Here is a 115,097-nt window from a genome sequence, read left to right as displayed (position 1 = left end):
GCAGGATCGTCTGAAGATAGCAGATCGGCTCGGCGTCCTGACTTCCCACCAGACGCAGCAGCCTGCGCCAGAGAGAGAGATCGAGAAACCGCCGCACGGACGGCATCGCCGTCAGCGCCGCGGGATCGAGCGCCAGACGCCGGGTGATGGTGTCCCCCTGCGTCGTCTCCCGCGCCGGGCCGCGATAGCGCCGCACTTCCTCGACGAGCCGCGCGAACTCGTCCGGCGGGAGAACGTCACGCACCAGCACGAAGCCGTCCCGCTCGAACGCCGCCACCAGTTCCGGCGGCACGAAGCGTTCGAGAGATTTGCGCCGATAGGACGCGGCGCGATGCGCGAGCGCCTGCCGCGCGACATGCAGGCCGCGCTCGTTCAGCGCCGGGCTGCCGATCAGCGGATTGTCGAGAAACGACTTGGCGCCTGTCAGAAGCTGCAACGCCCAGAACGGATAGGCTATCCCGTCCCTGATGCGCCTGGCACAGCCACGCCAGTCCAACGCCTTGAGCCGCATTCCGCCGCCTCCGTCCGAAGTCGTCCGGCGGGGTATGTGCGCCCAAACCCGACGCCGCGCAAGCTCCCCGCGACGCCGGACTCAGGCTCACACTGCAAAATTCACAATGCCGAGTCGATCCATGCCTTGAGCTGGCTCTTGGGGAGCGCCCCGGTCTTCTGCGCGACGGGCTTGCCGTCGCGGAACACGATCAGCGTCGGGATGGAGCGCACGCCGTAGCGGGTCGGCGCTTCCGGATTCTCGTCGATATTGACCTTCGCCACCTTCACGCGGTCCTTGTATTCCGCGCCGATCTCGTCGAGGGCCGGGGCGATCATCTTGCAGGGCCCGCACCACTCCGCCCAGAAATCGACCAGCACCGCGCCTTCCGCCTTCAGCACATCGCTTTCGAAGCTGCCATCCGTGACGGCGACCGTGTTCGCACTCATCTCATGCTCCTGAACTGCCCCTCCCCGCAGCCGGCCCTCGCAGCCGGAAACAAGGATGAGGAAACGTATCATATCAACCGTTCCCCTCCCGGCTTCAAGGGCCGCCCGTCCTTTCGGAAACGCGGCGCGCCTTTCCTTCCCCCTGTTCCTCCGGTCCGCCCTTGCCGGATTGCGGCGGGACCGACATGGAAATAACCGGAATCCCGCCATATTCGACGCATCACATGACATCTGATTGACGCCGGTTCGTCCGCCGGCGGGAGAACGACCATGATCCGTCCCGCGCCCTGCCGCCTGCTCGCCGCCAGCGCCCTGCTGGCGCTCCTCGGCGGCTGCTACGGCACCGGTTATTCCGGCTATTACGGCACGAGCTATTACGGAGGCTCCGGCGCCTACATGGGCTACCCCGGCTGGGGATATTACGCCCCGGGCTGGTACGGGTCGGGCTGGAATCGGCCCGGATGGTATGGATCTGGATGGACCGGCTCAGGCTGGGGCTGGTCGCCCGGCTGGGGCGGGGGTTGGAACAGGGGGTGGGGCAGAGGATGGCGGGGCGGCTGGCGAGGGCCTGAACGTCCGCCGGGCGGTCCCGGCTTTCGTCCCGGCGGAGGGCCCGTCGGCGGACCGCCTGGCGGTCATCCCGGCGGCGAAGGGTTCAGACCCGGCGGAGGGCCGGGGATGCGTCCCGGCGGCGGCTTCGCCGGCGGTCATGCGGGAGGCGGCGGGAGACCCGGCCCCCGCTGACCGGCGTCAACCCGATCCACGCGCCAGTTCGTCCAACGCCGCGTCCAGTTCCTCCTCCGTCAACAGGGTGACGGACGGCCCTTCGGTCCAGACGAGGCTCGCCCGCACCGGCAGGCCAGGATGGATCTGCCGCAGCAGGGCGGCATAGGCGGCCATCTGCCTGCGATAGGCGGCGGGCGGCGGCGCGCCCGCGCGGGGGGGCAGGCGGTTCGTCTTGTAATCGCAGAGATAGATCGCCTCCTCCGTGACGCGGACACGATCCACCTGCCCCGTCACGGCCCGGCCCGCGACGATCCCCGCCAGCGCCTGCTCCGCGCGGCTTCCGGGGCCGAAAAGCGGCGCGAGCGACGGCTCGTCCAGAATCTCCGCCACCTGAGACGCGAGCCGCGCCGCCTCCGCGGCCCCGATCCCGCGCGCGGGCTGCGCGAGCCAGAGTTCGGCCCGCGCCCGGCGCTCCGCCGCCGCCCAGTCCGGCACGATCTGCAACAGCCGATGCACCAGCACGCCACGGCGCAGCGCCCGCTCCCGAGCGCCGGACGCACCCGCCGCCCAGTCGAGCGGCGACCGGGCGGCGGGCTCCGCGCCGAACACCGCCCCGTCCGGCCGGCTCGGCGCCAGAGGCCGGGTCAGCGCCTCCTCCCGCACCGGCGGCTTCGCCACCCAGCGCGGCGCGCTGCCGAAGAACGCCGGAAGAGAAGCCGCCGCCGCCGTCACCGCCGCCGCGCGCGTCTCCGCCGCCACGCCCTGCCGCGCCTCCTCGATCACCAGACTCTCCCCGCCCCACGGGCCGCCAAACGGCTCCCGCGCCGCGCCGAGCGCCTCGAAGCCCGACCGGCACGCCCCATACCACGCGGTCTCCGGCAGGCTCCGCCCGCTCTCCCAGCCGCAGATCACCAGCCAGTCCGAGGCCCGGGTCAGCGCCACATAGAGCAGCCGGTTCCATTCCGCGCGCGCCGCCTCCCGCGCCGCCGCCGCCAGACCATCCGTCATATCGCTGCGCAGTCCCCCGCCCGGCAGCCAGACCGGCCAGTCTTGCTCCCCCCCGGACCAGAGCAGCGAGAAATCCTGCCGCATCGCGCAGGTCATGTCCGGCAGCACGACCAGCCGCGCCTGCAACCCCTTCGCGCCATGCACCGTCATGATCCGCACCGCGTCCGCGCTCGCGTCCGGCTCGCGCTTGACCGTCGCCTCGCTCGCCCGCAGCCAGGCGAGGAATCCCTGCATGGCCGGCGGATGCAGCGCCTCGAAGCGCAGCGCCGCCGCCAGCAGATCGTCCATCGGCTCCGCCGCCTCGGGGCCGAGCCGCGCCAGAACCCGCGCCCTTCCGCCATGCCGCCCCAGAACATTCGCCAGAAGCTGATAGGGCGTCGCGAAATCGACGCGCGCCTGCAATGCCGCCAGCATTTCCCATGCCGCGCGCCAGTCCGCCCGCTCCGCATGCCGCGCGCGCAACACCGTCCAGAGCGGCGTCGCGCCCCGCCCCATCGCGAGCGCCATCAGCGAGTCGTCCGACACTCCCCCCAGCGGCGAGGTCAGCACGCCCGCCAGCGTCAGATCGTCCTGCGGCAGAAGCAGCGCCTCGCACAGCGTCATCAGATCCTGCACCGCCAACTGCTCCGTCAGCGCCACCCGCACAAGCGTCGCCACCTCGACGCCCTGCCCCTTCAACGCCCGGATCAGCGCCCGGAGGAAGGGCGAGCGGCGCGGCACCAGCACCAAAATTTCTCCCGCGCGCAAGGGCGGCTGCCCCGGCTGCGGCGACTGCCCGATCCGCCCCGCAATCCAGCGCGCCAGCTCGTCCGCCAGAGTCTGCGGCGGGCTGCCCTGTCCCGCGCTTCCCGACGGAGCGGCCCAGGGGTCCACCGCCTCGCCCGCCTCGCCGCGCGGCACGAGCGGCCAGATCTCCACGCGCCCCCCCTCGCCCTCCCGCGCCGAGACATGCGGCGGGAGATCCTCTCCCGGCGCGCGCAGGCCATGCGCCGCGCCGTCTCGCGCGAAGACCGCATCGACCAGCCGCAATACCGGCGGCACGGAGCGGAAGGAGACGTTCAGCCCCGGATCGCGCCACGCTTGCGCGCCGTCCACGACCTGCCGCGCGAAACGATCCCGCCAGAGATGGAACCCCTCCGGCTCCGCCCCCTGAAAGGCGTAGATCGACTGCTTGTAATCGCCGACCGCGAAGACGGTGCGCGGACGCCCCGACTCGCCCCACGCCTCTTCCCGCGCGCTCTCCCCCGCGAAAAACTCCGCCGTCAGCGCCCCCGCGATCTCCCATTGCATGCCCGAGGTATCCTGCACCTCGTCGAGCAGGAGATGGTCGATGCCGCCGTCGAGCTTATAGAGCACCCAGGCCGCGCCGGGATCCTGCAGAAGGCCGCGCGTCGAGGCGATGAGATCGTCATAATCCACCAGCCCGCGCGCCGATTTGTCCCGCGCGTAACGCGCCAGAGTCGGCGCGGCGAGGCTGAACAGCGCGAGGTTGAGGTCCAGCAGCCGCCGGGCCGCGATCGCAGCACGGATGTCCCGCACCCTTTCGGCCTCCGCCGTGATCGCCGCCATGATCTCCGGCGCGGCGGCCGCCACCTTGGCGGGAAGGAAGCTCCGCGACGTGCGCGGCGTCCCCTCCTTCGTCAGCAGCGCCGCGCACCACGGCTCCGCCGCACGCGACCCGGCGGGCATGGCGAGCCAGTCCAGCATCCCGCCGACGGTCGCGCGCATCGTCTCCGTTCCCGCGTCGAACGCCGCGCGCAACGCCGCGCGCAGACGCCCTTCCTCCGGCGGCGCGAGCAGCCGCGCCTCGAGCGCTTCGATTTCCTCTTCCCCCGCCCCCAGCAACCGCGCATAGGTGGCGCGCAGCGCGGCGGGATCACGCGCGAACAGCTCCGCCAGCCGCGCCGCCTCGCCGCCGAGCCCGCGCACCCGCGCCAGATAGGCGTCCAGACCCACCTGCCCGGCCAGCAGCCCGAGCGCCTCCCGCCGCAAAGGATCGGACGCCGCCGCCGCAAGCTCGCGCTCGATCGCCGCGTTCAGCGCCAGCGCCGCGTCGGCGTCCTCCAGCAGGGTGAAATGCGGATTCACCGCCGCCTCCAGCGGGAAACGCCGCAACAGCGACTGGCAGAAGGCATGGATGGTGCCGATCTTCATCCCGCCCGGCAGATCCAGCACCCGGACGAACAATTCCCGCGCCGCCCGCCGCGAGTCCGGCGTCACCGGCACGTCCAGCCCCTCCAGCTCCGCGTCCAGCGCGTCATCGGGCAGCGACACCCATTTCCCGAGCCGCGTCTGCAAACGGTTCGCCATCTCCGCCGCCGCCGCCTTGGTGAAGGTCAGGCACTGGATGCGCCCCGGCTCGCCGCCGGGAAGAAGCAGCGCCTCGCCCGTCTCCGGATGCGCGCTCATGACCGGCAGCATCAGCCGCAGCAAACGGTCGATCAGCAGCTTGGTCTTGCCGCTGCCCGCCGAGGCGGAAACGAAGGCCGAGACCAGCGGATCGGACGCCTCGTTCTGCGTCCGCGCGGCCTGAACCGCCGGAAGCGACGCCTTCCCGCCCCCGATCATGTCCCCGGTCACGCCCCGTCCTCCTCGCGCGCGACGCTCCATTCCGGCACGCGCGCCAGCAGCGCGTAATCCGTATAGCGCGGGGCCTGGCCGGGATGAGGATGGGCGCGATAGGGCGTCTCCTCCCGGTCGAACGCCGCCACGCGCTCGCGCAGCCGCCCCATGGACCGCGCGACGAGATCCGGCAGATCGGCGGGATTCTTCGGCACCGCCCGTTCCTCGCCCCGGTCGCGATCCCCGGTCAGCCGCCAATAGAGCAGCGCCGCCGTCGCGGCGGGCGGCAGGCCGCCGAACGCGCCTTCCGCCAGCATCGCCGCCTCGAGCACGAGTTGCGAACTCCACCCGGCCTCGACATCCTTCACACTCGGCAGCGCGCCGGTCTTGTAGTCGATGATCGTCGCCCTGCCATCCGCCCCGATCTCGATCCGGTCGGCCCGCCCCGTCAGGCTGAACGTCCCGCCCGGCGCGGCGAACTCATGCCGCCCCCGCACCTCCAGCGCCCTGAGAACCGGCGCACCCCCAGCCGCCGCTCGCATCCTCTCCCGCTCCGCCACCCATTCCGCGATCCGCCCGAGCCGCACGCGCCACCACGCCGCCAGGGCCGGGCGGAGACTCCGCGCCTCCAGCGCCGTCCCGAAGGCGGCACGCAAGCTGTCCTCGCGCAAATCGCCGCGCTTCAGCCACGCATCCAGCCCCTCATGCACGATCAGCCCGATATCGGAGCGGTCCGCCGCCTCCTCCAGCGCCGGAAGCGCCGTCAGCCCCAGCACGTGCCGGGCATGGATGGCATAGGGATCTCGCAGCCACGTCTCGATCTCCGTCACGGACAGCCGGCGCGGACGCAGCGCCACGGGCGGGCGCGGCGCGGGTGCGGCGACCGGACGCGCCGGGCCGTCCGGCTGATCCAGCAGCGCCTGCCAGCCCTGCGCCGGATGCAGCGGCACCGATTGTCCCCGACCGCCCAGCAGGGCGTCGAGCCGCACCAGCCAGCGCGCGGGCACGGCGGGCGCGCCCTCGCGCCGCGCGGGAGCCGACAGCACGACCTCCGGCGCGGAGAGCAGCGCCGCCGTGAAATCATGGGCCGACGCCCCGATCATCCGCTCCGGCGACGGCAATCCCGCCCGCCGCCGCATGGGACGGCTCAGCCACGGCCCCGGATCGGTCGCGGGCGGCCAGATTCCCTCGTTCAACCCGCCCAGCACCACCAGATCGGCGGCATGCAGCCGCGCTTCCAGCACACCCAGAATGGCCACGCGCGGGTTCACCGCCTCGCCTTCGCGCCCGCGCAGCACCTTCTGCCCGAACACCATCCGCCCGGCGAAGACGGAGAGCAGGAAGGCAGGCAACTGGTCCCGCTCCTGTTCGGGCAGGATCGCCGTATGCACGATCAGCCCCGCCATCAGCCGCGAGAGCGCATGACCCTCCGCGCCGCTCCAGAGCCGTTCCGCCCCGGTCCGGGTATCCGTCGCCGCCAGAGCCTCCGCCGCCCGCACCAGCCCGGTCAGCAGATCGGGCAACGACGCGCTCCCTTTCACCATGACCGGCCGGAGCGCCGCGTCGAGCCGGTCGAGAAAGACCGGCAGGGCCTCCGGCTGGTCGGGCCGGTCCGCCGTCTCCGCTTCGGGCCGGTCGCCCGCGTCCGCCTTCGCCGCCAGCGCCGCCCGTATCCCCGCGAGACCCGGCGGCGGCGCGGGACCGCGCAGTGCCATCCGCTCCAGCCGCCGCGCGCTGGCCCGGCAATTTCCCGGCGTCATCCCCAGCCCCGCCAGCGGGTGCTTGAGCAGGGCCAGCAGCGCGACCGGCGCGAAATCCCGCGCCACCGCCTCGGCCAGCAGGCGCAGGAACACGGCGGGCGGCGTCAGGGCCAGCGGCTCGCCCGCGCTGTCATCCGCCACCACGCCATAGCGCAGCAACTCGGTCGCCACCCGGCGCGCCAGCGCGCGGTCCGGCGTCACCAGCGCAACGCGCCGTCCGGCCCGGCTCAGCCCGTCGCGCAGGATCATGGCGATCGCTGCCGCCTCCTGCTGCTGATCCGGCGCGTCCAACCGGGCCAGCCCCTCCAGGCCGAACGGCGTCCGCTCCCGCCCCCAGGCGTCGAGCGCGCCCGCGGGCAGCATCATGTCGGAGACGAGCCGCCCGCGCGCCCGCAGCGCCACGTCCTCGTGGCCCCAGCGCGCCACCTCCTCCCGCGCCACGCCGAGCGCCGCGAGCACGCGCCGCACACCCGCCTGCGGATGCGTGTCCGGCAGCGCGTCCCACACCTCCTCCGCCAGCGCGAAATCCACCCCCGGCAGCACCACCTGACCCAGCGGAGCCGCCGCCACGGCGCCCAGCACCGCGCAGACATCGTCGAACCCATCCGCGAATCCCACCGCCCAGACCGGCTCGCCGGGAGGCGACGCGCGCCACGCCGCCGCCTGCGCGTGCAGGAGCGCCACGGAGCGCGCCACCGGGTTCATCATACCCTGCTCGTCGAGCCAGAGCGGCCAGGCTTCGGTCACGATCCTGAGGAATTCCAGCGTCTTGGCCCAATGCGCAGCGAAGCGCGGATCGGCGGCGTCGGGCAAGGCGGCGCGCAGATCGACGCCCGCGCGCTCCGCCTCGTCCATCAGCTCGGCCAGCGCGCGCGCCAGCGGCCACGCCTGATCGACCGTCGGCGTCGCGGCGAATGCGTCGCCCGCGCGCAGCACCAGCATCGCCAGCACCGCCAGACGCCGCTCCGGCTCGACGGCGGGCGGCAGATCGGGCGCGGCCGCGCCGAATGACGTCACCTCGTCCTCATCCACGTCGCCGATCGCCACGATGCGCGGCAGAAGTGCCGCGCGCCCGTCCAGACGGCGGAGGAACGCCTCCACCAACGCCCGCGCCGCGCGCCGCCCCGGCACGAGGATCATCCCGTCGCCGAACCCGCCCGGCCCGCGTCTCTCCTCCCAACGCGCGGCGATCTCGTCGAGAAAGGGCAGCCCGGCCGGAACGGAAGCAATTCTCACGATCTGTCCGGCCAGCCGGAGAGCTCCGCCACCCGCGCATCGTCGCCCGCGCCGGGCAGGAGCGTGATCCGCAGCGCGTCGGGCGGAATCTCGGCTCCGGCGCGCTCCGGCCATTCCACCAGCATGAGTCCGGCGCGGAACTCGTCCCAGCCCAGTTCGGCCAGCGCCTCCGGGCCGTCCAGACGCCACAGATCGAGATGCGCGACCTGCCCCAGCGGCGTGTCGTAAAGTTGGACGAGGGAGAAACTCGGGCTCGGCACGTCCAGCGCGGGATCGCCGCTCAATTCCCGCAGGAAGGCGCGCGCGAACACGCTCTTCCCCGCCCCCAGATCGCCGCTCAGCGCCACCAGGTCGCCGGGCCGCGCGCGCCGCGCCACGTGAAGCGCCAGCGCCTCGGTCGCGGATTGATCGGCAAGGTCGAGACGGGCCTCCATGATGGCCGCCACTCTGAGCCAGCGGGCTGGAGAGCGCAACGCGCTTTCGCGCACGCCTCGCGCGGAAGGCGGCCGGACCGGCGTGACGCGGCCGTCTCCACCCATTATAACATAACGCGCGCCAACCCTGCCCGGAGAGTTTCCCCCTTGCCATCCGACATCGACCGCCGTGGGCTTCTCGGCCTGGGCGCGGCCCTCTCGCTGACCAGCCTCCTGCCCTCGATCCAGCGGGCGCGCGCCATTCCCGCGCGGCGGGACAGCGGCACGATCGAGGATGTGCGGCATATCGTCGTCCTGATGCAGGAGAACCGCTCCTTCGACCATTATCTCGGCCATCTCTCCGGCGTCCGCGGCTATGGGGACCGCCATGTCGTGCGGGGACCGCAAGGCCGCCCCATCTGGTGGCAGGAGCGCCATCACGCGGAGGAGGGCTGGATCACGCCCTTCCACCTGCCGACCCAGACCACCAGCGCGCAATGCGTGATGGACCTCGACCATAACTGGACGCCGACCCACGCCGCCATCAACAAGGGCTGGAACGACCAGTGGCCCCGTCACAAGAAGGACATGACGATGGGCTACTACACGCGAGACGACATCCCCTTCCACTACGCCCTGGCCGACGCCTTCACCGTCTGCGACAACTGGTTCTGCTCCACGCCGACCCAGACGCATCCCAACCGCTATTACCTCATGACCGGAATGGTCGATCCGGACGGAACCGGCGGCGGTCCCGTCCTCGACAACAGGGACTGGGTGGACCGCCCGTTCTACCGGCACGTCGCGGCCCCGTTTTCCTGGACGACCTATCCGGAGCGGCTCCAGCAGGCCGGCGTAACCTGGCAGGTCTATCAGCAGGGCCTGTCCGTCTCCGATGTCGAGAACGGCAATTTCGGCACGAACGTGCTGATGAATTTCCGGAATTTCGTGGAAGCGCCGCCCGGATCGCCGCTGCATGATCGCGCGATGACCGCCCGCACGCTCGATCAACTCCGCCGGGACGTGCTGGCGGATCGCCTTCCGCAAGTCTCCTGGATTCTGCCACCCGCCGCCTATTCGGAACATCCGCGCTGGACGCCCGGCTATGGCGCGACCTTCATCGCTCACGCGCTGGACGCGCTCACCGCCAATCCGGAGGTCTGGGCGCGGACGGCCTTCCTCGTGATGTATGACGAGAATGACGGCTATTTCGACCATGTTCCGCCGCCGCAACCCCCGACGCCCGTGCTGCCCGGCAAGAGCACGGTCGAGACGACCGGCGAGATTCACGATCGTCTTTCCCCCTATGAGCCGGACCGTTTCACCGCCGACCTGCTGCCCTACGGACTCGGGCCGCGTGTGCCCGCCCTCGTGATCTCCCCATGGAGCACCGGCGGGTTCGTCTGTTCGCAGGTGTTCGACCACACCTCCGTCATCCGCTTCATCGAGGCGCGGTTCGGCGTGCATGAGCCCAACATCACCCCCTGGAGGCGCGCGGTCTGCGGCGACCTGACCAGCGCGTTCGATTTCTCGCGCAAGCAGAGTGTGCCGGTTCCGCTGCCCGATACCGAAGCCTATCGCAGGATCGCCGACGCCCAGTGCAAGCTGCCCGATCCGGTCATCCCTCCCATGAGTCGCGCCGAGGATATCGGGCGGCAGGAGCCGGGGGCCCGACCGGCGCGGCCGCTGCCTTACGCGCTGTCGGCGGACTTCACGGTCCCCACGCCGGGCGCGCTGCGCCTCCTCATGCGCAATGACGGCAAGGCGGGGGCCTGTCTTTACGTCTATCGCGACGGCACGGAGGAGACGCCCCGCCGCTATACGCTCGCGGCGGGAACGTCGCTTCAGGACGACTGGAGCGTGAGCGACGAGGGCCCCCATCGCTTCATGGTCCTCGGCCCGAACGGCTTCGCACGGTATCTGCGCCTCTCCGGCCCGACGGCGCTCGCCGTCACCGCCATTCCCGACGCCTCGTCCGGCGGCCTCGTCCTGACCGCCGTCAACAGCGGCGCGGCCATGAAGCGTCTCATCCTCCGCGACAACGCCTATGGCGCGGCGGATCGCGCCCTCGCCGTCCCGGCGAAGGGAAGCGCCGCCTTGTCCATCGACCTGACGCCCAGCCATTATTGGTATGATCTGACGGTCAGCACCGAAGACGAACCGGGAAACGACATCCGCCTCGCCGGACATGTCGAGACCGGCCAACCCGGCGTGACCGATCCGGCCATGGGCGTGGTGTGACGGACGCGTCAGACCACGCCGAATTCCCTCACCGCCGGGAGGAAAGTCTCGTTCGCATGCGTCGGGCGTCCTGAGAGAGCCGGGGTCATGCGCCCTTGTCGGATTTATTGAACGCACGCCGCCGGACGGCGTTCTCACCTGCGCCGGATCAACGGTGTTTCGCCCGAGTTTCGGGGAGCCGCACGCGTGAGGAAGCCCGGAGAGCGACTGCCCTCACGCCCGCATTCGCCATTATCAAGGAGCCTATGATGGAAAACCCGCTTGACCCGTCACGCCGGACAAAAGCCAGAATCATCGCCAAGGCGAAGGAGATGTGGGAGGCCGACGGCAAGCCCGCCTGCGGGCCAGAAGCCTACCGGGAGGCCGCGACGGACATGATCGGCATGGAGATGAGCGGTCCCGGAGGGCAAATGCCGGTCGATCCGGCGGTGCCGCTCGGCCCGGAGGGGCAGCCCGTCGAGGAAGCCTGGCTCCAGGAGAATCTCGGCGATCCCGGCGGCAGCATGAACGAACTGGGCGACAAGCGCGAGGTGCCGTTCGCCACGCGCGCCGAGGAAGAGAAAGCGCTCAAGGACGAGGCGTGACCGGAGCCGGCGCTCTTCAGCGCGAAACGTGCGGCTTCACACGCGCGAATTGCGCGCCGATCTCACGCCGCGGGGCGGGAGACGGGTTCACGGGGCGCGCCATGTCCCGCTCCAGAAGATCGGGCTGGAGAAGCCCCAGGACGATGCGGATGCGCTGCCCCTCCTGCTCGGTCGCGGCGCTGTAGACGATCGCGCGCGATTCCCGGCGGGCGGCGATCAGCCCGGCCCGGCGCAGCGCGCCCAATTGCTGGCTGAGCGTCGGCTGGCCGATGCCGGTGCGCGCCTCGATCTCGCTGACCGCGCACGGCCCCTTGTCGAGCACGTCGAGGATTTGCAGGCGCTGCGCCTGCCCGAACACCTTGAGCAATTCGGCGAGATGCCTCGCCTTCTCCTGATCGAGCATGGTCATGACGCCGCATCGCCGGCGACGCGATGGAACCATGCCGGACCCGAGGCCACGACTTCGGATTCCGTTTCCGCAGCGGGGAGCAGCAGGCCCTCGCCCGGCGCCCATCCTTCCGGCGCGAGCATGTTCCCCTCCGCCACGGCCTGAAGGGCGGCCAGAAGCCGCAGCAATTCCGCCACCGAACGCCCCACCGAACTGGGATAGGACACCACCGCCCGGATCACCCCGGCCGGATCGATCACATGGACGGCCCGCACCGTCGCCGTGTTTTCCGCCAGCGGATCGAGCATCCCGTAAGCGCGGGCGATCGCCATCGAGGCGTCCTCGACGATCGGGAAGGTGACGCGAATCCCGAACTCCCGATAGATGGCCTCCACCCACGCGATATGCGCGGGCAGACTGTCCACGGACAGGCCGAGCAACACGCAGTTCATCATTTCGAACTGGTCCGCCACGCGGCTGAGGGAGAGAAATTCGCTCGTGCAGACCGGCGTGAAATCCGCGGGATGCGCGAAGAGCATCACCCATTTGCCGCGCAGATCGCTCAATGTAAGCGGCCCCCGCGTCGTGCGCGCGGAAAAATCCGGCGCCTCGTCGCCGATCTTGAGAACATAGTGAGAATCGAGGTCTGGAAACTGCGCGTCGAAGCCCGTCATGCGATTTTCTTATCGCCCCGCCGGAGCGTGCGCAAGTTTTATTAATTATTTAAAAATGTATATTCCCACACACTATCCCCGAACTCCATCACGCAGACCCTGCCCATTTCATAGAAACTCCCGGAAGCGGATCAGGAATTCATTTTATAAATTAATGAAAGATAGTGTTTTATCAGATCGTCAGGCTTCCGGATCAATTGACCGTGTCCGGTCTGACTCTCCGCTCTCTGCCCCCCGCAGTCCCGGACCTGAAGCCGAGGCGGCCCGGCGAGCGACTGCCCTTTACGCCTCGTGTTGCATCCTCGTCGCATAAGCGCCCGCCGCGCCGAAGAGACCGGGCTGCGGATGGGCGACGATCTTCACCGGAATATCGGACATCATCGATTCGAACCGCCCCTTGGCCACGAAACGATCGGCGAAGCCGGAATGACGCAGACGCCCGGCCAGACGCTGGCCGAGTCCGCCGGCGATCACCACCCCCTTCGCGCCATGCGCCAGGGCCAGATCCCCTGCCACTGCGCCAAGGCTGAGACAGAAGCGCTCCAGCGCGGCGGAAACGATGGAATCCGAGCCCTCCATCGCCTTGTCCCAGAGTTCTCGGTTGTCATGGCAGGTGATGGGCGCGCCCTGCATCTGCGCGATGACCTCATAGAGATTCGACAGCCCCGGTCCGGAGACGATCCGCTCGACGGACACACGGCGGAAACGCCTCCTCAACGCCGCGAGAATCTTGTCTTCGAGACCGTCCAGCGGCGCGAAATCAACATGGCCGCCCTCCGTCGCCAGCACCGCATAACGCCCCTCCCGGCGGTACAGACACGCCGCGCCCAGGCCGGTCCCCGGCCCGACGATGGTGATGGCCCCCTCCTCCGGCAATGGCTGGTCCGGACCGCAGAGATGGGGCAGGTCACCCGCGCCGAACTGAGCGACAGCATGGCCGATGGCGCCGAAATCGTTGACGAGCAGCACGTCGTCGAGCCCCAGTCGCGACGCAAGCTGGGAGGGCTGGATGACCCAGGGATTGTTGGTCATCTTCAGGATGTCGCCCTGGATCGGCGTGGCGATGGCGAGTCCCGCCCGGCGCGGCAGCGCAACGCGCCCGATGCGCCGCGCGAACGCCTCCCAGGCGAGGGCGAGGCTGGCGTAATCCGCGCATTTGAGCGTGACCGGCTCACCCAGTTCCACGACGCGCCCGTCCCCGACCTGCGCGATCGCGAAGCGGGCATTGGTCCCGCCTATATCCCCAACTACGATCTCCGTCATCGGCCTGCCTCATCCATGATTACGGGCGCCCGGCTTCCCCGCCGGACTCTCCTCCGCCGAATTCTCTACGCCGGACTCTGACGCACCACCGCGCGACGCATCAGCCGGTGAACGATACACCGCGGCAGCAGCGCGTCGAGCCATTTCAACAACACGAAAACGCGGGGAAAGACGACATGCGGCGCATTGCGCCCCAAAGCGTCGAGAATACGCGCCGCCGCATCCTCCGGCGTCATCAGGAACGGCCGCGCGCCGTTCAGCCGCCGGCTCATCGCCGTGTCGATATAGCCGGGCGAGACGACGGTGACGCGCACGCCATGCGGCGCCATGGCGGCATGCAGCGCCGTCATGAAACGCGCCAGCCCCGCCTTGCCGCCCGCATAGGCCGTGGCCTGCGGCAGGTCGTGAAACGCCGCGACCGAGCCGATGGCGGCGATCGCACCCCGTCCCCGGGCGGCCATCAGCCGCGCCGCCTCCGTCGCCATCGCGACGGGCGTGGCGAAATTCACCTGAGCCATGGCAAGGACCACCTCCGGATCTTCCGTCAGCGCTTCGGGGGGCCGGATATCGGGAAGCCCCGCGCCGAGGAGGAGAAGATCGACGGGCGCGCGCCCGTCATCCTCGCGTAGCGCGGCCAGCGCCGCGCGCCCGTCGGCGAGGTCGAGCGCGCGGATATGCGCGACGGCCCCGCGCGCGCGGCAGAGCGCGGCCGTTTCCTCCAGCCGTCCCTCATGCCGCCCCCAGAGAAACAGCGTGACGCCCGGCCGGGCGCAGAGACGGGCCAGCGCACGCCCGATACCGCCGGACGCGCCGGTGATCAGAACGCCGGTCAAGGGCCGGAGTGTTGCGGGAAAGGCGGGTGAAGTGCGAGAACGACGTGACATTCAGCCTGATCCAGTTCAGTAAACGGCGTTCTACTCCATTCCCCGGGAAGCTGCCTACAGTGTCGTCCATGCCTGCCGCAACCATCACTGTCCGCCCCGTCGCTTCGCGCAAGGAACTCCGCCTCTTCATCCGCCTGCCGCGCCTGCTCTACAAAGGCATGGCCGGATATGTCGCGCCGCTCGATCTCGAACAGACCGATCTGCTGCACCCGAAACGTTCCGGCACGTTCCGCCATGCCTCGATCCGCTATTTCCTCGCCTGGCGCAACGGCGCGCCCTGCGGGCGGATCGCCGCCATCGTCGATCCCATCGCGATGGAAGCCTGGAACGCCAGGACCGGCGCGTTCGGCGCGCTGGACGCCCTGCCGGAAGAGGCGATCGTCCACGCGCTGCTGGACCGCGCGGGCGAGTGGCTGCGCGACCAGGGCGTCACCGCGATGCGCGGGCCGCTCACGCTCGGCTATCATGGCGAATCCGGGCTGATGATCTCCGGGCAGCACGAACCGCCGATGATCGCCACTCCCTGGCATCCCGCGGCGCTGGGCAGCCATGTCGAAAGCTGGGGTCTGAAGCCGCTCCAGGATCTGCTGACCTATCGGCTTCCCCTCGACGGAACCACTCACACGCGCCACATCGTTCCCGCCGCCCTGCGCCCCGGAGAAGGCAGGCTGGGCGACGTCACCGTCACGCGCCTGTCAAAGTCGGAAATCGCCCGACAAGGGGAGATCCTGCGCGAACTCTACAATGACGGCTGGGCCGGCACCTTCAACTTCGTGCCGCTGCAATCCTACGAGATGGCGGCCTTGATCGCGCAGCTCAAGCCCATGCTGCGGCCGGAACATTACGTCCAGATCGACCAGGACGGCACGCCGGTCGCCATGGCGATGGCGATCCCGAATATCTACGACATCGCGGGCGATCTCGGCGGCGCGCCCTCGCCGCTGGGCTGGGCGAAGCTTGGCCTGCGCCTCCTGCGCAACCGTTTCCATACGGGCCGCGTCATCCTGCTCGGCGTCTCGCACAAGGTGCGCGGCACCATGCTGGGCGCGCTCCTGCCGTCCCTGGCGATCAGCGAATTGCTGCGCGGCCGGGAGGCGCTCGGCTATGAGGCGGTGGAACTGGGCTGGATTCTCGAATCCAATACCGCCATCCGCAATCTCATCGAGCGACTGGTGCCCGAACCCAACAAGATCCATCGCCTCTATGAAGCGCCGCTCGCGCCGGACGCCGAGTGACCCGCCTCAGAAATGCTGCCACCCGCCGCGCGGAAGCGCGAGCGGAGCGCCGTCCGCGCCGAGCACCATCACACGCCCGCCTGCCGCCGCCTCCCACACGCGGCCGATCCGCGTGACCGCGATGCCCGCCCGCGCCGCTTCCGCCTGCAAGGCGGCGGCGCGAGAGGGCGGAACGGCGAGCAGCAACTCGTAATCATCCCCCCCCGCCAGCAGGCGCCCGATCGCGGCACCGCTCGACCGAGCGGCGGCGGACAGCGGCACGGAGGCGGCCTCGATCGTGATCGCCACACCGCTCTCGCGCGCGATGTGGCCGCAATCCTGCACCAGCCCGTCCGACACATCCAGCGCGGCATGGGCGATGCCGTGCAGCCTCATCCCCAGACGCGGCTCGGGCACACGGTAGCGCTGCGTCAGACTGCCATCCGGATCGGCGCACGCGCCCCGCAGCGCCGCCAGACCCAGCGTGGCGTCACCGATCGTCCCGGTGATCCAGAGATCGTCCCCGACGCGCGCCCCGTTGCGGCGCAGAGCCTCCCCGTGCCGCACCCAGGCCAGGATGGTCGCCGTCAACACCAGCGGACCGCTCGTGCCGGTCGTATCCCCGCCCAGCAGACGCACGCCGAAGCGCCGCTGATCCGCCGCCAGCCCGTCCGCGAAATCGATGAACCACGCCTCGTCGCGCGCCGGCGGCCGCGCCACGTTGAGAAACCAGCCGAAGGGCTCCGCTCCCATCGCCGCGCAATCGGAAAGATTGACGCGCAGCAGCTTGCGCCCGACCGACCCGGCGGGATCGTCAGGCAGGAAATGCGTCGATTCGACGATCGTATCGGTGGAAATGGCGAGTTCGTACCCCGCGCGCCCGGCCACGAGCGCCGCATCGTCGCGCAGGTCCAGCGCCCCCTCCCCGGCCAGAGGCTGGAAGAGACGCGCGATGAAATCGAACTCGCCGCCTCCGGTCACGGCGTGGATTCGGGCTTCGGGCGTTTCGCGAGCGCGTCCAGCACGCCGTTCACCATCCGCGGCTCGTCGCCGGAGAAAAACCCGTGCGCCACGTCGAGATATTCGTTGATGACGACCCCGGCCGGAACGCCGGTGCCGATCTCATGCGCCCCGGCGCGCAGCAAGGCGCGCAGGACGGGATCGAGCCGCTCCAGCCGCCAGCTTTCCGGGAGAACCTCCGACAGGGCGCCGTCGATGCGGTCCTGATCCAGCGTCGTGCCGCGCACGATGGACGAGAACAGCGTGAAATCGGCATGCGGCGCCTGCCCGTCCTCGAACGAGGCCGCGCCGCCGTCTTCCAGCCGATGACGCAGGAACTGGCTGATCACCGTCTCCGCGGCGTCGCCGTTCTGCTCGCACTGGAACAACGCCTGCACGGCGGCGACGCGCGCGATGGTGCGCGAGCGGCGCGGCGGAGCCCCCGGCGCGGCGGCGGCCGATGTCTCGGCGTGTGAATCGGTCATGGCTGGACAATCCCCGGATCTGGACGCCTGACGGCGCGATTGCGGCGTTATTGCCGCCGGTCCTCCTCCCGAGGCAAGGGGGATGCTGCATCTTCCTCGCCCGGCTTCATGTCCGTCAGGAGTTTGGAGAACGCCTCGACCTCGCGGAAATCCCTGTAAACGCTGGCGAATCTCACATACGCCACCCCATCGACCGCATGCAGGGCATCCATCGCCATTTCTCCGATCCGCGCGCTCGGCACGTCCGTCTCGCCCGAGGCTTCGAGCTGGCGCACCAGACCGTTGACGATGCGCTCCTGCCGCTCCTCGTCCACGGGCCGCTTCCGCAGCGCGACGCGGATGGAGCGCGCCAGCTTGTCGCGATCGAACGGCACGCGTCGCCCGTCCATCTTGACGACCGTCAGTTCGCGCAACTGCACGCGCTCGATCGTCGTGAAGCGCTGGCCGCAGGCGGCGCAGACGCGGCGACGGCGAATGGCCGCCCCATCCTCCGTGGAGCGGCTGTCCTTGACCTGCGTGTCTTCATGGCCGCAGAACGGGCAGTGCATCTCTTCTCCAAAAAACGCCGCGCCGGGAGCACGCCAGCCGCTTCAGCGCGTTAAACGGGACAGAACAGCTAAGGAGCCCATTGGTGACGCCAAAGCAAGGCTATTGCAGAACCTTAATGCTCGCGCTTCTCCTGGCTCTGGCGGCGCCCCCTGTCGCCCTGGCGGCGGACAGCGACACGGGCGGCCTGCTGACGTCGCACAGTTCGGACGCCGATTCGACCAACCAGAAAGACGCGGCACACGATATTCTGATCAACGGCATGGTCCGCTATGGCCGGATGAATCACGGCGTCGGGCTGGTCATGATGTCGATCACCAATTCAGGCAGGCAGAATCACCTTCTCTCGGGCGTGTCCTCGCCGGTCTGCAACTCGCTCGTCGCGCGCAACACCGATCTGGAGATGCCCGAACACACGGACGACCTCTTCACCCACCTCGCCCTGCCGCATGGCCTCACCATGGTTTTCTCGGCGGGAGGCTATCACCTGCTCTGCCGCGAGATCCGGCAGGACATCGCCGTCGGCGCCCACGTCCCTTTCACGTTCTCGTTCCTCGGCGGGTCGTCGAAGACCGTCGATTTCCCCATGGTCGCCGCCGATGACGACCGCCCGCCGCCGACGCCTCAATCCCCGGCCAGCACCGCCAGCAACCCGTCCCCGTAGCGGGACAATTTCGAAGCGCCCATGCCGCGCATGAGACCCAGCGCCTGAAGGGAAGCCGGGCGCTGGATCGCGATCTCGCGTAACACGGAATCATGCAGGATGACGTAAGGCGGGATGGATTGCGCTTTCGCCTCCCTGAGCCGCCAGGCGCGCAAGGCGTCGAACCGCCCGCGCGCCTCCTCGGGCAGGGCGTCCTCCAGGCTCGGCGGACGGCGCGGCGCCGAACGGAGCGAATCCGCCGGCTCCTCGCGCAACATGATCCTTTCCTCGCCACGCAGGATGGGCCGCGCGATCTCCGGCACGATGGCCAAAGCACCGTGCTCGCCGCTGATCCGCAGCGCGCCCCGGGCGGTGAGCTGCCGGATCGTCGCGCGCCACCACGCCTCGCTGCGCTCCTTGCCGATGCCGAACACCGTCAGATGCTGATGCGCGTGACGCTCCACCGCCTCGGTCAGTTTGCCGCGCAGGACCGAGGTGACATGAACCGCGCCGAAACGCTGGCCGGTGCGGTAGATGGCCGAAAGCGCCATGCGCGCCGCCTCCGACCCGTCGAAGGTGGAGACCGGCGCAAGACAGTTGTCGCAATGGCCGCAGGGCTCGGCCAGATTTTCGCCGAAGCAGGAGAGCAGCCCCTGCGTGCGGCAGGAGACCGTCTCGGTCAGCGCGATCATGCTTTCGAGACGCGCCTGCATCACCCGTCTCTCGCTCTCCGGCGCGCTGGACTGCTCCAGCCAGTGCCGCGCGCGGGCGATGTCCTCCCCGCCATAGAGCAGCAGCGTGTCGGCCCGCGCCCCGTCCCGCCCCGCCCGCCCGATCTGCTGATAATAGGCTTCCGGCGAGGCGGGCATGTCGAGATGCACGACGCACCGCACGTCCGGCCGGTCGATTCCCATGCCGAAGGCGATCGTCGCGACGATCACCATCGGCTCTCCGCTGCGAAAACGGTCGAGCGCGGAGCGCTTCCTGTCCGGCGCGAGACCCGCATGATAGGCCAGCGCCGTGAAACCGCGCGCCTGAAGGCTCTGCGCCACACGCTCGGTCTTGTTGCGGCTGCCGCAATAGACGATGGACGCCGCCTGCCGATGCGGCGCCAGCGCCGCCTCGACCTGCCGGATCTCCTGCCCCTTCGCGCGCGCGGCGATGAAGAGGTTGGGCCGATGGAAGCTGGAATGGAACTGCCGCGCCGCCGTCATGCCCAGCGCCGCGAGAATATCCGCCTGGGTGCGCGGATCGGCCGTGGCCGTCAGCGCGATTCGCGGCACGCCGGGAAAGGATTCGGGCAGCGCGGCCAGCCCGCGATATTCGGGGCGGAACTCGTGCCCCCAGGCCGAGATGCAATGCGCCTCGTCGATGGCGATGAGCGAGACGCGCCGCCGTGCCAGCCACGTCGTGGTGCCGGGCGAAAGCAGCCGCTCGGGCGAAATATAGAGAATGTCGAGTCGCCCGGCCGAGAGATCGGCGCGCAGACGGCCCAGCTCCTCCGCCGCCAGTTCGGAATGCAGCGCCGCCGCGTTCACCCCGAGTTGCCTCAATGCCGCGACCTGATCGTCCATCAGGGCGATGAGCGGAGAGACGACGATCCCCATGCCCTCCCGGCACAGGGCGGGCACCTGATAGCAGAGGCTTTTCCCCCCGCCCGTCGGCATCAGGACGAGGGCGTCCTCCCCCGCCATGACGGCGGCGATGACCTCGTCCTGCAACCCGCGAAACGCGGTATAGCCGAACACCTCATGCAGCACCGCGAGCGGATCGCGCGCGGCCGCCGGACGGAAGGCGGCGGTTTCCGCCGCCGCGTCACACATTCAGAACGCCGGGCACCGGGCGATCACGGCGTCGCGGGATCGATCTCGATCGAGACATAGCGCGACGCCACCGTGCCGGCCTGGCTGTTATGCGGCGGATGGGCGATCTGCGTGATCTGCGCGCCGCCGACGCCGTCCTTCGTCAGCTCCGCCGCCACGGCCTTCGCGCGATCGACGGCAAGCAGTTCCTCGGCGGAAAGATTGGTGCCATGCGCCGCCGCATGGCCGACCACCTCCACGACCTTCGCGTTGCTGGCCCGCGCCTCCGCCGCCGCCTGGGCGACGATCTGCGCGCCCACGGGCGAAATCGTGGTCGAGCCGGCCTCGAAGAAGACCGGATAGCGGTCCCGCCCGGAGCCGGACGTGCAGGCTCCGAGAAACGCCACAGCCATCAAGGACAGACCCAACAGGGACGAACGACACATGATCTGACGATTTCCTTTGTTTCGCATCCTTGAGCATGCGCTCCCGAACGCCGGTGTCAGTGCAGCCTGTTCGTGCCGCGCCCCGCGCCCCGCGTCAACTCATCCGTTTCGTGTAACGTGTCTCCGGTGGATTTTCGGTGAAGCCGTCCCACGGGTCAGAGCGGGACGGACTCGATCCGCCCGTCCGCAATCCGCAAGATGCGGTCGAACTGCTCCACCCCGACCAGTCGATGCGCGATCAGCAGAACCGTCCGTCCCCGGCTGATGCGATTGAGCGTGGCCAGGAAAGCGCGCTCCGTCTCCGCGTCCAACCCGTTGGCGGGCTCGTCCAGAACCAGCACCGGCGTCTCCGCCAGCAGGGTACGCGCCAGGGCGATGCGACGCCCCTGCCCGCCCGAGAGCCGGGCGCCGCCCTCGCCGACCCAGCTATCCAGCCCCTCCGGCAGGGCGCGCACGAAATCGCCGATCTCCGCCGCGTCCAGCGCCCGCCAGAGCGACTCGTCCCCGGCGTCGGGCCGGGTCAGGAGCAGGTTGGCGCGAATCGTGTCGTCGAAGAGATGCGTCGCCTGCGACAGCCACCCGATCCGCGCCCGCAGCGACGCCGTATCCAGCTCGGAGAGCGGGACGCCGCCGAAGCTGATCGTCCCCTCCGTCGGCGCGGCGACCTTGAGCAACAGCGCCGCCAGCGAGGATTTCCCCGCCCCGGACGGCCCGATCAATGCGACGCGTTCCCCGGCCCGCACGCTGAGGTCGAGATGGGTGAAGACCGGCGGCCGCGCGGCGTGCCGCGGCTCGTCCCGCCAGGAGAAGGACACGTCGCGAAAGACGATCTCGCCCGTCATCGGAGCGATCACCAGCCCCGATTCCGTCGCCGGTCCCTCATGCGCGATCTCGACGACCCGACGGGCCGCATGGCCGATCTGCGCCGCCAGCAACCCAGCCCGCGTCAGTCCCTGAATGCTCTCGAACGCCGCGATGACCACGAAAAGCAGCGCGACCCCCAGCACGAGATTTCCCGGCAAGAGCACCCCGCCCAGCGCGGCCAACACCAGCAGGAGCGCCGCCTGACCGCAGAGACCCGCACAGAATCCCGCCACGGCGAGGCGACGCCCCTGACGCGTCTGGGCGGCGTACAGCGCCTCCTCCCTGCGCTGGACGGCCGTGACCAGCCGCGCCTCCGCCCCGAAGACCCGCGCCTCGCGCAGGCTGGTGGCGAGATCGAGCGCCGCCACGCGCAGGCTGGACTCCGCCGCCGAAACCTCGGCCGCGCTCCCCCGCGCCATCCATGCCGCGAGAAGCGGAAAAACCACCGCCCCGCACAGGAAAAGCCCGCCCAGCCCCAGCCCCATCATCGGCGCGACCCGCCAGCCCAGCCAGACCAGCAGCGGCAGGCTCACGCACAGACCGGCGACCGGCAGGGCCAGACGCAGATACAGCCCGTCCAGCGTCTCGACATCGCCCACCAACCGCGCCAGCAGATCGCCCGCGCGGCGGAAGCCCAGCCCCGCCGCAGCCCCCGCCGCCAGACGGCGATAGAACCAGACGCGCAGGGCCGCGAGCGCGCGGAACATCGCATCATGGGCGTACAGCCGCTCGGCATAGCGCAGGATGATCCGCCCCAGCCCGCCGACGCGCAGCAGCAGCGTGCTCACCGCCACCCCGGTCACAAGCCCGGCCAGGCGCGCGCCTGCGCTGCCCATCAGGAGATAGCCGCACGCCAGCGCCAGAAGCGAGATCGCCATGCCCGACAGCAGCCGCCCGCGATAGGGCGTCCACACGCCCGCAATCTCGCGCAGGGCGGCGGAAGCGGAGAGAGCTGGACGGGGCGAGGACATCCTGCTCATGCCGCGGCCTCCATCAGCACGCCCCGCGCCAGATCGAGCCGACGCGTCCCGAGCGCCCGCAGCGCGGCGGAATGACTGCACAGCACCACCGTCCGCCCGCGCGCGACGTGACGCAGGGCGTCGACGACAACCGCCTCCGTCTCGGGGTCCAGATGGGAGGTCGGTTCGTCGAGCAGCAGCAGGGGCGCGTCCTTGAGAATCGCGCGCGCCAGCGCGATCCGCTGGGCCTGACCGCCGGAGAGGCCGAAACCGCCCTCGCCGACCCGCGTCTCGAGCCCCTCCGGCAACAGCGGCAGGAAGCGGTCGATCGCCGCGGCGCGGACGGCATGGTCGAGCGCCTCCGCGCTGGCGTCCGGCCGCGCGAACAGCAGATTGTCGCGCAGGCTGCCCGCGAAGAGCACCGGCTTTTGGCCCACCCAGCCCATAGCGCCCGACAAGGCGGCAGGCGCGATATCCGCCAGATCGCATCCGTTGAGCAGAACGCGCCCGGATTGCGGCTGCACGAAGCCGAGCAGCACTTCGACCAGCGTGGATTTCCCCGCTCCCGACGGCCCGTCGAGAACAAGGATATCCCCGGGTCCGGCGGTGAAACTCACATCGCGCAGGGCGGGTCCGCGATCGGCAGCCCAGGCATAGGTGACGTTCTCGACGACGAGCGTGACCCCCGATCCGAAATCGGGAGATTCGCTCCCCAACTCGACCGCGCTCTCCAGATCCCGCGCGGCCTCTGCCGTGCTCGCGGCCTGGGCGCGGTCCTGATAGGCGAGCGCCATGGCGCGCAGAGGGGCGAAGAATTCCGGTGCCAGAAGCAGCGCGGCGAGCGCCGAGGCGACGGTTCCGGCCGCATGCCCGCCCCCCGGATGACCGCTCAATGCGGCGGCGAGATCATGGCGATAGAGCAGCACCACGCCGACGATCGCCGCCACCATCGCGACGTCGATCGCCGCCGAGGACAGGAACGCCACGCGAAGGATCGTCATCGTCCGCCGCCGCAGGTCATCCGCCGCCTGTCCCAACGCAACGGCCTCCCGCTCCTCCGCATTGGCCAGAACGACCGTCGCGATGCCGCGCAGCCGGTCGAGAAAGCGCGACTGGAGCCGCATCATCGCGAGGAACTGCCCGCGCGCCGCGCGCGCCGCCCCGATCCCGAACACCGCCTGCCCGACCGGCACCGCCAGTCCACAACAGACAAACACCCATACCGCGCGCGGACTCAGCCACCACACGCCCGCGAGCACGATCAACGGACCGGCCGTCGCCAGCGTGGCCGCCGGAATCCAGCGGGAAAAATACCCGTCCAGCAGATCGACCCGGTCCACGATCGTCCCGGCGACGGCCGCGCTGTGCTGACGACGCAGCAGGGGCGGTCCGGCGGCCACGACCGCGCGCAGGAACGACCCGCGCAGCCGCCGCCGCGCCACGATTCCCGCCCGTGCGGCCGCGCGTTCCTGCGCAAGACCGAATAGCGCCCGCAGAACCAGAACGAGCGCGAGCGCCGCGAGCAGGCGGTCGGGCACGCCAACGGCGGTCAGCACCGCGGCCAGCGCTGTGGCGATCAGCCCGGCCTGCGCGACGCCGAGCGCGGTGGAAGCCAGCCCGGCGAACACGGCCGGCGACGCGGCGCGGCGCGCGGGGCGCGATTGCGCGCGAACCCAGGCGCGGGTCAGGGTCTTGTCGGCGCTTTTCATGAACCGGGCATATAGAAGCCCCCACGCGTCGGGAACAGGGCTTTCCGTAGTTTCTAAGCGAAGTTTTACTTCTCGCCCGCTCCGCGCGCCAGCCCGTGCGCCAGCCCGCGCAGGGCGGGCGGATCGGACAGGAGGGAGGCCGCTCCCCGCGCGGGAGGTTCCGTGAGAACGAAATTCACCTCGAAACAGGTGCCGCCATCCGTGTCGATATGAAATTCGCCATGCATCTGCCGCGCGAATCCCCGCACGAGCTGGATGCCGAGTCCCTTGCGGTTCTCCCGCAGCGCCGTCTCGCTCGCCTGGCTCAGCCCAACCCCGTTGTCACGCACGCGCAGGACGCAGCGCCCGTCGCCCGTCTGCTTCAGCGAAACGAGGATCTCCCCGGTTCGCCCGGCAGGGAACGCATGCCGCAGGGCGTTATTGACCGTCTCGTTGACGATCAGGGAGAGCGGCACGGCCTGGTCCGGCGATAAGGGGACAGGCTCGACCTCGAGTCGCAGCCTGACGCGCCCATTCGTCGCCACCCCTTGGGAGAGATAGATCTGGCCGCACAGCTCTTCCAGAAACGCCACGATATCGAGGGCGGCGATGCCGCCTTCGGGATAGAGATAGCGATGCAGCGTCGCCAGCGCCCGCACGCGGTCGCGCACGAGCTGGAACTCCTCACGCACCTCGGTGTCGGTGGCCCGGTTCGCCTGGAGATTGAGCAGGGAGGCGACGATCTGAAGATTGTTCTTCACCCGGTGATGAATCTCGCGGATCAGCGCCTCCTGCTGCCGCCCGGCGCGCCGCAGACGCTCCTCATGTCTGGCCAGTCGCCCGATGGCGCGGCGGAACGCCCGCTCAAGATGACGGATCTCCAGCGGCAAGGCGCGCGATTCGGCGACCTCGAAGACGTTCCGCCTTCGCCAGTCCGTCACCGCCGTGGCCAGTTTCTCCAGCGGCGCGACCACATAAGCATGCGCCGCATAGGCGACGGCCACGAATTCCAGCCCCAGCAGCGCCACGATCAGCAGCACCCGCGCGAGAAACAGATTGAGCGCCCGCTGCTCCGCCTCGTTCCGGGAGGACCGCGCGACGATCATCATGTCGCCGATGAGCGGAGCAACGGCGTAATACGTCCCCGCCTCGAGAAAGCCGCTGCTTCTGCCCCCGGCGGCGAAGAGCGCGTGCGCCCGATCGAGCGCCGGCCTGCTCCAGCCCGTTTCGCCCGAGGAAAAGGGACGGGCGAGCAGCACGGGATCGACCGTGCTGGACGCGATCCAGATCTCCACGGAATTATATGACGGGCTCGTGCGCATCTCCGTCGTCATGGCGCGCAGCGCGTCGATGGACAGCGCCTCCACCGCCACGATGGTGCCGTTCCGGCGCCGGTTTTCGGCATCGAGATAGGAGACGGGGGCCGCCACGCGCACCAGCGGCGTCATCTTTTCCGGCAGCAGGGTCACGTCCTGCCGCGCGTCGCCCGGCCCCGGCCTCAGCCATGAGACCGCGTCTTCCCGCGCGATGACGAGACGGCCGCATCGCAGGGTGCTGTCGCCATTATGCCCGAAGGACTGGAGGATCCGGCCATCCTGCCCGATCAATGCGAAAATGCAGTAGCTTCCGGGCGACAGGGTTTCGAGCATGTCCGCCGCACGCGGGACATCCTGATACACGACGCCCGAGGTAAGGAAAATGCGCAACGCCATCCGCGTCCGCGCGAGATCGCTGACCAACTCGCCGCGCACGAGATTCGCCGCCATCGCGACGCGCCCCGCGCTCTCCGATATGGTCGCGAGATAGCTGTGCCAGGCGAGAAGACCGGCAATCAACGCGAGCGGCATGGTCGTGCCCATGATGAGCGCCATCACTCTCGTGCCGACCGTGTCGAAGAGCCTGGGCAGGCCGAATGACCACATCAGACACCTCGTCCCCGGGCCCGCTTCCGGGAATGAGCCTTACGTCTCACCCTCTTCCTTGCCCTCCCGATCTTCATCGATCAGGCGCAACAGTTCTTCCGGCACCGGCTCATTGGCGACGCTGTCGAAAAGCTGGTGCAGGCCCCTCTTCAACCACAGGTCGAACGCAGACTCCGGGTCGGGACGGGCCGCGGGCTCCTTGCCGTCCTTCCCCCCGCTCATCTGTCTACCCCCGGTTTCCGAATTAGCATCCAGCACGGCCCGACCCCGTAATACTATTCTTCCCGCCGTCTATGGTTTCGCCGCCATGAACTCAAGAAGCAACGTTGCTTTCCCCGTACCGCGGGCCTGAAGCTGCGGGAGCATGAAAGCGCTGTCGGCGTCATGCGGCCCATGCGATCCTCCGTTACCGGACAGACAGCCACCCCACGCCCCGAGGTTTGCCGACCGGAGATCAGAAGGAGAGAAGATCCTCATCGTCGTGCCCTTCGCGGCGGCGCTGGTCGAGGACCGCGCGCAAAGCCGTCACCCGCACGCGCAATTTATCATTCGTCGGAAGATCGCCGGTCATCCAGGCCTCAAGCTGGCGGCGGGCGCGAAACACGCGGCTCTTGGCCGTGCCGACGGCGCATCCGCTGGCTTCCGCCAGTTCCTCGTAGCTCATGCCCTGCACCACGACCATGACGAGCGCCTCGCGCTGGTCGGCGGGCAGGCGGGACAGCGCCATGGACAGATCCTTGAGCGCCAGATTGTCCTCATGTGTCGGATTGGTCGCGAAGGAGGAGGCGGGCACGTCGTCGATATCCGCCGTGTCGCGGCGCTTGCGGAGATCGGAAATGAAGCGGTTCCGCAGGATGCGATGCATCCAGGCCGAGAAATTCGTCCCGGGAATGAAACTGTCCTGGGCGGCCAGCGCGTTGCAGACGGCGTCCTGCACCAGATCGTCCGCGGCGGCGCGGTTGCGGGCCAGGGACAGCGCCTGGATACGGAGCTTCGGGAGAATGGCGATGACCTGATCGTGAAAGGTCTGCGTCGTCATGGTCTGATCCTTCGCTTCAATAAGCTTCTGCCAGATCAATGAACGGCGCGCCGGAAAGGTTGCCGGGGCGGGAGAAAAATCGGACACTTCCCGCAAGAATTTTATATTTCATTGATTTTATTGTATTTTTCATCATCTGGAAGTGCCGCGCCGGCCAGAGCGGCGAGTTTCGACCGCGCCCGCGAGACCCGCGCCTTCATCGTCCCCAGGGGCGCGTCGCAGATCTGCGCGGCCTCCTCGTAGGTCAGTTCCTGAGCGCCGACGAGAATGAGCGCCACGCGGTATTCGTCCGGCAGTTGCCATAGCATGTCATGCAGGTCGAGCATCTGGTCGGTCATCGGCGCGCCGCCGTTCTCGCCGCCATTCTCCCGCGCGGCGTTTTCCATGTCGCCCACGATTTCCTTTTCCCGCGCATGGCGCCGGCAATGCTCGTGGAAGGCGTTGCGCTCTATCGTGAACAGCCAGGCCTTGAGGGACGTGCCCGGCATGAACTGCGCCTGCGCGGCGAGCGCGCGAACGATCGTGTCCTGCACGAGATCGTCCGCCGCCGCCGGATCGCGCGTGAGGAAGCGCGCGAAGCCGCGCAGATCCGGCAGCAGCGCCGCCAGCCCTTGCCGCACGGAGGACCACCCTCCTGCGGGAGGCAGAACAGGCGCGGCCGGACGGGCTCTGCTGGACATGAAGGGGAAAAACCTCCGAGCGACGCGGCACCGGCGGATGTCAGCGTCGTGATGTTGGCGTTCCGATGCAGAAATGCCATAATTCCGCCCGGCCCTGCCTCCGCACGCGATGAGCGCAGGCAGATTGGCCGGGAGATCTGACCTCATGATGGACGCCAGACGCCAGGAACTCGTCCAGGCCCTGCCCTATGGCCGACGCTTCGGAAGGGCGCTGGCCGGAAGCCAGAAAGAGGGCGACGTACTGGTCAAGCTGTCCCTGGAGAATCTGCTCGCCGAAGAGGGGGACGGTCTCCCGATACGGCATAACCTGTATCGGCGCGTGGCTCAACATTGCGCGGCGCGCGTGACAAAAGCCACCGCCGGCCTGAGTTTCACGCAACGCGCGCTCCTGCTGCTCACCGCGCTGGAGGGTCTGTCCCTGCCTTCCGCCACCCGCATCCTCGGCATGAAGGAAGGAGAGGCGCTGGAAGAACTGGCCAAGGCGCATGACGGGTTGCGCCGCACGGCCTCGACCAGCGTGCTCATCATCGAGGACGAGCCGATCATCGCCATGGACATTCAGGACGTGGTGGAGGAATGCGGTCACGCCGTCGCCGCCGTCGCCCATACGGAGGCCGACGCCGTGCGCCTCGCCTCCACCCTGCGTCCCGGGCTCATCCTCGCCGACATCAATCTCGGCGCGGGCGGGGACGGCATGCAGGCGGTGCGGCGCATCATGAAGACGCATGACATCCCGGTCGTCTTCGTCACCGCCTATCCCGAGCGCCTGCTGACCAGCGAGACGGAAGAGCCCTCCTTCGTCATCACCAAACCCTTCGAGCCGCTGACCCTCGCGATCACCACCTATCAGGCCGTCACGGGCGGGCTGACGGCCTTCTGAAAGAGCCCTGACGCAGGCCCCCCGCCGGAAGTTCAAACCGCACGCCCGACAAGCCCCCCGCTTGCACGCACCGGCTCCGCGACACATAAGCGGGCATGGCCCCTCCTCTGCTTCTCCTCCAGGATATCGTCTATTCCCTCGGCGGCCGTCCGCTGCTCGACGGCGCGGCCATCGGCGTGCAGCCGGGAGAGCGCGTCTGCCTCGTCGGACGCAACGGCTCGGGCAAATCCACCCTGCTGAGACTCGCGGCGGGAGAGGTGCAGGCCGATTCGGGCACGCGCTTCCTCCAGCCCGGCGCGCGCGCCTTCTACCTCGCTCAGGAGCCGGATCTTTCGGGCTTCTCCACGACCTATGACTATGTCAGCGCCGGGCTGGAGGAAGCGGAGCAGTTCCAGGCCCGCGCCATGCTGGCGGAACTCGGACTTTCCGGCGGCGAAACGGCCGGAAGCCTCTCGGGCGGCGAGGCGCGCCGGGCGGCCCTGGCCCGCGCGCTGGCCTCGCGCCCGGACCTTCTGCTGCTCGACGAGCCGACCAATCATCTCGACATGCCCGCCATCGCGTGGCTGGAAAAGGAACTCATCGCCTCGCGCGCCGCGATGATCGTCATCAGCCACGACCGTCGGCTGCTGGAGACGCTCTCCCGCGCCGTGGTCTGGCTCGACCAGGGCGTGACGCGCCGACTCGAGCAGGGATTCGCGCGGTTCGAGTCCTGGCGCGAGGAGGTGCTGGAGCAGGAAGAAACCGAGGCGCACAAGCTCACCCGGCGGATCGCCCGCGAAGAGGACTGGATGCGCTACGGCGTGACGGCGCGGCGCAAGCGGAACGTCCGCCGCGTCGCCGAACTCGCCGCCCTCAGGGTGCGACGCAAGGAGATGGCGCGCGGCCCGGCGCAGATGCGCATGAGCGTCAGCGACGCCGAGACGACCGGCAAGATCACGATCGCCGCCGAGAACGTGGGGAAGAGCTATGGCGATCGCGCCATCGTGCGCGACCTCGATCTCCGCGTGCTGCGCGGCGACCGGCTCGGCATCGTCGGGGCGAACGGCGCGGGCAAGACGACGCTGCTGCATCTGCTCACCGGGGAGATGGCGCCGGACGCCGGGACCGTCACGCTCGGCCCCTCCGTCTCCCTCGTGACGCTGGATCAGCGCCGCGCTGCGCTCGATCCCGCCATGACCCTCGCCGACACGCTGACGGGCGGCTCGGGCGACATGGTGCAGGTCGGCGGCGAGAAGCGTCACGTGATCGGCTACATGAAGGATTTTCTCTTCCGCCCGGAACAGGCGCGCACGCCGGTCGGCAGTCTCTCGGGCGGCGAACGCGGCCGTCTCGCCCTCGCCTGCGCGCTCGCCCGCCCGTCCAACCTCATCGTGCTGGACGAACCGACCAACGATCTCGATCTCGAAACGCTCGATCTGTTGCAGGAGATGCTGGCCGACTACGCCGGAACCGTCCTGCTGGTCAGCCATGACCGCGATTTCCTCGACCGCGTGGCGACATCTGTCCTTGTGGCGGAGGGCGACGGCAAGTGGATCGAATATGCGGGCGGCTACAGCGACATGCTGGCCCAGCGCCCCGACAGCGCGCCACGACGCGACACCTTTCGTCCGGTCGCCGCCTCGCCGGGAGGGAAGCCGCAACGCGCCCAGAAGAAACTGAGCTACAAGGACCAGCGCGTGCTGGACAGCCTGCCGGGCGAAATCGCGGCCATCGAAGCCGAGATCGTCGCCCTGCGCGAAAAACTCGCCGATCCGGCGCTCTATCAGCGCGATCCGGCGGGCTTCCAGACCCTCACCGCCACGCTGGAAACGCGGCAGGCGGACCTCACGCAGGCGGAGGAACGCTGGATCGAACTGGAGACGAAGCGGGAAGAGCTGGAACGAACTTAGCGCCGTTCCGCGCCCGGGGCGCGTCGTCGTTCTCTCTGGCGTTCTCTTCGGAAGAGGAAGCGCGCCATCAAATCCCGGGACCGGACGTCTACTCGCCGATCAGCCCCGATTCGCTCATCCTGTGCCGCGTCGCGTCCATGCTGGCCTTCACCCGCAATGCCGCATCCAGCGCCCGCAGCCCCGCCCGCCCATCGACCAGAACGGGCGCGCCGTCGAGACAGGAAGCAGCGAACGCCTCGTGTTCCGCGCTCAGACTGTCATGATCGTCCCACCGCACCGCCTCGCGCCGGAATCCGCCGGTGCCGGGCAGCGGCAAACCGCGCTCACGGCCGATGAAGCTGAGTTCCCGCTGCATGAAATCGGCGGACAAATAGCCCTCTTCCGAGAAAATCCGCATCCGCCGCTCCGTCTTGAGCGAGATGCGGCTGGCGGTGATGGTCGCAACACAGCCATTGACGAAGCGCACGCGCGCATTGGCGATGTCCTCATGGGCCGAGGACACGGCGACGCCGAGCGCGTCCACCGACTCGATCGCGCTGTTCACCAGCGCGAGCACGAGATCGAGATCATGGATCATCAGATCGAGAATGACCGAGACATCCGTGCCGCGCGGCTTGAAGGGCGCGATGCGCGTCGCCTCGATATAAAGCGGACGGCCGATCCGCTCGGAAATGGCGCGATGCTCGGCGGAATAGCGCAGGAGATGCCCGACCTGAAGCACCAGCCCGGCGCGCTCCGCCAGCTCGACCAGCGCAGCACCTTCCTCGACCGTCGCGGCGACGGGCTTTTCCACCAGAACATGCCGCCCGGCCCGCAACGCGGCCGTGGCGAGCGGGAAATGATGCTCCGCCGGGGCGGCGACGATCACGGCCTCGACCTCGTCCAGCAACGCCTCGAATGACGGGGCGGCCGCACATCCCGCCTCGCGCGCCACGAGGGCCGCGCGCCCGGGATCGGGGTCGAACAGCGCCACCAGATCCTCGCGGGTCGCGTCCCGCGATTTCAACGCATGGAACCGGCCGAAATGCCCGGCTCCGACAATGCCCGTGCGAAGCCGGCGCGCGGCGTGCGACTCTCGTTTCATGCCCCTTGCTGTAGCAGCCGCACGATCTTCTGTCATGACGATCGCATGCGGCAGTTGCCTTCCGGCGCGGCTATCGGCATCTTCGCGCCCTGATTGCGCGGTCTCCGCCGCGCCGAACGCTGTCTGCGGAAGGGTCCAGCGCCGTCGATGATGTATTACAGCCGCGCCAGAATGCTGGGCGCACTCGGCATCTGCCTGTTGGGCGTCCTGCTCTGCCTGCCGAATTTCTTCCGCGCTCCCGCTCCGCACCTCCCCTGGCGGCAGATCCATCTCGGGCTGGATCTGCGCGGCGGCTCGTACCTGCTGCTCCAGATCGACCGCAAGAGCCTCGTCGCCGACCGGCTGCAAACGCTGGAAGACGGCGCGCGGCAGGCGCTGATCGCCAAGGGACTCGGCTATCGTGATTTCCGGCGCGATCCTGCGACGCGGAGTCTGAGCTTCCAGCCGCGCGATTCGTCGGAAGCCGCGGCGGCCCGTCAGGCCGTGGCCGACATGACGCAGACCATGCCGGGTGAATTCTCCGTCTCGATGGCAGGAGCAGGGCCGGGGACCGGGTCGGCAACCGGGGACCGGATCGTCATCACGCTGAGCCAGAAGGCCTTCGCCCGGCGGGCGGGCGAGGCGCTGACGCAATCCATCGAGATCGTCCGCCGCCGGATCGACGGCACGGGCGCGATCGACCCCTCGATCGCACGCCAGGGCGATGACCGCATCGTCGTCGAACTGCCCGGCATCAGCGATCCCGAGCGCATCAAGACGCTGCTGGGCACCACGGCCAAGATGACCTTCCGCCTCGTCGCTCCCCCCGTCAGCGGCACGGTCGCCCCGCCCGGTGTCACCCTGCTGCCGGACATCAGCACCGGCCAGACCCTGCCGGTCATGGACCATGTCGAGGTGGACGGCGCGGACCTGACCAATGCCGGCGCGGTCATCGACCAGCAGACCGGCAACTGGGCCGTGGACTTCGCCTTCGACCACGCCGGAGCCGCCGCCTTCGCCAACACCACGGCGAGCAATGTCGGCCAACGCTTCGCCATCGTGCTGGACAACAAGGTGATCGAGGCCCCCGTCATCCAGGGGCCGATCCCGGGCGGCCGCGGCCAGATCACCGGCAACTTCACCGCGCAGTCGGCCACGGATCTCGCCCTGATGCTCCGCGCGGGCGCCCTCCCGGCGCCGCTCGCGGTCATCGAACAACGCAGCATCGGCCCGTCGCTCGGCGCGGATTCGATCCGCGCGGGAGCGATCAGCCTCGCTCTCGGCCTCGTTCTGGTCATGCTCTTCATGCTGCTCTTCTATGCGCGCTTCGGCCTCTATGCCGATCTCGCTCTGGTGGCGAACCTCGTCCTGATGACGGCGATCCTCACACTCTTCCAGACCACCCTGACGCTGCCCGGCATGGCGGGCATGCTGCTCACGCTGGGCATGGCGGTGGATGCGAACATCCTCATCAACGAGCGCATCCGCGAGGAGGTGAAGCGCGGACGCGCGCCGCTGGCGGCGTTGCAGGTCGGCTTCGAACGCGCGACCGGGACGATCGTGGACAGCAATGCGACGGCGTTCCTCGCCCATGTGATGCTGTTCGTCTTCGGCACCGGGCCCGTGCGCAACTTCGCCCTGACGATCACCATCGGCATCGTCACCACGCTCTTCACGACGCTCGTCCTGTCGCGTCTGCTCGTGGTGCGCTGGTATGCCCTCACCCGTCCCTCCGAACTGCCGGTCTGATCGTCCATGCTGTCCCATCCCCTCTTCCGCTTCGTTCGCGACGACAAGCGCATCCCGTTCATGCGCGGGCGCTATGCCGGGCTGGCGACGTCCGCCGTGCTCTCGCTGCTTTCCGTCGTGCTGTTCTTCCATCCCGGCCTGAAGCTCGGGCTCGATTTCCGCGGCGGCGTGGTGATCGAGGCGCGCACGCAAGGGCCGGCGGATTTCGGCAGGCTGCGACAGGCCCTGGCGGCCGTCCATGTCACGGCGGCGGGCATCCAGCGTTTCGGCGCGGCGGACGACGTGCTGATCCAGCTCGATTCGCCCGCCTCCGGCCCCGCTCAGGAAGCCGAGACGCAGCATCTCGTCGATACCGTCAGCAAGGCCGTGGCCCAGGCCCAGCCCGGCACGCAGATCCTGCGGGCGGACGCGGTCGGGGCGACCGTGTCAAGCGAACTGTTCCGCGACGGATTGCTGGCGCTCGGATGCAGCCTCGTGATGATCCTCATCTATATCTGGGTGCGGTTCGAGCGCGAATTCGCCATCTCCGCCGTCGTCACCCTGATCCTCGACCTGACGAAAACCGTCGGCTTTCTGGCCGTCACGCGTTTCGAATTCGATCTGGTGATGGTCGCGGCGATCCTGACCATCCTCGGCTATTCCACCAACGACAAGGTCGTGGTCTATGACCGCGTGCGCGAGAACCTGCGGAAATACCGCACGATGCCGTTGCGGGAACTGCTCGATCTGTCGATCAACGAGACGCTGAACCGGACGCTCGGCACGTCCTCGACCGTGTTCCTCGCCGCCCTGCCGCTGGCCCTGTTCGGCGGCCACACTCTGGCGGGTTTCGCGACCGTGATGCTCTTCGGCATCGTCGTGGGCACGTCGTCCTCGATCTTCATCGCCGCCCCTCTTCTGTTGCTGATGGGCGAGAAACGGCTGCGTCAGGCGCGCTGAACCGAAACGCGGCCAGACGGGCGCGCGATCAAGGCCGGGACAGGATCAGGGCAAGGTCAGGGTGAGGCGACGGGAAGCGCGGCGGCGGGAGGCGAAGGTTCCGGCGCCTGCTGGAGCAACTGGCGCAGGCTGTCATCCGCCCGCCGCATATTCTCCGGACTCGGCTGGAGAATGGCCCGGCGCACCATGGTCCAGGCATTATGATCGACGGCGACGGCCAGATCGACGTCCTGGCGGGTGGCCTGACGCGCGGCGATCCGGGCGACCAGCCGGTGCTCGACCATGCCGGTCGCCACGAGATAGCTCGTCAACAAGGTGTCGGGGGTGCGCGACGCCATCAGATCGCCACGCCCCTGCGTCGCGCAGGCGGAGAGCGAGAGGAGAGCGAAGGCCGGGAGCAGAATGCGGAAACACGTCATGCGGCCGCATCCTGTCCCATCCGTGCGGCCGGGCCAAGCCCGGCCGGGAGCGTCAGACCGCAGGAGGCTGGCGATCGCGGGCGAGGAGATCGCGGATTTCGGTCAGCAGCACGTCGGTCGAGCTGGGCGCGGGAGGCGCCGCCTCAGCCTTGCGATGCAGTTTGGAAATGATCTTCACCAGCCAGAAGATGGCGAAGGACACGATGACGAACTGGATGAGGGCGTTGAGGAAAACGCCGAGATTGACGGTCACCGCCCCGGCTTTCTGGGCTTCGGTCAGGGTCGGCTCCACCGGCCCCTTGAGCGTCCAGAAGATGTTGGTGAAGTCGATCCCGCCGGTGAGCAGGCCGATGAACGGCGTCAGGATGTCCTTGACGAGGCTGTTGACGATGGCGGTGAAGGCCACGCCGATGATGATGCCGACGGCAAGGTCGATCACATTGCCACGCATGATGAAGGCCTTGAATTCGGCCACCCATCCGGGGACGTGAAGTTTCGACGGACTCATGCTCACAATATGGATCTCCTTAATGACAAGACAGGGCGTAGGCGCGCCGCCGAGCTTAACGAATCGCTCATTTTTCCGAAAGGTGCTTCATGAAAATGAACGATGCCGCCGTTCCGCCCGATTTCCTTGCGCGTGTCTTTTCACGATCCGACCCCCATTATAAGGTTTCCCCGCCGACGACTTTCCTATAAGAGCGCGCGGATCGCTCCGGTCGGCATCGGAGCCCCCGAGGAGAATATCATGAAGTCCGGCATTCACCCTGAATACCACGAGATCAACGTCATCATGACGGATGGCACCGAGTACAAGACCCGTTCCTGCTATGGCAGCGCGGGCGCCACGCTGCGTCTCGACGTGGACCCGAAATCCCATCCCGCCTGGACGGGCGTGCATCGCATGATCGATTCCGGCGGACAGGTCGCGAAGTTCAACAAGCGTTTCGCCGGGATCGGCGCGCGCACGAACAAGTAAGCCGCTTCCTCCCTCCCCCTCCGGCGCCCCTCTTGAAAAACCGGGGCGCGGCACAATCTCGGTTTCATCGCGGTGCCGGCAAACGGGCCGCGATGACAGCAAATATGGCGGCCTGCCGTTCCGGAGGCCGTCAAGAGATGAATCTGCCTTGGAGGAGGTTCTTATGACCTATGATTTCGCGCCGCTTTTCCGTACCGCGATCGGCTTCGACCGTCTCGCGCGACTTGTGGACAGCGCGGCCAGCGTGCCTGCGGGCACGGGTTATCCCCCTTACAACATCGAAAAGACCGGCGAGAACGACTACGAACTGACCATGGCGCTGGCCGGGTTCAGCCCGGAGGATGTCGAGGTCACGCTCGCGGATAATACGCTGGTCATTCGCGGCGCGGTCCCCGAACCGGCCCGCAAGGGGGAAATCCTGCATCGCGGCATCGCGACCCGTGCGTTCGAACGCCGCTTCGTGCTGGCCGACCATATCGAGATCGGCGAGGCGACATTGACGAACGGCATGCTCGCCATCGCCATCCGCCGCGTGACGCCTGAGGCGCTCAAGCCGCGCCGCATTCCCATCACCGCGGGCGCGCCGGCTGCCGTGACGCTTGAGGCCGCCAATGAAACCGTTCCGGCCCATGCGGCCTGAAGGGGCGGCCAGAAGGAGCGGCACGATCTTGGCCGCGTGACGCAAAGACGCATGATGAAAAGGAGGGCGAACCCTCCTTTTCGTTGCGGGGCCCCTGCCGGGGCCCGCTCTTTTTTCCGCACCCTTTCCGGCGGAAAGCCCTTGACCCGGCGCGCGATCAACCGCCATATCCTCAGCCATCTTCGCAGCGCATTCAGCAGGTGCCGCGAAGCCCTTGCTCCGGCGGGGCGCGTCTTTCCGATCCTCTCGGCACCTGCGGCGGCGCCGCACCGGACGCAGACCCTCACCGCAGGATGATTCGAGACAATGACGCTTCCCCTCATGCCGAAGGCCACGGCTGTCTGGCTTATCGAGAAGACAGCCCTGACCTTCACCCAGATCGCCGAATTCTGCGGCATGCACCCGCTCGAGGTGCAGGCGATCGCCGACGGCGAGGTCGCGGCGGGAATCAACGGCTATGATCCGATCGCCAATCACCAGGTAACTGCTGAGGAAATCGCGCGCTGCGAAAAGGATTCCGAGGCGCGCCTGCGCCTGGCCGGCACGTCCAATCCCGTCGCCCGCCGCGCCAAGGGCGCACGCTACACCCCGATCGCCAAACGCAACGACCGCCCGGATGCGATCGCCTTCGTCCTGCGCCAGTTTCCGCAGCTCAACGAGGCGCAGATCATCAAGCTGCTGGGCACCACGAAGGACACCATCGCCAAGGTCCGCGATCGCCAGCACTGGAACAGCGCCAATATCAAACCGCGCGATCCCGTCATTCTCGGCCTGTGCAGCCAGTCGGATCTGAACGCCGCCGTCGCGGCGGCCAATGAGAGACTCGCCCGCGAGGGGCAGGTCGCGCCGGTCGTCATGCCGGAGATTGAGGACGGCAACGGCTGAACGCTGGATCGGAACGCCAACAGCATGATATGTCCGTTTTTTCGGGCCTGACGGCCGGGAAACGGGCTGCCGAAGAGGGGAACCGGACCAATCATGATGTCTGGCGATCAGGAGACGCTGCTGCGCCGCCTGCATGAATTACGGAGCGAACACCGCGATCTCGACACCGTCATCGAGCGCCTCGTGCAGCATCCTCTGAACCAGCTTCAGCTTCAGCGGCTCAAGAAGCGCAAGCTCCTGCTCAAGGACGAGATCACCTATATCGAAAACTCCCTGATCCCTGATAATATCGCCTGATGTCTTCCCGGCTCCAGGCACGCGAATGCAACGCGAATGAAAGACCTGAGTGACAAGATGAGCGAGAGAGCCTCCCCGCTGGCCGAAGTCGATCCGCTCGCTGGCGCCCCGCTGGTCGGCCTCGTCATGGGCAGCCAGTCGGACTGGGAGACCATGCGCGCGGCGGCCGATTTCCTGCGCGGGCTGGACGTGCCGCATGAGGTCCGCATCGTGTCGGCGCACCGGACACCAGATCGCCTGGCGGACTACGCACGCGGGGCGCAGGGGCGCGGACTCAAGGTCATCATCGCCGGCGCCGGGGGGGCCGCGCATCTGCCGGGCATGGTCTCGGCCTGGACCATCCTGCCGGTGCTCGGCGTGCCGGTGGAATCCCACGCGCTCAAGGGTATGGATTCGCTGCTCTCCATCGTGCAGATGCCGGGCGGCGTGCCGGTCGGGACGCTGGCCATCGGACGGTCCGGCGCCCTGAACGCGGGCATCCTCGCCGCCTCGATCCTTTCCCTGTCCGACCCCGCCCTGTCCGCGCGGCTGGAAACCTGGCGCGCGATGCAGACCGCGGCCGTCGCGGACACGCCGGAAGGGTGAGCGCGCCGCGGATCTTCCGCCCGGGCGCGACGATCGGCATCGTCGGCGGCGGCCAGCTCGGGCGCATGTCCGCCATGGCGGCGGCGCGGCTGGGATTTCACGTCCATATCCTGACGCCCGAGACGAACAGCCCGGCGGCCGAGGTGGCGCGCGGCGTCACGCTCGGCGCGTATGACGACGAAGCGGCGTTGCGCGATTTCGCCGCGCATGTCGATGTCGTGACCTTCGAATTCGAGAATGTGTCGGCGACAGGGCTGGCCCTGCTCGAATCCCTGCGTCCGGTGCGTCCCGGCCGTGCGATCCTCGAAACGAGTCAGGACCGGATCGCCGAGAAAACGCGCCTGGCGGAACTCGGCGCGGCGACCGCGCCATGGCGTCCCGCGCGCGACGCGGCGGAGCTTGACGCCGCGATCGCCGCACTCGGCTTTCCGCTGATCCTCAAGACCACCCGGCTCGGCTATGACGGCAAGGGTCAGTTCCCCCTGCCCGACGCGGCGGCATTCGCGGCGCTGGACATCGCAGCCCCCCCCTGGCCGCTGATCGCCGAAGGCTATGTCGATTTCGACCGCGAGATCAGCGTGATGGTCGCGCGCGGGATCGACGGCACGGTGCGCTGCTTCGACGCGACGCAGAACATCCACCGGAACGGCATTCTCGACCTCAGCCTCGCACCCGCTCCGGTCGCGCCGGAACTGGCCCGCGCGGCGCAGGATCTGGCCGCGCGGGTCGCCGAAGGGCTGGAACTGGTCGGGCTCATGGGCGTCGAGATGTTCGTGACGGCCGATGGCGGGTTGCTCGTCAACGAGATCGCGCCGCGCCCGCATAATTCCGGCCACTGGACCATGGATGCCTGTCTCGCGGATCAATTCGAGATGCATGTCCGCGCGGTGGCCGGGCTGCCGCTGCCCCCCGCCATGCGGCATGGCGATGCGGTGATGAAAAACCTGATCGGCCCGGACGACATGGCGCTGTGCGACGCCATCCTCGCCAGCCCGGGCCAGGCGCTGCATCTGTACGGAAAGGCGGAGGCGCGTCCCGGGCGCAAGATGGGGCATGTCACCATCCGCTTCCCCTTCGGCGCGCTGCCGGGCGAAGCGGGGATCAGCGCGGCGCTCGGCCCGCTCGCCCGACAGCGGGAATCCTGAAACCCGCAGGCTTGAGGTTCGAAACCAAGGGATTCCAAAGGGCGAGCGCCCGTTCGCGGATGCACGTCAAAGCAGGTCGAGCGCCCGGAAGCTGATATGCCGCCCATTGCCGATGATGAAGTGATCGGCCGTCTCGATCCCGATCGCCGCCAGCCCGGCCTGAATCTGCCGGGTCATGACGAGATCGGCCTCCGACGGCGTCGGGTCTCCGCTCGGATGATTATGCACCAGCACGACGGACGCCGCCCCCAGCTCCATGGCGCGGCGGGCGACCTCGCGGGGATAGACCGGCGTATGGTTGACGGTCCCACGCGCCTGCGCCTCGTCGGCGATCAGCCTGCGCCCCTCGCCGAGAAACAGCACGCGGAACTGCTCGACCGGCTCGCGCGCCAGCCGGGCGGTGAGGTAGTCCAGCAGGCTCGCCTCGTCGCCCAGCACATCGGCCGCATCCATTCGCGCGCGCGTATAGCGGACGGCCGCCTCATGCAGCACGCGCACCATCGGGATCAGATGCTGCCCGATGTCGCGAATGCCGCGCAATTCGTCGTCGGACGCGCAAAGCAGCGCGGAAAACGTGCCGTAGCGCGCCTGAAGGATCGCGGAGAGGCGCTCAGACCGCTCGCCCTTCCCCGCCACGACGAGGACGAAGAGGCGGATCAGCGTCGCATCGTCGAGATGACGCCCGCGCCCGGTCAGGAGCGCGACCCAGGGCTCCTGAACGCTCCCAGCCTCCGGAAACGTCAGGCTCTCCCCCTCCGATCCCTCCGCCATGGTCTTCACGCCTCGTCCTGAAGTCATTGCCCGAGGGTCCGGACACGACCGGCCCCTAGCTTTTCCGACACCCGGCAGGCATCATGAGGCGATTATGACGTCCTTTCACGATCTCGATCCAGCCTCCGCCATTCTTTTCGATCTCGACGGCACGATCATCGACTCCCGGCAGGGGATCGTCTCGACGTTGCATCACGTGATCGCGCGCCTCGGCCACGAGCCCGATCCCGCGCGAGACCTGACATGGGTGGTCGGGCCGCCTCTGGCCGAACTCATGGAGGAAGTCCTGCGTCCCTATGACGAGCATCGCGTGGCGGAAGCGGTCGAGATCTACCGCGCCCGCTACCAGACCCATGGGCGCTTCCAGACCCCGCTCTATGACGGCATCGCCGATCTGCTGCACCGCATCGCCGCCTCCCCCGCGCGGCTCTTCACCGCCACCTCGAAACCCGCCTTCCTGGCCCGGGACATTCTGCAAGCCCACGGGCTGGACCGGCTGTTCGACGAGATCTGCGGCGCGAACCCGGATGACAGCGGCGCGGAGAAGCCGGAACTCATCGCGCGGATTCTGCGCGACCACGCCATCCCGTCCAACAAGGCGGTCATGATCGGCGACCGGCGCTTCGACATCACGGGCGCGCAGGCCAATCATCTGCGGACGATCGGCGTCCTCTGGGGGTATGGTGGCAACGCGGAACTCACCGCCGCCGGTGCGGACGTGCTGTGCGAACGGCCCGAGGCGCTCGGCGGGATGATCCGGGCACAACTTGCGGCGGCGTGGCGGCATCGGCCCGCGGCCTGATTTGTCCCGCCAAAGGGCGGTCGTCCCTTGAAAAACCCCCGATCTTGAAAAACGCGGGGGCCAAGGCTCCAGGGAAGACCGGAAGTCAAACCGGGACGCGGCTATTTTTATGACTGTATATGTCTTTTATTATATTATATGTATAGTGCCGCGCGCTCTTGCGATCACACGGACGTGTCCATAGATCTTGGTGCAGTTCCACTCCTCAGGAGACTGTTCCATGCGTTCTTCCTCATTTTTCGCGGCCTCCTTCCTCGGGCTCGGCCTGCTCGTCCCCGCCGCCTCCTTCGCCGCGAGCGGATCGGCGGCATTGCAGCACCTCGATTCCGACCATGACGGCACGGTCAGCGTCGATGAGGCGAAAGCCGCCGCGGATGCGAAGTTCACGGCACTCGACACCGATCATGACGGCACGGTTGACGCGTCTGAACTGAAGGGCGCGGGCGGCAAGGCCGCCGTGGCGAAATACGACACCGACAACGACCGGACGCTCGACAAGACCGAATATCTTTCGGCGGTCGATTCGCAGTTCAAGGCGGCCGATACGGACGCCGACGGCACGCTGGACGCGCGCGAGCTGGGGTCGAAGACGGGCCACAAGGTCGTCCGCCTCGCGAACTGAGGCGAACACCGAGGCCGGGGCTACAACCAGCCTTCCTGACGGAAGCTGCGCGGTCCGCTCCCGTCGATCAGGATCGCGTCATGCAGGGTAAGGGCGAGCGGGCGGCCGGCGTCCTCCAACCGGCGTAACAGCGCCGCCCGCTCACCTCCGCAGGCGGGCGACGCGTCTCCTGCCCGACCCATCTCGAATCCGATCAGCGCCGTCGCCTGCAAGGTCAAGGCGCGACGCAGGGCGGCCGCGATTCCTTCCTCCTCGTCGAAGAGTTCGTCCGCGAGAAGGCGATTGCGGTTGTCGAGATAGAATAGCCGCAACTGTCCCGCCGCCGCGCCCAGCATCGCGCTGTCCAGATAGGCGAGAAGCTGCTCCCAGTTCCCGAGCACCGGACGCGCGCGGATTTCCGCCCCCGCCAGACGTTCCGCCGCGATCGCGGGGAAGCGGAGCGCCCGGATGGCGTCGTCGGGCAGGCCGGCCTCCCGCAACAGCCGTCCGGGCGCGCGGCACACGCCGATCAGCGAACCGAACTGCTGGAGCAACGCCTTGGCCAGCGGCTTCGTATCCCGGCGCGGAATGCCGAGAAACAGCAGCATTTCAAGCAGTTCATAATCCGCCAGCGTGGACGCGCCATGTCCCAGCACGCGGGCGCGCATGCGGGCGCGGTGGCCCTGCGGTCCGGTGGAGGTGAAACGCATCTCGCTCATATGGCGACTCTAGCACGCCCTTTTGGAAACCCCGATCCTGAAAAACGACGCCCCAGGAGCCGCTGGGCACGAACCGGGATTTGGCGTTGCGCGCCCGAGATCCTATATCTGCTGCGTGACCCAGACACCGCCCCCCGTCCCGACGCGGACCACGCCAGAGTATCTCGATCGCCTGAATCCCGAGCAACGGGAGGCGATCGAAACCACGGAAGGACCGCTGCTGATCCTCGCCGGCGCGGGGACGGGCAAGACGCGCGTGCTGACCACACGCTTCGCCCATATCCTGCTGACCGGACGCGCGCGCCCCTTCCAGATTCTCGCCGTCACCTTCACCAACAAGGCCGCCCGCGAGATGCGGCAACGCATCGGCGCGCTGCTCGGCGAGCCGGTCGAGGGGCTCTGGCTCGGCACTTTCCATGCGCTCTGCGCCCGGATGCTGCGCCGGCACGCGGAATATGTCGGCCTGACCTCCGCCTTCACCATTCTCGACACGGACGATCAGCTCCGCCTGATCAAACAGGTGATGGAACCCTACCGGATCGACACCAAGCGCTGGCCGCCTCAGGGCATGCTGGGCGTCATCCAGCGCTGGAAGGATCGCGGCTTGACGCCCGAGCGCGTCACTCCGGCGGAGGACAGCGATTTCGGCGGCGGCGCGGCGCGGCGCATCTACGAGGAATACCAGACGCGACTCAAGGCTGTGAATGCCTGCGATTTCGGCGATCTCATGCTGCATATGGTGGAGATCCTGCGTAACCAGCCCGATGTGCTGGCCCAGTATCACCGCCTGTTCCGCTATATTCTGGTTGACGAGTATCAGGACACCAACACCATCCAGTATCTCTGGCTGCGCCTGCTGGCCAAACGGGACGGATATCCGTCCAACATCGCCTGCGTGGGCGATGACGACCAGTCGATCTATTCCTGGCGCGGGGCGGAGGTGGAAAACATCCTGCGGTTCGAGCAGGATTTCCCCGGCGCGCGAATCGTGCGGCTGGAACGCAATTACCGCTCGACCGCCCAGATTCTCGCCGCCGCCGCCGGGCTGATCGCCCATAATGACGGGCGGCTGGGCAAGACCCTCCGTCCCGGGCGCGAGGATGCGGAGGGCGAGCCCGTTCAGGTCGTCGGCGTGTGGGATTCGGACGAGGAGGCGCGCATCGTCGCGGGAGCGGTGGAACGGCTTCGCGCGGACGGTCATGGCCTCGCCGAGATGGCCATCCTCATGCGCGCCGGTTTTCAGACCCGCCCGTTCGAGGAACAATTGATGACGCGCGGCATACCCTATCGCGTCGTGGGGGGCTTGCGCTTCTATGAGCGAGCGGAAATCCGCGACTGCCTCGCCTATCTGCGCGTGCTCGCGCAACCGGCCGACGATCTCGCCTTCGAGCGGATCATCAACGTCCCGCGCCGCGGCATGGGCACGGCGGCGATGCAGAAACTCCATCTGGACGCGCGGCAGCACGGCGTTCCGCTGACCGGCGCCGTCGCGGCCCAGTTGGGGGCACCCGGCAAGGGCAAGACGCGTGAGGCGCTGCTCGGGCTGATGGACGCTTTCGCAAGAGCGCGCGAGACGCTGGCGCGCGAAGGGCACGTCGTGGCCGCCGAACAGCTTCTGGAGGATGCGGGCTATCTCCAGATGTGGCGTGACGACCGCTCGCCTGAGGCGCCGGGGCGGCTCGACAATATCCGCGAATTGCTGCGCGCCCTGGTTGATTTCGCGACGCTGGAAGGGTTCCTCGAACATGTCGCGCTGGTGACGGAGGGCGAGGACGCCGCCTCGGAGGAGAAGATCAGCCTCATGACGCTGCACGGCGCGAAGGGGCTGGAATTCGACACCGTGTTCCTCCCCGGCTGGGAGGAGGGGGTGTTTCCCTCCCAGCGCAGCCTCGACGAAGGCGGGCTGAAGAGCCTGGAAGAAGAGCGGCGGCTGGCCTATGTCGGGCTGACGCGCGCGCGCAAGCGGGCGACGATTCTCCACGCCGCGCGGCGGCGCGTCTATGCGAACTGGCAGGACGCCATCCCGAGCCGGTTCATCGAGGAACTCCCCGACGCGCATGTGCGCCATAGCGGCCAGTCGATGCAGGAGCGGCGGCAGCTCGCCGCCCAGCCTTCGGTCTTCGCCTTCGGGCCGCTCACGGCCGGTCGCCGTGCGGCGTCCTCGACCGCCCCGCGCGTGACCGACGTCTATCAGGGCACGCCAACGGAAATTCCAGTAGGCGCACGTGTGTTTCATCAGAAATTCGGCTATGGCGTCGTGACCGGCGTCGATGTGGACAGGTTGCAGGTGAATTTCGAGCAGACGGGCGAGAAGAGGGTCATGGCAGGTTTCGTGGAGCAGGTTTCGTGAGCGCCGCCAGCCACCACGCCGTTCGCCGCCCCGCCGTTCGCCGCCATGCCTCCGGACTGGAAACGATCTCGGTCACGGTCGGGGACGCCGCCGTGCCGCTCTTCGAAAGCGCGCTGGCTTCGGTCTGCACGACCGTGGGCATTTTCGAGGCGGATGACAGCCAGTGCGTCTGGCGGATCGAGGGGGTGAAGGATATCGGCCAGGGCGAGGCCGAACTGGAACGCACCCTGACCCTCGCCCGGCTGATGACGGGACTCGACGCGCCGCTGGTGCGGGAGCGGACGGAGGCGGAAGGCTGGCTCGCCCGCACCTACGAGGCCTTCCCCGAACAGCATGCCGGACGCCGCTTCGCCATTCGCGGCACGCATCTCGACCGCTCCGCCTCGCGCGCGCGGCTGACCATCACACTGGATGCGGGCATCGCCTTCGGCTCCGGAGAACATGGTTCCACACGCGGCTGTCTGCGCGCGCTGGAAGACGTGGCGCATCGCCGCCCGCGCCGTATCCTCGACATGGGATGCGGCTCCGGCATCCTCGCCATGGCGGCGGCGAAGCTGCTGCGCCGTCCGGTCCTGGCGGTGGATATCGAGCCGTGGTCGGTGCGGGTGACGGCCAGCAACGCGGCGATGAACGGCCTTGGCCCGTTGATCAAGGCGCGGCACGGCAATGGCTGGAGCACGCCCGCCGTCCGCGCCCATGCGCCGTACGATCTCGTTTTCGCCAATATCCTCGCCCGCCCGCTCTGCCGCATGGCGGAGGATCTGGCGCGCCATCTCGCCCCGGGCGGCACGGCGATCCTCGCCGGGCTGCTGAACACGCAGGCGCGCATGGTTCTCGCCGCGCACCGGCGTCAGGGGCTGGTGCTGGAGCGGAGTTATCGCGAAGGCGACTGGACGACGCTCGTCCTGCGCCGCCGCGACGGATGGAGGGATCGATGACCGCCATGTCTCCTGCCGGGCGTGTCGCACGCCTGCGCGCTGAACTGTCCCGGCTCGGCGTGGACGGCTTCGTCCTGCCGCGCGGCGACGAATTTCTCGGCGAATACGTGGCGCCCTATGCCGAACGTCTGGCGTGGCTGACGGGCTTCACCGGCAGCGCGGGCCTGGCGATCGTCCTGCCCGACCGCGCGGCGGTGTTTTCCGACGGGCGCTACACGGTTCAGCTCGCCGAACAGACGGACGAGACGATCTGGGAGCGCCGGCATCTCATCCAGTCGCCGCCGCGCGAGTGGCTGAAAGCCCATGCCCAGGGGGTGCGGATCGGCTACGACCCCCGTCTGGTCAGCGAAGCCGGTCTCGACGCCTTGACCGTTCCGGGCGTCGAGATGGTCCCGCTGGCGGAGAATCCTGTCGATGCGGTGTGGGAGGACCGGCCCGCGCCGCCCGCCAGCATGGTGGCCGCTCATCCGGAATCGCTTTCCGGCGAGAGCAGCGTTTCCAAGCGCCGCCGCATCGCGGAGATCCTGCGCGCCGCCCATGAGAACGCGGCGCTCATCGCCGACACCACCGCTCTGGCGTGGCTGTTGAACATTCGCGGCGATGACGTGCCGCATATCCCGGTCGTGCTCGCCTTCGCGCTCCTGCATGACGATGCGGGCGTGGATCTGTTCCTCGACGAAGCCCGCATTCCCGTCGCCACGCGCGCGTTTCTCGGCGACGACATACGGCTTCATCCGCCCGCCGCGCTGGAGGGGATTTTGGCCGGGCTGGCGGGCAAGACGGTGCGCGTCGATCCCAATGGCGGCGCGCTGTGGTTCATCCGCACGCTGGAAGCCGCCGGAGCGACCGTCAGCCGCGCCGCCGACCCGTGCGCACTGCCCAAGGCCCGCAAGAACGCCGTGGAGCAGGACGGGGCGCGCGCCGTCCATCTGCACGATTCGGCGGCGCTGTGCCGCTTCCTGCATTTCGTCAGCCTCCATGGCGTAGGGCTCGGCGAAACCGCGCTGGCCGAGCGGCTGGACCGCTTCCGCGCGCTGCATCCCGCCTATCGCGGCGAGAGCTTCCCGGCGATTTCCGCCGTGGGGCCGAACGCCGCCCTGCCCCATTACCGCGCCATCCCGGGTCAGGACCGTCTCCTGACGCCGGACACGATCTATCTCATCGACAGCGGCGGCCAGTATCCGCAAGGCACCACGGACGTGACGCGCACGATCTGGACCGGCCCGGACCCCGCGCCGACCATGATTCGCGAAGCCTATACGCGCGTGCTGAAAGGCAACATCGCGCTCAATCGCGCGCGCTTTCCCTTTGGCGCGCCCGGACACCGGCTGGATGCGCTCGCGCGGCAATTCCTGTGGCAGGACGGGCTGGACTACGATCACGGGACAGGTCACGGCATCGGCAGCTACCTCTCGGTGCATGAGGGACCGCAGAACATCTCCTCCGTCGCGCGTCCGGTCGGGCTGGAGCCGGGGATGATCGTCTCCGACGAGCCGGGCTATTACGAGATGGGCCAATACGGCATCCGGCTGGAAAATCTGCTGCTGGTGCGTCCGGCCCCCGTAGGCGCGCCGGGCAGGTTTCTCGAATTCGAAACATTGGGGCATGTGCCGTTCGACAGGTCTTTGATCGTCACGGAGCTGCTGCAACCGGATGAGCGGGCGTGGCTTCGCGCCTATCATGAGCGGACGCTGGAAATGATCGGTCCGTTGCTCGACGATGCGGCGCGGGCATGGCTGGAGAAAGCGTGCGCGCCGCTCGGGTGAGATCGGGACGAAAAACCGGGACAGGGCTTTACCTTTTCTTCATTTCTTTGCGCCATCCTGCCCTCCATGGCGCGATTCCTCATTCATATCTGCTCCCTGATCCTGCTCTGCCTGCCCGTCGCTCTCACCGCCGCGACGACGCAGTCCTGCCGCGACGCCGTGACCATCGCCGAGCGCGAGGCGGGAATGCCGCCTCGCCTGCTGGACGCCGTCAGCAAGGTGGAGAGCGGCCGTCGTCTGAAGGAGGGTGAATTCGCCGCATGGCCGTGGACGATCAATGTCGAGGGACAGGGATATTTCTACGACAGCAAGGCCGAGGCCATCGCCGCGGTCCGCGCCTTTCAGGCGCAGGGCGCGGTGTCCATCGATGTCGGCTGCATGCAGATCAACCTGCATCATCACCCCGGCGCCTTCGCCTCGCTGGACGAAGCGTTCGACCCCCTGAGCAATGCACGTTACGGTGCCCGGTTCCTCACATCCCTGCATGAACGGCTGCATGACTGGCTGGCGGCGGCGGGAGCGTATCATTCGCTGACTCCCGCGCTCGGTCAGGATTATGCCCGGCGTGTCGTCGGCCTCTGGCGCAACGGCGACAGCACGCTCGCTCTGGATGACGACACGCCGCATGCCGACGTTCCGGCGGCGGCGGGACGCGGCATTCCGTTCACCCGCGCCTTCATGCGCCCGTTCGCGGCGCCTTCCTTCTGGCCACCGCCCCGCATCATCCGGCGTCCGACCGCGCCCGGCCCCATGGCGGCGAACGGCGCGCACGGCGTGACCGGACGCACACTGGCAGCCTATCGCGCCGCTCCTGTCCGTCTCGCATGGCGGCGTTAAAAATGATAATCGAGAAAGGATGGCGGCCCAGCGTTTCTGCGGTATCGTGCGTGCATGCACCGTGCCCTCTTCCGCCCTGTCTTCTCCCGCCCCGTTTTCTCCCGCTCGTCTCCATGACACGGCCGCCTCGCCATCGCGCCTGGTACATCGCAGGTGGAACGGCCCTGGGTGTCGCCGCGCTGGCGGGCTCGCACGCTTTGGCCCTCCCGTCCTTCTTTTCAAAAATCCTTCCGGCCGCCCCGACGGAAACGGCGGATTCGTTTACGGCCCCACTGCCTCCCCTACTCGTCACCTCGCGCCCGATGAGCTTCGCCCCGCTGGTCAGGCAAGTGATTCCCGCCGTGGTCAATATCGCCATCACTCAGGGCGGCGGCGCGTCGGAGGACAAGATTCCGCCGCAGATTCGCGGGACGCCGCTCGAAAAACGCTATCGCGACAAGATGCGCCATCACCAGGAAGAAATATTGGGCGCAGGGTCGGGCTTCATCATCGATCCGTCGGGATATATCGTCACCAACAACCATGTGGTCGGCAATGCGGACAAGGTGACGGTCTCGCTGACCAACGGGCAGGAATTGACCGCGCATATCGTCGGCGTGGATTCGCTGACCGACGTCGCGGTGATCAAGGTCGAATCACCCAAGCCCCTGCCGTTCGTCACCTGGGGGGACAGCCGCAAGGTCGAGGTGGGAGACTGGATTCTCGTCGCGGGCAATCCGTTCGGATTCGGGTCGTCGGTGACGGCGGGCATCGTCTCGGCGCGAGGGCGCGATCTCGGCGCCGGCTCGCTCGACGATTTCATCCAGTTGGACGCCCCCATCAACCCCGGCAATTCCGGCGGCCCGGCTTTCAACATGCGCGGACAGGTCGTGGCGGTCAATGCGGCCATCGTCTCGCCGACCGGCGGCTCGGTGGGCATCGGTTTCGGCATTCCATCGGAAACCGTCGCGCCGATCGTGGAGGAGTTGCGGCATTTCGGCCATGTCGATCACGGCTGGCTGGGCGTCACCCTGGATGACGGCAACGGCTCCGTGCAGATCGTGGACGTGGACCGGAACGGACCGGCCATGAAATCCGGCCTGAAAGTCGGCGACCAGGTATTGGCGGTCGCCGCACATCCGGTCGACACGGCGCGCGCGCTCCTACGCTCGGTCGCCGCGGCCAAACCCGGCGACACCCTCGCCTTCTCGATCACCCGGAAGGGACAACCCCTTTCCCTCGCTGTCAAGGTCGGCAAACGGCCGGCGAATGTCGATCAATGAGCGCCCGATCATGCACGGCGGCTTTTTTTTGTTCCCGAACTGTCCGATAAGAAGCCAACGCGATGTGTGATCGACCTGGCGGTCGAGATGTAAAGGATAAAGCCGATGCGTATCCTGCTGGTGGAAGACGATCCTACCGTCCGCAACTTCATCCTCAAGGGGTTGCGCGAAACCGGACATGTCGTCGAGGAGGCGGATAACGACAAGGACGGATTATTCCTGGCTGTCAGCGAGAATTTCGACATCATCATTCTCGACAGGATGCTGCCCGGCGGCATCGACGGATTGCGGATACTGGAAACGCTGCGGGCACAGAACAATAGCACGCCGATCCTGCTGCTCTCGGCGCTGGCGGATGTGGATGAACGCGTCGCCGGGCTGAAGGCGGGGGGCGACGACTACGTCACCAAGCCGTTCGCCTTTTCGGAACTTCTGGCGCGCGTCGAGGCGTTGGCGCGGCGCGGAAGCGCGGAGCAGGCGCCGCAAACGCGGCTGGTGGTCGCCGATCTCGAAATGGACCTGTTGTCCCGCACGGTGAAGCGCGGCAACGAGAAGATCGAGTTGCAGCCGCGGGAATTCCGGCTGCTCGAATTTCTGATGCGCCATGCCGGGCAGGTTGTAACGCGCACCATGTTGCTGGAGCGCGTCTGGGATTATCATTTCGACCCGCAGACCAATGTCATCGACGTGCATGTCTCGCGCCTGCGGCAGAAGGTGGACAAGCCCTTCCCCACCGCGCTGATTCATACCATCCGCAATGCGGGTTATATTCTGAGGCCGGAATAAGCCGCCCATGCCGCCGCTCGCCGAGCGCTTTCCCAGGCTCTGGATCTGGTGGCGGCGCGCCTGGCGGTTCCGCTCGGCCGGCCTCAGCTTTTCCCTCGCCTATGGCCTGGTCTTCGCCCTGTCGGCGGCGCTGTTCCTCTCCCTGCTCTGGTGGCATACGAACGGGCTTCTGGAGCGGCAGGTCGATCAGGCGGTCGAGGCGGATGCGCGCAATCTCGGCGATCATTGGGTTCAGGATGGTCTTCCGGGTCTCGTGCGCACCATTCAGGACCGCCTCGACCTGGATGTCGAAGACCAGTCGCTCTATCTCCTTGTCGGGCCGGAAGGAGAATTTATCTCGGGGAACATGCCGGCATGGCCGAGTTCCGTCCAGCGTAACGATCGATTTTACCCGGTCCGCATCATCCGCGCCGGCAGCAAGGCAGTGGCGGAACTCCACGCCTATGTTCTCCCCGGCGGCTATCGGCTTCTGGTCGGACGCGACGTGCGGGGGCGAGATCTTCTGCGTCATCTGCTGACCGAGACATTTCTCTGGGCATGGGTGATGGTGACGGCGCTGGCGATCGGCGGCGCCTGGGTGGTGCGCGGCATATTCCGCCGCATCCTCACCTCGATCGCGCGCACCACGTCGGCGATCGCGCGCGGAGATATCCGGCAGCGCATGCCCATCGTCGGCAATGAAGTCGATCTCGTTGCCCGCACGGTCAATGACATGCTCGACCGCATCCAGCGGCTGATGGAGGGCGTAAAGCAGGTTTCCAACGCCATCGCGCATGATCTGCGCACGCCGATCACCCGCGCCCGCGCGAGACTGGAGGACGCGTCCCTGCACGCGAAGACCGATGAGGAATTACATCACGCCATCGACCGGGCCGTCGCGGATCTCGATCATATCACGTCGGTCTTCGAGGCCCTGCTGCGCATCGCCCAGATCGAGGCGGGCGCGCGACGGGCCGCCTTTGAAACCTGCAATCTCGTTCCTCCTCTGCATGACGTGGCGGAACTCTACGAAGCGACGGCGGAAGAACGCGGACTGCATCTGCGCGTGAGACTCCCCGAAGGCCTCTGGACGCATGGCGATGCACGCCTGATCCAGCAAAGCGTCGCCAATCTTCTGGACAACGCGATCAAATTTTCGCCAGCCGACACGGTCATCATGCTGGAGGCACAGATCAAGAACGGGTCGATCCTGCTGCGCGTCGCCGACCAAGGGCCCGGCATGGCGGAATCCGAGCTCGCCCGCGCGTCCGAGCGCTTCTTCCGCGCCGACACCGCCCGCAACACGCCCGGCTCGGGGCTGGGGCTTTCCCTGGTGCAAGCCATCGCCCAGCTTCACGGCGGAAGGCTGGATCTCTCCAACGGACATCCCGGGCTCATCGCCACGCTCGTCCTCCCTTCCGTCGCGCCGCCCGCAGCCTCGATAACGCAAGAGTCATTCGTCCCTCATCACGCGGTGAGGTAAAAATGCGTATAAGTGATATTATGCGCTCGTATGTAACAATTATGCCGTTAATCGTTCTGGCCCTCGGCCTGCTGGGAGCTTCGCCGGAGGAGACTGCCGCAGACCATAATGAGGCGCGGGCGGGTGTGCATGTCGCAATGGCCGAAAGCCCGCTGGTGGTGACGTCGGACAGCATGCAATACTGTCACGATCTGGATAGCCGGGTTATGAAGGCCCTCGCCACCTACAAGCCCGCCTCGGCATCCACGCCGGACGTCCGGGAGCTTGAGGCGCAAGGCGTCGCGCTCTGTCAGGCGGGGCATTTGTTGCCCGGCATCGCCCGGCTCCGCAATGCGCTTTCCATCGTGAAACATTGAAAACAGGGTGAACATATGAAGCGTTCCAGTCTTCCGGTTCTTCTGGCGACCTTGTCCCTGTTCTGGGGGGGGGCCCGGGCGGCGGAAGAGACGGACACTCTTCTGCATCTCAACGCCACGGGACGCGCCAGCGCAGCGCCGAGTTTGCTGACCGCGACATTCTCCGCGGAGGCGAGTGGAGCGGATGCCGCGGCCGCGCAGGCGCGCGTCAACGCATTGACACAGCAGGCGGAAAAGCGCGCCGCGCAGATCCCTTCGCTGAAACTTCTCGCCCAGGATTATAACGTCGTTCAGGATGGGACGAAGCCCGCCAAGCCGCATTGGACGGCGAGCCAGACCTTGTCGCTGAGCGGGACGGACAGCGTGGCCGTGCTGAAACTCGCGGGGACGATGCAGGCCGACGGGCTGTTGCTGAACGATCTGCGCTGGTCACTCGACCCACAAACGCGTGACGCGCTGCTCCGTCAGGCGCGGGAGGACGCGCTGCGGCGTCTTCAGGCCGATGCCGCGGACGCCGCCCACACGTTGGGGCTGCATTTCAAGAAATTCCGCACCGTCAGCCTTGTCGCGCCGACAGAGCCGCGCCCGATGATGATGATGGCGCGAATGGCCGCCGTCTCCGCGCCTCAACGTAGCGAGGAACCGCAGGATGTGAGCATCATGGCGACCGGAGAGGCGATCCTCCAGCCATAACGGCCTTACAGAAAAGCCCGACTGCAATGACTGTGCAGCCGTGCTTTTCTCATGTCCATCTCCGGTGAAAGGGTGGTCAGCGGGGCGCCAGAACCATCACCATCTGGCGATTTTCGAGCTTGGGCATCTGCTCGACCTTGGCCTTTTCTTCCATCTCCAGCCGGATACGCTCGAGCATCTTGATGCCGAGTTCCTGATGGGCCATTTCACGCCCCTTGAAGCGCAAGGACACTTTCACCTTGTCACCTTCCTCGAGAAAGGTGTTCATCGCGCGAATCTTGACGCGGAAGTCGTTCTCGTCCGTTCCCGGACGAACCTTCACTTCCTTGATCTCGATGACCTTCTGCTTCTTGCGCGCCTCGTTACGCTTCTTCTGCTGTTCATATTTGAACTTGCCGTAATCGAGAATCTTGCAGACGGGAGGTTCAGCCGTCGGGCTGATCTCCAGAAGATCCAGCCCTTCCGCGTAGGCCTGCGCCAGAGCTTCTCGTGTCGCCATGACACCGACCATCTCTCCATCCGACCCGATCAAACGGACCTGCGGCACGCGGATTTCTTCATTGACGCGCGGGCCTTCACGGGTCGGCGCAACTTGTAGCGGGGGTCTAGATATGGTCGGCTCCTGTGTGACGTTGACCTTCTGGGGCGGAGCGTTGGACAGGCTCGGCTCCAATCCGAAGCACATAGTGCTTCAAACTGTCTCACGCAAGGGAATCCCTCGTGTGAGACAGTGCGAATTTCGGCGCTCTCATGCCGAGCCGGGCCCCTGCACCGCCGATCCTACTGTCGTTGCAAACGGCGCAGATCGGGAGGCGTCGCTTCCTCGGTCAGGAGTTTGATGGCCTCGTCGAGAGGCAACACCTCCTGCTCCGACCCGCCGAGACGGCGGAGCGCGACCTTGCGTTCCTCCGCCTCGCGCCGCCCGACCACGAGAATCACAGGCACACGAGCCAGAGAATGTTCGCGAATCTTGGCGTTGATCTTCTCGTTGCGCCCGTCACATGCAACGTGCAGCCCCGCGCGGCGCAGCGCCTCGGTCACCTCCTGCGCATAGGGTTCGGCATCCGTGACGATGCTGGCGACGACGACCTGCACCGGCGCAAGCCAGAGCGGGAACTTGCCCGCGAACTGCTCGATCAGAATCCCGATGAACCGCTCGAAACTGCCCAGAATCGCCCTGTGCAGCATGACCGGACGGTGCCGGGCGGAATCCTCGCCGATATAGGAGGCGTCGAGACGTTCGGGCAGCACGTAATCGACCTGCAACGTGCCGCACTGCCAGTCGCGTCCGATCGCATCGGTCAGCACGAATTCGAGCTTCGGCCCGTAGAACGCCCCCTCGCCGGGATTATGCTCGTATTCCACCCCGGCCAGCGCGCAGGCGTCGCGCAAGGCCTGCTCGGCCTTGTCCCAACTTTCCTCCGAGCCGGCGCGGGCGTCGGGGCGGTCGGCGAACTTCACGCGGAACCGATCGAAGCCGAGATCGCGATAGACCTCTGAGAGCATCGCGACGAACTTCGCGGTCTCGGGCGCGATCTGCTCGTCCGTGCAGAAGATATGCGCGTCATCCTGCGTGAAACCGCGCACGCGCATGATGCCGTGCAGCGCGCCGGAGGGCTCGTAGCGATGGCACGCGCCGAATTCCGCCATGCGCAACGGCAATTCGCGGTAGGAGCGCAGGCCGTGACGGAAGATCTGCACATGGCACGGGCAGTTCATCGGCTTGAGCGCGAGCGTCTTGTCCTCGTCCTCGACCGTGGCGATGAACATATGTTCGCGATATTTGTCCCAATGCCCGGAGGCTTCCCACAGCGCGCGATCGACGAGTTGCGGCGTCCTGACTTCCTGATAGCCGTTCCGTGTCTGCGACCGTCGCATGTAGTCCTGAAGCGCGGTGTAAAGCCGCCAGCCTTTCGGATGCCAGAAGATCTGCCCGACCGCTTCCTCTTGGATATGGAACAGGTCCATCTCCCTGCCGATGCGGCGGTGATCGCGCTTCTCGGCCTCTTCGAGCTGGAGCAGATAGGCGTCCAGTTCCTTCCTGTCGCGCCAGGCGGTGCCGTAAATGCGCGTCAGCATCGGATTGCGGTGATCGCCGCGCCAATAGGCCCCGGCCACCTTCATGAGCTTGAAGGCCGGGCCGACATCGCCGGTCGAGCGCAGATGGGGGCCGCGGCAGAGATCGAGCCACGCCCCCTGCCGATAGATCGAGATCGGCTCGCTTTCCGGCAGGTCGCGAATCAGTTCGGCCTTGAACCGTTCGCCCTTGTCCTCGAAGAAGCGAATGGCGGCGTCGCGATCCCAGATTTCGCGCTCGAACGGCGCATTGGCGGCGATGATCTCCTGCATCTTCGCCTCGATGGCGGGGAAATCCTCCGGGGTGAAGGGGTCGTTGCGGAAGAAATCGTAATAGAATCCGTCCTTGATCGACGGGCCGATCGTGACCTGCGTCCCGGGCCAGAGCGCCTGCACGGCCTCGGCCAACACATGGGCGGTGTCGTGGCGAATCATCTCCAGCACCACATCATCCTTGCGGGTGATGAAGCGAAGCGCCGCGTCATGGTCGATCCGCGTGGACAGATCGACGAGACGGCCGTCCAGACTCATGGCGAGGGCCGCCTTCGCGAGTCCCGGCCCGATCGCGGCGGCGATGTCCGTGCCCGTCACCGGACCGTCGAACGAACGGACGGAACCATCGGGCAGGGTGATCGCGGGCATGGATTTCGGACTCCGGACAGGAAAAACAACGAGAAGATGACAATGATCGAGAAAACTCCCGGGGTTTAATGGCCCCGCCCGGTTCCCGGAACAACCCCCGGCCTGGATAAAGACGTGATTTATCGTTCCTGAATCGCTCTTGACAGGGGCAATCATAGGAACAGAAAGTAAACGAAAGATTAAAGGTTCATTGCGTGTGACCTCCCTTCCTCCCGTCCGGCGCGGCATCGCGCTTCTGAGGGCTCTGACCTTTCTCGGAGCGGCCCTGGTGCTGGCGACCGTGCTGGCAACCGCCCTGTCTCATATCGCGCCGCTACATCGCATGGGACCGAGGCTGGTCATCACGCCGTGGCTGATCGCGCGCAATGATCTGCCGCTGCTGCTGGCGGCGCTCGGCGCGGCGGCGCTGACATTGCCGCGCGGCGGACGCAACTGGCGGGCGTTCCGCGAGGTGCTCCAGCTTTCCGGCCCGGCACGGGAGACAGGATCGGGAGCCGGCGCGGGGCTGGCCGCGATCGGCGCGCTCGCGTTGGGCCTCATCGTCACGGGCGGGCTGCATATCGCCTGGGCAGGCGTCGATGCGGTGCGCCTGATGCTCTATATCCCCGCCTTTCTCACGGTCGCGCTGGCGGAAGAGCTGCTCTTCCGCGGAGCGATGCTGTTTTGGCTGAGCCGCGCGGTAGGCTTCCTCCCGGCGCTGACCCTCACCTCCGTGCTCTTCGGCCTCGTTCACTGGATAGGAAGTGATCCGTGGGAGGGAGCCGTTTCCGCGGGGCTGATCGGCGCATTCTTCGGCCTGACGTTACGGGTCCGGCGGGGACTCTGGTTCGCCATCGGGTTTCACGCCGCCTGGGATTACGGGCAGAGCGCCGTACTGGGTTGCCGGGACAGCGGCATCCCGAGCGTGGGGGCCCTGTTCGACAGCACGCCCGCCGGGCCGGCATGGCTGAGCGGCGGCGCGTCCGGGCCGGAAGGCAGCCTTCTCTGTTTCACCCTGATCCTGGGCTTGTCGCTGCACCTTCTTTTCCCGAGGGGAAAGAGGCGCGTCCTTCGGTAGGGTCTTGGGCTGGCGTTCGCGAGGGATACTGGCGAGCCCACGCCTTCTTCCCTATGACTCCCCGTGATCCAACACGAAACGGAGAACACCCCATGGTCGCGCTCGCTGAACAAACCGCGGAATTGCTGCATGGTCTCGGCGTGCGGCTTGAATCGCCGGGTCAGCACGCGCTGACCGTGCGGTCGCCCGTGAACGGCGAAATGCTCTGCGACGTTCCCACATGCGCCATGGAAACCGCCTTTTCCGCGATCGAGGCGGCGCATCGGGCGGCGATCGCCTGGCGGCGCGTGCCCGCCCCGAAGCGCGGCGAGCTGATCCGGCTGCTGGGCGAAGAGTTGCGCGCGCACAAGGCCGCGCTCGGGCGGCTGGTGTCGATCGAGGCGGGAAAGTCACCCTCCGAAGGACTTGGCGAGGTGCAGGAGATGATCGACATCTGCGACTTCGCCGTCGGCCTGTCGCGGCAGTTGCACGGGCTGACCATCGCGACCGAGCGTCCCGACCACCGGATGATGGAGACCTGGCATCCGCTGGGCGTCGTCGGGATCATTTCCGCCTTCAATTTCCCCGTCGCGGTCTGGAGCTGGAACGCGGCGCTGGCGCTGATCTGCGGCAATGCGATCGTATGGAAGCCTTCCGAGAAGACGCCCCTGAGCGCGCTCGCCTGCCATGCGCTCCTCGAACGCGCCCTCACCCGCTTCGGCGACGCGCCTGACGGGCTCTCGCAGCTCCTGATCGGCGGCCGCGAGATCGGCGAGGTGCTGGCGGATCATCCGAAGGTGCCGCTGGTCTCCGCCACGGGCTCGACCGCCATGGGCCGCGCCGTGGGCCAACGCCTGGCGGCACGCTTCGCGCGCGCGATCCTCGAACTGGGCGGCAACAACGCGGCGATCGTCACGCCGACGGCCGATCCCGATCTCGCCCTGCGCGGCGTGGCCTTCGCGGCCATGGGCACGGCGGGGCAACGTTGCACGACGCTGCGGCGTCTCTTCGTCCATCGCTCGGTCCATGACGGGTTCCTGGAACGACTCAAGGCCGCCTATGCCTCGGTCAGCATCGGCAATCCGCTCGACGGGCATCTCGTCGGCCCGCTGATCGACGCGGCCGCCTTCTCGCGCATGCAGGCGGCGCTGGACGCCGCGCGCACGGCGGGCGGCACGGTTCACGGCGGCGAACGCGTCGGCATCGCCGGATGCGAGGGCGGCTATTACGTGCGTCCGGCGCTGGTCGAGATGCCCGGACAGATCGGGCCGGTACTGGAGGAGACCTTCGCGCCGATCCTCTATGTCATGCGCTATGACGATCTGCACGAGGCGATCGCGCTCCAGAACGACGTTCCGCAGGGGCTGTCCTCCGCGATTTTCACCAACGACCTGCGCGAAGCGGAACGTTTCGTCTCCGATGACGGCTCAGATTGCGGGATCGCCAATGTGAATATCGGCACCTCGGGCGCCGAGATCGGCGGCGCGTTCGGCGGGGAGAAGGAGACCGGCGGCGGCCGCGAATCCGGCTCCGACGCCTGGAAGGGCTATATGCGCCGCGCGACGAACACCATCAATTACGGCAGCACGCTGCCTCTGGCGCAAGGGGTGAGCTTCGACGTGGGATGATACACGCCGGTGCGCGGGTCTCACGACAAACCCTCAAACCGAATCACAAAAGTTTTTTGGTTCTTTTTTCAAAAAAGAACGCCGCCGCCCGAGACAGACCGGCATCATTCTCCTATCGTTTCATTTCCAACACGGACCATCTCATGCACCCCGCCCGCCACCTCCTGCTCGCCGCTCTCGCCACAGTCTCGGTGATCACCCCCGCGCGTGCCGACACCGTCCCCGTGCTGGTCATCCATGGCGGGGCGGGCGTCATCGCCTCCAGCCTGACTCCCGAGAAGCGACAGGCGGTGGAGGCGGCGCTTTCCCGCGCGCTCCATGACGGCTACGCGGCGCTTCAGGCGGGACGCCCGGCGCAGGACGCCGTGACGGCGGCGATTACCGTGCTGGAGGACGATCCGCATTTCAATGCCGGGCGCGGCGCCGTCTTCACCCATGACGGGCGCAACGAAATGGATGCGGCCATCATGGACGGCGCAACCCTCCGGGCCGGGGCGGTGGCCGGGGTGCATCACATCAAGAACCCGATCCTGCTGGCGGAAGCGGTGATGGAGCATTCGCCGCATGTGCTGCTGGTGGGCGACGGGGCGGAGGCTTTCGCACGTACGCAGGGCTTCACGATGATGCCGGAGGCCTATTTCCGGACGGACGAACGCTGGACGCAGTTGCAGAAGGCGCTGGCGGACGACCGGGCGGGCGGGAAGCACGCCGTCCTGCCGCTCGACCGCCATTTCGGCACGGTCGGCGCGGTGGCGCTGGATCGGCAGGGGCATCTGGCAGCCGGCACCTCGACGGGCGGGCTGACGGACAAGCTCTATGGCCGGGTGGGCGATTCACCGCTGATCGGCGCGGGAACCTATGCGGATGGAAACTGCGCCTTCTCCGGCACGGGCTGGGGGGAATTCTACATCCGCACAGTCGCCGCACATGCGGTCTGCGTCCGCGTCGGGCTGCTGCACCAGCCTCTCTCCGACGCGGCCGAGGAGGTCGTGAACCGGGAAATCCCCGCGCTGGGCGGAAATGGCGGGGCAATCGCCGTGGACGCGACGGGGCATATCGCCATGCCGTTCAACACGGACGGCATGTACCGCGCCTGGGTCGGACAGGACGGCGTGCCGCATGTCGCCATCTTCCGCTGACCGGGCCGCTTCGGAGGCCACCTGCCCTTCGAGGCGCCCGACAATCGAACCCGGACGCGGCTGACGGGTCCGGACATTCCTCGCGGCCCGAGGATGTGACGGGAAGAAAATCCTTGCATCCGGCGCGCGCCTCGCCGACATGCGAGGCATGTCCTATGCTGTGAAGGAAATCTTCCCGACCCTTCAGGGAGAAGGCGCGCAGACCGGGCGCGCCGCCGTGTTCTGCCGCTTCGCCGGGTGCAATCTCTGGTCCGGACGGGAGGAGGACCGCGCCCGCGCGGCCTGCCGCTTCTGCGACACGGATTTTGTCGGCACGGACGGCGAAGGCGGCGGCCGGTTCGCCGACTCCGAAGCGCTGGCGGACGCGATCGCCGCATGCTGGCGCGCCATCGCCGGAGAGGCGGCGGGGCGCTACGTGGTCTTCACCGGAGGCGAGCCGCTGTTGCAGCTCGATGCCGCGCTGATCGCGGCGATGAAAGCGCGGGACTTCGAGATCGCGCTGGAGACGAACGGCACCCTCGCGGTCCCCGACGGCATCGACTGGATATGCGTCAGCCCCAAGCCGGGCGGCCCGGTGGTCCAGACACGCGGCGACGAACTCAAGCTGGTCTATCCGCAGCCGGAACTTCCCCCCGCCTCCTTCGAGGACTGGTCCTTTGGCCATTTCTGGCTCCAGCCGATGGACGGGCCGGAACGCGCGGCCCATACGAGCGCCGCTGCCGCCTATTGCATGGGCCATCCCCGCTGGCGCCTCTCGCTCCAGACCCACAAGCTGATCGGACTCCCCTGATGGCCCATGCCGACGACACCGCCCTCGTGCTGTTTTCCGGCGGTCAGGATTCCGCCACCTGCCTCGCCTGGGCGCTGGACCGCTTCGCCCGTGTGGAGACGCTGGGCTTCGATTACGGCCAGCGCCACGCGGTCGAACTGGAGTGCCGCGCGACGCTGCGCGCCGACATGGCAACGCTCTCGCCCGACTGGGCGGCGCGGCTCGGCCCCGATCACACGCTGGACCTGCCGGTCCTCGGCGCGCTGTCGGAGACGGCACTGACGCGCGAGGCGGATATCGTGATGACGGAGAGTGGGCTGCCCTCCACCTTTGTGCCGGGGCGGAACCTGATCTTCCTCAGCCTCGCCGCCGCTCTGGCCGTGCGCCGGCACGCGCGGCACATCGTGACCGGCGTTTGCGAGACGGATTATTCCGGCTATCCGGATTGCCGGGACGATACGATCAAGGCGTTGCAGGTGGCGCTCAATCTCGGCATGGCGCAGCGCTTCGTCCTGCATACGCCCTTGATGTGGCTGGACAAGGCGCAGACCTGGCGCCTGGCCGAAGCACTGGGCGGCGCCGCGCTGGTCGAGGCGATCAACCGCCACTCCCATAGCTGCTATCTGGGGGACCGGCGCCACGCACATGACTGGGGGTACGGCTGCGGAACCTGCCCGGCCTGTGAATTGCGCGCGAAAGGATGGGCCGCCTATGTCGAAGGCTGAACTGGTCTTCACCCGCCGTTTTTCCATGGGGCACCGGCTGATCGACGGAGCGTCGGAGAGCTGTGCCCTGCCGCACGGGCATAACGAGTTCGTCACCGTCGCTCTGCGGCCCGTGCGGGAGCGCGCGCTGGACGGTCGGGGCAACATGATCGTCTCGTTCCGCGAGGCGAAGCAGCGCTGGCACGAGTTCGTCGACACGGCGCTGGACCATGCGCTGCAACTCTCCGAGCGCGACCCCCTTTTGGAATGGTTTCGCGCCAACGAGCCGGGCCGTGCGGCGCGCATCGTGGTCACGCCGGGCGACCCGACGACGGAGCTCATGGCGGCGCTGATGCTGGCCAAGCTGAACGCCTTCCTGCGCGAAGCGGGGGAGACCCTCGTCTGCGAGGAGATTTCCCTGCAGGAAACGCCGACCAACACGGTGCGGCTGACGGGGGATGCGATGGATTATCTCCCGCCCGCCGGACGGGCCGCGCAGGCCTGCTGGTGGCACCGGCCCGATTTCAGCATCCAGTGAGCGGGAGGTTCCCATGAGCGACACGTCCCCCGACGATCTTCAGGGCTTCCATCCGCGCGCTTTCGCCCGCGCCAATGAGGAGCCGGACGCACTGTTCTATGCGCGCACCGCCGATTTCTCCCATATGGACGTCGGGGCACGGGCGGCGGTGACGGCGCTCTACCAGACGGCCCTGCCCGCTTCCGGCGCGGTCTGCGACCTGATGTGCGGGACGGCGAGTCATTTTCCGCCGGGCGTCTCGCATGCGGCCGTGACCGGCATCGACGTCAGCCTGAGGGCGATGGAGGCGAACCCCGCCCTGACGGAGCGGGTGGTGCAGGACCTCAACGCCAATCCCGCGCTGCCTTTCCCGGACGATTCGCTCGACGCGGTGACGCTCTGTGACGGGCTGGCCTATCTGACCCGGCCTGTCGAGGTTCTGCGCGAGGTCGCGCGCGTGCTCAGGCCCGGCGCGCCGCTGCTGCTGAGCTTTTCCGACAATGTCCACCCCGCCAAGGCGGTGGCCCTCTGGCAGGCGCTCGACCCGGCGGACCGGGTGCGGCTGACGAGCGTCCTGCTGGCGCGGGCGGGCTTCGGGGAAATGGATAGCGGCGACGTCGTGCCCCCCGAGGACCTCCCGGCCTGGACCGACGCGGTCCACGCCATCATCGCCCGGAAGCCCCTTCAGGCCTGAAGACGACGGCGCGTCACGGCGCGCGAGAGGCCGTAGACAGTCCCGCCGACGACGAGATAATAGGCGAGGCAGGCCGCCAGCAGCCCCCAGCGGCGCGCGCCCCGCGCACGCTCGGCGCTGGGGCAGGCGACCGCGCTGCCGATGAGAATGCCGGGGCCGCAGAGTGCGGCGAAAACCACCCAGGCGAGACGCGCGATACTGGTGAACAACAGGCTCATGGCGGCACAGTAAGACCTTCTCCGCCCGGATTGGCAAGAGGCGACCGCATGGGGGGATGCAGGTCCCTGCCCGGAGGGCTTTCCGGCGAGCCGACGCTTGCCGGGAACGGGTCCAGCAATATTATATAATAATCAGGCCATGAGTCATTCCAATTTTCTTATGATACCATCATGGAATGGAGGGCTCAGGCTTATGACAGACGATAAACCGCGCCTTGAAGAAAGCTGGTTCATCCGCAGCCGCATGAAGCTGCGCCATATCCAGTTGCTGGTCGAACTCGACCGGACCGGCACCATGCAGCAGGCGGCGGATACGATGGGGATCGCCCAGCCGGCGGCGTCCCGTCTGCTGTCCGATCTCGAAGAGGCGCTGGGACGCCAGATTTTCGACCGGCGCGGACGGTCTCTCGTGCCCAATTACTTCGGCGAGATTCTCACGCGGCGGGCCAAGGCGATCATCGCCGAGCTGGACGGCGCGCGGGACGAGTTCAATGCCGTGATGGCGGGACATAGCGGCCATGTGGCGCTGGGCGCGATTGATGGGCCAGCCATCGACCTGCTCGCGGACGTCACGACCAAGACGCAGATCGACCATCCGCTCATCGAACTCGAAATCCGCACCGGCTCGACCGCCCGACTGACGGAAATGCTCTGCTCCGGGCAGATCGACTTCATGATCGCGCGCATCGACGAGAACCTGGATTTCGAGCGCTTCGCCTATCAGGATATCGGCGCGGAACGTCTGGCGCTCGTCGCGGGCGCCGGCCACAGGCTGGCGAGCCAGGGCGCGCTGACCTTGCAGGATCTCCAGCGTTGCTCCTGGGTGCTCCAGAACCGCGGCACCAAACTGCGCCAGCGCGTGGAGGCGCTGTTCGTGCATGAGGGTTTGCGGCCGCCGGAACGCATCGTCAACACGAATTCGCTGGCCATGACGCTCGCCTGTCTGCGGCGCTCCGACTCGCTTTCGATCATCTCCGAGGCGGTGGCCTTGCAGCAGGCCGCCTTCGGGCAGCTCGACATCCTGCCGCTGCCCTTCGAGATCAGCATCAGCAATTACGGCGTCGTCATTCCCCGCCATCGCCCCACCTCGCCGGCCCAGCGCCTGGTGCTCGAAACCATCGAGCATTGTCTGGCCCATAGCAGCCAGATGGCGCAGATGACGCATGACGAGGGCATGGCGGCCTGAAAGAGGGACAGGGCGGCGGGATCTCCCACCGCCTTTCGAGGCGGCGATCTCAGTAATTCCGGATCGCCCTGTGCGCGCGCGTCGGGCGGAATTCGCCCTTCTTCAGAGCGATCTCGATGTCCTCCAGGGACGCGCCGGTCGTCTCCGGGACGAAAAAGAAGACGAACAGCACCGAGAGCAGGTTCACCCCCGCATAGAACCACATCGTCCCGCCCAGGGTGATGAGGTTCACCAGGGTCAGCGCCGTCGCCGTCACCAGCAGATCGCTGCCCCAGAGCGTGGCGGCATGGAGCGACGTGGCCTGGCCGCGCATGGAGAGCGGGAACATCTCCGCGCCGAGCAGCCAGCCCACGACCTGGATGCCGCCGCTGTTGAACACCATGAACAGGAGCAGGAACGCGATGGTGAGGTAAGATCCCACGCTGCCCTTGTCCGGATGCAGGGCGAACATGAGCCCCAGCCCCAGAAGACTCAGCACCGAGCCCGGCCCCATGATGAGCATCAGCCGGCGGCGACCGATCCGGTCCACGAAACGCGAGCCGAGGAACGTCATCAGCAGATACACGATCGACACGCCGAGACTGGCCAGCAAGGCGGAGTCATTGCCGAAACCGGCGTCGCGCAGGAAGGTCGGCGCATAATAGATCATCATCTCCAGCCCGCCGCACTGCGTGAAGAACGCGACGCCGAGCGCCGCGACGAGAGCGGGACGCACCCAGGGCTGGGTGAGTCCGCGCCAGCCGCGATTCGCCTCATCCACCGAGTCCGCGTTCTCCCGGATCTGCCGCACCTCGTGCCGGATTTCCCGGCGGCTTTCGCGCACCTTGCGCAACTCGTCGATCGCCTCGGGAATCCCGCGATTTTCCGCCGTCCAGCGCGGACTGCGGGGCAGGAAGAACATGCAGACGAAGACGAACAGCGCCGGCAGCGCGGCAATGGCGATCATCGGTCGCCAGCCCCATGCCGTGCGGGCGGCGAAGCCGATCACATTGGCCGCGAAAATACCGACGCCGATCGCGACGTTGAACATCGTCACCAGCGTGCCGCGCCGCTCCGCCGGGGCGAGTTCCGAAATATACATCGGCACGACCTGCGTGGAGCCGCCGACGGCGAACCCCAGATACACGCGCGCGACGATCAGGGCATATACGTCCGGCGCGAACGAGCAGGCCAGCGCCCCGGTGATGAAGACGGCCGTCACGATGATGACCGACGTGCGCCGTCCGTATCGTTCCGACAGGAAACCGGTGCCGAGCGCGCCGATCACCGCGCCGAGCAGGATCGCCGAGGCGACGAGTTCCTGCAACGTGCTGGAGAGCGAGAACTCCTTGGTGATGAGCAGCAGGGCGCCGGAAATGATGCCCGTATCGTAGCCGTAGAGGCCGCCGCAGATGGCGGCCACGACGGCTGCGAGCAGGAGCGTGCGCCGTGCGGTAGGGAGAAGTTCGACATGTTCGACAGATTCCGCCGGGCGGTCTTGCCCCGGCGCCGTGGTCAAAGGAACGGAATGCGACATCGTCCGGTGTCCCGCCTTTCGTTCGAGGGTGTTAAAAGGAAATCGCTCATGCCGTTTCCCGCAGGTGGAAGGGCATGTCCGGCAAGCGCATGGGCATGGCCGCAGCGCTCCTGCCTCCGGTCATACAGACGCGAACGCATCCGAGATGACGGAAGTTGCAACAAAAGTGCCCGGAGGAGTCAGAACAGGACATTGAGCGCCAGGGAAAAAACGGCGGCGTCCTTGAAGACGGTCGTCCCGCCGATATGGTTGACGTACTGGAAATCAGGCTGGAGGTTGAGGCCATTCAGCACATGGGCGTTGTAGAACGCCTCGTAGGTCGTCTCATGCCCCTGAATGCCGTACGGCATGCCGAAATTCGCGCCCGGCAGGGGCAGGCCGCGCTCCGCCGCGGCTTCCTGCGCCAGGATCGCCGAGCGGCTGAACTGCGCCCATTGCACCATGAATCCCACCATGTCGAGCGGCCGTCCCCACATCTTGCCCGTATCCATCACCACCCCGACGAGATGGTTCTTGATCTGGGAGGTCTTGCCGTCCGCATAGGACCAGTACCCGCCGACGATCAGGCCGTTCATCGGCCCGTCGCCGTTACGCACCAGCATCTGGTCCGCGATCGCCCAGAAGGAACTCTGCCCGCTCTCGGTCCGGTTCGGCAGCCCCGCCGCGATGGCGGAGGTGCCATAGGCGTCCTCGTACAGGTTCTTGTAGCGCGAATTGTCATACAGCGCGCCGACCTTGTAATGCCCGATCAGCTTGTCGCGCCCGAATTCCGGAATCCAGCCGATTTCAACCTCGGTCGCGAGCTTGCCCAGCCCGTCCTGCCCCCAGGCCCAGCCTGAGATGCCGCCATTATAGGCGTGCGGCGACACGGCGAAGAGACCGCCCATCACATAGAGATGCGGCGTCGGCATCACCCGCAGCACCGTGCCGATATTGCCTGACGGCCAGTCGCGTCCCCCGTTGAGATATTTCGTCGGCGTCACGTTGCCGCACAGCCAGACATTCATGAAGTTGCACACCCAGGGCGAGTTGTTGAAGAACGTCCCGGTCGGTATGAATCCGACGGACCAGTCCACGCGCCTGCGCCACCACGCCTTCTCGAAATAAGCCCAGACCAGATGCGCCACGACGTTGCCGCGCGCGCCATAGATCTGCTGCACCTGGTTTCCGTTATCGCCGAAAGCCCGGCTCAGATTTCGTCCATGGCCGTTGACGACGAGGGTATGCAGCCAGAATTCATGCGCCCAGTCGCCATGAAATATCTTGCCCCAATTGACATCGACCGTCGCGCCGACCTGCCCCGCGTCGGTATATGTCTGCCGCTTCCCGCCGATCGGATTGCCGGAAATACTCTCGTAATCGGCCAGCGCCACATAGACGCCATGCTTCTGGAGCCAGGGCTGCACCCCGCCCCAGTCGCCCAGCAGATGCGTCGTCCCATAGGGCGGCCCGAAGGATGGCGGCCCGTAGGGCGATTGGAGGAATCCGGGAATGAGCGGCACCTGCCCGGGGTACGGCTCTACCTCCTCCCCGATCGCGCCTTCGGAAAGAATGGACTTCGACGCTTTCTGCTGGCCGGGTGCGCCGCTCTGCCCGGAGGCGGACGCGATCGAGAGCGGCTGACCGGGAAGCACCGTCGAGGCGCGGGCGCCACCGCAGAGCGCGAGGAGCATGAGCCCCGGCACGACGATTGAGGCGCTCAGACCGTGAACGCGCCGCCAGCCTCTCGACCCGGGACAGGAGGACGAGTCATTCATCCGGCCCTCGCCCGACAGGGCGCCATGGAATACATTACGCAATTAATCATCACTCGGCAGTTATCGTTTCACGAGAGACTAATGTCGTTTGAGAAGGATGAAAAATATATTTTCATTACCTTCATGACGCATGGAAATACCATGAAACATGATAGACATTGTCCAAAACCACTTCGCTCTTGCCTGTTTCGATGCCGCCAGTCATAGTCCACGCCCGCGCGTGTTCGACGGAAAGCATGCCAGAGCTTACGTCTTCATTAAGATCCGTTTATATCCATCTCTTTCGCGCGTTTCCAACCGAAAAGAACGCCTATACGAACAAAATCGCTCACATACGCGCGATAACGAATGGAAACGCCGCTCGGCTCCGCAGCCGGCTGCTCCGGTCTACCCGATGAACTGTTCGGCGATGATACGTTCCGACAGCCCGTGATCCGGGTCGAAAAGGACGGTGGTCGAAAGGGATTTGTCCTCCCGCACCATGACGCGGTGGACATGCCGCACCTCGGTGAAGTCCGCCACGGCCGCCGCCGGGCGCTTGCCTGCCTCCAGCAGGAAAAATTCCACGATGGCGGTGGAAGGCAGGAGCGCCCCGCGCCAGCGGCGGGGACGAAAGGCCGAGATCGGGGTCAACGGCAGGAGATTGGCCGTCAGCGGCACGATGGGGCCGTGGGCGGACAGGTTGTAGGCCGTCGATCCCGCCGGGGTGGCGACGATCACCCCGTCGCAGACCAGCTCCTCCATGCGTTCCCGCCCGTCGATCTCGATGCGGATCTTGGCGGCCTGACGCGTCTGGCGGAACAGGAACACGTCGTTGAACGCCAGCGCTTCATGGGCGGTGCCGCGCGTGTCCCAGGCGACCATACGCAAGGGATGCAGACGTGTCGGCTGGGCGCGGGCGAGACGGTCGCGCAGATCGTCCTCATGCGCGGGATTCATGAGGAAACCGACCGATCCGCAATTCATTCCGTACACCGGAATATTATGCGACAGAACCCGGTGCATGGCTTCGAGCAGGAAACCGTCCCCGCCCAGGCAGACGGCTATATCCGCCTTGATCAAGGGCACGTCGCCATAGGCCGCGACGAGTTTCTGGCGCAGTTCGCGCGCCTGTGGGGTATCGGCGGCTAGAAAGGCCAGACGTTTGGTGCTGCCGCCATATCCGCCGCTCATATCTTCCCCCTTTCCGCGGAATGGTCTCCGCTCAGCCCTGCGCCGTGATCCGCGCCAGACCCCCCATATACTGTCGCAGGACCTCCGGCACCGCGATGCTGCCGTCTTCCTGCTGATACGTCTCCATCACCGCGATCAGCGTGCGCCCGACGGCGAGGCCGGAGCCGTTCAGCGTATGGACGAAGACCGGCCCTTCGGCGCCACGATAGCGCGCGTTCATGCGGCGGGCCTGAAAATCGCGCGTGTTGGAGCAGGAGGAAATCTCCCGCCACGCGCCCTGCCCCGGCAACCAGGCTTCGAGATCATAGGTCTTGGCCGCGCCGAAACCCGTATCCCCGGCGCAGAGCAACTGGCGGCGGTAGGGAATGTCGAGTCGTTCCAGAATCGTTTCCGCGCAGAGAGTCATCCGCTCATGCTCCGCGTCGCTCTCCTCCGGCAGGGTGACGGAAACGAGTTCCACCTTGCTGAACTGATGCTGGCGCAGCATCCCGCGCACATCCCGCCCCGCCGATCCGGCCTCGGAACGGAAGCAGGCGGAAAGCGCCGTCATGCGCAGGGGCAGCCGCCGCGCATCGAGAATCTCCCCCGCGACGCTGGCCGTCAGCGGCACCTCGGCCGTGGGGATCAGCCAGCGGCCGTCCTCCGTGCGGAAGGACTCCTCGGCGAATTTCGGCAGCTTGTCCGTGCCATACATCGCGGCGTCGTTCACCAGCAGCGGGACGCCGGTCTCGCTGTAGCCGAATTCGCCGGTATGCACGTCCAGCATGAACTGGCCCAACGCGCGTTCGAGCCGGGCCAGCGCGCCGCGCAGCACGGTGAACCGCGCGCCGGAAAGTTTGGCGGCGGTCGGGAAATCCATCATCCCCAGCGCCTCGCCCAGCTCGAAATGCTGGCGCGGCGTGAAGGGAAACGCGCGCGGCGCGCCGACCTGCTTGAGGGTCACGTTCGCCGTCTCGTCCGGACCCTCCGGCACGGAGGGGTCGAGGCGGTTCGGCAGACGGGCGAGCCCCTCGCCGATTTCGGTCTCCAGGGCGGCGGCGCGCGCCTCCAGCCCGGCGATCCCGTCGCGCAGCGCGATGGCCTTTGCCTCCAGCGCGGCGGTATCCGCGCCCGCCTTCTTCGCCTGACCGATGTCGCGCGAGAGAGTCTTGCGCCGGGCCTGCTGCTCCTGCAACGCCTGAAGCGCCGCGCGGCGCTGCTCGTCCAGCGCCAGAAGCGCGGCGGCGGCCGGCTCCAGTCCCCGTCGGGCAAGTGCGGCGTCGAAGGCCGCCGGATCGGCGCGAAGGGCGCGCAGGTCGTGCATGATGCGGGCTCCCGGGAGCGGGTTCGGGGTTACGGTTCGGCCTCGGCGCGCGGCTCGACGAGCCGGGCCGAGAGAATGGAAATCTCATAGAGCGCGATGAGCGGCACGGCCAGCCCGACCATGGTGATCGCGTCCGGCGGCGCGAGAATCGCCGCGACGACGAAGGCGCACACATATCCGTAGCGCCGGAAACGCCGCAACTGGGCGGACGTCACGAGTCCCACCTTCGCCAGAAGCGTGAGGACGACGGGCAGTTCGAAGGCGATGCCGAAGGCCAGGATGAGCTTCTCGACCAGAGCGAGATATTCCGAGACCTTGGCCTGCAACTCGATATGCACGCCGCCCGGCCCCGCCGCGCCGCCGGTGTTCTGGAAAGAGAGGAAGAACCGCCAGGCCATGGGGAAGATGAAATAATAGGCCAGCGCGCCGCCGAGCAGGAACAGAACGGGCGTCGCGATCAGGAAGGGCGCGAAGGCGCGCTTCTCGCTACGGTACAGCCCCGGCGCGATGAAGATCCAGGCCTGGATCGCAATCATCGGGAAGGACAGGAACATCGCGCCGAACAGCGCCACGCGGAGATAGGTGAAGAAGGCCTCCGTCAGCGCCGTATAGATCAGATGCGGCTCCTGCCCCTGCTGGCGCATGATGTCGCCCAACGGCTCGGCGAGGAAGAGATAGATTCGGCCGGAAAAATGGTAGCAGATCAGGAAGGCGACGATGAAGGTCGCCAGCGACCAGATCAGCCGCCTGCGCAACTCGATCAGATGATCGAGCAGCGGCATGGGCTGGTCGTCGATGCTGTCCTCGTCCTGCGCCATCGGCGGCCTACTCCCTCTCTTCCCCTTCCGGCGCGCCGAGGCGGACACGGCGGCTGCCGTGCTGCACCATGACGGGCGGAAGAATGGAAGGCGGATACCAGCGCTCCCGCTCGCGCGCCAGACGCCGCGCCGTGGACGGGGGCAGAATGGCGGGCGCTTCGACGGGTTCGGGCTCAGGCGCCGGAAGAACCGGCGGGGGGGCGAGCGGAGGCGCGAGCGAGAGCGACGGCGGCGGCTCGAAGCTCCGGCGCAGCGTGCCGTCGGCGTCGATCGCCCGTTCGACTTTCGTGCGCAGGTCGAAACGACGCAGGTCGCGGAACTGCTCGCGCACCTCGCCCATATCGGCCTCGCGCACCATCTCGTCCACATGGCCTTGGAACTCGGCGGCCATCCGGCGGACGGCCCTGACGCCGCGACTCAGGGCGCGCAGGGCGACGGGAAGATCGGCGGGACGGATGAACACCAGCGCGACGATGACGATGATCGCGATTTCGGACCAGGAAAAATCAAACATCGCCCGTCTTCGCTCCAGTCTCTGGCTGAGTCTCCGGCTCCGGCGCTTCGACGAGCGCCGCGGGATCGACCAGCAATTCCTCCCGCCGCGGCAGGGCGGCGAGATCGCGCAGACCGAACGCGGCGAGGAACCCGGCGGAAGTGCCCCAGAGAACGGGCCGGCCCGGCACGTCCTTGCGTCCCTTCGGCACGATCAGCCCGTCCTCCAGCAACGCGTCGAGCACCGTCTGGCTGAGCGTGACGCCGCGTATCGCCTCGATCTCGGCCCGCGTGCAGGGCTGATGATAGGCGATCACGGCGAGCGCCTCCATCGCCGCGCGGCTCAGGCGGCGCGGTTTCTCGACGACCGTCGTCAGGGCCCCGGCCAGTTCGGGGCGCGTGCGGAACTGCCAGCCCTTCGCGACCTCGACCAGTTCGACGCCATGATCCTCATACCGCCCGCGAATGGCGGCGATCAGCGTGGGCACCAGTGCGGAACTCTCCACCGGATCGCCGCCCTGCCCCTCCACCAGCGCGCGGATCACATGGTCGCCGACCGGCTCGGCGCTGGCGAAGATCAGCGCCTCGATCTTGCGTGACAGGTCGCTCACGCCGCGTCTCCGCCCGCCGTCAAGCCCGGCGCGCCCATTTCCGGCCTGCGCAGGAGGATCGCGGCGAACGCCGCATCCTGCCGCAATTCCACTTCGCCGCCCTTCGCCATTTCCAGCCCCGCCACCAGCGCCCCGGCCAAGGCCGCGCGGCGCGCCTCGGGCGTTTCCTCCTCATCCGGCACGAGCGACTCCAGACTTTGCCACCCCGCCACGTCCGGCGCATTCAGGAGGCGGCGCAAGGCGGCGGCGGCCTGGCTCACGGTCCAATAGGAGAAGCGGCGCGGCGCGTAACGCCGCTTCCGCCCGCGTCGCCGCATGACGCCGAGATAGGCCCCGATCAACCCCGACAGGTCCACGCGCAGGCCGGTCCGGTCGATCTCGGTCAGGGTCTCCTCCCGCCCGCGCGCATGAACGTCGATCCCGAGGCGCGGACGCTCGTTCAGCCAGCGCGCGGCCTCGCGCATCGCCTCAAGCTCGACGAGACGCTCATGCAGCACCCCGGCCGCCTCTTCCGCCTCGGCCTCGCCCGTCTCGTCGGCGGGAAGCAGGAGGCGGGATTTGAGCCATGCCAGCCACGCGGCCATGACCAGCCAGTCCGCCGCCAGCTCCAGCCTGACGGCGCGGGCCTGCTCCACCACGGCCAGATACTGTTCGACCAGTTGCAGGATCGAGATGCGCGCGAGATCGACCTTCTGGGCGCGGGCCAGGTCGAGCAGCAGGTCCAGCGGTCCCTCGAACCCGTCGAGAGAGAGATGGGGAGCCGAGGGAACCGGCGCGGCAGGCAGTTCCGAGGCCACGCGCGGTCTCAGAACTGCGCCGGGGTGCAGGCGATGCTGCGGGCATGCGCCTTGATGCAGAAAGCGCGGGCTGCCGCGACGCTCTCGAACCCGCGCAGCCGCAGGCGGTAATAGGTGCGCCCCTCGCGCGTGACGGTTTCGATCAGCGGCGCGCGCGTGCCGAACAGCTCCGGCGCCTGATGCTGGAGCGTGTCCCACTGGCGATGCGCCTCCGCCGCGCTGTCGAGCGCCGCGAGTTGCACCATGAACTTCCCGTCCGGCTGCGGCGCGGCGGCCGCCGGGGCGGCGGCGGAAGGCGCAGCGGCGGGTGGGGCAATGGTGGGCTGAGCAGCGGCAACCGACGACTTCGCGACCTCGGGAACAGGCATCCCGGCGGCAGGCGCGGCAGGTTTCGGCGCGGCGGGGGACGGAGACGGAGACGCAGGGACGGTCTTCGGCGCGGCCTGACCGGCGGCGGCGCCATATTGCTGGGCCAGCGCGTCCGGACGCGGCTGTTCCGGCCCCGGCGCGAGATGCGCCTCGCCCTGCCCGGTCGTGTCCACCTGCCCGTCATCATTGGTCATGATCTGCATGCCGCCCGGATCGGCGGGCTTGTCACGCGCGGGCCAGTCCGGCGGACCGATGACGGGAATGCCGCTCTGGCGCGGACCGAAGACCGACCAGCCGCCGATCGCCAGGATCAGCAGGGCGGCGACGCCTCCCGCACCATAGGCCAGCCTCCGGGTCAGGGCGTCCGAGCCCAGCAGACCGGCGAGAACCCCGCCTTGCCCGGAACGGCGGCGCGGCGTGTCCTCCTCGTCATAATCCGCGCTCAGCCGCTCCCGCGCGCGGGCGGCGTTGCTGTCCGGCGGGCGGCGCGGCCCGTCACGATCGTCCCGGGCCAGACGGTCCCCGGTGGGACGGTCTCCGGTGCGGTCGAAGCTGTCGCTCATCGCAGTTCCTCAAGCGGCTCGACGCCGAGAATCGCCAGCGCGGCACGCAGCGTCACCGCCACGGCCTCGACCAGCGCGATCTTGGCGAGGCTGGCCGCCCTGTCCGTCTCATGCAGGAAGCGCAAGGCCGTATCCTCCCGCCCCTTGTTCCAGAGCGCGTGGAAATCGCCCGCCAGTTCGCCGCAGAAATAGGCGATGCGATGCGGCTCCCGCGCCAGCGCGGCCCCTTCGACCACACGCGGAAAGGACGCGATGCGGCGCAGCACCGCGAGTTCCGCCTCGGAGGTGAGCAGCGCGGTCTCCGCCGCCGCGAGGCTCTCGGGCGCCGTGATCTCCACCCCGAACATCTCCCGCGCCCCGCGCAGGACGGAGCAGCAGCGCGCATGGGCATATTGCACGTAGAAGACCGGGTTGTCCCGCGTCTGGGCCACGACCATGTCGAGGTCGAACTCCATCTGCGCGTCGGCCTTGCGGGTCAGCATGGTAAAGCGCACCGCGCCGCGCCCGACCTCCTCGATCAGTTCGCGCATGGTGACGAAGGTGCCCGCGCGCTTGGACATGCGGACGGGCTCGCCGCCCTTGACGATGCGGACGATCTGGCAGAGCACGACCTCGAACGCCGTCCGCCCGTCCGTGAGCGCCTGCACCGCCGCACGCATCCGCGAGACATAGCCGCCATGATCGGCCCCCAGCACGTCGATCAGCAGGTCGGCGTCGCGCGCCTTCTGGGCGTGATAGCCGATATCGTTGGCGAAATAGGTGTTGGTGCCGTCGGATTTCCGCAGGGCGCGATCCGTGTCGTCGCCGAACTGCGTGGAGCGGAAGAGCGTCTGCGGGCGCGGCTCCCAGTCCTCCGGCGTCTTGCCCTTGGGCGGCTCCAGGACGCCCTCATAGAGCAGCCCCTTGGCCTCCAGCGCCGCGATGGCGGTATCGACCTGTCCGCTGGCGAGCACCTCGGCCTCGCTGGAAAACACCTCGTGCCGGATGCCGAGCAGCGCGAGATCCTCGCGGATGCCCGCCATCATGAGCGTCAGGGTTTCCGCCTTCACGACATCGAACCAGACGGCCGGACCGGCGGGCAGCCTGCCGGGCGCGGCCAGCGCCTCGCCGTGATCTTCGGCCAGCTTCCTTCCGACGGGAACGAGATACTCCCCGCCATATTGCAGCCCGGTCGGCGTGAGGGCGGCGAACGTTTCCTCGTCGACCGGCGTGCCGATGGCCTGGAGATACCGCCAGTAGGCGGCCCAGGCCAGCGCCGTCACCTGCGCGCCCGCGTCGTTGACGTAATATTCCTTCGTCACCGCATGGCCGGTACGTTCGAGCAGATTGGCCAGCGCGTCGCCCACCACCGCGCCGCGCGCATGGCCGACATGCATCGGGCCCGTCGGATTGGCGGAGACATATTCGACATTCACCCGGCGACCCGCGCCGATGGCCGACTGTCCGAAATTCTCGCCCCGGCCCAGCACGAGCGGGACGATGGACTGCAACGCCGCTGGCTCCAGCGTCAGGTTGACGAAGCCCGGCCCCGCAGGCTCGGCGCGGGCGATGCCGGGTTTCGCGGCCAGTGCGGCGGCGAGATCGCGGGCGATCTCCACCGGCTTGCGGCCCGCGGGCTTCGCGGCCAGCAGGGCCGCGTTGGTCGCCATGTCGCCATGGGCGGGGTCACGCGCGGGCGTGACCTCCACGCGGGCGACGATCTCCTCCGGCATGTCCGGCAAGAGACCGCGCAACGCCGCGCGCACCTCGGCAAGGATGCGCGCAAAGAGACAATCGGCGTTGGCGGGCGTGTCGGACATCGAGACCTTGTTCCATCGGGCGAGGTGAAAGAGGCGCAAAGCCCTCTCAGGCAGCCCTAATCAGCCCAGCACGGTGAGTTCCGTCAACCGTCGATGTTCGTCGATGGCGAATCGGTCCGTCATTCCGGCGATGTAATCGGCAACCACGCGGCGCATGCCCGCGCCATCGGCGGCCTCCGCCTTCACACGCCATCCGTCCGGCAGCAGGCGCGGTTCCTCCGTCAGCACGGTGAAAATCCGCATCGTCGCCTCGCGCGCCTTGCGGGTCATGCGGTTGACCTTCCAGTGCCGGTACATTCGTTCGTAGAGAAAGGCGCGGATCGCCGCGTTGGCCTCCGTCATCTCCGGGCCGTAGGCGACGACGGGGAACGGTGCGTTGCGGATATCGTCGGCGGAGCGCGGGTCGAGGGCGGCGAGATTGGCGCGGGTGCGCGCGGTGAGATCGCTGGCCAGAGCGTCGATGATACGGCGCACCGTCTCGTGGCGGACGCGCCGGTCCCGGTCGTAGCGGTCCGTCGACCTGTTCGCCGCCGTCGCGCCCGCCCGCGCCGAGGCGAGCGCCGCGCCGACGACGGGGAGCCCCTCCAGATCGTCGAGTTGCAGGAGCCCGGCGCGCAGGCCGTCATCGAGATCATGCCCGTGATAGGCGATGTCGTCCGCCAGCGCGGCGAGTTGCGCCTCCGCCGAGGCAAAGCTGTGCAGCGCCAGATGATGACGGGAATCGTAGTCGCGCAGATAGGGCGACGGGTCCGTCACAGGCCCGTTATGCTTGGCCAGCCCTTCCAGCGTCTCCCAGGTGAGATTCAGCCCGTCAAAGGCGTTGTAGCGTCCTTCCAGCAGCGTCACGAGCCGGATGGACTGGGTGTTGTGGTCGAATCCGCCCCAATCCTGCATGGCGAGCTTCAGCGCGTCCTCGCCCGCATGGCCGAAAGGTGTGTGACCGAGATCATGCGCCAGCGCCAGCGCCTCGGTCAGATCCTCGTTCAGCCGGAGCTGTCGGGCGACGGAGCGCGCGATCTGCGCGACTTCCAGCGAATGGGTCAGGCGGGTGCGGAAGAAATCCCCTTCATGATTGATGAAGACCTGCGTCTTGTATTGCAGGGTGCGAAACCCGGCCGAATGCAGGATACGGTCGCGATCCCGCTGCCAGGGCGAGCGGGCGGGCGATTCGGCTTCCTCATACAGACGCCCGCGCGCCTGCCCGGTCCGGACCGCGTAGGGAGCCACATCCTGTTCCGCCATGTCGCCGTCCTCTGCTGCCGTCGGTCGTCACGCAAGGGCTCCGCACCCGTCAGGGGCGATCGCCTCCCGGAAACCCTGCTGAGAAAACCCTCGCTGAGGTCCGGGAGCCTGCGGCTCCGCTCGAACGTCGAACCGGAACACGACCTTTCCGTCCGACGATACTCTTTGAGTCCCGGCGAAGCGAGACTATATGGAGTCCATGAGCCAGACCATGCCCGTCTCCCCCGCCGCTTTCTCCGTCTCATCCGCCGCCGCAGCGCGGATCGCGGAGATCGTCGCGCAGCAAGGGGCGCAGCAAGCGGCCCAAGAGGGGATCGCCCTTCGCGTGGCGGTGGAGTCCGGCGGGTGCAACGGCTTCCAGTACAGCTTCAGGCTCGACGCCCGGCGCGCGCCAGATGACGTGGTGATCGAGGCGGGGGACGCGACGGTGATCGTCGATCCCGTCAGCATGGATCTGCTGCGCGGCGCGGAATTGCAGTTCGTGGACAAGCTGATGGGCGCCCATTTCACCGTCGCCAACCCGAACGCCGCGACCTCCTGCGGCTGCGGCACCAGCTTCTCGCTCGCCTGACCGCGCATGGGCTTCACATTCGCCAGCTGGAACATCAACTCGGTGCGCCAGCGCGAGGGGCTCGTGCTGGACTGGCTCGGCCGCCATACCCCTGACCTGCTCTGCCTTCAGGAGATCAAATGCGAGGAGCACCAGTTCCCCGCCAGCTTCGCCGAGCGGGGATGGCACGTCGCGATCGCCGGGCAGAAGGCCTATAACGGGGTCGCGATTCTTGCGCGTGCGCCTTTCGAGATCACCCATCGCCGCCTGCCCGGCTTCGATCACGAATCGGCGCGCTATATCGAGGTGGAAACCGCCGGGCTGCGGCTGGGCAATCTCTATCTCCCCAACGGCAATTCGGGCGGCGAGGCGGGCTACGCCACGAAGCTGGATTTCTTCGCCGCGCTGCACGCCCATGCCCGCGCCGCACTTGACGAGGGGCGGGATTTCGCCCTCGCCGGCGATTACAATGTCTGCCCGGAGGCGGTGGATTGCGCTCCGGGCGCGCTTTCCCCGGACGATGCGCTCCTGCGTCCGGAGAGCCGCGCGGCGTGGCGGCGGCTATGCTGGCTGGGGCTGACGGATGCGTTGCGCGCCGTGCAGCCCGCAGGGAAAGCCTATACGTTCTGGGACTATCAGGCCGGGGCGTGGGACCGCGATTGCGGCCTGCGGATCGACCATGCGCTGCTCTCGCCCCGTCTGGCGGACCGGCTCCAGGGCGCGCGGATCGACGCCCCGGCCCGCGCCCTGCCCCAGCCCTCGGATCATGTGCCGCTGATCGTCACGCTGGACGCGTGAACGCCGCGCCTCAGCGCCGCATCGCAATCCTGTGCCGGCATCGCGCGGGCGCGCCGAGACGGAAGGACACGACCTTGCCGCCCAGTTGGAAACTGCCGAAATCCATCATCAGCCGATCAGCCACGCCGTCCTGGAAATAGCGTGAGCCGAGTTCGAAATCGGGCGTCACCGTGCCGGGGGCCATGGAATAGAAAGCCACATGGGCGTTGACCGCGCCCTGATGCGGCACCACCGGATCGGCGGGAAGCGGCTGCCAGCGCCCGAGCGTGACATAGGTGTAGAACGCGCCGTCGGTCGTCGTGCCGTCGAAGAGCAGCGGGGCGATGCTGGTCCTGCCCTCCCGCGCCGCCTCGATGATGGCTTCGGTATGGGCGAGGGGAAACAGCGTGCCGCGCGGCAATTCGACCGTCTTCACGGCCGGCAGGTGGAAATGCACCAGCACGCGCCCGTCGGGCAGACGATCCGCCTCGCCCTCCACCTTCGAGCGGACGCGGCCGTCATCCGCCTCCTCCGTGTGGAAGACGAAATGCGCGCCGTCCTTGCTTTCCAGCGTCGCATAGTCGGACACGCTGTCCGTCGCGCCGCCGTCGCGCGTGACGGTGTGGAGGCGAAGATGCTGCCCTGCGCTCCATGACTCGCACTCATCCGCGACGTGATAGGTCATCGTGCCGGAACCGTCGACCGTGTCACCGCCCGAGGCGCGGCTCAGGGACAGTTCATAGCGGATGACGTGCGGCGCAAGGACGACCCCGTCCGGCCGGATGGCCACCCTTGCGCCGGCCCCGGTCTCCGCATGTGCGCTGGCGACGCGGGCCGCGCCCAGCATGGCGGCGACCGCCACGAGGCCGGACAGGACGAAACATGCGCCGCGCATTTCCGGTCAGTTCTTCCCTGCATCCGGGCCAGCGCCGGAACCGGCATCCGGCGCGACGACCGCCTTCGGCTTCGGCGGCAGGACAGCCAGCGACAGCTCCTTCAGCCGCGCGGGTTCGAGCGGCGCGGGCGCGCCCATCATCAGATCCTCGCCGCCCTGATTGAGCGGGAACAGCGTGACCTCGCGGATATTCGGCTCGTCGGCCAGGAGCATGACCATGCGGTCCACGCCCGGGGCGGACCCGCCATGCGGCGGCGCGCCGAAACGGAAGGCGTTGAGCATCCCGCCGAACCGCTCCTCCACATCCGCCGCCGTATAGCCCGCGATCTCGAAGGCGCGGACCATCACCTCGGGAAGATGGTTGCGGATCGCCCCCGAGGAGAGTTCCACGCCGTTGCAGACGATGTCGTACTGATAGGCCTTGACGGTCAGCGGGTCCCGCGTGTTCAGCGCATCGAGCCCGCCTTGCGGCATGGAGAACGGATTATGCGAGAAATCGATCGCCCCCGTCTCCTCATTGACCTCGTACATCGGGAAATCGACGATCCAGCAGAAGCGGAAGGCGTTCTCCTCGACCAGCCCGAGTTCCTGCGCGATCTTCGTCCGCACCAGTCCGGAGAACTTGACGACCTCCGCGCCGTTTCCGGCCGCGAAGAACACCGCATCGCCCGCCTTGAGCCCGCAGGCGGCGCGGATGGCCTCGGCCCGCTCCGGCTCCAGATTCCGGGCGATCGGCCCCTTGCCGCCGTCCGCCTCGAAGATGATGTAGCCGAGACCGCCCGCGCCGCTCTCCCGCGCCCAGGTGTTGAGCTTGTCGAAGAAGCCGCGCGGACGATCGCCCGCGCCCGGGGCGGGAATGGCCCGCACCTCGCCGCCCCCCGCCGCGATCTTGGCGAACAGGCCGAAGCCGGAGCCCGCGAAAGCTTCCGTGACATCGGCGATCTTCAGCGGGTTGCGCAGATCGGGCTTGTCGGAACCGTAGAGCTTCATCGACTCGTCATAGGGGATGCGCGGGAACGGCGCCTGAGTGACGTCCCGCCCGCCGCCGAACTCGGCGAACACGCCGCCCAGCACGTCCTCCAGCACGGCGAACACATCCTCCTGCGTGGCAAAGGCCATCTCCAGATCGAGCTGGTAGAACTCGCCCGGGCTGCGGTCGGCGCGCGAGGCTTCGTCACGGAAGCAGGGAGCGATCTGGAAATAACGATCGAACCCCGCGACCATCGCCAGTTGCTTGAACTGCTGCGGGGCCTGCGGCAGCGCGTAGAACTTGCCGGGATGCAGACGCGCGGGCACGAGGAAATCGCGCGCGCCCTCGGGCGAGGAGGCGGTCAGGATGGGCGTCTGGAACTCGGTGAAGCCGAGCGCCGTCATCCGGCGGCGCAGGCTGGCGATCACCGCCGAGCGCAGACGGATGTTGCGCTGCATCTTCTCCCGCCGCAGATCCAGATAGCGGTAGCGCAGGCGCAGCTCTTCCGGATAATGCTCCGTCCCCGCGATCTGGAAGGGCAGCACCTGCGCCGCCGACTGGACGGCGATCTCCCTGGCGCGCAGTTCGATGTCGCCCGTGGGCAGGTTCGGGTTGCGCTGGCCGCCCTCGCGCGCCACGACCTCGCCGGTCACGGTGATGACGCTCTCCACGCGCAGCTTCTCGGCGATGTCGAGCAGCGGCGTTCCGGCGGGAATGACGATCTGCGTGACGCCCGTATGGTCGCGCAGGTCGATGAAGAGCAGGCCGCCGTGATCGCGCTTGCTATGGACCCAGCCGGACAGCCGGACGATCTGCCCGGCGTCGCTTTCGCGCAGGGCGCTACAGCTATGGGTACGATAGGCGTGCATGGCGGACATCCTGACAGACGGCAAGAACGGGAAGCGGGCACATGTCGCCATGTCCCGGAAAGTTGGCGCAGGAAGCCGGGCGCGCCCCTCCCTGTCAAGTCATTCCGAGTCTAATCATTCCGAAACGAGCGACGGGTTCACCGCCTCGCGTCCGATGCGCCTGGCCTGTTTCGAGCCGATCAGCCCGACCGTCTCGTCCTTCGTCCGCACTTCTGCGAGGAAGTCGAAACTGCTGACCGCGCCGTCGATGTCGTAAATCTCCGGCTCGCGCCCCTCCCATGCCCGCGGCCAGCCGAGATATTCGAATTTCTGGCCGAATTGCTGCGTCCAGAACCACGGCATGGGCAGGGACGACGCCTCCTGCCCGAGAATGGCGCGCGCGGCGATGCGGGCCTGACTCTGCGCGACGCGCCAATGCTCGATCCGCACGCGCCCGCCCTTATGGGCGACGCGCGCGATGTCCCCCACGGCGAACACGCCGGGAAGGACGCGCATCGCCTCGTCCACATCCACGCCGCCATCCTCCGCGCGGAGCGCGGGATCGAGGCAGGCCGTGGCGGGCGCCGCGCCGAGACCGGCGATGACGAAATCCGCGCGCAGCACGAACCCGTCATCCAGCCGGACGCTCAGCGTGTCCGCGCCCTCGACGGACACCACCTGCGCGGGCGCGAGATAGGCGACGCCGTTCTGCTCGTGCAGGGAGCGCAGACGCATCCCGATCTCCCGCCCGAGCAGGGCGCGCATCGGCGCCTCGTCCCGCGCGACGACGGTGACGCCCGTGCCGCGCTTGCGAAGTGCCGCGGCGGTCTCCATGGCGATGAAGCCCGAGCCGATGATGACGACGGATTTGTCCGGCCCCGCGAGATCGACGATGGCGCGCGCATCGGCGGCGCTCCTCAGAACCCGCACCGCCTCCAGATCGCCGCCGGGGAAATCCGGCCGCCGGGCGACGCTGCCGAGCGCGAGCAGGAGATGATCGGCCGAGAGCGTCTCGCCGCTCTCGAACGTCACGCGCCGCGCCATATGATCGACCGACCGGATGCGTGCGGTCATACGCTCGATGCGATTCGCCTCGTACCATTCGGCGGGACGCAGGGCGGGGATCTTCAGTTCCTCGGGCTTCGCGCCCAGCACCATCTTGCTCAGCGCCGTGCGGTCATAGGGCGCGTCCGGCTCGTCGGAAACCAGGGTGATGCGTCCGGCGAAACCGAACTCGCGCAGCGCCGCCGCCCCCGCGACGCCCGCCGCGCCCGCGCCGAGCACGAGGACCGATTCGTCAGCCTTCACCTGGGGCGCGACGGGCGGAGCGGCGGGATTTTCGGCGACGAGGACGCGGCCTGCCTCGATCCGCACGTCATGACGCGGCAGCGGATCGAGCGCGGGCGGCTCCATCAGCGCCCCTGTGGTGGAGAAGACGGCCTTGTGCCACGGACAGACGACGACGGGAGTCCCGCTCCTGTCGCGGCAATAGGTCCCCTGCTCCATCGGCGCGCCCTTGTGCGGACACTTGCCGCCGAGCGCATGGACGATCTCCCCGTCCCGGACGAGAACGAGCGGCGCGCCGCCGACTGTCACCGGGATCATCCCGTCTTCCCTGAGATCCGCGAAGGCGGCGACATCCACCCAGCCCGACCCTGCCTGATCCATGATATCGCTCCCGTCCACTCGCGCGGTTTACATCATTCAACGCATGATTCGGGAGAAAAGTTGTCGACGGAGCGGGCCCGCATGACCGCTCCGGCAGGAGAATATGCGTTCAAACGCTATAGCATCGGAGGCCGCTCCCGGCGATCACCGAGCGTCCGGTTCCATCCTCGGAAAGCGTGATGTCACGGAAGAGCGCCTTGCCGCCGAGGCGCTGGAAAAGCGAATTGGCGATGAGCCACACACCGACGATGCGTTCCGGCATCTTGCCGCCGATAGCCTTCCGGTAGTCGGCGGCAAGAGGGCGCGCCTCGTTCTTCCATTTCCCCAGATTTTCGGTGCCCGATTCGATGATCCAATGCGTCTCCCGGTCACACCACCAGGGCAGGGGACAGGCAAAATGATAGCCGACCGGAAGTTCCTTGCTCCAGAGATAGGTCAGATCCAGGCCGTTATCGAATGCGACGGCCACGCTCAGATAATCATGCGTCAGCACCAGATCCTCGGGAAGCTCGGAAGGGAGTTTCTCGACCAGCCAGGACCAGGACAGCCGCGTCCGATCGTTGAGCGGAACATCCACCGGCGTCTGCAGGATGCAGCAATCCCCGTCATGGGTATCCACGACGATATCGGTGCCCGTTCCGGAAAAAATCGTGACCTCCCCGAACATGTCCATGAATGACCAATGTTCCGGTGGCTCCGTGATCGTCGCGAGCGCTTCCGTGAGCGTCACCGAAAATCCTATCCCGCCCCCGAAAGCGTCCCGAGGACCGGGAAGAATCCGGCCGTCCACGCCGTCCCACCAGGACAGCGCCTTGCAAAAGGCTTCCACCTCGCCCTCCGCCCAGGCCTCGAAGACCGTCTCGGTCTCGGAAACGATCTTGCGGATCGGACCGCTTTTGCCGATCCGGACCCAGAGAGAATATTTCGGCTGGATGATCACGGCGTGATCGGGATCGAGAACGTTCGCGCCTCTGGATGAGACGCTGAAACGTTGCCCCCTGGCGACGCGGCACCCTGTCGGGGTCCAGTCGGTTTCGCCCCCTGTCAGGACGATATCGCCCGAACGCACTGGCGTGATTTCAGAAAAAATCCGTGCGACGGCCTTGCGCTGCTGGACATCCCACCGCGCGCCGGTTTCCTGCTTTGCGGCTTCCGGCCTGAGTTCAACCACGATGACGCTTCCTTTCACCAAGGAGACGAAGCGACACTAGTGATCATTTTCCAATCATGTGAAGACAATTCCCCGCGACCCGCTGCCTTCGCGAAACGCAGGACCGCCGAGGCAAAGCCCGGCGCCACTGCACCGGGCTCGCTCGACCGAGCAGCGCCGCTCAGAAGGACGTGTCGTCGAAGCCGCCGAAATCGCCACCGAAATCACCGCCACCGCTGTCCCCGAAGGAGCCCGCGTCGAAATTGCCCGGCGCATCGACGCCCGACCCGCCGAACGGATCGGCACCCGCATCGCCGTAATTGTTGATGATGGTGTCGCCGCCGAAACCGCCAGCTCCGGCCCCGCCCATCCCGCCATCGTGATGGCTGAACAGGCTCTCGATCGCGTTCGCCGCGAGCATCCCGCCCGCGACGCCCGTCGCGGTGGTCAGCGCGGAGCCGAGGAAGCCCGAACCCCGGCTCTGGAACATCGCTGGATTATAGCCCGGCGGATAGTTCGGCGGCGGCTGCTGCGCGCCGTAATATCCCTGCTGCTGGGGCGGCTGCTGCCCCCAGCCGGGCGGCGGAGCGGCCTGCTGGCGGTTGCCGCCGAAGAGGCCGCCGAACAGCCCCCCGCCCCCGCGCTGTTGCTGCTGGCCTTGCGCGATCTGCTGCTGCGCCTGCTGGAGCTGGAACTGAAGCTGCCGAATCCTGTTCTGCGCCTCGACCAGGGCCGCCTCCTGCACGACGGCCATCTGCGTCACGCGGTAGCGCGCCTCCGGATACTTCTGGAAATTCTCGGCGATGAACCGATCCGCCTCGGGGTCGATGGGGGGAAGATTGACCGGCGGCTGGCTGGAGCCGCCGAACGGACCGGGCGTCGCTGCCCCTCCAACCCGGGCGATGAACCGGGAAATCAGGTCGCGTTCCTCACTGTTCATGACGACTCTCCCAAAAGGGGCACGATCCGGCCGCTGCCGGTTCGAGGAAAGATGTGGCGCATGGTTCGTTCCTCGACAAGGGGACTTTGTCGATTCCGGGCACGAAAGCGCGGGCAAGGCTCACGCGCCCGCGCTTTCGTGCCCGGACGACGATGCGGCAGGACTCGCGAGACCGCTTCCGCATTCGCCCGTCTGATAGTATGGGAACCGGCCTACCGCGTTACGGAGCCCAATCGCCTTGTCCGCTGCCGCCGAGACCCGTCCGCCGTCCTTTCAGGACCTGATCCTCCGCCTGCATCGGTTCTGGGCCGATCAGGGCTGCGTGATTCTCCAGCCCTATGACACCGAGCTCGGCGCGGGCACGCTTTCGCCCCACACGACCCTGCGCGCGCTGGGCACGACGCCATGGAAAGCGGCCTATGTGCAGCCGAGCCGCCGCCCCTCGGACGGGCGCTACGGCGAGAATCCGAACCGCCTCCAGCATTACTATCAGTATCAGGTGCTGATGAAGCCGACGCCGGAGCTGAGCCAGCAACTGCTGCTGGACAGCTATCGCGCCATCGGCATCGACACGGACAGGCACGACATCCGCTTCGTCGAAGACGACTGGGAGAACCCGACCATCGGCGCGTGGGGTCTGGGCTGGGAGGTCTGGTGCGACGGCATGGAGGTCACGCAGTTCACCTATTTCCAGCAGGTGGGCGGCATTCCGGTCGCCGTCCCCTCGACGGAACTCACCTACGGGCTGGAACGGCTGGCCATGTATGTGCAAGGGGTCGAGAACGTCTATGACCTCGATTTCAACGGGCGCGGCACGCGCTATGGCGACGTCTTCCTGCGCGCGGAACGGGATTATTCGCGCCATAATTTCGAACTGGCCGACACCGCCATGCTGATGCGCCATTTCCGCGACGCTGAGGAGGAATCCGGGCGTCTGGCCGCGGCGGGCGTGGCCCAGCCCGCCTATGACCAGTGCCTGAAGGCCAGCCATCTCTTCAATCTGCTCGATGCGCGCGGCGTGATCTCGGTCTCCGAACGCGCTTCCTACATCGCCCGCGTGCGCACGCTCGCGAGAACCTGCTGCGAAGCCTGGCTGGCGGGCGAGGAGACGGCCCATGGCTGAACTGCTGCTGATCCTCAACAGCGAGGAAATTCCGGCCGGGATGCAGGAAGCCGCCGCGCGGCGGCTCGTCGACGGGCTGAGCGAGGAGTTGAAAGGCTTCTCCCCCACGAACGGACATGCCTATTGGGGCGCGCGCCATATCGCCGCCAGCCTCGAAATCGCCGCGACTCTCCCCGCCGCGATGCGTTCGGAGCGCGGCCCCCGCGACGGCGCACCGGAGCAGGCGCTGGCCGGTTTCCTGCGCAAGCACGGGGCGAAGCGCGAGGATCTGGTTCTGGAAAACGGGTTCTGGGTGCTGAACGTCGCGGAGCCCGAGCTTGCCGCCGCCGCGCGCATCGCGGAAGCCGTGCCCGCGCTGCTGTGGAAATTCTCCTGGCCGAAATCCATGCGCTGGGGGAGCGGCTCGGGCTTCACCTGGGTCCGCCCGCTGCGGCGCATCGTCTGCGTGCTGGACGGCGCGCCGGTGCCGTTCTCCCTGGCGCGCGACGGCGACGACGCGCATGGACTCGTTTCCGGCACGGCGATGGAGGGGCATCGCTTCCTCGCGCCGGAAGCGTTCGAGGTGACGGGCTGCGCCCAATGGATCGCGGAGTCCCGCGCGCGCTTCGTGCTGGTCGATCCGGAGGAACGCCTGGCGGCGATTCACGGCGCGCTGCGCGGCGCGCCCGGCGTCGAGCCCCTGCCCGCCGGGACGCAGGTGGCGCCGGATGAGGGGCTGGAGGAGGAAGTCTCCGGCCTCACCCAATGGCCCACGCTCTATTTCGGCCGGATCGACGACGCCTTCATGGACCTGCCGCCCGAGGTCATGAAGGTCTCGATGCGCGTCAACCAGCGCTACTTCGCCCTGCGGCACGCGGACGGCAAGGTCGCGCCCTGGTTCGCCTTCTTCGCCAATATGGCGTTCTCGGACGGCGGCGCGCTCACGAAGGCGGGCAATGAGCGCGTCCTGCGCGCACGCTTCTCCGATGCGCGGCATTTCTGGGATCTCGACCGCAAAACGAAGCTGATCGACCGGGCGGCGGCGCTGGAGACCGTCACCTTCCACGCGCGGCTGGGCACGCAGGCGGCGCGGGTGCGGCGGATCGAGGCCCTTGCGGGCGAGATCGCCGACGCCCTCGACGCCGACAGGCCGGGCGCGATGCGCGCGGCGCGTCTCGCCAAGGCGGATCTGACCTCCGGCATGGTCGGAGAGTTTCCCGAGCTTCAGGGCGTCATGGGCGGGTATTACGCGCTGCATGACGGCGAAACGCCGGAGGTGGCGCAGGCTGTGCGCGAGCATTACATGCCGCTCGGCCAGGACGGCGCGACGCCCCGCGCGACGCTCTCCGTCATCGTGGCGCTGGCGGACCGGCTCGACCTGCTGGCGGGATTCTTCGCCATCGGCGAGACGCCGACCGGCTCGGGCGATCCCTACGGCCTGCGCCGCGCCGCGCTGGGCGTCATCCGCATCATTCGCGACAACGGGCTGCGCCTCGATCTCAATGCGCTGTTCGACTCCGCCCTTCGCCATGTCGCCGCCTCCGCCGCCGTCACGCCGCCGGATGACACGCGGGCGGTGCTGACGGGCTTCGTGGCCGAGCGGCTGCGCGTGCAGTTGCGCGGCGAGGGCGAGCGGCACGACGTGCTGGCGGCCATCCTCTCCGGCGGGCTGGACGGCGATCTCGTCCGCCTGCTGGCGCGGACGCAGGCATTGGCCGAGATGCTCGGCACGGAGGACGGCGTCAACCTCCTCGCCGCGAGCAAGCGCGCCGCCAATATCCTGCGGATCGAGGACCGCAAGGACGGGCCGCATGAGGGCGCGCCCGACCCGGCGCTCTACGCGCAGGAGGAGGAGCACGCGCTCGCCTCGGCGCTCGGCGACGCGCGGGCGGTCATCCGCGCGGCCCTGGCCCGCGAGGACTTCGCCGCGGCGATGAAAGCGGCGGCGGGAATGCGTCCCGCGCTCGACCGATTCTTCGATGCCGTCACGGTCAACGATTCCGATCCGCACCGCCGCGCCAATCGTCTGCGGCTATTGAAACGGCTGGGCGACACGTTGGCGGAAATCGCCGAGTTCAGCCGCATCGACGGGTAGTAATCAAGCCGGGCATAACGCCAGTCATGCCGAAGAATAGCGGCCGACTGGACCTGCCTCATTTCCTCCATAATAGGGAGGCAGAAATATGTGAGCGGGCACATCCCGCCGGACGTGATTTCGCACTTTCGGCGGAACGTGTTATCACGAGTCGTCAAGACGAAATACTGGATCGGAACGCAAGCGTGCATCGTAACGGGTCTTCCCGGCCCAAGGCCTCCCATTCCGCCCGCCAAAAGCGGTCCACCCTTCACGCCTTCGCCCTGCTCGGCATGCTGGGCGTCGGCGTATGCGGGTCGGCACGGGCGGAGGATCCGGCCGCCCCGGTCTGGCACGATACCGGCTCGACCGTGCATACCGCATGGGCGGCGTCTGTCCGGGCGGCGCTGGCGGCGCGCATGACCCACGCCTTCAAGACGGGACACAACGCGCTCGCCTGGAGCGAGAAAGGGATCGCGAGCTGGTATGGCCGCAAGCTCAGGGGCCATCTCACCAGCAGCGGGGCGAGGCTCAACCCCGACGCCCTCACCGCCGCGCATCCGACCCTTCCCCTCGGCTCGAAAGTTCTCGTCACCTCGCAGGACACGGGCAAATCCGTCATCGTGACGATCAATGACCGCGGCCCGTACAACCACCGTATCATCGACCTTTCGCACGCGGCGGCGGCCCGGATCGGGATGCTCGGCGCCGGGATCGCCCATGTGAAGCTCGCGCCGCTCCCCGAGGGCACGGAGACGGCGACGCCGGTGGAAGTGGCCGAGGCGGGGCCCGACGACACCTCCGACCAGGCCGTGTCCGCCGCCGCCCTCGGAGCGCAGAGCGCCGCTCCCGCGCACAGAGATCGCAGGCCGTCTCACGCCGCGCCGCGTCACGTCACGCATCATCACGCCGTCAAATCCCCTCCGCATCGGCGTCGCTGAACAGACGCTCCACGTAGCGGCGCCCCGGCCTGACCGCCGGTCACGACATGAGCGGGGATGTCCCCCTCACGCGGCGCCGGGCTTGACCGAGACCAACACGACCGAAGGATAGGCGAGAAGAACCGTGCCGTCTTCAAAGCGCGCGCCCATGCCCATGGCATCCCCTGCGACCGAATCGGTGATCATCGCCCGCAACCCGTCATAGTCGTCATCGGCCGGGAAAGAGCGCGTCACCATTTTCTCCCGCTCGGCGGGAATCTGGAAGAATCGCACCTCCGGCTTCGGGAGGCCCTCCCGGGCAAACAGATCGAGCAGCGTCGCGAGCGGGCGGAACGCCACGGTGGACGGATCGCGGAGCAGCTCCATGCGGTTGAACGCCTCGGCCTTTCGCGGATCGTCGGAGGCGACGGCGTCGCACACCAGAATCCTGCCGCCGGGCACGCACACGCGCGCCATCTCGCGCAGCGCGTCGGCCGGACGCTCGAAATGATGGAATGCGAACCGGCAGGTGACGATGTCGAAGCACGCATCCTCGAAAGGCAGGGCGTACACATCTCCCTGCCGCCATTCGACATTCGCGACGCCGGCCTCCGCGGCCAGCCGCCGGGCCTGCGCGAGCATCGCCTCCGTCGCGTCGAGGCCAACGGAGCGCCGCGCATGCCGGGCCATGGCAATGCAGACCGTGCCCGGACCGCACGCGATATCGAGCGTGGCGTCAGTCGGTCCCGGATCGGCGGCGTTCACAAGGAGCGCCAGGACGTCGTCATTGTGCAGTTCCGGGGCGGCCGCGAATATTTCCGCCTGACGGCTGAACTGGTCCTGAATGTTCGCCTGATGCGAGGCTTGCAATGCTTCTGAGGACGACATGCGTTGATGGCTCCCAAACTTCCGGCGACACTCTGCATGCCGGTGCCGGAAAATCCAACCCGCGACACGCCCGGCACAGCCCGGACGGTTTGACAGCATCATGCCGATCGGCCAGCCTTTCGGAGGCGGAAAGACTGCTCCTGAGCCGCTGTTTGAACCCAGGGGGGACGCCAGACGCCCAGCGCCATGTAACAGGCGCAGAGCTGCATTGACATGCAAACCGGGGCCCTCCCCCTCTCTCATGATTCACTGACGGAATACCTGCCTGATGCGTCGCCTCCTCGTTTTCTCGTCTCTCCTGACCACGCTGCCCTTTTCCCTCCCGGCCCTCGCCTCTCCGACACGGGCGGAGACGATTTTCTCCTTCGACACGACGCCCGGCGAACTGCCGAAGACGGTGGTTCCCTCCGCCTATATGATCGATCTCGTGACCGACCCCGCCCATCTGACGCTCTCGGGGCGCGAGACCGTCACGATCGAGGTGCGCGCGGCGACCTCCAGCATCACGCTCAATCAGGCGGGGCTGACCCTGAGCGCGGCGACGCTGGATTCGGCCCGGACGGCGACCGTGACCGAGGATCAGGCGGCGCAGACCGTCACCCTGCATTTCCCGGCCCCGGTCGCGCCCGGACGGCATGTGCTGACGCTGGCCTGGTCCGGCCCGATCCTGACGACGCCCAACGGCATCTATCGCGACGATTACCGCGACGCGGCGGGCAAGACGCGGCAGATGCTGGTGACGCAGTTCGAGGTCGCGGACGCGCGGCGCATGTTCCCGTGCTGGGACGAGCCTGCCTTCAAGGCGACGTTCCAGCTCAACGTGACGATGCCCTTCGAGATGACGCCGCTGAGCAACATGCCGGTGCTCGGCGTGTCGCATCAGGGCGCCGCGACCAAGCGCGTCTCCTTCCGCCCGACCCCGCGCATGTCCACCTATCTCCTCGCGCTGGTGGCGGGCGATCTGGAGCGCGTCTCGGGCGAGACGGATGGCGTCTCCGTCAGTGTCTACGCGCCGGCGGGCAGGGAAGATCAGGGCCGCCACGCGCTCTCCGCCGCCCTCGCGCTGCTGCCCTATTACGACGATTATTTCGCCGTGCATTATCCTCTGCCCAAGCTCGACATGGTCGCCATTCCCGGAAATTACGAGGCCGGGGCGATGGAGAACTGGGGGCTGCTGACCTTCATCGACAACGATCTCCTCTACGATCCCGCAACCAGCAGCGCCGCGACGAAGGAACTCGTGTACGAGGTCGTCGCCCATGAGATGGCGCATCAATGGTCGGGCGATCTCGTGACCATGGGATGGTGGGACAACCTCTGGCTGAACGAGGGATTCGCCTCCTGGATGGAGTGCAAGGCGACGGACCGGATGAATCCCGCCTGGCAGATCTGGCCCCGCCAGCATGCGACCCGCGAGAAGACCATGGCGATGGACGGTCTGGCCAGCACCCACCCGATCCAGCAGCCCGTCAAGGGACCGAGCGACGCGGACGCCGCCTTCGACGACATCTCCTACGGCAAGGGCGAGCTTGTCATCCGCATGATCGAGGACTGGCTGGGCGAGGACCACTTCCGCGACGGCATGCGGCGCTACATGGCGGCTCACGCCTATGGCAGCACGACGAGCGCCGATCTCTGGCAGGCCCTGTCCGCCGTCTCGGCGCAGGATGTCGGCGCGGTGGCGCGGAGCTTCACCACCCAGCCGGGCATCCCCCTTGTGCGGGTGGCCTCCTCCTGCGCGAACGGCAGGACGGTCTATCATCTCGACCCGTCGCGCTTCACGCTCGACGGACGCGACGCGGAATCGCCGGGCTGGCGGATTCCCGTGGTCGCCGGCGGCCCGGGCCTCGGCACCTCGCGCCTCGTTCTCGGCGGGCATGCCACGCTCGAAGCCTCAGGCTGCGCCGCGCCCCTCAAGCTGAATCTCGGCGAGAGCGGCTATTACCGTGTGGCCTATGACGACGCCGCCTTCACCGCGCTCAACCGCGCCCTGACCCGCTTCGCCCCGGCGGACCGCGCCAATCTGCTGGGCGACCAGTTCGCGCTGTTCGAAGCGGGCCAGGCCCCCCTCGCCCGTTCCGTCGCGCTGCTGAACACGCTGGAAGCGGCGGGCGGCGAACGGAACATCGCCGTCGTCGAGGAACTCATCGCGGAACTCACCAGCCTCGATCATGACGCGGCGGGAAGCCCGCATCGTCCGGCCTTCGAAGCATGGGCGCGCCGGAGTCTCGCCCCGGTCTTCAAGCAGCTCGGCTGGACGCCGCGCCCGGGCGAGACGCTGGTGGACACGATTCTCCGCCCGGAGGTGATCGACGCGCTGGGACGACTGGGCGACGCGGCGGTGATCGACGGCGCGCGGCGGCGTTTCGCGGCCTGGCGGGCCGATCCGTCCGCGCTTCGCCCCGATCAGGTCGGGCCGGTGGCGGGGATGGCGGTGCGCACCGGGCTGCCCGGCGCGTGGGAGACCGTCGCCGCCCGCGTCAAGGCCAGCACCAGCACGGAAGAGAAAGCCCGCCTGCTCGACGCGCTCTCGCAAGCGCGCGATCCCGCGTCGATCCGGCGCAACGTCGCCTTCGCTTATGGCGGTGGCGTGCCGAACGGGCGCATCGTCAGTTTTCTCGGGGATGTCGCGGAAAGCAGCGAGCAGCCCGATCTCGTCTGGTCTCTGGTCAAGGCGCAGGAGGCGACGATCCGCCCGCATCTCACTCCGGGTTCGACGGACAAGCTGCTGCCGAGGATCGCCGCGGCGTCCATCGACCCGGCCACGCTCGCGGCGCTGGCAACCGATCCGGCCGCCACGCGCAGCCCGGGCGCGCGCATCGCCACACAACGCGCCCTGGAAACGGCCAGAACACATCAGGCGGTTGTGACGCGCGTGCTGAAGGAGCTCGCATCCTTTTAGAGCCGACGGAGGATGGGCGACGCCAAAGCCGGACCGAAGAGGTGTTCCTGCTCTTTTTTCCAAGAGGAGCCGTGAACGACGGCTCATCCGCCATGGCGGGGCGTCATCCCGAATTGCCCGGCTCCTGCCAGCGGTGCTAGTCTCCCGGCATGGCCATTTGGGGAAAAATGTTCGGCGGCGTCGCGGGATTCGCGATGGGCGGTCCGTTCGGCGCGCTGATGGGCGCGGCCTTGGGTCATGCCGCCGACCGGGGCACGCTGATCGAGCGGCCGCCCGGCGGCTGGAACGATCACTGGCGCACGCGCGGCGGGCCGGACCCGACCGGGGCCGCCTTCATGGCCGCCGCCAAGGTTTCCGCCCTCATGGGGCGGACCGATCAGCTCTACGCCATCGGCCTCGTCGCGCTCTGCGCCAAGGCGGCCAAGATCGACGGTCCCGTGAACCGGCAGGAAATCGACTGCTTCAAGCGTCTCTTCCAGTTTCCGCCCGAGAATGCGCGGGAGGTCGGCATGATGTTCGATCACGCCCGCGCCCGCACCGACGATTACGAGATGTATGCCCGCGAGATGGGGCGCGCCTTCACGGCCGACCGCGCACCGCTGGAGGATCTGCTGAATGCGCTCTTCGCGATCGCGCGGGCCGATCTGCCCCCCGGCGCGGCGCTGGACGCGCGGGAGGCGGCGTTCCTGCGCCGGGTGCATCGCGCGTTCGGCCTCCCGCCCGGCGCGTGGGACCGCGCGGAAACCGGGCGCGCCCGCCCCGCGACGAGCGAGGCCGACGCCTATATCGAACTCGGCGTGAGCCGGGACGCGGCGGATGAGGAGATCCGCCTGCGCTGGCGCGCCCTCGTGCGGGAGCATCATCCCGACATGCTGAACCGCCAGTCCCTCTCTCCCGCCGCGCTGGCCAGGGCGCAGGACCGCATCGCGCGGATCAATGCGGCGTGGGATCGCATCAAACGCGACCGGCGACTGTGAAGGTGAGGTGTTGAATTGCCGCAACAGTTTGTCCGGAAAATCACCCTTTCCGCCCACATCCCCATTTCCCTGACCGAACTGTACACTCATCAAGACCATATATATCCGCAAGGGGCTTCCCGGCCGGGCGGGGTCGCTTTCATGGCCATCGCCCGGCGGGGTCAAAAACGGACTATCCAGTCCGGCCATGCTGGACAAAAGGCAGAAACGACGCGCGACCGGCAGGGTCGATTCTCCGGGAGGCGCGAGTTGGGGACGGCGATGCACGCAGATTTCGATGGACTCGAATCCGAAGGCGCCACACGGCGCGATACAGGTCCAGGCAAGGAGGCCGAATCGGTCCGCGGGACGTCACGTCTTCCCCGCCTCGCCGCAGGCGTGCTCACGCTGCTGACGCTGACGGCCTGCTCCTCGTGGCGCAATCCTCCTCCGAAGGACCCGGACGCGCTGGCCGACTACAAGGAGGCCAACGACCCGTACGAGCCGCTGAACCGCAAGATGTACTCCCTGAATATGTGGGCGTATCACCACGCCTTGCGGCCCGTCGGCAAGGCCTGGGCCTGGGTGGTGCCGAAATTCGCCCGCGACGCGATCAGCAACCTCAGCGAGACCTGGAACGAGCCGGTCGCCTTCTTCAGCGATGTCGGCGCGGGCAAGTCCCGGCGGGCGGGCGATTCCTTCATGCGCTTCGCCATCAACATGACGGCGGGAGTCGGCGGGCTGATCGATGTCGCCACGCCGGTCGGCTACCCGCAGGAAGACGGCAATCCCGGCATGACCCTCGCCACATGGGGCGTGCCGAGCGGGCCGTATCTCTTCCTTCCCGGCATGGGGCCGGGCACGGTGCGCGACGCGGCGGCCGACGGCATCATCTCCATCGGCCTCGCGCCGATCGACTATGTCCCCAAGGGCTATGGATTGCTTACCTTCAACTGGGCCTATAACATCGCGGGCAGGTTGAATGGCTACGCCGACGCAATTGATCAGATCGACAATGTCGAGCGTGACGCGCTCGATCCCTACGCCTTCATCCGCAGTGCCTGGCAGCAGCAGCAGGCCGTGAAGATCGAAGCCTTTAGGAACGACAACCGGGCGACCGTGCCGGACTGGTATAACTGAGGATGCTTCCCACGATGCCGATTTCCCGAGTTTTCGCCCGCCGCGTCCTGTTGGGTCTTGCGGCCGTCGCGACGATGGCCGTCAGCGGCGCACGCCCTGCCCTGGCTGACGAGGCGTCCGATTTCGTCAAGAGCTTCGGCGGCCAGCTTGTCGCCATCGTCAACAGCGACGAGCCGCTGGAGAAGAAGAAGCAGGACGTCCTGCCCCTGCTCCAGAAGAATCTCGACATCGCCGAGATCGGCAAGTTCTGCCTCGGCCGTTACTGGCGCGCGGCGACGCCCGAGCAGCAGAAGCGCTATCTTTCCCTGTTCGACCATGTGCTGGTCAACGCCATCACGGACAGGATCGGCGATTATCGCGGCGTGACCTTCATCGTCACCGGCACGTCACACGCGCCCACCGGGGAACTGGTCAGCGCGAAGATCGATCGTCCCGGCCAGCCTGAGGCCGACATGCAGCTTCTGGTCGTCAACAACAGCGGCTACAAGGTCGTGGACATGATCGGCGAGGGCGCCAGCCTCCGCCTCACCCAGCGGCAGGATTACAGCGCCTATCTCCAGCGCCACAACGGCAACGTGAACACGCTGAACGACGCGCTCCAGCGCCAGATCGAGCATCACCACTGAGAGGCTAGAGGCCGCGTCTACACGTCCCGCTGCCGGCGGTCCGGGGCGCCCAGCGCCTCGTAGACCAGCATCGTGTAGCCGTCGCGCTCGAACGTGTCGCACAGCCGCATGCCGATGCTACCGAGCACGATCCGGGAGGCCAGATTGTCCTCCCGCGCCACCGCCACCACGCGGCCGATCCCCTGATCCAGCACGAAGCGCAGCGCGGCACTCGCCGCCTCGCGCCCGATTCCGCGCCCGGCGGCGGACGGCATCAGGGCGAAACGCAGCGCCATGCCCCGCCCGTCCGGCCGCTCATGCACCCCGGTCATGCCCTCGAACACGCCGTTCTCGCGGATGGTGAAAATTCCGACGCCCCGCCGCGCCCAGAAGGTGATCTCCTCGGCCATCTCCTCCTCGGCCTGAAGGCGTGACCGCACGCCGCCCAGCATCCTGCCATACGACGCCGCATTGCCTTTGAGCCGGGCCATGTCCTCCATGTCTCGCCACGTCACCGGCTCCAGCACCAGCCGGGCCGTCCTGACGATCCGGCCGATCATCACAGGGTCCCGTCAGGGGCGAGACACGCGCCGCGGCACCTAGCGGGCCAGGGGACGATACTTGATGCGCGCGGGCTCCGTGGCGTCGGGTCCGAGACGTCGGCGCTTGTCTTCCTCGTAGTCCTGGAAATTCCCCTCGAACCACTCGACATGGCTGTCCCCTTCGAAAGCGAGGATATGCGTCGCGAGGCGATCGAGAAACCAACGGTCATGCGAGATGATGACGGCGCAGCCCGCATATTCCGCCAGCGCCTCTTCCAGCGCGCGCAGCGTGTCCACGTCCAGGTCGTTGGTCGGCTCGTCGAGCAGGATGACGTTGCTGTCCTGCTTGAGCATCTTGGCGAGATGCACGCGGTTGCGCTCGCCGCCCGACAATACGCCGACGCGCTTCTGCTGGTCCGCCCCCTTGAAGTTGAACGCCCCCACATAGGCGCGCGACGGCACCGCCCGCTTGCCGAGATAGATCACGTCCGTGCCGCCGGAAATTTCCTCCCACACGGTCTTGCCGTCATCCAGGCTGTCACGCGACTGGTCGACATAGCCGAGCTTGACCGTGTCGCCGATCACCAGCGACCCGCCATCCGGCGTCTCCTGCCCGGTGATCATCCGGAACAGCGTCGATTTGCCCGCGCCGTTCGGCCCGATGACGCCGACGATGCCGCCAGGCGGCAGCTTGAAGCTGAGATCGTCGATCAGCAGCCGCTCGCCGAATCCCTTGGACAGGGCCTCGGCCTGAATCACCGTTCCGCCCAGGCGCGGCCCCGGCGTGATGACGATATCCGCCGTTCCGCCCACGCGCTCGTTCGAGGCGGCGAGCATTTCCTCGTATTTCGAGATGCGCGCCTTGCTCTTGGCCTGACGGGCCTTGGGCGAGGATGCGATCCAGTCCTGCTCCGCCGCGAGGGCGCGCTGGCGGGCGCTCTCTTCCTTTTCCTCCTGCGCCAGACGCTTGCGCTTCTGGGTGAGCCAGGAGGAATAATTCCCCTCGAACGGGTAGCCGCGTCCGCGCTCGATCTCGAGAATCCAGTTGGTCACGTTGTCGAGGAAGTAGCGGTCATGGGTGATGACCATGACGGTGCCTTCGTATTCGCGCAGGGTCTTTTCCAGCCACGCCACGGATTCCGCGTCGAGATGGTTCGTCGGCTCGTCCAGCAGCAGCAGGTCGGGCTTTTCCAGCAAAAGCCGGCACAGCGCGACGCGCCGGCGCTCCCCGCCCGAGAGCCTGTCGACGGGCGAATCGGCGGAGGGGCAGCGCAGCGCGTCCAGCGCGATCTCCAGCTTGCGGTCGAGCTCCCAGCCATCGCCCGCGTCGATCTTCTCCTGAAGCTCCGCCTGCTCCGCGAGCAGGGCCGTCATCTCGTCATCGGACATCGGCTCGGCGAATCTCATCGAGATTTCGTTGAAGCGGTCCACCGCCCGCTTCAGCGCGCCGAAGCCCAGCGCCACGTTCTCGCCGACCGTCAGCGCGGGGTCCAGCTTCGGCTCCTGTTCGAGATAGCCGATGCGCACGCCGTCCGCCGCCCAGGCCTCGCCGCCGAATTCCTTCTCGATTCCCGCCATGATCTTGAGCAGCGTGGACTTGCCGGCGCCGTTCACGCCGAGCACGCCAATCTTCACCCCCGGCAGGAAGGAGAGGGTGATACCCTTGAAGACCTCGCGTCCGCCCGGATAGGATTTCGTGAGATCCTTCATGACGTAGACGTACTGATAGCTGGCCATGACGGACTCCTGAGCAGACGATGAAGAAGGGCGGCGGCCCGGATCTTCCGGTAAAACCTTGGGCCAGTGAAACCTTGGGCCGGTGAGAACCTCTCGGCCAGTGAAAGCCCTTGAGGCGAAACCCTGCGCCCGGCAGGACTCGAACCCGCAACCAAGCCGTTATGAGCGGCCTGCTCTGACCAATTGAGCTACAGGCGCGCAGGTGAAGACGGAAATCGCCCACATCGCGCCATTTTGCAAGAGGGCGCGTGCCTGAGACGTCACGCCGGCATCCCCGGCCCCCAGATGCGCCGGGACTTGACGACCCGCCCGAACGATCACGGATTTGTGATAGCTGTGATTTTGCAACATTTGATGTCTCGCACTGGCCAGACTCGCCCAGTTGGTTCAATAGTCGGAGCAAGTCGGACAAGTTCCGGTGAGCTGGCCTCGCCTCGACGCGTCGTCAAAGGCCCGCCGCTCACTTGACGCCGGCATTGTGTCTTAGAAAGAGGGACTCCCAGATGCTCCGTCGTTTCGCCCCCGCTGCCCTTCCGGCCGCTTTTCTGGCTCCTTTGCTGGCCCTGGGCCTCTCCGCCGGAAGCGCGTCCGCCGCGCCGTCGGCGAGCGAGACGAGCCTCGCCGGGGTGAGCCCGGACAACATCGCCGGCTTGCTCAATTTCTGCACCCAGGTCGAATACATCTCCTATGACGAAGGCAACCCGCCGCTCGACGGGCTGATCGCCAAGTATCATTCCGTGAACATGACGGGCGGCAGCAAGGACTACGCCATCGGCACGGCGGGCATGCTCAACCATAACGGCACGAATTTCGACATCAAGACACTGCCGCTGGAGCAGAAGAAGGCCGTCTGCGCCAGTGCCGTGAAGGCCGCCCAGCCGCTTCTCTGAGTCCCAGCGCGGCCGCGCTTCGTCGCCGGAATTGATTTTCGTCCGGTTGGTCCTCATTCTGGGGGGACATGAGCCCGTCCCCCGAAGCGCCTCGCCCGCGTGTCACGATCCGCTACTGCACCCAGTGCAACTGGCTGCTGCGCTCCGCCTGGATGGCGCAGGAACTGCTCTCGACCTTCGGCGAGGCGCTCGGCGAGGTCGTCCTGATCCCCGATCACGGCGGCGTCTTCGAGATCGTCTGCGCCGGACGGATCGTCTGGGAACGCAAGCGCGACGGCGGCTTTCCCGGTCCGCGGGATCTCAAGCAACGTGTCCGCGACATTCTCGATCCCGAACGCGATCTCGGCCATATCGACCGTCCGTAACGCGGGAATTTCATCTCCCTCCCCTGTGCAGCGCGGGACGGGGCGGATAAGGTCTCGCCATTCCTTCTCACTGAAACAGGACTGGACAGACCGATGGACGTTTCCAAGATTTCGACCGGCAAGGACGCGCCAAACGACATCAACGTCGTCATCGAAATCCCGCAGGGCTCGGCCGTCAAATATGAGGTTGACAAGGAAAGCGGCGCCATCTTCGTCGATCGCTTCCTCTTCACGCCGATGGCCTATCCGGCGGCCTACGGCTTCATTCCCGGCACACTCGCCGCGGATGGCGACCCGGCGGACGCCCTGGTGCTCGCTCCCGGCCCGGTCGTGCCCGGCGCCGTGATCCGCGCCCGTCCCATCGGCATGCTGAAAATGGAAGATGAAAGCGGCGAGGACGAGAAGATCATCTGCGTTCCGCACGACAAGATCCACCCGCAATTCACGGCGGTGAAGACCATCGATGATCTGCCGGAGATCACCCGCAAGGCGATCGAGCATTTCTTCAGCCGTTACAAGGATCTGGAGCCCAATAAATGGGTGAAGATTTCCGGCTGGACCGGCCCCGACGAGGCGAAGAGCGCCATTCTGGCCGCCATCAAGGCCGCCGGCTGACTTTCGCGCCCCGTATCTCTAAATAAATCAAGGCGTTTCCAAAGGGCGATCGCCCTTTGGCACCGGCCGTCAGATTAAAACACGGACAGAGATTGACGTCACATTATAAGAGTGCAATATCCCGCCAAATGAACACAGAGGGCGTTCGGCTTCCCGTCATGCTCTCTCGCGAGATCGGGACTGTCTCATCATGATGCACATCATCCTGACCTTTCTCTCCCTCGGCATGACGCTCGTCGTCCTCACCGGTGCCGCCGTCTCCTGTTACGCGCGCACTAATCAGGACACCGCCGCCGCTCACGCCCCGGCCACCCGGCGGATGACGCCTTCATAGGTGGAGAGATACTGGTCCAGCCGCAGATTGTCCTCGGCGAAGCGCCGCGCCTGACGCCGTATCCGCCGTGCGAGCGCCCGGTCCTCCAGCACTTCGAGGATGCCGTCCGCAATCGCCCTGGGGTCGAGGAACGGCACGAGGCGGCCCGTTTCCCCGTCGGTGATGAATTCCTCCACCGGGCCGGTCCGGCTGCCGACAATCGCACATCCCGACGCCATCGCCTCGCGCATCGACCATGACGCCACAAAGGGGTAGGTCAGATAGACATGCGCGTCGGAGCGCCGCAGCAGCGCCTGATATTCCGGATAAGCCACCTTGCCGACGAAATGAACGCGAGACAGGTCGAGGCGCGCGCCCAGCTCCCCCAGCAGGGCCTGACGCCATGACCCGCCCTGACAGGGCGCGCCGTAGCTGACGCCGTCCCCGCCGACGAGGATGACCCGCGCATCCGGCCGCGCGTCCAGCACGCGCGGCAGGGCGCGCATGAAGCTGTGAAAGCCACGATACGGCTCCAGATCGCGCGCGACATAGGTGACGAGCTTCTCGCCCGGCGCGACCGTCACGTCCTTGAGGGTAAAACGCCGCCGCGCGGCCGTCGGATCTGGCTTGCACTGGTCGATATCCACCCCTTCCGCTACGAGTGAAATGCGCGGCCGCGCCCACTCAGGATAGGTGTCGAGCTGGAACCTCGTCGGCGTCTGCCCATGACCGGGCAGCGTCAGGGCCTGCAGATTGACGGCGTTCTTGAGCCGCACGGCCGGAAGAAGCTCCGGAACGGGCGGAAACTCCGGATCGAACCCGACATCGTTCCGGTCGGCATGGTAGAAGAACTCGAAATACCCCAGCATCGGCGCGTCCGGGTAGATATCGACGAGATTGAGCAATTCCCCCCAGCCGTGATGGCCGATGATGATGTCGGGCGTATAGCCGAGATTGTCGCGCAAGGTGCGCGCCGAGCGCGCCACCGCCTCGGCGCGATAGACCGCCGCCTCAAGCTCGCGCAGGGCCGGATGGGTCTGTTCGGCGGGACGCCGGGCCGGTCGATAGACCACGCGCCGCACGCCCGGCAATTGCCCCTCGTTCGCCTCGGAGATGAAAACGATCTCGTGACCGCCCTGATCACCCAGATATCGGAGGATATGGACGAATTGCCCAGGGAAATTCTGGTGGATGAAAAGAAAACGCAAGGCGGCCGCGTCCCACATTCTGACCGTTGAACCCGGGAACCATCCCTCCGGCGCCCGCCACGGTCGAGAGGCGGGCGGCCCGGCGGGGCACTCAGACTTTCGCGGGTTTGCGCCGCGGGGCGGGGGGAACCGTCTCGGGCGGCGCAGCCTTTTTCCGCACCGGATCGGCCTTTTTCGCCGTCTTTCCGGCGGCAACCGCGGGAGCGGAGGGCGGAGGCGCCACCGGCTTCGTCGCGGTCCGCTTCCCGGCCGAAGACGCCGGCGCGGCTTTTACGCCGGCCCTGGTGGACGGTGCGCTCCGGGGACGGAATTCCACGAGGAACGCTTCGAGCGGGGCCAGCGACTCGGCTTCGAGCGTCTGATCCGCGCCGACTGGCCCTACGGCCGATCCATCGGTGAAGGTCGCGGAAACGCTCAGATCATACGCCTTCTCGGCGTCCCCCTTCAGACGGACGCGAAGCCCGAGAATGGGCAGAGCCATGCCGCGGCTTCCGCAATACTGGCCGCCCTGCACCCAGGGAGACAGCCAGTTCTTCCCGAGCACCGCCTGATATTCGATATCCTCGACCGGCACCGAATCGATCGGCGCAATGCCGAAGCCTTCGATCCAGGCCTGGCTGCCGCGCACGCCCATCCATTCGCCCAGACGCACGCCGACATCGCCGCGCCGCTGGATATGGGCCGCCACCTCGAATTGACCCTGCGGCGCGGCCGCGGCCTCCGACACCGGCACTCCGGACACCGGGGACGCATCCGGCCCCCGCACCGCCTGCCTGCCCTGCGCCTGCGACGCCCGGGCCTGCACGGCGGGGGTCCTTGCGGCCGAACCGGCCCGGGGATTGACACCCGCTTCCCCATTGGCCTGACCGGCCTCCGCCGCCCCGGCCGCCTGCACGCCCCCGATCTGCACCACCTGCAAACGCGGCATCTCGCGCGTCGCATCCGCCATATCATAGGAGGTGACGAGGATCTGCGCCGCCGCTCCGACAACGCGGACGAGCGCCCCGCCATCCGTGGCCCCCAGCCATCCGTCCGGGGTCATGGTCGTGATCGTCACCGCGTCGCCGGATGTCCCGGGCGCGGGGGACAGCCGGACGCCCGGCAGACCGTTCGCGACGCCGATGCCTTGTCCCGCAGCATAGAACACGCAAAACAGTCCCGGCTTCAATGTCATGAGTTGAGCGGTGGATTTCAGCGCGACGACGCGGCCACGATCAGGGTTTTGCAAAGACTGAGTCATAAAAATGATCCGCTCCGGACAGAAGACAATGACAGCCAGGGAAAATAGAACGCATGTCGCCGAGCATAATGACAAGATATGTATTTTCAGTAAATTCCGGCAGAGGTAAAAAACATGCCGTTTTCAGAGACTCAACAGAAGATTGTTGAACATCGCCGCCGGGAGCGAGGGCGGCACCACCCAACCCAGCCCCGTGCGCCGCACCCGCTCCGCCTGCGCGCCGAGATCGAACACGACGGCCGGTACGCCCGCGCGCCACAGATCGCCGAGGGCGAAACACCATGTCTCCGGACAGATCGATGGAATCAACCCAAAATCGAGCTCCGCTCCGCCGATCAGCCGCCCAATCTCGTCGCCCCGGTATTCGCCCGTGACCCAGACCCGCCCCGTCGCCATCAATGCCTCGTCGTCCGGCGTATGGCCGATCAGCACGAATTCGACCGGCAAATCCCGCACCCGCGCATCCCGCGCGAGCTCCAGCACCACGTCGAAACCTTTCTCCACGCCGATTCCACCGACAATGCCGATTCTCCGCCCCGGCCCCGCCGCGCGCCGCGTCACACGCCGGGCGGCGTCATCCTCCAGCGGCACGGTCTCGACGGACAGCGCCGGGAAATGGCGCTGCAACCGCCGCACGGCATCGCCTGAGGGCGCCATCACCCGACGCGCGGCGGCGAATTCCCGCGCCGAGCGGCGCAGCAGCGCCTTCACGCCGATCGTCTCGCCGAGATAGCTGCCCCGTTCCCTGACGCAGGCGATGCAGCCCGCGACATCCGGCTCGCCGCAAAACCGTCCTTCCGCGCCGCTCAGGGCGATGCGCTGACAGAACGCGGCGTAGTCATGAACGAAAATATCGCAGGGAACGCCGAGCCACTCATGCAGCCGCCTGATCTCCGGCGCATGGCCGACCAGATGGTGCCATTCGACGGCCCGCGTTCCGATCCCGGCGAGGAACGCCACGAGATCATCCCGTTCCGTCGGCAGGCGAAAGAGCAGATTGGGGAAATCCTCCTCCGCCGCCGCCACCCGGCACCCGTCGACATCGGGCCGGATCGTGACGACGAACCACCCCTGCCGCGCGAACGCCGCACCGCGCTCGCGCACGACCCGCGCGACCCCGCCGCCGCCGTCATGCAGGATCATGGCGAGGACCGGCCGCCGCCCGCGCCGCAGCTTCATCCGCGCCATGTCGAGCCGCCGCCGGAGCCCGGCCAGCGGATCGCGCCGGTGAAACCGCCGGATCAAACCGTCATAACCGGGATGCAGCGCATTCAGCACGCCCATGTTGCGCTGCATCAGCGCCTTGCGCTGATCGCCGAACGAGGCGGAGCCGCGATGCGTCACGAACAGCGTCGGCGCGGCGACATGCCGCCAGCCCAGCGCGGCGGCGCGCAGGCAGAACTCGTTCTCCTCCCCGTAGCCGCGCCCGAACAGATCCTCGCGCAACAAGCCGGTCTGGGCCAGACAATCACCCCGGATCGCCATGCAGAAGCCGTTGGCGGTCGGCAGATCCACCAGCGCCGCATCGGCCAGCGCCGCGCAGAGCCGGTCGGTCTCCCGCGCCGTGAGCGTATCGGGCACCGGATTGACACTGGTCGCCGAGGGGTAGGAAAGGATGCTCGCATCGTTGGAGAACGGCGTCGCCGTGCCGATCTCCGGCGCGCGATCCAGCACCGCGCCCAGCCGCTCCAGCCAGCCCGGCGGCACGAGCGTATCGCTGTTGAGCAGCACCACGTCCCGCCCCGCCGCACGCCGCAGACCGGCATTCGCCGCGGCGGGAAACCCCCGGTTCGTCGCATGGCGGACGAGCGTGATCGCTCCCTGCGCCGCCAGACCGTCGAGAAAGCGGGCCAGGGCGGGCTCCGGCGTCGCGTCGTCCACGACGAGCACCTCCACCCCGTCCCGCCTGTCGGCCAGAACCCGCTTCAGGCAGGGTTTCAGCGACGCCAGGTCCCGATAGGCCGGAATCACCACGAGCCAACCAGTTGCCCTGTCGCCGATCTCGGGCGTTCCAAGGCGCGTTCCGACCCGGACCGGACGAAAACCGGGCGGCAAGCCGCGCGACCGCGCTCCGTCGAACAGGCGGCCAAGCGCGGGAATGAGTGGGCTGCCGGGGAGCGGCGCGCTGTAGATATCCGTCACCGAAACCGGCCCCGGAGGCAGCGCATCGGAGGGCAGGAAGAACCGTCTCGGCCGGGCGAGCGGCGCATCGACGGGCGTCCCGGCGGCGAGTTCGGAGAGCGCGATCTCCCGTTCCTCGCCGCTCTGCTCCTCGCCACTCTGGCCCCCAATCCGCAGGAGCGGCGTGAAATCCGGGTCCGCCGGATGCCAGAGCCAGCCCTCCCAGCCGCCGGCGACCGGCGTCACGCAGCCCTCGCTCCGCCTGAGCGCCGCCAGATCGAGCGGCGAGCCCAGCAGCGGGCGGCCCGCGCAGGTTACGTCGAGCGCGCGCGCGACCTGCCAGCCGTCAGGCAAGGCGGCGGGCAGCGTCTCCACCTCGCGCACCCCGCCGCGTGGGCCGGACAAACGCAGCCGCACCGGCCCGGGCGCCGCGCCCAGAAGCTCACCTCGATTGTTCGCGCCGCACCAGCCCGGGAATCCGGCCGCCTCGGCCAGATCCCCCGCGAGCGGAAACATCTCAGCGCTCGGCGCGAAACGGGCGAGCAGAAGCGCAACCGCGCGGAGCGCCCCGTCGAGATCGCCCATGCGGCTGCATGCCAGCGCCTGAAGCCCCAGGGCTTCACGTGAGGGCCACCGCCTGCTGATCCGGCGCGCCGTGTCCAGCACATCCTCCCAGTGCCCGGCGCCAAGCTGCGCGAGCGCCAGGGCGAGCAGGACATGCGGATTGTCGCGCGCCATGCGGGCGGCGCGATCCAGCCACCGTACCGCCTCGTCGAAGCGCCCGGCCCGGGACGCCTCGTCGCCGCGCCGGAACGCCTCCTGCGCCCGCCCGTCCGCCCAGGCCTGCCACGCCGCCCGATCGGCTTCCGTGACGCGATGACGATAACCGCTGAAAATCGGGGCGGGACTCGCCCCCTCGCCCTCATCCGGCACGCCGCGCCGCGCCATGCCGTCCCGCACCTCGCTCCACGGCGCCGGCCGGACCAAGCCGCTCCAGCTCCGCCGCCGCCTCGGCGACGTTCTGCGCCTTCGCCCGTTCGAGCCACCCGCGCCCGGCCTCGATATCCTGCGCGCCTCCCAGACCGCGGATCAGATACCGCCCGAACATGAGTTGCCCGAGCGCATCGCCCCGCGCCGCCGCACGCTCGAACCAGAGCCGAGCCGCGTGCCGGTCCTCGGGGACATCGTGGCCGCCGCCGTACAGCGCGCCGAGAGAGAACATCGCGCTCACATGACCTTGCGACGCCGCCGCGTGGTAGAGATCGAGCGCCCGGGCATGGTCCTTGCCGCCCGGCGCCTTCCCGCTCACCAGCAACCGCGCCAGAAGCACCGCCGCGTCGGCCATTCCCGCATTCGCCGCCTTTTCGAGCCAGGCGCAGCCGCCCGCGAGATCGGTCTCGACGCCGCGCCCCTCGATCATCATGCGGCCGAGCCAGTACTGCGCATTGACCACTCCGTCCGCCGCACTTTGCAGCCAGCGCGCGGCCTCCCGCTCGTCGCGCGGCGTCCCCACGCCCTCGGCATGGCAGACCCCCAGATTGAAGGCCCCCACGAGATCGCCCGAGCGCGCCGCGCGTTCGAAACGCTGCCTGAGCTCGATCCTTTCCCCCTCCGTGCCGCGCCCCATCAGCGCGAGATTGCCGAGATCGGCATCCGAGGTCCGGTCTCCGTGCTCGGCGGCGAAACGGAACCATTTCGCCGCTTCCTCCGTATCGCGATGCACCCCCGCGCCCGTCAGAAACAGCAACCCCAGCGCCCGCGCCGCCGCCGCATGGCCGCGATCCGCCGCCAGACGATACCATTTCGCCGATTCGAGATAATTGGGCGGCAACTCGCCGCCGCGCGCGTAGATGTCGCCCAGCAGCGCGGCGGCCTCCGTCTCGCCGCTCAGCGCCGCGCGGCGCAGCCAGGTTTCCGCGCGATGCACGTCCCGCGCTACGCCCACGCCGGAAATGAGCAGAAATCCGTAGCGCGCCTGAGCCTGGGGGAAATTCTTCTCCGCCGCCTTGCGATAGCATTCCGCCGCCGCCGCGAGGTCACGGGCAACGCCCCACCCCTGTTCATGCATGAGCCCCAGCATGTGGAACGCGCTGGACAGGCCGCCTTTCGTCGCCTCCCGCAACTCGTGCACGGCCTGCGCGATCTGGGCCTCGTCCGGCTCGCCCTTCAGCCGCAGGCCGGCGAGCCCGAGATAACCCTGCGCCGCCCCGGCCGCCGCCGCCTTTTCGTACCAGCTCCACGCCGCGGCGGGATCGGCCACCCCCTCCGGGCCGTTGGTCAGGATATATCCCAGCAGCGCCTGGGCGTCGGGCGAGCCGGCCTCCGCCGCCAGACGCGCCCAGCGCGCGCCCTCGGCGAAATCGGGTTTCCGGATTCCCGGCCCGACCGCCAGAGGGGAGGCCGCCGCGCCGGACTCGATCCCTTCGGGCAGGCCGAGCACATGTAATATCGCAATGGAGAAGCGCGCCTTGACATGCCCATCCCGCGCCGCGCGCATCATCCAGTGCGCGCCGTCCGGGAGGCTGGCCGGAACGCCCGTCCCGTCGAGATAGGCCCGGCCCACCTGATATTGCGCCTCGGTGACGCCTTCGGTCGCAAGCGCGCTGAGCAGCCGGAAGCCGCGCGCGGCGTTCTCCCCGCCCTCCAGCAGGGAAACGCCGTAGGCAAGCCGCGCCTCGCGCGAGAAATGGGAGGCAACCCTGAGCTTCAGAGACACGGCCGAACGATCTCCCCCCTCTTGCGGCCTCTATGCCATGGCGTCGCTCAGGACGGCTCCCGCATTCCGTTGGTCGCTGCCGGAATCAGACGGTTGAAGAAGTAACGCAACACGGTGCGCTTGCCTACATCGATGTTGGCCGTCGCAGGCAGGCCGGGCATCGGGTGAAAGAAATTCGGCACGCCATGCAGGGTATAGCGATCGATCCGCACGCGCACGCGATAGTAGCCCGAAAGGGACGGCCCGTCGGGAGAGGACTGGGCCGCCGTGTCGCGCGCGGTGGGCAGGCCGTCATCGGTGGACTGGTTGCCGAACGCATCGGCGCTGATGGTCCGCACGCTTCCCTCCGCGCCGCCGAACTGGTCGTAGGGGAAAGTGGTGAACTTGATCAGCGTATGATCGCCGATATGGACGAAGCCCACATCCTGCCCGCGCAGCACCGCCTCCAGCTCGAGCCCATAGCCGGTCGGCACCATGGTGAGGAGTTGCTGCGCCGAGGTCGCGACCGAGCCGACGGACAGGCGCGAGACGGTCAGCACGACCGCATCCGCCGGCGCGCGCAGCTCGACCAGATTGCCGCGCAGGCGGGCCTTCTCGTAGTTGCTGGTGGCGTCGTCGAGATTATGCTGCGCCTTGGAAAGTTCGGTGTAGATCTCCGCCTTCCAGGCTTCGATGTAATTCTGCTTCTCCGCCCGCGTCGCCGCCAGCCGGGCGCGGGACGCATTGGCGGATTTGACGGCGGCCACCTGATTGCGCTCGGACTCCGTCAGATCGGCCTCCGCGCCGAGCGTGTTCAGCTTGCTGCCGACCTGCTGCTGTTGCAGGCGCCTGCGCATCTCCAGCACCTGACTCGCGACCTGCGTGCGCCTCTGATACATCGCCGCGCTGGCCAGATACCCTTCGAGTTCGCTCTGGAGGGAAGCGATCTGCCCGTCGTACTGGGCGATCTTCGCGTCATATTCCTGCCGGCGTCGCTGGAATGCCGCGCCCTCGTCCACCGACGCCTTGTCGTCCAGCACCGGATGATAGTCCTTGCCGTCCGCCTCGTCGCGCAGCCGGGTCACCTCGGCCAGATAGGCGGCCTTCTGATCCCGCATGTTGGTCAGATCGGCCCCGGAGATCGTCGGGTCGAGATGTGCCACGATCTGCCCCTGCTTGACGAAATCCCCGGGATGCACGTCGATGGAGCGGATGATCGAGGTTTCCAAAGGCTGCACCACGATCGTGGAGCCGGTGGAGACCAGCCGCCCCGGCGCGTTGATGACCTCGTTGATCGGGAAGACGCCGGCAGCGACGAAGCTGGCGGTGAAGAGCCCCGCGACGAGCCAGATGATCCGCTGCGCCGACGGGGTCGGCGGCAGGTTGACCATGGCGGCACTCGGCGAGTGGAACTCCAGCAGCGCGAGCGGCATGCCTTCCTGGGCGAAGGGATCGCGCGGGCGGGACGGCACGCCGCCCGGTTGCGCGCGCCCGTCCGCGTCGTCACGCCCGGATTCGTCCGGCTGGCCGGGAGGGAGAAGTTCGGAACCGCTCATTGTCACTCTCCTTCCGCCAGCATGGAGGCGCGACTGGACTCGCCGCCATATTGATGCCGGTTCTGCTGCATCCAGAGCATGCGGTAGATTTCGCACCTCTCCAGCAGCACGGCATGCGGTGCGAGATCGACGACGCTGCCCTGATCCATCACGCAGATCAGATCGCAATCGACGAGGGACGAGAGCCGGTGGGACACGATCACCATGGTGCGCCCCTTGCCGATCCTCTGGAGATTGGCGTTCACCAGCGCCTCGCTTTCCGGGTCGAGCGCCGAGGTCGCCTCGTCGAGAATCATCAGTTTCGGGTCGGAGATCACCGCGCGCGCGATGGCCAGACGCTGCCGCTGACCGCCGGAAATATTGGTCGAGCCTTCTTCGATCCAGGTGTCATAGCCCGCCGGCATCCGCTCGATGAACTCCTCGGCTCCGGCAAGGCGGGCGGCGCGCACCACGTCGTCGATGGTCAGGCCGGGGCGTCCGGCGGTGATGTTGTCCCGCACCGTGCCACGGAAGAGGAAGTTGTCCTGCAACACGACGCCGAAGGACCGGCGCAGATGCGTCAGGTTGATCTCGCGCATCTCGATCCCGTCGAGCCGGAGATATCCGGTGTACGTGCGCGAAACCCCCTGCAGCAGCCGCGTGACCGTCGATTTTCCCGAGCCCGAGCGCCCGACCAGCCCCAGCATCGTCCCGGCGGGAATCTCGAAATTGACGTTGTTGAGCGCTTTGACCGCCGCCCCGGGATAGGTGAAGTTCACATCCGTGAAGGACAACGCTCCCTTGACGCGCGGACGCATGCCGTTCGTCAGCGCCTTGGTTTCCGTCGGCTGGTTCAGAACCATGCCCGCCTCGCCGAGCGCGGTGGAGACCTCGTTCAGATCCTCGAGCAGGCGGGCGAGGCCCACCAGCGGCGCCGTGACGCGGCCGCCCAGCATCATGAACGCCATCAGACCGCCCGCGGCGATGCCGCCCGAGGATTGCAGGGCGAGATAGGCCCCGACCAGGATGATCCCGCGCGACATGAACATGTCGAGCGGCATGACGAGCGTCTGCGGCCAGTTCGCCATCCGTCCGGCGGCGAGCTTCCAGCGCACGACGTCGGCCGTCGTCTCGTCCCACATTTCCCGGCGCGACGGTTCGAGCGCCAGCGTCTTGACGGTGCGGATGCCCGCGACGGTCTCGTACAGCACCGATCCGCGTTCCATCTCGGCATCGACGAGCCGCCCGTAAATCCTGCGGATCGGCCCGATGAACACCACGGCGATCAGCCCGATGAGGCCCGCGCAGGCCACCGTCATCCAGGCCAGGGTGGCGCTCATGTAGAAGAGCAGCGGCAGGATGACGAGCAGGGTGAACATGTCGAGAAACACGGTCATCAGCTTGCCGGTCAGGAAGTCGCGCACCTTATAGATGGCCATGTAGCGGCCGAGCACGCGGCCGGTCTGCTGCCGCTCGTAGAATTCGAGCGGCAGGGCGAGCAAGCGGTTGAACGCATGCAGGGAAAGCCGCGTGTCGATGCGCGTGGAGACCACCAGCATCAGCTCCCGGCGCGCATAGGTCAGGAGGATCTCATAGAAGGAGAGGATGACGACGATGCCGATGATCGAGACCAGCGTCGCCATCGAGCGATAGTTCACGACGCGGTCGATCACCTGCATCACCAGCAGGGCGGGAAAGATCGTCAGGACGCTCAGCACGACGGAGGCGATCAGGATATCGCGCAGCGCCCGGCGCTCCCGCAGGACGATCTTCACGAACCAGCCGAGATCGAACGGCGCATCCGCCTCGGACTGGTCTCTGCGCCGCTTCACCAGCAGGACGTCGCCCGTCCAGACCTGCGACAGGCGCAGCTCGTCCACGGCGACGGGGGCGGCCCCCTCATCGGTGAGCGGATCGCGCAGCCAGACGACGCCCCGATCGGCATTGGCGCCGACCATCAGCGCCGCCGAACCGTCGCGGAACATCAGGACGATCGGCGGCGTGTTGGTGAGGCGCACCAGATACCGCCAGCGCACGCGCATGCCCTTGGCGACCGCGCCCTGCTCGTTCAGCCAGCGCGCCAGCGACGCCGGAGACGGCGATTCCTCCCCCGCCTCGGCGGCGAAATCCCGGATATCAAGCTCGATACCGTGATATTTCGCAGCCGCCATCGCGGCGCGCAGACGAATATAACCCGGCTGAGGCGATTCGCCGCTTCCCGGAACACGCTCGTTTTGCTGCACAAACAATCCTCTGCAACGCGACTATGCCTGAACCGCGCCGGACGGAAAGCGAACCTGCCGGCGCGAACCATGTTGGCATGGCCGACGCCGAAAGCATCCTGCGCGGGACATGCATCCGCAGGCAGCCTACCATGGTCCTTCCCGCCGCGAAATATCCCTCGCGGAGGGATCCTGTCCCGGCCCGCGCGTCAAACCGGGAGACGGTCCGGGCGGAGATCGAAACGCGCGGCCACGAGCGCGTGGGAGCGGAGCGCCAGCGCCCGCCTCTCGACCGCCGCCGCGTCCTCCTCCACCAGCACCACCTCGTCGAACGGCGTCTGCCGTGCCCGCACCCATTCCCAGAACAGCCCCGCGAGCAGGTCTGCGGCGGCGTCCGGCCGCGCGCAACAGACGCAGCCGATTCCGTGCATCAGTAAGGAGCGCTCCTCGCGCCGCACTGCGCGCGCCCATCCTCCGCCGTCCTGTTTCCCCTCGGGCAGGATCAGCGCGGATCGCGCGCGGCGCGCGGGAGACCAGGGCGGCACGGCGGAAACCAGAAACAGGGGCATCCGCCCGTTTCCCCCCATTGCGGCACCTCATTCCTTTCGTCGCGTCATGCTCCGACTGGACAACCTAGGTCCCCTCTGAAAGAAACGCCATCCAACACCGCTCTCCGCTTCACGAGCCCACCACGCGAGATTGCCCATGACCACGCGCGCCCATCTCCTCGACGCCCTGCGCGACCACGTCCTGCTCTGCGACGGCGGCATGGGCTCGCGCGTGCAGATGCTCGATCTGGAAGTCGAGCGCGACTACTGGGGGCAGGAGAACTGCACGGAGATCCTCACCCTCTCCCGCCCCGAACTCGTACGCGAGATTCACCGCGGCTATTTCGAAGCCGGGGCGGACATGGTGGAGACCAACACCTTCGGCGGTTCCGTCATCACGCTCGCGGAGTTCGGACTCGAAGGCCGTTGCCGCGAGATCAACCGCGCCTCCGCCGAACTCGCCCGCGAGGCCGCCGAAACCTTCGCCGACGGGCGTTCCCGCTGGGTCGTGGGCTCCATCGGTCCGGGCACCAAGCTCCCCTCCCTCGCCAACATCGACTACGACACGCTCCAGGCCGGGCTGACCGAGCAATGCCGGGGCCTGATCGATGGCGGGGTGGACGCCTTCCTGATCGAGACGTGCCAGGACACGCTCCAGATCAAGGCGGCCGTCAACGCCGCCAAGGCCGCGCGCCGCGAACTCGGCTCGGACGCGCCGATCTTCGTGCAGGTGACGGTCGAGACCACCGGCACCCTTCTCGTCGGCCCGGACATCGCCGCCGCCGCGACCGTCATCCACAGCCTCGACGTCCCCCTGATCGGCATGAACTGCGCCACCGGCCCGCAGGAAATGGCCGAGCATGTCAAATGGCTCTCGGAGAACTGGCCGGGCCTCATCTCGCTCCAGCCCAATGCCGGGCTCCCCGAACTGGTGGACGGCAAGACGCACTATCCCCTCGGCGGCGCCGAGATGGCGACATGGATGGAGCGCTATATCGAGGAGGACGGGCTGAACCTCATCGGCGGCTGCTGCGGCACCTCCACGCCGCATATCGAGGCGCTTGACGCCATGCTCCGCCGCCGCGCGGGCGCCGCCCGCCGCCCGGCTCCGGTTCCGCGCAGATCCGTCTGGATTCCCTCGGTCGCCAGCCTGTACGGACAGGTGCCGCTGCGTCAGGAGAACAGCTATTTCTCCATCGGCGAGCGCTGCAACGCCAACGGTTCCAGAAAATGGCGCGACCTTCAGGAAGCGGGCGACTGGGACGGCTGCGTCGGCATCGGACGCGAGCAGGCCGCCGAAGGCTCGAACGCGCTCGATCTCTGCACCGCCTTCGTCGGGCGTGACGAGATCAGGGAGATGGACGAGGTCGTCACCCGCTTCACCGCCGCCGTCAACGCCCCCCTCGTCATCGATTCCACCGAGACGAACGTCATCGAGAGCGCGCTCAAGCTCCATGGCGGCAAGCCGATCATCAACTCGATCAATTTCGAGGACGGCGAAGGCCATGCCGAGGAGCGGATGGTCCTCGCCCGCACGTTCGGCGCCGCCGTGATCGCGCTCACCATCGACGAGGTGGGCATGGCCAAGACGCCGGAGGACAAGCTCCGCATCGCCGAGCGCCTCGTCGCCTTCGCCTGCGAAAAACACGGCCTGCCGCAATCCGATCTGATGATCGACCCACTGACCTTCACCATCGCCACCGGTGTGGAGGACGACCGCAAGCTGGGCCTCTGGACGCTCGAAGGCATCCGCATGATCCGGGAGAAATTCCCGGACATCCAGATCATCCTCGGCCTCTCCAACATCTCCTTCGGCCTGAATCCCGCCGCCCGGGCCGTGCTGAACTCGGTCTTCCTGGACCACGCCGTGAAGGCCGGGATGACGGGGGCGATCGTGCATGTCAGCAAGATCCGCCCGCTGCATCAGATTGCCGAGGAGGAGGTCCGCGTCGCCGAGGATCTGATCTTCGACCGCCGCACCGAGGAGTACGATCCGCTCCAGCGGCTGCTGGAACTTTTCGCGGGGCGCAAGGCCGCCGACGCGGTCCAGAAGAAGAAAGCGGACACGCCCGCCGGGCGGCTGAAGGACCGCATCGTCGACGGCGACCGCAAGGGCATCGAGGCCGATCTCGAAGCCGCGATGCGGGAGATGCCGCCGCTCGACATCATCAACACCGTCCTACTCGACGGCATGAAGGTGGTGGGCGAACTGTTCGGCGCGGGAAAGATGCAGCTTCCCTTCGTGCTGCAATCCGCCGAGACCATGAAGACCGCCGTGGCGTGGCTTGAGCCCCATATGGAGCGCGTGGAGGGCCAGTCGCGCGGGATCATGGTGCTGGCCACGGTGAAGGGCGACGTCCACGACATCGGCAAGAACCTCGTGGACATCATCCTGACCAATAACGGCTTCAAGGTCATCAATCTGGGCATCAAGGTACCGCTGGCGGACATGCTCGCGGCGGCGAAGGCGCATGACGCCCAGGCCATCGGCATGTCCGGCCTGCTCGTGAAATCGACCGTCATCATGCGCGAGAATCTGGAGGAGATGCGGCGTCAGGGGCTGGACATCCCGGTCATCCTCGGCGGCGCGGCCCTCACGCGCAATTACGTCGAGGAGGAATGCGCCCTCACCTATGGCGGCGGCACGCCGGGCCGCGTCGCCTATGCGCGCGACGCCTTCGACGGGCTGAGCCTGATGGACCGGGTCAGCACCGGCGGTTTCGACGACTACCTCGCCGCGATCCAGACGCAGCGCGCGGGCAAATCCCGCCGCAAGACCGAGCGCGCGCCGGACGCCGCCGAGACGCGCGGCTACGGCCTCGTGGACCGGGACGCCGCCCGCGCCCGCCGCGCGCGCATCGCGGGCGGCCTCACGCCGCCCGTCCCGCCCTTCTGGGGTCCGCGCCTGATCGAGGCGAAGCCGGGCGCGGTCCTGCCGTTCCTCAATGAGCGCTCGCTCTTCCAGTTCCAGTGGGGCTACCGCAAGCAGGGCCGCTCGCTGGAGGAGTTCATGAGCTACGCGAAGCAGGAACTGCGCCCCGTCCTCAAGCGGATGCTCGACCTCACCGCCGAACTCGACGTGCTCAGGCCGCAGGCGCTCTACGGCTACTGGAAGGCGGCGGGCGACGGCAACGACCTCGTCCTGTTCGAGGAGGACGGCACGACGGAGGCCGCGCGCTTCACCCTCCCCCGCCAGCCGAAGGAGGATGGCGACTGCATCGCCGATTTCGTCCGCGATATCGGCGACGCGCATCGCGACGTCATCGGGTTGCAGGTCGTCACCGTCGGGCAGCGCGCCTCGGACCTAGCGCGCGAATGGTTCGAGGAGAACCGCTATCAGGATTATCTCTACCTGCACGGCCTCTCGGTCGAAATGGCCGAGGCGATGGCGGAATACACCCACAAGCGCATCCGCGCCGAACTCGGCTTCGCCGCCGAGGACGACCGCGACATGGAGAAGATGCTCTCCCAGGGCTATCGCGGCTCACGCTATTCCTTCGGCTACCCCGCCTGCCCGCGCCTGGAGGATCAGGAGCCGATCCTGCGCCTTCTCGGTTCCGAGCGCATCGGCGTCTCGCTCTCCGACGGCTACCAGCTCCATCCCGAGCAATCGACCTCGGCGCTGGTCATCCTCAATCCGCACGCGAAATATTTCACGATCTGACGTCAGAGACGGTTTGACGGGTCGGCCCTATGGCGTGCCGCTCTCTTTGGCGAGATCCAGAATGGCCTCCAGATCGGACCTGCCCTTCATATAGGCGTCCCTCTCGAACGCCCGATAATGCGTGATCAGAGCGTGGCCGAGATCGGTGAGCACGGCGCCGCCGCCATGGCTTCCGCCCTGGGCGGTCGTGATGACGGGCGCCTTCAGGCTGAGATTCATCTCTTCCAGCAGATCCCAGGCGCGCTTGTAGGACATCGCAAGTTTCCGCGCCGCGCCGGATATGGAACCCGTTTCCGCCACGGCTTCCAGCAAGGCGATTTTACCCCGGCCGATGCGCAGGCCCGAGGGCAGATAGATGCGGATGCTGAGCCTGCAATCCGCCTGTCGCGGATCGCTTGTCGGCCCCGGCGTGCTGTCGGCTGGTTTCGGCATGGTCTTGATGCTTCGGCTGACTGTCCATCTTTCCGTCCGGAACGATCATAGCAGACTCTGTGCCTGCGCGTCTTTCACGACGATCAGGGACTCGACGACCGGGCCGCGGGACGCATGTCGGGGTAGCTGCGTCCCGTGGGGCGGTTCAGAACTCGGCCGACAGGGTGAAGTGATAGACGCGGGGCAATCCGGCATACAGGCTCGACGACGCGCCGGAGATGCCGCTGGGCGCGCCGGTATAGACCGACGCCCAATAGCGTTCGTTCGTGACGTTACTGACCCCGAAGCGGGCCACCCACGGAGAGCGGACGACATGGAAGGCGTAGCGCGTGCCCAGTTCCAGCGTCGTGTACGAGCCGGTATGCAGCGTGTTGGTGACGTTGGCCGCGCGGTTGCCCGTGTAATGCACGCCGGCATTGAAAGCCCAGCCCGATGCGAACGCGCCCAGGGTCGACGGCAGGCGGTAGTCCAGCAGCATACTGGCCTGAAGCGGCGCGGCGCCGACGATCTCCTTGTTGTCATAGGCGGCGGTCCTGCTGCCGACCAGTTCCGCGTCCAGCCAGGTCATGCCGGCGAGGACGGAGAGGCGAGGCAAAACCTCGCCCGAGATCTGGGCTTCCACACCGTAATTGCGCTGGGTTCCGCCATAGGTGTAGGTCTGGCAGGTGGTGCCGCCCGCGCAGGTGCCGTTGGCCGCGGCGACATACATCGCGTAGGGCGAGGTCATGCGGAAGCCGTCGATGTTGACCTGCATTTTC

General features: G+C 67.6%; 104 protein-coding genes and 1 tRNA gene (2 of these 105 cut by a window edge). 48 read left to right on the top strand and 57 right to left on the bottom strand.

Annotated elements, in window-relative coordinates:
• Both EDC31_RS04190 and trxA read right to left on the bottom strand, forming a co-directional pair.
• A protein-coding gene (locus EDC31_RS04190; RefSeq protein WP_081797871.1) for a phytanoyl-CoA dioxygenase family protein crosses the window boundary here: on the bottom strand, nt 1-511 show its 5' end (the start). Its footprint begins 554 nt before the window's first position; the window shows 511 of its 1,065 coding nt (coding positions 1-511); it begins with the start codon at nt 509-511; the stop codon falls past the left edge of the window.
• A gap of 101 nt (nt 512-612) precedes the next feature.
• The gene (gene trxA, locus EDC31_RS04185; RefSeq protein WP_042061506.1) at nt 613-939 is read right to left on the bottom strand and encodes a thioredoxin TrxA; all 327 of its coding nucleotides are present in this window, start codon (nt 937-939) and stop codon (nt 613-615) included.
• A 270-nt stretch (nt 940-1,209) separates the two neighbouring features.
• On the opposite strand from trxA, the gene EDC31_RS18355 reads away from it, so the two are divergent.
• Nucleotides 1,210-1,683, top strand: coding sequence for a hypothetical protein (locus tag EDC31_RS18355; protein ID WP_081797870.1), 474 nt, complete (start codon nt 1,210-1,212; stop codon nt 1,681-1,683).
• Nucleotides 1,684-1,689: 6 nt separating this feature from the next.
• Here the strand turns inward: EDC31_RS18355 and addA are convergent, their stop codons facing one another.
• The 3 genes from addA to tsaE are packed head-to-tail and all read right to left on the bottom strand — an operon-like array spanning nt 1,690 to nt 8,665.
• Complete coding sequence (addA, locus tag EDC31_RS04175) at nt 1,690-5,253, bottom strand: double-strand break repair helicase AddA (protein ID WP_307725767.1); 3,564 nt, start codon at nt 5,251-5,253, stop codon at nt 1,690-1,692.
• Nucleotides 5,250-8,231, bottom strand: coding sequence for a double-strand break repair protein AddB (gene addB, locus EDC31_RS04170; protein ID WP_408809450.1), 2,982 nt, complete (start codon nt 8,229-8,231; stop codon nt 5,250-5,252). The genes addA and addB overlap by 4 nt, the downstream gene beginning before the upstream one ends.
• A complete protein-coding gene (gene tsaE / locus EDC31_RS04165; RefSeq protein WP_042056154.1) occupies nt 8,228-8,665 on the bottom strand; it encodes a tRNA (adenosine(37)-N6)-threonylcarbamoyltransferase complex ATPase subunit type 1 TsaE in 438 nt (145 codons plus the stop codon). Before tsaE ends, addB begins: the two co-directional genes overlap by 4 nt.
• A gap of 147 nt (nt 8,666-8,812) precedes the next feature.
• Between tsaE and EDC31_RS04160 the strand changes: the two genes are divergently transcribed.
• Nucleotides 8,813-10,885: a phosphocholine-specific phospholipase C gene (locus EDC31_RS04160; protein WP_042056066.1), complete on the top strand. Its 2,073-nt coding sequence runs from the start codon at nt 8,813-8,815 to the stop codon at nt 10,883-10,885.
• Nucleotides 10,886-11,133: 248 nt separating this feature from the next.
• Nucleotides 11,134-11,469, top strand: a complete 336-nt coding sequence (locus tag EDC31_RS04155; RefSeq protein WP_042056063.1) for a hypothetical protein — start codon at nt 11,134-11,136, stop codon at nt 11,467-11,469.
• Between the two features lie 16 nt (nt 11,470-11,485).
• Here EDC31_RS04155 and EDC31_RS04150 read toward each other — a convergent pair whose 3' ends face one another.
• The 4 genes from EDC31_RS04150 to EDC31_RS04135 all read right to left on the bottom strand — a co-directional run bounded on the left by EDC31_RS04150 (nt 11,486) and on the right by EDC31_RS04135 (nt 14,678).
• A complete protein-coding gene (locus EDC31_RS04150) occupies nt 11,486-11,878 on the bottom strand; it encodes an ArsR/SmtB family transcription factor (RefSeq protein ID WP_042056061.1) in 393 nt (130 codons plus the stop codon).
• The gene (locus tag EDC31_RS04145; protein WP_042056059.1) at nt 11,875-12,531 is read right to left on the bottom strand and encodes a peroxiredoxin; all 657 of its coding nucleotides are present in this window, start codon (nt 12,529-12,531) and stop codon (nt 11,875-11,877) included. Before EDC31_RS04145 ends, EDC31_RS04150 begins: the two co-directional genes overlap by 4 nt.
• Before the next feature lie 282 nt (nt 12,532-12,813).
• Nucleotides 12,814-13,794: a glucokinase gene (gene glk, locus EDC31_RS04140; protein ID WP_042056057.1), complete on the bottom strand. Its 981-nt coding sequence runs from the start codon at nt 13,792-13,794 to the stop codon at nt 12,814-12,816.
• A 65-nt stretch (nt 13,795-13,859) separates the two neighbouring features.
• Complete coding sequence (locus tag EDC31_RS04135; RefSeq protein ID WP_042056054.1) at nt 13,860-14,678, bottom strand: SDR family NAD(P)-dependent oxidoreductase; 819 nt, start codon at nt 14,676-14,678, stop codon at nt 13,860-13,862.
• 68 nt (nt 14,679-14,746) lie between these two features.
• Here EDC31_RS04135 and EDC31_RS04130 point away from each other — a divergent pair, with 68 nt between their 5' ends.
• Nucleotides 14,747-15,913, top strand: a complete 1,167-nt coding sequence (locus EDC31_RS04130; RefSeq protein WP_042056052.1) for a hypothetical protein — start codon at nt 14,747-14,749, stop codon at nt 15,911-15,913.
• Between the two features lie 6 nt (nt 15,914-15,919).
• On the opposite strand, the gene thiL is transcribed toward EDC31_RS04130, so the two are convergent.
• The 3 genes from thiL to nrdR are packed head-to-tail and all read right to left on the bottom strand — an operon-like array spanning nt 15,920 to nt 17,924.
• Nucleotides 15,920-16,873 carry a thiamine-phosphate kinase gene (gene thiL, locus EDC31_RS04125; RefSeq protein ID WP_239641531.1) on the bottom strand — a complete coding sequence of 318 codons (954 nt, stop codon included), beginning with the start codon at nt 16,871-16,873 and terminating at the stop codon, nt 15,920-15,922.
• Nucleotides 16,870-17,376 (bottom strand): transcription antitermination factor NusB, encoded by a 507-nt coding sequence (nusB, locus tag EDC31_RS04120; RefSeq protein ID WP_042056049.1) that lies wholly within the window; start codon nt 17,374-17,376, stop codon nt 16,870-16,872. The genes thiL and nusB overlap by 4 nt, the downstream gene beginning before the upstream one ends.
• Before the next feature lie 47 nt (nt 17,377-17,423).
• Nucleotides 17,424-17,924: a transcriptional regulator NrdR gene (nrdR, locus tag EDC31_RS04115; RefSeq protein ID WP_042056046.1), complete on the bottom strand. Its 501-nt coding sequence runs from the start codon at nt 17,922-17,924 to the stop codon at nt 17,424-17,426.
• 116 nt (nt 17,925-18,040) lie between these two features.
• Here nrdR and EDC31_RS04110 point away from each other — a divergent pair, with 116 nt between their 5' ends.
• Complete coding sequence (locus EDC31_RS04110) at nt 18,041-18,586, top strand: copper chaperone PCu(A)C (RefSeq protein WP_052511602.1); 546 nt, start codon at nt 18,041-18,043, stop codon at nt 18,584-18,586.
• Here EDC31_RS04110 and recQ read toward each other — a convergent pair.
• From recQ to EDC31_RS04070, 8 genes are all read right to left on the bottom strand, one after another.
• The gene (gene recQ / locus EDC31_RS04105) at nt 18,547-20,388 is read right to left on the bottom strand and encodes a DNA helicase RecQ (protein ID WP_042056044.1); all 1,842 of its coding nucleotides are present in this window, start codon (nt 20,386-20,388) and stop codon (nt 18,547-18,549) included. The genes EDC31_RS04110 and recQ overlap by 40 nt on opposite strands.
• Before the next feature lie 23 nt (nt 20,389-20,411).
• Nucleotides 20,412-20,813, bottom strand: coding sequence for an OmpA family protein (locus EDC31_RS04100; RefSeq protein ID WP_042056041.1), 402 nt, complete (start codon nt 20,811-20,813; stop codon nt 20,412-20,414).
• A 155-nt stretch (nt 20,814-20,968) separates the two neighbouring features.
• On the bottom strand, nt 20,969-22,657 hold the full coding sequence (gene cydC, locus EDC31_RS04095; protein ID WP_042056039.1) for a thiol reductant ABC exporter subunit CydC: 1,689 nt from the start codon (nt 22,655-22,657) through the stop codon (nt 20,969-20,971).
• A complete protein-coding gene (cydD, locus tag EDC31_RS04090; RefSeq protein ID WP_042056037.1) occupies nt 22,654-24,345 on the bottom strand; it encodes a thiol reductant ABC exporter subunit CydD in 1,692 nt (563 codons plus the stop codon). The genes cydC and cydD overlap by 4 nt, the downstream gene beginning before the upstream one ends.
• A 65-nt stretch (nt 24,346-24,410) precedes the next feature.
• Nucleotides 24,411-26,246 carry a sensor histidine kinase gene (locus EDC31_RS04085; protein WP_052511598.1) on the bottom strand — a complete coding sequence of 612 codons (1,836 nt, stop codon included), beginning with the start codon at nt 26,244-26,246 and terminating at the stop codon, nt 24,411-24,413.
• A gap of 39 nt (nt 26,247-26,285) precedes the next feature.
• A complete protein-coding gene (locus EDC31_RS04080) occupies nt 26,286-26,468 on the bottom strand; it encodes a NepR family anti-sigma factor (RefSeq protein ID WP_042056035.1) in 183 nt (60 codons plus the stop codon).
• A gap of 232 nt (nt 26,469-26,700) precedes the next feature.
• Nucleotides 26,701-27,285: a sigma-70 family RNA polymerase sigma factor gene (locus EDC31_RS04075; protein ID WP_042056146.1), complete on the bottom strand. Its 585-nt coding sequence runs from the start codon at nt 27,283-27,285 to the stop codon at nt 26,701-26,703.
• Between the two features lie 101 nt (nt 27,286-27,386).
• Nucleotides 27,387-27,893 carry a sigma-70 family RNA polymerase sigma factor gene (locus EDC31_RS04070; RefSeq protein WP_132126924.1) on the bottom strand — a complete coding sequence of 169 codons (507 nt, stop codon included), beginning with the start codon at nt 27,891-27,893 and terminating at the stop codon, nt 27,387-27,389.
• A 217-nt stretch (nt 27,894-28,110) separates the two neighbouring features.
• Here EDC31_RS04070 and EDC31_RS04065 point away from each other — a divergent pair, with 217 nt between their 5' ends.
• Nucleotides 28,111-28,845: a PhyR family response regulator anti-anti-sigma factor gene (locus EDC31_RS04065; RefSeq protein WP_042056030.1), complete on the top strand. Its 735-nt coding sequence runs from the start codon at nt 28,111-28,113 to the stop codon at nt 28,843-28,845.
• 95 nt (nt 28,846-28,940) lie between these two features.
• Nucleotides 28,941-30,734 carry an ABC-F family ATP-binding cassette domain-containing protein gene (locus EDC31_RS04060; RefSeq protein WP_042056027.1) on the top strand — a complete coding sequence of 598 codons (1,794 nt, stop codon included), beginning with the start codon at nt 28,941-28,943 and terminating at the stop codon, nt 30,732-30,734.
• Between the two features lie 88 nt (nt 30,735-30,822).
• Here EDC31_RS04060 and EDC31_RS04055 read toward each other — a convergent pair whose 3' ends face one another.
• Entirely contained in the window at nt 30,823-31,818 is a 996-nt protein-coding gene (locus EDC31_RS04055) for a Gfo/Idh/MocA family protein (RefSeq protein WP_042056025.1), read from the bottom strand.
• Between the two features lie 147 nt (nt 31,819-31,965).
• Between EDC31_RS04055 and secD the strand changes: the two genes are divergently transcribed.
• Both secD and secF read left to right on the top strand, forming a co-directional pair.
• The gene (gene secD, locus EDC31_RS04050) at nt 31,966-33,546 is read left to right on the top strand and encodes a protein translocase subunit SecD (RefSeq protein ID WP_408735050.1); all 1,581 of its coding nucleotides are present in this window, start codon (nt 31,966-31,968) and stop codon (nt 33,544-33,546) included.
• Between the two features lie 6 nt (nt 33,547-33,552).
• Entirely contained in the window at nt 33,553-34,485 is a 933-nt protein-coding gene (secF, locus tag EDC31_RS04045; protein WP_042056021.1) for a protein translocase subunit SecF, read from the top strand.
• A gap of 56 nt (nt 34,486-34,541) precedes the next feature.
• Here secF and EDC31_RS04040 read toward each other — a convergent pair whose 3' ends face one another.
• On the bottom strand, nt 34,542-34,904 hold the full coding sequence (locus EDC31_RS04040) for a hypothetical protein (protein WP_042056019.1): 363 nt from the start codon (nt 34,902-34,904) through the stop codon (nt 34,542-34,544).
• 52 nt (nt 34,905-34,956) lie between these two features.
• A complete protein-coding gene (gene mscL / locus EDC31_RS04035) occupies nt 34,957-35,412 on the bottom strand; it encodes a large conductance mechanosensitive channel protein MscL (protein WP_042056017.1) in 456 nt (151 codons plus the stop codon).
• Nucleotides 35,413-35,652: 240 nt separating this feature from the next.
• Here mscL and rpmE point away from each other — a divergent pair, with 240 nt between their 5' ends.
• The 6 genes from rpmE (at nt 35,653) to EDC31_RS04005 (ending at nt 39,435) form a co-directional block, all read left to right on the top strand.
• A complete protein-coding gene (gene rpmE / locus EDC31_RS04030; protein WP_042056143.1) occupies nt 35,653-35,883 on the top strand; it encodes a 50S ribosomal protein L31 in 231 nt (76 codons plus the stop codon).
• 163 nt (nt 35,884-36,046) lie between these two features.
• Nucleotides 36,047-36,523 (top strand): Hsp20 family protein, encoded by a 477-nt coding sequence (locus EDC31_RS04025; protein ID WP_042056015.1) that lies wholly within the window; start codon nt 36,047-36,049, stop codon nt 36,521-36,523.
• 306 nt (nt 36,524-36,829) lie between these two features.
• Nucleotides 36,830-37,408 (top strand): DUF1013 domain-containing protein, encoded by a 579-nt coding sequence (locus tag EDC31_RS04020; protein WP_042056012.1) that lies wholly within the window; start codon nt 36,830-36,832, stop codon nt 37,406-37,408.
• Between the two features lie 96 nt (nt 37,409-37,504).
• Nucleotides 37,505-37,705, top strand: a complete 201-nt coding sequence (locus EDC31_RS04015) for a YdcH family protein (protein ID WP_042056141.1) — start codon at nt 37,505-37,507, stop codon at nt 37,703-37,705.
• A gap of 57 nt (nt 37,706-37,762) precedes the next feature.
• On the top strand, nt 37,763-38,290 hold the full coding sequence (gene purE, locus EDC31_RS04010; protein ID WP_042056009.1) for a 5-(carboxyamino)imidazole ribonucleotide mutase: 528 nt from the start codon (nt 37,763-37,765) through the stop codon (nt 38,288-38,290).
• On the top strand, nt 38,287-39,435 hold the full coding sequence (locus tag EDC31_RS04005) for a 5-(carboxyamino)imidazole ribonucleotide synthase (protein WP_042056007.1): 1,149 nt from the start codon (nt 38,287-38,289) through the stop codon (nt 39,433-39,435). The genes purE and EDC31_RS04005 overlap by 4 nt, the downstream gene beginning before the upstream one ends.
• 66 nt (nt 39,436-39,501) lie before the next feature.
• Here EDC31_RS04005 and EDC31_RS04000 read toward each other — a convergent pair whose 3' ends face one another.
• Entirely contained in the window at nt 39,502-40,233 is a 732-nt protein-coding gene (locus EDC31_RS04000; protein WP_052511596.1) for a JAB domain-containing protein, read from the bottom strand.
• A gap of 67 nt (nt 40,234-40,300) precedes the next feature.
• On the opposite strand from EDC31_RS04000, the gene EDC31_RS03995 reads away from it, so the two are divergent.
• Together EDC31_RS03995 and EDC31_RS03990 are read left to right on the top strand one after the other, a co-directional pair.
• On the top strand, nt 40,301-41,008 hold the full coding sequence (locus EDC31_RS03995) for an HAD hydrolase-like protein (RefSeq protein WP_042056005.1): 708 nt from the start codon (nt 40,301-40,303) through the stop codon (nt 41,006-41,008).
• Nucleotides 41,009-41,228: 220 nt separating this feature from the next.
• Nucleotides 41,229-41,630, top strand: coding sequence for an EF-hand domain-containing protein (locus tag EDC31_RS03990; RefSeq protein WP_042056002.1), 402 nt, complete (start codon nt 41,229-41,231; stop codon nt 41,628-41,630).
• Nucleotides 41,631-41,650: 20 nt separating this feature from the next.
• Here EDC31_RS03990 and EDC31_RS03985 read toward each other — a convergent pair whose 3' ends face one another.
• Nucleotides 41,651-42,328 carry a JAB domain-containing protein gene (locus EDC31_RS03985; RefSeq protein ID WP_042056001.1) on the bottom strand — a complete coding sequence of 226 codons (678 nt, stop codon included), beginning with the start codon at nt 42,326-42,328 and terminating at the stop codon, nt 41,651-41,653.
• Nucleotides 42,329-42,443: 115 nt separating this feature from the next.
• Between EDC31_RS03985 and EDC31_RS03980 the strand changes: the two genes are divergently transcribed.
• The 9 genes from EDC31_RS03980 to EDC31_RS03940 all read left to right on the top strand — a co-directional run bounded on the left by EDC31_RS03980 (nt 42,444) and on the right by EDC31_RS03940 (nt 52,778).
• A complete protein-coding gene (locus EDC31_RS03980; protein WP_042055999.1) occupies nt 42,444-44,678 on the top strand; it encodes an ATP-dependent helicase in 2,235 nt (744 codons plus the stop codon).
• A complete protein-coding gene (locus tag EDC31_RS03975) occupies nt 44,675-45,616 on the top strand; it encodes a 50S ribosomal protein L11 methyltransferase (RefSeq protein ID WP_042055997.1) in 942 nt (313 codons plus the stop codon). The genes EDC31_RS03980 and EDC31_RS03975 overlap by 4 nt, the downstream gene beginning before the upstream one ends.
• Nucleotides 45,613-47,382: an aminopeptidase P family protein gene (locus EDC31_RS03970; protein WP_042055995.1), complete on the top strand. Its 1,770-nt coding sequence runs from the start codon at nt 45,613-45,615 to the stop codon at nt 47,380-47,382. Before EDC31_RS03975 ends, EDC31_RS03970 begins: the two co-directional genes overlap by 4 nt.
• Nucleotides 47,383-47,448: 66 nt before the next feature.
• Entirely contained in the window at nt 47,449-48,219 is a 771-nt protein-coding gene (locus EDC31_RS03965) for a transglycosylase SLT domain-containing protein (RefSeq protein WP_052511594.1), read from the top strand.
• 113 nt (nt 48,220-48,332) lie between these two features.
• Nucleotides 48,333-49,481 (top strand): S1C family serine protease, encoded by a 1,149-nt coding sequence (locus EDC31_RS03960; protein WP_052511610.1) that lies wholly within the window; start codon nt 48,333-48,335, stop codon nt 49,479-49,481.
• A gap of 105 nt (nt 49,482-49,586) precedes the next feature.
• Complete coding sequence (locus tag EDC31_RS03955; RefSeq protein WP_042055992.1) at nt 49,587-50,267, top strand: winged helix-turn-helix domain-containing protein; 681 nt, start codon at nt 49,587-49,589, stop codon at nt 50,265-50,267.
• Between the two features lie 7 nt (nt 50,268-50,274).
• Entirely contained in the window at nt 50,275-51,729 is a 1,455-nt protein-coding gene (locus EDC31_RS03950) for a sensor histidine kinase (RefSeq protein ID WP_132126918.1), read from the top strand.
• 41 nt (nt 51,730-51,770) lie between these two features.
• Nucleotides 51,771-52,085, top strand: coding sequence for a hypothetical protein (locus EDC31_RS03945; RefSeq protein ID WP_042055990.1), 315 nt, complete (start codon nt 51,771-51,773; stop codon nt 52,083-52,085).
• Nucleotides 52,086-52,100: 15 nt separating this feature from the next.
• Complete coding sequence (locus EDC31_RS03940; RefSeq protein WP_042055987.1) at nt 52,101-52,778, top strand: SIMPL domain-containing protein; 678 nt, start codon at nt 52,101-52,103, stop codon at nt 52,776-52,778.
• A 76-nt stretch (nt 52,779-52,854) separates the two neighbouring features.
• On the opposite strand, the gene infC is transcribed toward EDC31_RS03940, so the two are convergent.
• Nucleotides 52,855-53,391, bottom strand: coding sequence for a translation initiation factor IF-3 (gene infC / locus EDC31_RS03935; RefSeq protein ID WP_042056132.1), 537 nt, complete (start codon nt 53,389-53,391; stop codon nt 52,855-52,857).
• A 167-nt stretch (nt 53,392-53,558) separates the two neighbouring features.
• Nucleotides 53,559-55,496 (bottom strand): threonine--tRNA ligase, encoded by a 1,938-nt coding sequence (gene thrS, locus EDC31_RS03930; RefSeq protein WP_042055985.1) that lies wholly within the window; start codon nt 55,494-55,496, stop codon nt 53,559-53,561.
• A 196-nt stretch (nt 55,497-55,692) separates the two neighbouring features.
• On the opposite strand from thrS, the gene EDC31_RS03925 reads away from it, so the two are divergent.
• The 7 genes from EDC31_RS03925 to EDC31_RS03895 all read left to right on the top strand — a co-directional run bounded on the left by EDC31_RS03925 (nt 55,693) and on the right by EDC31_RS03895 (nt 61,983).
• Nucleotides 55,693-56,553: a CPBP family intramembrane glutamic endopeptidase gene (locus EDC31_RS03925; protein ID WP_052511592.1), complete on the top strand. Its 861-nt coding sequence runs from the start codon at nt 55,693-55,695 to the stop codon at nt 56,551-56,553.
• Nucleotides 56,554-56,645: 92 nt separating this feature from the next.
• Complete coding sequence (amaB, locus tag EDC31_RS03920; RefSeq protein WP_042055982.1) at nt 56,646-58,160, top strand: L-piperidine-6-carboxylate dehydrogenase; 1,515 nt, start codon at nt 56,646-56,648, stop codon at nt 58,158-58,160.
• Nucleotides 58,161-58,303: 143 nt separating this feature from the next.
• Nucleotides 58,304-59,299 (top strand): isoaspartyl peptidase/L-asparaginase family protein, encoded by a 996-nt coding sequence (locus EDC31_RS03915; RefSeq protein ID WP_081797413.1) that lies wholly within the window; start codon nt 58,304-58,306, stop codon nt 59,297-59,299.
• Between the two features lie 148 nt (nt 59,300-59,447).
• The gene (gene queE / locus EDC31_RS03910) at nt 59,448-60,089 is read left to right on the top strand and encodes a 7-carboxy-7-deazaguanine synthase (protein WP_042056126.1); all 642 of its coding nucleotides are present in this window, start codon (nt 59,448-59,450) and stop codon (nt 60,087-60,089) included.
• Nucleotides 60,089-60,793: a 7-cyano-7-deazaguanine synthase QueC gene (queC, locus tag EDC31_RS03905; RefSeq protein WP_042055980.1), complete on the top strand. Its 705-nt coding sequence runs from the start codon at nt 60,089-60,091 to the stop codon at nt 60,791-60,793. The genes queE and queC overlap by 1 nt, the downstream gene beginning before the upstream one ends.
• Nucleotides 60,780-61,310, top strand: a complete 531-nt coding sequence (locus EDC31_RS03900) for a 6-pyruvoyl trahydropterin synthase family protein (RefSeq protein ID WP_042055976.1) — start codon at nt 60,780-60,782, stop codon at nt 61,308-61,310. Before queC ends, EDC31_RS03900 begins: the two co-directional genes overlap by 14 nt.
• Before the next feature lie 13 nt (nt 61,311-61,323).
• On the top strand, nt 61,324-61,983 hold the full coding sequence (locus tag EDC31_RS03895) for a class I SAM-dependent methyltransferase (RefSeq protein WP_042055974.1): 660 nt from the start codon (nt 61,324-61,326) through the stop codon (nt 61,981-61,983).
• On the opposite strand, the gene EDC31_RS03890 is transcribed toward EDC31_RS03895, so the two are convergent.
• Nucleotides 61,974-62,201 carry a hypothetical protein gene (locus EDC31_RS03890; RefSeq protein ID WP_042055972.1) on the bottom strand — a complete coding sequence of 76 codons (228 nt, stop codon included), beginning with the start codon at nt 62,199-62,201 and terminating at the stop codon, nt 61,974-61,976. The genes EDC31_RS03895 and EDC31_RS03890 overlap by 10 nt on opposite strands.
• A gap of 193 nt (nt 62,202-62,394) precedes the next feature.
• Between EDC31_RS03890 and EDC31_RS03885 the strand changes: the two genes are divergently transcribed.
• On the top strand, nt 62,395-63,387 hold the full coding sequence (locus EDC31_RS03885) for a LysR substrate-binding domain-containing protein (protein WP_042055969.1): 993 nt from the start codon (nt 62,395-62,397) through the stop codon (nt 63,385-63,387).
• Nucleotides 63,388-63,436: 49 nt separating this feature from the next.
• On the opposite strand, the gene EDC31_RS03880 is transcribed toward EDC31_RS03885, so the two are convergent.
• The 11 genes from EDC31_RS03880 to EDC31_RS03830 all read right to left on the bottom strand — a co-directional run bounded on the left by EDC31_RS03880 (nt 63,437) and on the right by EDC31_RS03830 (nt 75,827).
• A complete protein-coding gene (locus tag EDC31_RS03880) occupies nt 63,437-64,903 on the bottom strand; it encodes a sugar porter family MFS transporter (RefSeq protein ID WP_081797403.1) in 1,467 nt (488 codons plus the stop codon).
• 179 nt (nt 64,904-65,082) lie between these two features.
• Nucleotides 65,083-66,660, bottom strand: coding sequence for a carbohydrate porin (locus EDC31_RS03875; RefSeq protein ID WP_239641530.1), 1,578 nt, complete (start codon nt 66,658-66,660; stop codon nt 65,083-65,085).
• A gap of 387 nt (nt 66,661-67,047) precedes the next feature.
• Nucleotides 67,048-67,833 (bottom strand): NAD kinase, encoded by a 786-nt coding sequence (locus EDC31_RS03870; protein ID WP_042055965.1) that lies wholly within the window; start codon nt 67,831-67,833, stop codon nt 67,048-67,050.
• Nucleotides 67,834-67,864: 31 nt separating this feature from the next.
• Nucleotides 67,865-69,136, bottom strand: coding sequence for a serine--tRNA ligase (serS, locus tag EDC31_RS03865; RefSeq protein ID WP_042055962.1), 1,272 nt, complete (start codon nt 69,134-69,136; stop codon nt 67,865-67,867).
• A gap of 29 nt (nt 69,137-69,165) precedes the next feature.
• Nucleotides 69,166-69,954, bottom strand: a complete 789-nt coding sequence (gene tatC / locus EDC31_RS03860; RefSeq protein WP_042055960.1) for a twin-arginine translocase subunit TatC — start codon at nt 69,952-69,954, stop codon at nt 69,166-69,168.
• Between the two features lie 7 nt (nt 69,955-69,961).
• Nucleotides 69,962-70,468, bottom strand: a complete 507-nt coding sequence (gene tatB, locus EDC31_RS03855; protein ID WP_042055958.1) for a Sec-independent protein translocase protein TatB — start codon at nt 70,466-70,468, stop codon at nt 69,962-69,964.
• Nucleotides 70,461-71,057, bottom strand: coding sequence for an SMC-Scp complex subunit ScpB (gene scpB / locus EDC31_RS03850; protein WP_042055955.1), 597 nt, complete (start codon nt 71,055-71,057; stop codon nt 70,461-70,463). Before scpB ends, tatB begins: the two co-directional genes overlap by 8 nt.
• On the bottom strand, nt 71,054-71,854 hold the full coding sequence (locus tag EDC31_RS03845) for a segregation and condensation protein A (protein WP_239641529.1): 801 nt from the start codon (nt 71,852-71,854) through the stop codon (nt 71,054-71,056). The genes scpB and EDC31_RS03845 overlap by 4 nt, the downstream gene beginning before the upstream one ends.
• An 8-nt stretch (nt 71,855-71,862) precedes the next feature.
• Nucleotides 71,863-72,786 (bottom strand): SPOR domain-containing protein, encoded by a 924-nt coding sequence (locus EDC31_RS03840; RefSeq protein ID WP_052511590.1) that lies wholly within the window; start codon nt 72,784-72,786, stop codon nt 71,863-71,865.
• Nucleotides 72,783-74,585 (bottom strand): arginine--tRNA ligase, encoded by a 1,803-nt coding sequence (gene argS, locus EDC31_RS03835; RefSeq protein WP_042056114.1) that lies wholly within the window; start codon nt 74,583-74,585, stop codon nt 72,783-72,785. Before argS ends, EDC31_RS03840 begins: the two co-directional genes overlap by 4 nt.
• A gap of 60 nt (nt 74,586-74,645) precedes the next feature.
• A complete protein-coding gene (locus EDC31_RS03830) occupies nt 74,646-75,827 on the bottom strand; it encodes a deoxyguanosinetriphosphate triphosphohydrolase (protein WP_042055952.1) in 1,182 nt (393 codons plus the stop codon).
• A 211-nt stretch (nt 75,828-76,038) separates the two neighbouring features.
• Here EDC31_RS03830 and EDC31_RS03825 point away from each other — a divergent pair, with 211 nt between their 5' ends.
• Nucleotides 76,039-76,398, top strand: coding sequence for a HesB/IscA family protein (locus tag EDC31_RS03825; RefSeq protein ID WP_042056112.1), 360 nt, complete (start codon nt 76,039-76,041; stop codon nt 76,396-76,398).
• Nucleotides 76,399-76,404: 6 nt separating this feature from the next.
• Entirely contained in the window at nt 76,405-77,175 is a 771-nt protein-coding gene (xth, locus tag EDC31_RS03820; RefSeq protein WP_042055950.1) for an exodeoxyribonuclease III, read from the top strand.
• A gap of 10 nt (nt 77,176-77,185) precedes the next feature.
• On the opposite strand, the gene EDC31_RS03815 is transcribed toward xth, so the two are convergent.
• The 5 genes from EDC31_RS03815 to EDC31_RS03795 all read right to left on the bottom strand — a co-directional run bounded on the left by EDC31_RS03815 (nt 77,186) and on the right by EDC31_RS03795 (nt 83,625).
• Complete coding sequence (locus EDC31_RS03815; protein ID WP_052511588.1) at nt 77,186-78,049, bottom strand: EipB family protein; 864 nt, start codon at nt 78,047-78,049, stop codon at nt 77,186-77,188.
• A 6-nt stretch (nt 78,050-78,055) separates the two neighbouring features.
• On the bottom strand, nt 78,056-79,888 hold the full coding sequence (gene aspS, locus EDC31_RS03810; RefSeq protein WP_042055947.1) for an aspartate--tRNA ligase: 1,833 nt from the start codon (nt 79,886-79,888) through the stop codon (nt 78,056-78,058).
• 114 nt (nt 79,889-80,002) lie between these two features.
• The gene (locus EDC31_RS03805; RefSeq protein WP_042056109.1) at nt 80,003-81,535 is read right to left on the bottom strand and encodes an FAD-dependent oxidoreductase; all 1,533 of its coding nucleotides are present in this window, start codon (nt 81,533-81,535) and stop codon (nt 80,003-80,005) included.
• Nucleotides 81,536-81,644: 109 nt separating this feature from the next.
• Nucleotides 81,645-82,706 (bottom strand): DUF3047 domain-containing protein, encoded by a 1,062-nt coding sequence (locus tag EDC31_RS03800; RefSeq protein WP_042056106.1) that lies wholly within the window; start codon nt 82,704-82,706, stop codon nt 81,645-81,647.
• A 160-nt stretch (nt 82,707-82,866) separates the two neighbouring features.
• Nucleotides 82,867-83,625 carry a DUF2076 domain-containing protein gene (locus EDC31_RS03795; RefSeq protein ID WP_042055944.1) on the bottom strand — a complete coding sequence of 253 codons (759 nt, stop codon included), beginning with the start codon at nt 83,623-83,625 and terminating at the stop codon, nt 82,867-82,869.
• 232 nt (nt 83,626-83,857) lie between these two features.
• Here EDC31_RS03795 and EDC31_RS03790 point away from each other — a divergent pair, with 232 nt between their 5' ends.
• The 3 genes from EDC31_RS03790 to EDC31_RS03780 all read left to right on the top strand — a co-directional run bounded on the left by EDC31_RS03790 (nt 83,858) and on the right by EDC31_RS03780 (nt 87,742).
• The gene (locus tag EDC31_RS03790; RefSeq protein ID WP_042055943.1) at nt 83,858-84,748 is read left to right on the top strand and encodes a glycine--tRNA ligase subunit alpha; all 891 of its coding nucleotides are present in this window, start codon (nt 83,858-83,860) and stop codon (nt 84,746-84,748) included.
• A complete protein-coding gene (glyS, locus tag EDC31_RS03785; protein WP_042055939.1) occupies nt 84,741-86,822 on the top strand; it encodes a glycine--tRNA ligase subunit beta in 2,082 nt (693 codons plus the stop codon). Before EDC31_RS03790 ends, glyS begins: the two co-directional genes overlap by 8 nt.
• Before the next feature lie 185 nt (nt 86,823-87,007).
• The gene (locus EDC31_RS03780) at nt 87,008-87,742 is read left to right on the top strand and encodes a septal ring lytic transglycosylase RlpA family protein (RefSeq protein WP_239641526.1); all 735 of its coding nucleotides are present in this window, start codon (nt 87,008-87,010) and stop codon (nt 87,740-87,742) included.
• 66 nt (nt 87,743-87,808) lie between these two features.
• Here the strand turns inward: EDC31_RS03780 and EDC31_RS03775 are convergent, their stop codons facing one another.
• Nucleotides 87,809-88,609, bottom strand: coding sequence for a class I SAM-dependent methyltransferase (locus EDC31_RS03775; protein ID WP_042055936.1), 801 nt, complete (start codon nt 88,607-88,609; stop codon nt 87,809-87,811).
• A gap of 268 nt (nt 88,610-88,877) precedes the next feature.
• Between EDC31_RS03775 and EDC31_RS03770 the strand changes: the two genes are divergently transcribed.
• The 4 genes from EDC31_RS03770 to EDC31_RS03755 all read left to right on the top strand — a co-directional run bounded on the left by EDC31_RS03770 (nt 88,878) and on the right by EDC31_RS03755 (nt 94,233).
• Complete coding sequence (locus tag EDC31_RS03770) at nt 88,878-91,511, top strand: M1 family metallopeptidase (protein ID WP_081797399.1); 2,634 nt, start codon at nt 88,878-88,880, stop codon at nt 91,509-91,511.
• Nucleotides 91,512-91,660: 149 nt separating this feature from the next.
• Nucleotides 91,661-92,488, top strand: a complete 828-nt coding sequence (locus EDC31_RS03765; protein WP_042055931.1) for a TerB family tellurite resistance protein — start codon at nt 91,661-91,663, stop codon at nt 92,486-92,488.
• A 261-nt stretch (nt 92,489-92,749) separates the two neighbouring features.
• Complete coding sequence (locus tag EDC31_RS03760) at nt 92,750-93,607, top strand: MlaA family lipoprotein (RefSeq protein WP_081797412.1); 858 nt, start codon at nt 92,750-92,752, stop codon at nt 93,605-93,607.
• 20 nt (nt 93,608-93,627) lie between these two features.
• Nucleotides 93,628-94,233 (top strand): MlaC/ttg2D family ABC transporter substrate-binding protein, encoded by a 606-nt coding sequence (locus EDC31_RS03755; RefSeq protein ID WP_052511604.1) that lies wholly within the window; start codon nt 93,628-93,630, stop codon nt 94,231-94,233.
• Between the two features lie 17 nt (nt 94,234-94,250).
• Here the strand turns inward: EDC31_RS03755 and EDC31_RS03750 are convergent, their stop codons facing one another.
• From EDC31_RS03750 to EDC31_RS03740, 3 genes are all read right to left on the bottom strand, one after another.
• Nucleotides 94,251-94,772 carry a GNAT family N-acetyltransferase gene (locus EDC31_RS03750; RefSeq protein ID WP_042055929.1) on the bottom strand — a complete coding sequence of 174 codons (522 nt, stop codon included), beginning with the start codon at nt 94,770-94,772 and terminating at the stop codon, nt 94,251-94,253.
• A gap of 39 nt (nt 94,773-94,811) precedes the next feature.
• Nucleotides 94,812-96,491: an energy-dependent translational throttle protein EttA gene (gene ettA, locus EDC31_RS03745; protein WP_042055927.1), complete on the bottom strand. Its 1,680-nt coding sequence runs from the start codon at nt 96,489-96,491 to the stop codon at nt 94,812-94,814.
• 124 nt (nt 96,492-96,615) lie between these two features.
• Nucleotides 96,616-96,689, bottom strand: a tRNA-Ile gene (locus EDC31_RS03740).
• A 305-nt stretch (nt 96,690-96,994) separates the two neighbouring features.
• On the opposite strand from EDC31_RS03740, the gene EDC31_RS03735 reads away from it, so the two are divergent.
• From EDC31_RS03735 to EDC31_RS17630, 4 genes are all read left to right on the top strand, one after another.
• Nucleotides 96,995-97,381, top strand: coding sequence for a hypothetical protein (locus EDC31_RS03735; protein WP_052511584.1), 387 nt, complete (start codon nt 96,995-96,997; stop codon nt 97,379-97,381).
• A 68-nt stretch (nt 97,382-97,449) separates the two neighbouring features.
• Nucleotides 97,450-97,746, top strand: a complete 297-nt coding sequence (locus EDC31_RS03730) for a SelT/SelW/SelH family protein (protein WP_042055925.1) — start codon at nt 97,450-97,452, stop codon at nt 97,744-97,746.
• Between the two features lie 93 nt (nt 97,747-97,839).
• Nucleotides 97,840-98,361, top strand: coding sequence for an inorganic diphosphatase (gene ppa, locus EDC31_RS03725; protein ID WP_042055923.1), 522 nt, complete (start codon nt 97,840-97,842; stop codon nt 98,359-98,361).
• Nucleotides 98,362-98,551: 190 nt separating this feature from the next.
• On the top strand, nt 98,552-98,695 hold the full coding sequence (locus tag EDC31_RS17630; RefSeq protein WP_158310292.1) for a hypothetical protein: 144 nt from the start codon (nt 98,552-98,554) through the stop codon (nt 98,693-98,695).
• On the opposite strand, the gene EDC31_RS03720 is transcribed toward EDC31_RS17630, so the two are convergent.
• The 7 genes from EDC31_RS03720 to EDC31_RS03690 form a co-directional block, all read right to left on the bottom strand.
• Nucleotides 98,659-99,882, bottom strand: coding sequence for a glycosyltransferase (locus EDC31_RS03720; protein WP_042056091.1), 1,224 nt, complete (start codon nt 99,880-99,882; stop codon nt 98,659-98,661). The two genes, EDC31_RS17630 and EDC31_RS03720, sit on opposite strands and share 37 nt — an antisense overlap.
• 91 nt (nt 99,883-99,973) lie before the next feature.
• Nucleotides 99,974-101,122, bottom strand: a complete 1,149-nt coding sequence (locus tag EDC31_RS03715) for a hypothetical protein (RefSeq protein WP_042055921.1) — start codon at nt 101,120-101,122, stop codon at nt 99,974-99,976.
• 123 nt (nt 101,123-101,245) lie between these two features.
• The gene (locus EDC31_RS03710; RefSeq protein WP_239641525.1) at nt 101,246-104,230 is read right to left on the bottom strand and encodes a glycosyltransferase; all 2,985 of its coding nucleotides are present in this window, start codon (nt 104,228-104,230) and stop codon (nt 101,246-101,248) included.
• Nucleotides 104,166-105,959, bottom strand: coding sequence for a tetratricopeptide repeat protein (locus EDC31_RS03705; RefSeq protein WP_042055919.1), 1,794 nt, complete (start codon nt 105,957-105,959; stop codon nt 104,166-104,168). The genes EDC31_RS03710 and EDC31_RS03705 overlap by 65 nt, the downstream gene beginning before the upstream one ends.
• Nucleotides 105,960-106,006: 47 nt before the next feature.
• Nucleotides 106,007-107,494, bottom strand: coding sequence for an HlyD family type I secretion periplasmic adaptor subunit (locus tag EDC31_RS03700; RefSeq protein WP_052511580.1), 1,488 nt, complete (start codon nt 107,492-107,494; stop codon nt 106,007-106,009).
• Between the two features lie 2 nt (nt 107,495-107,496).
• Entirely contained in the window at nt 107,497-109,644 is a 2,148-nt protein-coding gene (locus EDC31_RS03695) for a peptidase domain-containing ABC transporter (RefSeq protein ID WP_042056084.1), read from the bottom strand.
• Between the two features lie 260 nt (nt 109,645-109,904).
• A complete protein-coding gene (locus EDC31_RS03690; RefSeq protein ID WP_052511578.1) occupies nt 109,905-110,264 on the bottom strand; it encodes a hypothetical protein in 360 nt (119 codons plus the stop codon).
• 136 nt (nt 110,265-110,400) lie between these two features.
• Here EDC31_RS03690 and metH point away from each other — a divergent pair, with 136 nt between their 5' ends.
• Nucleotides 110,401-113,907, top strand: coding sequence for a methionine synthase (gene metH / locus EDC31_RS03685; protein ID WP_042055916.1), 3,507 nt, complete (start codon nt 110,401-110,403; stop codon nt 113,905-113,907).
• Between the two features lie 27 nt (nt 113,908-113,934).
• On the opposite strand, the gene EDC31_RS03680 is transcribed toward metH, so the two are convergent.
• Nucleotides 113,935-114,339, bottom strand: a complete 405-nt coding sequence (locus EDC31_RS03680; RefSeq protein ID WP_081797398.1) for a winged helix-turn-helix domain-containing protein — start codon at nt 114,337-114,339, stop codon at nt 113,935-113,937.
• A gap of 145 nt (nt 114,340-114,484) precedes the next feature.
• A protein-coding gene (locus EDC31_RS03675) for a TonB-dependent receptor (RefSeq protein WP_042055914.1) crosses the window boundary here: on the bottom strand, nt 114,485-115,097 show its 3' end. 1,667 nt of this gene lie beyond the right edge of the window; only the last 613 of its 2,280 coding nucleotides appear in the window; the start codon falls outside the window, past its right edge; it ends in the stop codon at nt 114,485-114,487.

The organism is Acidomonas methanolica, assembly GCF_004346035.1.
Lineage (GTDB): Bacteria > Pseudomonadota > Alphaproteobacteria > Acetobacterales > Acetobacteraceae > Acidomonas > Acidomonas methanolica.
The sequence above is the reverse complement of the archived record's forward strand: the minus strand, read 5'-3'. Positions and strand labels throughout refer to the sequence as shown.

Coding starts and splice junctions, on each gene's coding strand:
- queC (WP_042055980.1), top strand. CDS start 60,089: ATGGCCCATGCCGACGACACCGCCCTCGTGCTGTTTTCCGGCGGTCAG.
- EDC31_RS04015 (WP_042056141.1), top strand. CDS start 37,505: ATGTCTGGCGATCAGGAGACGCTGCTGCGCCGCCTGCATGAATTACGG.
- EDC31_RS03895 (WP_042055974.1), top strand. CDS start 61,324: ATGAGCGACACGTCCCCCGACGATCTTCAGGGCTTCCATCCGCGCGCT.
- EDC31_RS03945 (WP_042055990.1), top strand. CDS start 51,771: ATGCCGTTAATCGTTCTGGCCCTCGGCCTGCTGGGAGCTTCGCCGGAG.
- EDC31_RS03770 (WP_081797399.1), top strand. CDS start 88,878: ATGCGTCGCCTCCTCGTTTTCTCGTCTCTCCTGACCACGCTGCCCTTT.
- EDC31_RS03880 (WP_081797403.1), bottom strand. CDS start 64,903: ATGTCGCATTCCGTTCCTTTGACCACGGCGCCGGGGCAAGACCGCCCG.
- secF (WP_042056021.1), top strand. CDS start 33,553: ATGCTGTCCCATCCCCTCTTCCGCTTCGTTCGCGACGACAAGCGCATC.
- EDC31_RS04060 (WP_042056027.1), top strand. CDS start 28,941: ATGGCCCCTCCTCTGCTTCTCCTCCAGGATATCGTCTATTCCCTCGGC.
- glk (WP_042056057.1), bottom strand. CDS start 13,794: ATGACGGAGATCGTAGTTGGGGATATAGGCGGGACCAATGCCCGCTTC.
- EDC31_RS03950 (WP_132126918.1), top strand. CDS start 50,275: ATGCCGCCGCTCGCCGAGCGCTTTCCCAGGCTCTGGATCTGGTGGCGG.
- tatB (WP_042055958.1), bottom strand. CDS start 70,468: ATGTTTGATTTTTCCTGGTCCGAAATCGCGATCATCGTCATCGTCGCG.
- EDC31_RS03760 (WP_081797412.1), top strand. CDS start 92,750: ATGCACGCAGATTTCGATGGACTCGAATCCGAAGGCGCCACACGGCGC.
- glyS (WP_042055939.1), top strand. CDS start 84,741: ATGGCTGAACTGCTGCTGATCCTCAACAGCGAGGAAATTCCGGCCGGG.
- serS (WP_042055962.1), bottom strand. CDS start 69,136: ATGCACGACCTGCGCGCCCTTCGCGCCGATCCGGCGGCCTTCGACGCC.
- secD (WP_408735050.1), top strand. CDS start 31,966: ATGATGTATTACAGCCGCGCCAGAATGCTGGGCGCACTCGGCATCTGC.
- EDC31_RS03730 (WP_042055925.1), top strand. CDS start 97,450: ATGAGCCCGTCCCCCGAAGCGCCTCGCCCGCGTGTCACGATCCGCTAC.
- EDC31_RS03890 (WP_042055972.1), bottom strand. CDS start 62,201: ATGAGCCTGTTGTTCACCAGTATCGCGCGTCTCGCCTGGGTGGTTTTC.
- xth (WP_042055950.1), top strand. CDS start 76,405: ATGGGCTTCACATTCGCCAGCTGGAACATCAACTCGGTGCGCCAGCGC.
- EDC31_RS03795 (WP_042055944.1), bottom strand. CDS start 83,625: ATGAACAGTGAGGAACGCGACCTGATTTCCCGGTTCATCGCCCGGGTT.
- tsaE (WP_042056154.1), bottom strand. CDS start 8,665: ATGGAGGCCCGTCTCGACCTTGCCGATCAATCCGCGACCGAGGCGCTG.
- EDC31_RS03750 (WP_042055929.1), bottom strand. CDS start 94,772: ATGATCGGCCGGATCGTCAGGACGGCCCGGCTGGTGCTGGAGCCGGTG.
- EDC31_RS03825 (WP_042056112.1), top strand. CDS start 76,039: ATGCCCGTCTCCCCCGCCGCTTTCTCCGTCTCATCCGCCGCCGCAGCG.
- EDC31_RS03970 (WP_042055995.1), top strand. CDS start 45,613: ATGACCGCCATGTCTCCTGCCGGGCGTGTCGCACGCCTGCGCGCTGAA.
- EDC31_RS04085 (WP_052511598.1), bottom strand. CDS start 26,246: ATGTGGTCATTCGGCCTGCCCAGGCTCTTCGACACGGTCGGCACGAGA.
- metH (WP_042055916.1), top strand. CDS start 110,401: ATGACCACGCGCGCCCATCTCCTCGACGCCCTGCGCGACCACGTCCTG.
- nrdR (WP_042056046.1), bottom strand. CDS start 17,924: ATGCACTGCCCGTTCTGCGGCCATGAAGACACGCAGGTCAAGGACAGC.
- EDC31_RS03900 (WP_042055976.1), top strand. CDS start 60,780: ATGTCGAAGGCTGAACTGGTCTTCACCCGCCGTTTTTCCATGGGGCAC.
- EDC31_RS03875 (WP_239641530.1), bottom strand. CDS start 66,660: ATGAATGACTCGTCCTCCTGTCCCGGGTCGAGAGGCTGGCGGCGCGTT.
- amaB (WP_042055982.1), top strand. CDS start 56,646: ATGGTCGCGCTCGCTGAACAAACCGCGGAATTGCTGCATGGTCTCGGC.
- EDC31_RS03885 (WP_042055969.1), top strand. CDS start 62,395: ATGACAGACGATAAACCGCGCCTTGAAGAAAGCTGGTTCATCCGCAGC.
- EDC31_RS03815 (WP_052511588.1), bottom strand. CDS start 78,049: ATGCGCGGCGCATGTTTCGTCCTGTCCGGCCTCGTGGCGGTCGCCGCC.
- EDC31_RS04150 (WP_042056061.1), bottom strand. CDS start 11,878: ATGACCATGCTCGATCAGGAGAAGGCGAGGCATCTCGCCGAATTGCTC.
- EDC31_RS03985 (WP_042056001.1), bottom strand. CDS start 42,328: ATGAGCGAGATGCGTTTCACCTCCACCGGACCGCAGGGCCACCGCGCC.
- EDC31_RS03995 (WP_042056005.1), top strand. CDS start 40,301: ATGACGTCCTTTCACGATCTCGATCCAGCCTCCGCCATTCTTTTCGAT.
- EDC31_RS04000 (WP_052511596.1), bottom strand. CDS start 40,233: ATGACTTCAGGACGAGGCGTGAAGACCATGGCGGAGGGATCGGAGGGG.
- thrS (WP_042055985.1), bottom strand. CDS start 55,496: ATGCCCGCGATCACCCTGCCCGATGGTTCCGTCCGTTCGTTCGACGGT.
- rpmE (WP_042056143.1), top strand. CDS start 35,653: ATGAAGTCCGGCATTCACCCTGAATACCACGAGATCAACGTCATCATG.
- EDC31_RS04055 (WP_042056025.1), bottom strand. CDS start 31,818: ATGAAACGAGAGTCGCACGCCGCGCGCCGGCTTCGCACGGGCATTGTC.
- EDC31_RS03690 (WP_052511578.1), bottom strand. CDS start 110,264: ATGCCCCTGTTTCTGGTTTCCGCCGTGCCGCCCTGGTCTCCCGCGCGC.
- EDC31_RS03805 (WP_042056109.1), bottom strand. CDS start 81,535: ATGGATCAGGCAGGGTCGGGCTGGGTGGATGTCGCCGCCTTCGCGGAT.
- EDC31_RS03940 (WP_042055987.1), top strand. CDS start 52,101: ATGAAGCGTTCCAGTCTTCCGGTTCTTCTGGCGACCTTGTCCCTGTTC.
- mscL (WP_042056017.1), bottom strand. CDS start 35,412: ATGAGTCCGTCGAAACTTCACGTCCCCGGATGGGTGGCCGAATTCAAG.
- queE (WP_042056126.1), top strand. CDS start 59,448: ATGTCCTATGCTGTGAAGGAAATCTTCCCGACCCTTCAGGGAGAAGGC.
- trxA (WP_042061506.1), bottom strand. CDS start 939: ATGAGTGCGAACACGGTCGCCGTCACGGATGGCAGCTTCGAAAGCGAT.
- EDC31_RS03775 (WP_042055936.1), bottom strand. CDS start 88,609: ATGTCGTCCTCAGAAGCATTGCAAGCCTCGCATCAGGCGAACATTCAG.
- EDC31_RS04065 (WP_042056030.1), top strand. CDS start 28,111: ATGATGGACGCCAGACGCCAGGAACTCGTCCAGGCCCTGCCCTATGGC.
- EDC31_RS04145 (WP_042056059.1), bottom strand. CDS start 12,531: ATGACGGGCTTCGACGCGCAGTTTCCAGACCTCGATTCTCACTATGTT.
- EDC31_RS03960 (WP_052511610.1), top strand. CDS start 48,333: ATGACACGGCCGCCTCGCCATCGCGCCTGGTACATCGCAGGTGGAACG.
- ppa (WP_042055923.1), top strand. CDS start 97,840: ATGGACGTTTCCAAGATTTCGACCGGCAAGGACGCGCCAAACGACATC.
- EDC31_RS03990 (WP_042056002.1), top strand. CDS start 41,229: ATGCGTTCTTCCTCATTTTTCGCGGCCTCCTTCCTCGGGCTCGGCCTG.
- EDC31_RS03695 (WP_042056084.1), bottom strand. CDS start 109,644: ATGGCGGCTGCGAAATATCACGGTATCGAGCTTGATATCCGGGATTTC.
- purE (WP_042056009.1), top strand. CDS start 37,763: ATGAGCGAGAGAGCCTCCCCGCTGGCCGAAGTCGATCCGCTCGCTGGC.
- EDC31_RS03765 (WP_042055931.1), top strand. CDS start 91,661: ATGGCCATTTGGGGAAAAATGTTCGGCGGCGTCGCGGGATTCGCGATG.
- EDC31_RS03840 (WP_052511590.1), bottom strand. CDS start 72,786: ATGAGCGACAGCTTCGACCGCACCGGAGACCGTCCCACCGGGGACCGT.
- EDC31_RS03715 (WP_042055921.1), bottom strand. CDS start 101,122: ATGACTCAGTCTTTGCAAAACCCTGATCGTGGCCGCGTCGTCGCGCTG.
- tatC (WP_042055960.1), bottom strand. CDS start 69,954: ATGGCGCAGGACGAGGACAGCATCGACGACCAGCCCATGCCGCTGCTC.
- EDC31_RS04040 (WP_042056019.1), bottom strand. CDS start 34,904: ATGACGTGTTTCCGCATTCTGCTCCCGGCCTTCGCTCTCCTCTCGCTC.
- ettA (WP_042055927.1), bottom strand. CDS start 96,491: ATGGCCAGCTATCAGTACGTCTACGTCATGAAGGATCTCACGAAATCC.
- EDC31_RS03955 (WP_042055992.1), top strand. CDS start 49,587: ATGCGTATCCTGCTGGTGGAAGACGATCCTACCGTCCGCAACTTCATC.
- EDC31_RS03870 (WP_042055965.1), bottom strand. CDS start 67,833: ATGAGCGGCGGATATGGCGGCAGCACCAAACGTCTGGCCTTTCTAGCC.
- EDC31_RS04100 (WP_042056041.1), bottom strand. CDS start 20,813: ATGTGTCGTTCGTCCCTGTTGGGTCTGTCCTTGATGGCTGTGGCGTTT.
- EDC31_RS04135 (WP_042056054.1), bottom strand. CDS start 14,678: ATGTCACGTCGTTCTCGCACTTCACCCGCCTTTCCCGCAACACTCCGG.
- cydC (WP_042056039.1), bottom strand. CDS start 22,657: ATGAGCAGGATGTCCTCGCCCCGTCCAGCTCTCTCCGCTTCCGCCGCC.
- EDC31_RS03915 (WP_081797413.1), top strand. CDS start 58,304: ATGCACCCCGCCCGCCACCTCCTGCTCGCCGCTCTCGCCACAGTCTCG.
- EDC31_RS03965 (WP_052511594.1), top strand. CDS start 47,449: ATGGCGCGATTCCTCATTCATATCTGCTCCCTGATCCTGCTCTGCCTG.
- aspS (WP_042055947.1), bottom strand. CDS start 79,888: ATGCACGCCTATCGTACCCATAGCTGTAGCGCCCTGCGCGAAAGCGAC.
- EDC31_RS04025 (WP_042056015.1), top strand. CDS start 36,047: ATGACCTATGATTTCGCGCCGCTTTTCCGTACCGCGATCGGCTTCGAC.
- EDC31_RS04130 (WP_042056052.1), top strand. CDS start 14,747: ATGCCTGCCGCAACCATCACTGTCCGCCCCGTCGCTTCGCGCAAGGAA.
- EDC31_RS04155 (WP_042056063.1), top strand. CDS start 11,134: ATGGAAAACCCGCTTGACCCGTCACGCCGGACAAAAGCCAGAATCATC.
- EDC31_RS03735 (WP_052511584.1), top strand. CDS start 96,995: ATGCTCCGTCGTTTCGCCCCCGCTGCCCTTCCGGCCGCTTTTCTGGCT.
- EDC31_RS04110 (WP_052511602.1), top strand. CDS start 18,041: ATGCTCGCGCTTCTCCTGGCTCTGGCGGCGCCCCCTGTCGCCCTGGCG.
- EDC31_RS04075 (WP_042056146.1), bottom strand. CDS start 27,285: ATGACGACGCAGACCTTTCACGATCAGGTCATCGCCATTCTCCCGAAG.
- EDC31_RS04020 (WP_042056012.1), top strand. CDS start 36,830: ATGACGCTTCCCCTCATGCCGAAGGCCACGGCTGTCTGGCTTATCGAG.
- EDC31_RS17630 (WP_158310292.1), top strand. CDS start 98,552: ATGATGCACATCATCCTGACCTTTCTCTCCCTCGGCATGACGCTCGTC.
- EDC31_RS18355 (WP_081797870.1), top strand. CDS start 1,210: ATGATCCGTCCCGCGCCCTGCCGCCTGCTCGCCGCCAGCGCCCTGCTG.
- EDC31_RS03700 (WP_052511580.1), bottom strand. CDS start 107,494: ATGAGCGGTTCCGAACTTCTCCCTCCCGGCCAGCCGGACGAATCCGGG.
- EDC31_RS03830 (WP_042055952.1), bottom strand. CDS start 75,827: ATGGCGGAACAGGATGTGGCTCCCTACGCGGTCCGGACCGGGCAGGCG.
- recQ (WP_042056044.1), bottom strand. CDS start 20,388: ATGTGTGACGCGGCGGCGGAAACCGCCGCCTTCCGTCCGGCGGCCGCG.
- EDC31_RS03680 (WP_081797398.1), bottom strand. CDS start 114,339: ATGCCGAAACCAGCCGACAGCACGCCGGGGCCGACAAGCGATCCGCGA.
- EDC31_RS04080 (WP_042056035.1), bottom strand. CDS start 26,468: ATGAGCGGGGGGAAGGACGGCAAGGAGCCCGCGGCCCGTCCCGACCCG.
- argS (WP_042056114.1), bottom strand. CDS start 74,585: ATGTCCGACACGCCCGCCAACGCCGATTGTCTCTTTGCGCGCATCCTT.
- cydD (WP_042056037.1), bottom strand. CDS start 24,345: ATGAAAAGCGCCGACAAGACCCTGACCCGCGCCTGGGTTCGCGCGCAA.
- nusB (WP_042056049.1), bottom strand. CDS start 17,376: ATGACCGATTCACACGCCGAGACATCGGCCGCCGCCGCGCCGGGGGCT.